Source organism: Paraburkholderia sp. BCC1876 (assembly GCF_902833695.1).
GTDB lineage: Bacteria > Pseudomonadota > Gammaproteobacteria > Burkholderiales > Burkholderiaceae > Paraburkholderia.
On the sequence record NZ_CADFGI010000004.1, the window covers coordinates 575,468 to 688,229 of the forward strand.

A 112,762-nucleotide genomic window follows, 5' to 3' on the forward strand; every position below is an offset into this window, starting at 1 on the left:
CACCGCCGCGACCGACGCGATTTCCTCGCTGTTGTACAGAGACGGGCCGCTGGCCGGTTCGACGCGCACGCAGCCGATCGCCATCGTCACGAACGCGAAGAAGCTCGGATTGCCGCGTCGGTCTTCGCCGTGAATGCCGCCCGCGAGCCGGTCGGCCGGCGCGTAGAAACGCTGCGCGCCTTCGTTGAAGACGTGGATCGCGCGCAGCACGCGCTCCTGCCAGTCGTCGCTCTGGAACAGGATCATGAAATCGTCGCCGCCCACGTGCCCGAGAAAATCGCGGGTCGGGTCGCACACCTCGGCGAGCACGGCCGCGGCGAATTTCAGCACCTCGTCGCCTTGCCAGTAACCGTACTGGTCGTTGAACGGCTTGAAGTGGTTCAGATCGACGTAGCACGCGTGAAAGGCCGCGTCGTTGCCCAGCAGGCGGGCAATGTGCGAGCTGATCGGTATGTTGCCCGGCAGGAACGTCAGCGGGTTCGCGTAGCGGGCTGCTTCGATGCGTACCTCGGTCACCGCGCGCACCAGCTTCTCGCCGGTGCCGAGACCCGCGTACTGACCGTTTTCGGTGATGACGAAGCCGTCGGCGAGATAGCGCTGGTCGTCGCTCGCGAGGAGCTGGGCCATCTGCTCGACGGTCATCGACTTTTCGATAATCACCGGCGACGCGTTGGCGAACTGCAGGCAAGGGCGCTTGCCGAATAGCTCGCGGTGATACGGCAGCGCGTAACGGTCCATGAAGCTGCGGCGGTTGATCAGCGCGACCGGCTGGTCGTTCTCGACCACGGCGACCGCGTGCAGATCGGGCAGGCGGTTGAACAGTTCGAGCACGTCGTTGTTGGTGGCGTGACGCGGCAACGCGGGCGCATGCACCAGCATTTTCGCCGACGCCATGCCGCCCGACGGCGACGCGCTGCTCACCGCGCGCGTGGTCTCGGGGAACACGGCGATGTGATTGGCGCGCAAGGCGTCGCGCGCGTCGTCGCTCAGCTTGCGCGCCGGGTGCGCATGCGGACGGCCGAAGAAATAGCCCTGCCCACAGCCGATCCCCATGTCGCGCACGACGATCAGATCCGCCTCGTTCTCGATGCCCTCGGCCACCAGTTGCGCGCCGCTCGCGTTGGCGAAATGCTGCATCGCGCGCACGGCCTCGAACTTGAGCGGATCGCTCGCAATGTCGTGGATGAAGAAGCGGTCGATCTTCACCACGTCCGGTTGCAGACGCACCCACAGATTCATGCTGGCGTTGGCCGTGCCGTAATCGTCGAGCGCGAATTGCGCGCCTGCCGCGCGCAGCGTCGATATCACCGGCAGGAAGCTGGCTACGTCCGGAATCGAACTCTGTTCGGTCAGCTCGATCACGAGCCGTTGCGGATCGACGCCGCGATGCCGCAGCAGCGCGAGTGTGTCGTCGCGCGCTTCGGCGAGTTGACGCATCGCGCCCGCGCTGAAATTGAGGAACAGCTTGCCGTCGTAATCAAGCTTCGCGAAGGCTTCGATGCACGTGCGCGCGGCGGCCTGTTCGAGCGCAATCGCGCAGCCTTCGGCGAGCGCTTGCGAGAACAGGGCGAAGGGCGTTTCGAGTGGCGTGCCCGCCGGACCGCGAATCAAACCTTCGTAGCCGAGGATCGCGCCGTCGTCGAAATCGATGATCGGCTGGAATACAGCGAACAGATCACGCCGGGCGATCAACTCCTCGATGCGCGGCGCGGCGGATCGGGAGGGCGAGCGAAGTTGCATGGCAGTAGGCGTAGCAAGAGACGTTCGGCTTATCGGCGCGGCCGGCGCAGAGTTAAGTGAATTTTTAGTGACGCGACGCACTGGCGTGGTGCGTGTCCTGGATGCCAGGACGAGCCGGGCTTTAGGCCCGGCCAGGACTCGGCTTATGCCATCCGGCTGAGGCGACAGCGAGGGCGTTTGCGCGTGAAATAACAAAAAAGCCGCATGAGGCGGCTTTCTTCGAATCACGCTCAGGGAGGGCGCTTATGAATGTCCTGTTTGCATTGCGCGCGTATTTACCGCCGGGCCATGGCGGCGGCGGATCCTTTGCTCGCGGCGGCGCGGGTTTCGCCGCTGGTGTCGCGAGCGCCCCAGCGCTGCGCGAGCGCGGCGCACACCATCAACTGGATCTGGTGGAACAGCATCAGCGGCAACACCACGGCGCCCACCGCATGCGAGGAGAAGATCACCTTGGCCATCGGCACGCCGGCGGCGAGGCTTTTCTTCGAGCCGCAGAAGATGATGGTGATCTGGTCGGCGCGATTGAAGCCGAGCCGCTTGCTGACGAAGATCGTCACGGCCAGCGCCAGCGCGAGCAGCACCACGTTGATCAGCAGCAGGCCGCCGAGCGCGGACAGCGGAATCTGATGCCACAGGCCTTCGTTCACCGCCTCGCTGAACGCGCCATACACCACCAGCAGGATCGAACCCTGGTCGACGAACTTCAGCACGCCGCGATGACGCTCGATCCACTTGCCGATCAGCGGGCGCAGCAACTGCCCGGCCACGAACGGCACCAGCAGTTGCAGCACGATATCGCCCACCGTATGCCACGGCGAACTGCCGCCCGCCGCCTGATTGGTGACGACGACACTGACGAGCGCGGGCGTGATGAAGATGCCGAGGAGACTCGAGGCCGACGCGCTACACACAGCAGCCGGCACATTGCCCTTGGCGATGGAGGTGAACGCGATCGACGACTGAACTGTAGAAGGCAGCGTGCAGAGGAAGAGGACCCCCGCATAGAGCGCCGGCGTGACAAGTGGCGAAAGCAGCGGCTTCAGCGCGAGGCCGAGCAGCGGAAACAGCGCGAAGGTACTGAGCAGCACGACCAGGTGAAGCCGCCAATGCGTCGCACCCGCAACAATCGCTTCGCGTGAGAGTTTCGCGCCGTGCAGGAAGAACAGCAGGCCGACCGCTACGTTCGTCAGCCAGTTGAAGCCGACGGCGGCCTGCCCGTGAACCGGCAGCAAGCTGGCAAGGATCACCGTGCCGACGAGGCATAAGGTGAAGTTGTCGGGGAGCAGTTTCGGGCGGGCCATGGAGGAATCTCAATTCGGTGATGCGGATGCGGACACTGCGCGGGAAGCGCGCGCGGAGGCCCGCCTCTGGCTGTGGCAAAAGGCTATTGTTATTTTATATCGATTAAAAATGCAAATTCATTTGCCGAATTGATTAATGAGAAAGGCGCATCAACAGGATGGAGCGGTGAGCGCTGGGCCGGCGTTGGTCTTCACGTTTTCAGTATTGGCGACTTACCCGGTTTGGTCCATGCGGTTTTGACAATCAGGCCGAAAAAACCGCTCGGATTCGTCATACGCATGGCCGTTCCGGGTCTTCGGCAAAGCCTTGTGAGCAAGCGGTTTCAGGGCGGCGGCGCAAGGGTTGTGTCGTAGAAAAACGTCGCAGTAACAAGGTGTTACATCCGCGGCGGAGGCCTAACACTTTTTGGCTCGACACCCTCTGCCGCCACCCATAAATTACGGTTCAAAGGCCGTCGGGATGCGTCGTGCTGCGATAGAAACGCAGCGCTCGCGCCAGTCCCCAAACCAGTCCATCGCAGCTCGAACGATGGACTCCAGGCAAGTCTTCGGGCATGTGAGTCATCAGGTGGACGGGTTGTCGAGAACGAAGCACTGGGCGTTGGACGCGGTTATCGCCGCGCTGTGCTCGTTCGCCTATGCGAAAGCGCCGGGCGCGCCGCACTTCGGCGGCGGTGGGTATTCGCATGTCGCCGCGAACCACGCCATGCGGGGTGAGACGCGGGGCGGCGGCCGCTACGACGGTATGCCGGCCGAAAGGCCGACTTCCGCCCGTAACCTTGCGGTTGACCGCAACGCGGGCTTGCCACGCGGCGGCGCGAACTTCGCGGGCAAGAATGGCGGCAACAACGGTTTTGGCGTCTATAACCCGGGCATGCGCCGCGTCGCGGGTCCGGTTGGTTATCCCGGCGAAGGCCGCGGCGGCATGCAGTACGCCGGCGCCATTACGCCGGTCAGCGCCGAGTCGCGTGGCGTGCCTCGGCCGCCGGCCAATGCGCCGGTTCGCGCGGGCTCGATTCGCGCCGACGTCGCCCGCTATAACGAAGAGCGTGGTTCGGGGCGCGGCATGCCGCGCCAAGGCGAGGATCCGCGTCAACCGGAAGGCTCGCCTTACCGCAACTAGTCGCGAGTCGCGTTAGCTTCGGGTTCGGTTCGACTACGCACGGCGCGCCAACGCCGTTCAACCCTTTCAACACCTTCAGTGCCCATCGGCTAATGCGCTTTCGCATTCGGCCCGATCGTTTCTCCCGGCTTTCAAGTCGCCTGCTTTATCTCCGCGCACCGCCTCCGGCCATTCAGCCGCCGTCAATGTGACGTTTCGACGCCACACTTTTTTGAAAACACCCGGCGGTAATCCTCCTGTTGTCGTCAAATTTCATCGTTTCTGCGGCACTGCGTCATCCGCATGTCATTTGATGCGTTATCACCGCTTCGGACGTGGCGTCGGCGGTGTTTTGCGCATTGCAGCATAAATGACCGGGGCAGGGCTCACGGGTTAATCGGCGGAGCTTTATCAGACCGATATTCGACAAAACTAACCAGACCGATATACCGGCAATAACCAGCGATATTTTTGTCCATAAAAATGGTCCGCAAAGATGGTCCCGCCCAGATTGGCTCGACGATCGAACGGACAACAACAAATGGTTCGCGCGAGCTCCCCCTTTCGCACAGCCACACCTTTTTGACAAAGACAGGAGAACCCATGAATACAAGCATCAGCAGTGCGCTGAAGACCACCCTCAAGGCCACTGCGTGCGCCGCTCTGCTGGCCAGCGCATCGGCTGCCTTTGCGCAATCGAGCGTGCAGCTTTACGGTCAGGTCGACGAATGGGTCGGCTCGCAGAAATTCCCGAACGGCAAGAGCGCCGCGGAAGTGTCCGGCGGCGGTATGTCGACGTCGTACTGGGGCTTGAAGGGGGCGGAAGATCTGGGCAACGGCTACAAGGCGATCTTCACGATCGAAGGCTTCTTCCTCGCGCAGAACGGCCAGTACGGCCGCTTCACCGGCGACACGATGTTTTCGCGTAACGCGTATGTGGGTATCGAATCGCCGTACGGCACGATCACGGCCGGCCGTCTGACGACGCCGCTGTTCATTTCGACGATTCTGTTCAACCCGTTCGTCGACTCGTACGAATTCTCGCCGATGGTGTGGCACACGTACCTCGGCCTCGGCACGTTCCCGACTTACAACACCGACCAGGGCGTGACCGGCGATTCCGGCTGGAGCAACGCGGTGTCGTACTCGTCGCCGAACTTCAACGGCCTGAGCGCGACGGCTATGTACGCGCTCGGCAACACGACCGAGAACGGCGCGAAGAAGTGGAGCGGCCAGGTGCTGTATTTCCACGGCCCGTTCGCGGCGACGGCGGTGTACCAGTACGTGAACTTCAACAACGTGCCGAGCGACCTCGGCAGCTTCGCGGCGTCGGGTGTTCCCGGCCTGAAGAGCCAGAGCGTCGCGCAAGTCGGCGCTTCGTACGACCTCAAGTTCGTGAAATTCTTCGGCCAGTACATGTACACGTACAACGATCAGCAAATCACGAGCTGGCACGTGAACACGGCGCAGGGCGGCGCTTCGGTGCCGGTCGGTCCGGGCACGGTGATGGCGTCGTACGCATACTCGCGCGACGGCGGCGGTCTCGACCAGACCCGTCAGACGGCTGCGCTCGGCTACGACTACCCGCTGTCCAAGCGTACGGACGTGTACGCCGCGTACATGTACGACCACATCACCAACCAGTCGAGCGGCAACACGTACGGCGTCGGTCTGCGCGCGAAGTTCTAAGCGCTTTACCGCACGACCCGCGCGGCGCGCGGCGCGCCTACGCAACTCAGGCCGCCGCGCGACGTCCCAAACCGGTGGCATTCGCAAAGCCCGCTTTCTTCGGAAGGCGGGCTTTTTCATTTCCAGCCAGGCAAGCTTGCTGTCGGCGACGTCTTTGCTAACCAGTTTTTTATAAACCCGGCAGAATGGCGTCGATTGATTCCTCAAGCGAGCGATTGAGATGGATACCCTCGTCAGCATGAAAGTGTTCCGCCATGTGGTGGAAGTCGGCAGCTTTGTCGGCGCGGCGGAACGGATGGAGATGTCGGCGGCGATGGCCAGCAAGCATGTAATGCACCTCGAGCAGCAGCTCGGCGCGCGTCTGCTGAACCGCACCACGCGCCGCGTCGCGCCCACCGAGGCCGGCCGCGAATACTACGAGCGCCTGAGTCAGGTGCTCACCGAACTGGAGGAAGCCGAGCAGGTGGTCGGCGCGGCGAGTGTCGTGCCGCAAGGGCGCTTGCGGGTGTCGTCGCTATCGGCGTTTGGCTTGAGCCACGTGATGGCCGCCGTGGCCGACTACGCCGCGCACTATCCGCAGGTCACCGTCGACATCACCTTGTCCGACCGCGTGGTCGAACTGATCGACGAAGGCTTCGACGTCGCGATCCGCGCCTCGCCGAGCGGGTTGAAGTCGTCGTCGCTGATCGCGCGGCAGATTGCGACCGCGCATCTTGTGCTATGCGCGTCGCCGGCCTATCTGAAGCGGCACGGCACGCCGAAGACGGCCGCCGAGCTGGCGCGCCACAACTATCTGCAATACGCGGGCGTCTCGACGCTCGAACTCGCAACCGCATCCGGCGACGCATCGCCGCGCGTGCGCCTGTCGGGCAATCTGATCGTCAACCATCTGGAGGCGCAGCGCGTGATCGTGCTGCAAGGGGCGGGTATCGCGATGCTCGGCACCGAGGTGATCGGCGACGATCTGGCCGCCGGTCGGCTGGTGCCGCTGCTGGTGGACGAAGTGCCGCCGCGCGAACTGCCGATCCACGTGGTCTACGCGAGCCGGCGGCATCTGTCGGCCAAGGTGCGATCGTTCGTCGACTTTCTGGCCGAGCGGTTCGCGAACGAGTCGTTGTGGCCGTCGCTGGGGCAGATCAAGGCGATGGCCGTGCGCTGATTCGCGGTGACGCCCGGCGGCAGATGAAACGATTAGCGTGCGATTCCCAGCCGCGCCTTCGCGTCGTCGTATTCCTTCGACAGGCGCTGCACCAGCTCGCCGACGCTCGGCACGTCGTCCATCAAGCCGACGCCCTGGCCTGCGCCCCAGATGTCTTTCCACGCCTTCGCCTTGTCGCTGGCGAAGTTCATCGCGGTCTTGTCCGACTCCGGCAGCGCGTCCGGGTCGAGCCCCGCGTTGACGATGCTTTCGCGAATGTAGTTGCCGTGCACGCCGGTGAACAGGTTCGTGTAGATGATGTCCGACGCGGTGGAGCTGACGATGGCCTGCTTGTAGCTCTCGACCGCGTGCGCCTCTTTGGTCGCGATGAAGCGCGTGCCCATATACGCGAGGTCCGCGCCCATGGCCTGGGCGGCGAGGATCGAGCCGCCGTTGGCGATCGAGCCCGACAGAATGATCGGGCCGTCGAACATGCGCCGCACTTCGCCGACCAGCGCGAACGGCGAGGTCGTGCCCGCGTGGCCACCGGCGCCGGATGCCACCAGGATCAGACCGTCGACGCCCGCTTCGAGCGCCTTCTGCGCGTGACGCAGATTGATCACGTCATGCAGCACGATGCCGCCGTAGCTATGCACGGCGTCGACGATTTCACGCGACGGCGCACGCAGGCTCGTGATGAAGATCGGGATCTTGTGGTCGACGCACACGCGCACGTCGTGCTCAAGCCGCGTATTCGATTGATGAACGATCTGGTTGACGGCGATCGGCCCGATGATCGCATCCGGATTGGCGGCCTTGTGCTCGGCGAGTTGCGTCTGAATCTGCGTGAGCCATTCGTCGAGCAATTCGGCCGGGCGCGCGTTCAACGCGGGAAACGAACCGACGATACCGGCCTTACATTGAGCCAATACCAGTTCGGGATAGCTGACGATAAACATCGGCGAGGCAACGACGGGCAGCGCGAGTTTTTGCAGAACGGCGGGCAATGCCATGATGCGAGTCTCCAGTTTTGAGCGGACCGGTACGGCGTTGGCGCGTCCGGCGTGTACGAGTTTAGCGGCACATGGCGTGCATTGCGCCGAGGCGGGGCGGCGCGATCTTGCCGCCGCCTCACCACGCATGCGCGATACGACACGTTCCGCCCGACAATTAAAGAACGATCGTTCGATTATAGGCGATGCCTGTCGCTCGAGTAACGCAGGTCTGTTTAGAACAGTTGGAAGGAGAGTTCAGGTTCTACGCTTGCGTGGGCTAACCCACCTCGCGAGGACACATTGGGCTCCTACAATGCGTTGACTCGTAATGACAAGAGAGACGCCATGGCCTTCGAGAATTTCACGCCCTTTCGCGTCGCCGTGGGCGATGTCGATATTTTCGGAGTGAAGGGCGGAGCGGGGCCGCCGCTTCTGTTGCTGCACGGCCATCCGCAGTCGCATCTGATCTGGGCGCGTTGCGCTGAGCAACTGGCTGAGCACTTCACCGTGATCGCCACCGATCTGCGTGGCTATGGCGCATCGGGCAAGCCGCCGAGCGACGCCGCTCACACACCGTATTCCAAACGCACGATGGCGGCCGATCAGGTTGCCGTGATGCGGCATTTCGGCTTCGAACGTTTTCTGGTGTGCGCGCATGATCGCGGCGCGCGGGTCGCGCATCGGATGGCGCTGGATCATGCCGATGCGGTCGAGCGTTTGATGTTGCTCGATATTGCGCCGACGCTTGCGATGTATGAGGCGACCGATCGCACGTTTGCGACGCTTTATTTCCACTGGTTTTTTCTGATTCAGCCGGAGCCGTTGCCTGAGACGCTGATCGGTGCCGATCCCGCTGCTTATGTCGATGCGGTGATGGGGAGCCGTCATGCCGGGCTGGCGGTGTTTGATCCTGCTTCACTTGATGCTTATCGGTCGGCGCTCGCGCAGCCTGGTGCTGTGCATGCTATGTGCGAGGATTATCGGGCGTCGGCTAGTGTCGATCTGGAGCACGATCGTGCTGATGTTGAACGCGGACATAAGATTGGGTGTCCGCTGCGCGTGCTTTGGGGGGATAAGGGCGTGATTGAGAAGTGCTTCGATGCGCTCGGGGAGTGGCGGCATGTGGCGCGGGATGTTAGCGGTAGGGCGCTTTCTTGTGGGCACTATATTCCTGAGGAGGCATCGGGAGAGCTTGTTGCTGAGATGTTGGCGTTTTTTGAGGCTGTTGAGCAGTAGCGTGGTTGGCTTTTACTTTGGCCTTTCCTTGCTTTCTTAGTGGTCTATTAGCGTTGCCCCTGTGCGGGGCGGCACTCACTTTTCTTTGCCTGCCGCAAAGCAAAGTAAGCAAAAGAAAGCGGCTCACACCGCTAATTCTGAAGTGGGTCCCGTGGTCTGCGATGGGTAGTGGCTCATCTGGAATCTGTGCTCTCGCATACTGCGCGATCGTGGCACAGCAGTCATTCTTCCGGTGGCGCTTCGCGCGTCGTGCGGTCGTTCTTCAAACCACCTGCAATTTCCAACGCTCACGGTCTTCGATTGCCCCACCTCTTCGCGTGCGCGGCGCTTCGAAATTGCGGCCATTCAGCGCGCCCGTAGCCTCCCAAATCTTCCACAGTTCATCGCCTCCCGATTGGCCCGACTGCGCGACCCGCAGCCGCCGCTTACAAGCAAACCGTTCGGCAGCATGTGCACCGCGAGGGACACGTATACGTGCTGACGGTGTGTGAACGATCGTTGGGGCGCGCGCAGCGCCGCCGGAAGAATGACTGCTGTGCCGCTACCGCCAAATGCGCGAGGGCACGGATTCCAGATGCACCACTACCCATCGCGGACCACGGGCCCCGCTTAATGGTTAGCGGTTTGAGCCGCTTTCTTTTGCCTACTTTGCTTTGCGGCAGGCAAAGAAAAGTAGGTGCCGCCCCGCACAGGGGCAACGCTAATAGACCACTAAGACAGCAAGGAAAGGCCAACCCTACGGATTCCAGAATAACCACAAACCCGATTATTCACCCCACCAGCCTAATACGAGCAAAAGCCAGCGACTACGACGCTCCATACCGCCATGCGTATGCCGCTTTAAAACGACCCGTCAACCTTCTGTAGGGAAATCACCAATGCGGTCAAAAATCCGCCACGCGTATCATTGACCCAGACGCTGATCACGTCCGACAGAATTTCCGCCGCTCGCCTTGTTCTTCAGGTCGAGCGGTTTTCTTTTTGTACCAACGGTTTCGAATCCCGCGCAAAGATCAGCTCACCTTCCAGCTCCAACGGCCCATTCTTCGCCGCAAGTTCCTCGACGATTCCCCGCAGCAGCGCAGGCCACTCGTCACTCGGCGCGAGCATCGCCGCCGCCGCGCGCATCACCTCAGCGCTATCCACCATTCGCACCAGCGCATCAAAACTCATCGCACGGATTTCAAGCAGCTTGAACACGATCAACACCTTCAGCGCATTCTTCGCGTTGCGCGTGGGGTCTGCACGCAACCAGGCAACACGCGAGAACGCGCGTTCAAGCGCCTGCTCGACATTCGTGAACGGCGCGCCGTGGCCTGGAATCACGACACGCACATCGAGTTTCGCAATCGCTTCGAGCACCGCCTGTTCTTCAGCGAATCCGCTTTCGCCTTCCAGCTCCGGAAAGATCACGCCGAAGCCGTTTTCCCACAACGCGTCCGCGCTAATCAAGATGCGTTCGTCCGCGCAATACAGCATCAACGAATGCGGATCGTGACCGGGCGCGCCGAGCACCTCCCAGTCAAGCGCACCGAGCCGCAACCGCGTACCGGCCGTCATCGTGCCGGTGAAATCGAAGCGCTCGCAGGTCTGACCGGTGGCGCGAAACGTCAGACGGCTTTCGTCCCAGTCGCGCACGACATCGGCCTCGGAAGCCGGAATAACAGTGCGGCACGGCCACGCCGCCTGCAACTGCGCATTGCCGCCGCAGTGGTCCGAGTGCAAGTGCGTGTTGACGATCAGATCCAGCGGCCGGGCGCCGAGCGCTTGCCGCACCAGCGCGATCGTCTGCGGCGCGTGGCTCGCATAGCCGGTATCGACGAGCGCGGCGCACGCGTCGTCGACCAGCAGCACGTTATTCGACGACAGCCAGCCGCGTTCGAAAACCCGTATCGATTCCGGCAGCGCGATCATGATGTGCCCGCATTGGGTGATCCGTCCGCTTCGGGCTTCGGCATCACGAGAATGGTCGATGTGCCGATCAACATGACGTCGCCGCGCTGATTCACGACCGTGCCGTCGAGATGCGTCAGATCGCCATTCAGACTCGCTTTCCAATAGGCGTCGCGCACGCGCCAGTTGATCGTGAGCGTGTCGGTCGCGTGGACGGCCTTCTTCAGCTTGATATCGAACTCAAGCCCGAGCGGCTGTGCGTAGCGCGAAAAATGCGTCGCCAGCAACGCCATGAAATGCGCGGTCGGTTGCGTGCCGGACGCGATCAATCCGCCGAAGCGGCTCTGCGCGGCATACGCGTCGTCGTGATGCAGCGGGTTCAAATCGTTGACGAGCGCGGCGAACGACTTCACCGATTGCGCCGACAGTTCGAGCGTCGCGCTGAACGTCTCGCCGATCGTGACGATACGTGGCGCGGGTTTCATCGCCGCTCCTTCGCGTGCTTCGCCATAAATTCCGTGTGCCGTACTTCGATCGCACTCCAGACCGCGCGTTTGGCGTCGTCGTCGAACAGAGACCAACTGGCGATTTCGTCGATGGTGCGCAGGCAGCCCTCACACCAGCCGGTCGACTCGTCCATTCTGCACACGCTGATGCAAGGCGACATTACGCTGCCATCCTCATCTTCGATATCGTTGCCGGCCGTCATCGCGTCACGCGGTCTCGCGCAGCGCTACGTCGACCACCGGCGCGCCCGTCAGCGCGACCAACTCCTGCGCGGTCAGATTGAACACCGCATGCGGATGCCCCGCCGCCGCCCACAGGCTGTCGAGTGCGAGCAGATCGGCGTCGATCAGCGTGACCGGTTTGACGGCGTGGCCGATCGGGCAGACGCCGCCGATCGCATAGCCGGTTTGTTCGCGGACGAACTTCGCGTCCGCGCGGCCGATCTCGCCGACTTGCGCCGCGACTTTCTGTTCGTCGACGCGATTCGCGCCGCTGGCGACCACCAGCACCGGCGCGTCGTCTTTACGGCGGCGAAACAGGATCGACTTGGCGATCTGCGCAACCGAGCAGCCGAGTCCCGCGGCGGCTTCGGCGGAAGTCTTGCCGGTTTCGGGCAGCATCACGATCCGGCCCGCGTGGCCGCGTTCGCGCAACAGCAGTGCAACCCGGCGTGCCGATTCCGGCAGCGAGGCGAGATCGTCGGAGTCGAAGGAAGCGTGGTCCGTCATCGTTTCGGGTCCTGATAGAGGGGCAGGCGTGAGTGACGAATAGTAGCGGCGGGAATCAGACGCAATTGCCCGCTTCGTTGCGCGCCTTGGCGAGCAACGCTTTACCGGCGCGCGACACGTTCGGCTTGCCGATCGACGTCGAGATGAAATCGCCGATCGCCACGACTTGCGCGAGGTCGATACCGGTCTCGATGCCGAGGCCGTTCATCAGGTACAGCACGTCTTCGGTCGCGACGTTGCCGGTCGCGCCCTTCGCGTACGGACAACCGCCGAGCCCCGCCACCGACGCGTGATAGATCTCGATACCTTCCTGCAGCGCGGCGTAGATATTCGCAAGCGCCTGGCCGTAGGTGTCGTGGAAGTGGCCGGACAGACGTTCGCGCGGAAACACGCGGGTCACGGCTTCGAACACTTCGCGCGTGCGTTTGGGCGTGCCGACGCCGATCGTGTCGGCGATATCGATCTCGTCGCAGCCGAGCGCCGCGAAGCGCTCGACCACATCGACCACGGACGCTACCGGCACGTCGCCCTGATACGGACAGCCGAGCGCGCACGACACGCTGCCGCGAATCCGCAGGCCATGTTCTTTAGCCGCCTGCGCGACCGGCGCGAAGCGGTCGATGCTTTCCGCGATGCTGCAATTGATGTTCTTCTGCGAGAACGCTTCGCTGGCGGCGCCGAAGATCACGATCTCGTCGGCCTTGGCCGCAAGCGCGCCTTCGAAGCCGCGCAGGTTCGGTGTGAGCACCGAGTAGATCGTGCCCGGATGGCGTGCGATGCCGGCCATCACGTCGGCGCCGTCGGCCATTTGCGGGACCCATTTCGGCGACACGAACGAGGCCGCTTCGACGTTGCGGAAGCCTGCCGCCGACAACCGGTTGATCAGCTCAATCTTGGTTGCGGTGGCGACGAATTCTTTTTCGTTCTGCAGTCCGTCACGCGGACCGACTTCGACGATTTTGACTTGCTGGGGTAAGGCCATGATTGTCTCCTTTCGACCCGAGCTAGCGGCTTAGCGCTTACTCGGGTCCCATGCAATTGAGTTGCAAGCCGCGCGAGGCGGCTCTCCTACGATTGATTCGGTAGCTCGTATTCAATAACCGCGTTCGAGATTCACCACCCCGCCGACCGTATCACCACGCGCCAGCGCTTTAATCTTGCGCGCGACCTGCTCGACGCTTTCCGAGCGCAGCGTCAGCGCGGACACGTGCGGCGTGATCGTGATACGCGGTTCGCGCCAGAACAGATGATCGGTCGGCAGCGGTTCGTCGCGGAACACGTCGAGCGTCGCGGCGGTAAGTTGACCGCTAGCTAGAGCGTCGAGCAGATCCTGTTCGACCAGATGCCCGCCGCGTGCGACGTTGATCAGATACGCGCCGCGCGCGAGCTTCGAGAAGGTGCGCGCGTTCAGCACGTCGCCGGTTTCCGGTGTGTGAGGCAGCAGATTCACCAGCACTTTGACGCCATCGAGAAACGCGTCGAATTGCGCATCGCCGGCGAAGGTCGTGATGCCGTCGATCTGTCGCGCACTGCGGCTATACCCACGCACCGGCAAACCGAAGCTCGCGAGCGTTTGCGCGACATGCGAGCCGAGCACACCGAGCCCCAGCACGCCGACCGTAAACGTCTCACGCGGATGCGGCTCCAGCACTTGCCAGCGGCGTTCGCCTTGCAGCGTCTGATAGTCGTCGAAACGACGCAGATAGCGCAGCACCGAATGCGTCACGTACTCGGTCATTTGCAGCGCCATGCCGGAATCTTCGAGCCGGATCAACTGCGCATTGCGCGGCAGCGTGCCGGGTTGCGCGTGTTCGAGCCCGAGGATCGCGTCGACGCCCGCGCCGAGATTGAAAATCGCGCGCAAATCGTCGCGACCGGCCAGCATTTCGCGCGGCGGCCGCCACACGACCGCGAAGTCGGCCGGCGCAGTGTCGCCCGGCTGCCATTCGCGTAGATCCGCTTCGGGCAGCGCACGGGCGAAGTCGTGCAGCCACTCGGCGGCGTCGGCATGCGTCATGTAGAAGAGGACTTTCATACGGTCGGGCAGGTCCCTGCGTAGTCGGATCGATTGACGGGGAAGGCCCGGCCGCGCGGCAGCACTACGCGCGGTGCATCGGTCGACGCTTGCGGCATGGGGGCCTCCTCCTTTTATGGATAGGCTTCATTCTACTTTTTCGACGCGAACCGCGCGCGTTTGCGTACGGGCGTGCGGTTTGTCTGCATTTGTTCCGGCATTTGCCACCGCACTTGCCCCTGCATTTACCGCATAACCAAAGCACAAAAACTTGGTTCACCCACGCCGGGCCGGGCGGGACAATACTTTCCCGGATTCCCGCTGCGAGGGACAGACATGCTTCCATGCATCAAATCGACGTGGCCGCCGCGGCTCGTGACCGTTCCCGGCCTGCACGGCAGCGAGGGCGCGCACTGGCAAACCTGGCTCGAGCGGCAGTTCGCGCGCTCGTTGCGCGTCGAGCAGGCCGACTGGGAAGCCCCGAACGTCGCCCGCTGGGCGCAGTCGTTGCGCGATCTGCTGGCGCGCGAGCGTGGGCCGTTCGTGCTGGCCGCGCACAGCTTTGGTTGTCTCGCGACCGCGCACGCGTTGCAGCAGGCGTCGTACGCGAACGATGTGGTCGGCGTGCTGTTCGTTGCGGCCGCCAGCCCCGAGAAATTCGCCTTCGCGGGCCCGTTCGACGCGCGACGTCTCGGCGTGCCGTCCATTCTGATCGGCAGCGAAACCGATCCGTGGATGTCGCTCGCCGGTTCGCGCGAACTCGCGCAGCGTCTTGGCAGCGCATTCGTCAATCTCGGCGACGTCGGGCATATCAATACCGCGGCCGGCTTCGGCCCGTGGCCGCGCGCCAAGTATTTCGTCGACACGCTGGTGCATTGCGCGGCGCCGCTGCGCTTTCGCGAGGAGACGTTCGAGGCCGCGCCGCACGCGTTCGTCTGAGCACGGCGATGGCGTTCAGCGTCGCCGCGTTATGTCCGACTTCGGTCCGAACGAACCGGTAAGCAATTCGTTAGAATCCCGCTTCACGCCGCGCACTCGTGCGGCCACAGGTTTTCATCATCGATAGGCGGGGACAAGATGGCAGGCAACACGGGGACATCGCGCTGGTTCGCAGCCGGCATGACGGCAATCACGCTCGCGATGGGCGGCATCTCGACGGCGCATGCCGACACGTCGCTGCTCAACGTGTCGTACGACGTGACGCGCGAGTTGTACAAGGACATCAACGCCGGCTTTATCGCGGCGTACAAGCAGAAGAGCGGCGAGACCGTGTCGGTGCGCCAGTCGCATGGCGCGTCGAGCGCGCAGGCGCTGTCGGTACTGCAAGGCCTGCAGGCCGACGTGGTGACGATGAACCAGCCGAACGATATCGACCTGCTCGCCGAGAAGGGCCAACTGGTGCCGGCCAACTGGCGCGCGCGTCTGCCGAACGACAGCGCGCCGTACACCACCACGATGGTGTTCCTCGTGCGTAAGGGCAACCCGAAGCACATCAAGGACTGGGACGATCTCGCGAAGCCCGGTGTGCAGGTGGTGATCGCCAATCCGAAGACCTCGGGCAACGGACGCTATTCGTATCTCGCCGCATGGGGTTATCGCAAGCAGCACGGCGGCACCGATGCGCAGGCGCTCGATTTCGAAAAGGCGATCTTCAAGAACGTGCCGGTGCTCGATACAGGCGGACGGGGCGCGACGACTACCTTCACGCAACGCGGCATCGGCGACGTGCTGGTGACGTTCGAAAACGAAGTGTCGCTGATCGACACCGGCGTGGGGGCGGGCAATTTCGAAGCGGTGTATCCGTCGGTGAGCCTGCTGGCGGCGCCGCCGGTGTCGATCGTCGACAAGGTGGTCGACAAGCGCGGCACACGCAAGGAAGCTCAGGCGTATCTCGACTACCTGTGGTCGCCGGCCGCGCAGGAAATCATCGCGCAGCATCATCTGCGTCCGCGTGACAAGGACGTGCTGGCCAAGCACGCCGCCGAGTTCAAGCCGATCAAAACCTTCACCGTCGAAGAGATGTTCGGTAGCTGGCAGAAAGCACAGCAAACCCACTTCTCGGATGGCGGCACGTTCGATCAGATCATCGTCGACAAGAAGTAATCGGCGGTTCTAAAAATGCAAAGGGCGCCTTGATATCAATCGAGGCGCCCTTTTTATTGCACGCGGTTTATCGCGCGAGTTCCATCAACTCACCACATTCAACGCAGCTCAGTTCGGCGCGGCATGCTTGTCGCAACCCTGCTCGCAGCCGCTCTGATCCACCGGCATTTGCTGCGAGGCCTCGGCGCTAATGCCCAGACGTTCCAGCAGCTTGCGGTCGGCTTCGGCTTGCGGATTGCTCGTGGTCAGCAATTGATCGCCGTAGAAAATCGAGTTCGCGCCCGCGAGGAAGCACAGCGCCTGCAACGCCTCATCCATCTGCTCACGTCCGGCCGACAAACGCACCATCGCCTTCGGCATCGTGATACGCGCCACCGCGATCGTGCGCACGAATTCGAACGGATCGATCGGTTCGGTGCCGCTCAGCGGCGTGCCTTCCACCTGCACCAGATTGTTGATCGGCACCGATTCCGGATACGGCTCCATGTTCGCCAGTTGCGTGATCAGCCCGGCGCGTTCGCGACGCGATTCGCCCAGCCCGACGATCCCGCCGCAACACACGTTGATGCCCGCATCGCGCACGCGTTCGAGCGTGTCGAGACGGTCCTGATACGTGCGCGTCGAAATGATCTGGCCGTAGAACTCCGGCGACGTATCGAGGTTGTGGTTGTAGTAGTCGAGGCCCGCGTCGCGCAGCGCTTGCGCCTGGTGCGTTTCGAGCATGCCGAGCGTCACGCAGGTTTCGAGGCCCATTGCCTTCACGCCGCGGATCATGTCCTTGATCGGTTCGAGGTGACGGTCCTTCGGGTTACGCCACGCCGCGCCCATGCAGAAACGTGTCGCGCCGTTGTCCTTGGCGACTTTCGCGGCGGCGAGCACTTCGTCGACCGGCATCAGCTTGTCGGCCTGCAGGCCCGTGTCGTGATGCACCGACTGCGGACAGTACGCGCAATCTTCTTCGCAGCCGCCGGTCTTGATCGACAGCAGCGTCGACAGTTGCACCGTGTTCGCGTCGAAATGCTCGCGATGCGTTTGCTGCGCGCGGAACATCAGGTCGTTGAACGGCAGTTCGTACAGCGCGACGATGTCGGCGACGCGCCAGCGCGCCAGCTGTTTGGCGCCTTCGGTGGCGTTGTTGTTAGCGGCGGCCGTGTCGGCTGGCGTCGAAGCGATGTTCAGTTGCGTCATATCGTCAATCCTCGTGGATAGATGTGTGTGGGGATCAGCGCTGCGTGTGACGCAGCGTCTGCAAAAGTCGGTCGATATCGAGTTGGTCCGCCGCGAGTTCGGGCGAAGCCGGGCTCAGATGCGGCACGATGCCGAGCAAGGGGGCGTCGTATGCGCGAGCAAGCTGCTCGCGGATCGAGGCGATGTTTTCGTCGGGGAACGTCATATCCGGATCGACGCGATTCGCGACCCAGCCCGCGAGCGTGAGTCCGCGCGCGGCGATCGCTTCGGCGGTGAGCAGCGCATGGCTGATGCAGCCGAGGCGCATGCCGACCACCAGCACGACCGGCAGCTTCAGCGCGACGGCGAGATCGGCGGTGTCTTCGGTGGCGGTCAGCGGCACACGAAAACCGCCGACGCCTTCCACGACGACGATCTCCGCGCGCTGCAACGCCTGCGCATGACACGCGACGATGTGGCCGAGATCGAACGTGACGTTTTCCAGCGCGGCTGCGATGTGCGGCGCGGCCGGTTCCTTCAGCAGATACGGCGTGCGCATGTCGGGCGGCAACAGCACGTTCGACGCGGCGTCGAGTTGATCCGCGTCTTCGTTGTGCAACGTGCCGTTCACTTCGAATGCGCCGGCGGCGATCGGCTTCATCGCGGCGGCTTGCAGGCCCGCGCGCACGAAACCGCGCAACAGGGCCGACGAAACGAAGGTCTTGCCGATTTCCGTATCGGTGCCGGTGACGAACACGGACAGCGCGTTGTGATTCAGGTTACTCATGCCGCTTTCGCTCCGAGCTGTTGCAAGCCCGCGTCGAGCCGATCCAGATCCGCCATCGAATGCGCGGCCGACAGCGAAATGCGCAGGCGCGACGTGCCGGCCGGCACGGTCGGCGGACGGATTGCCGGCACCCATAGACCGGCGCGGTCGAGCGTGGCCGCGATATCGAGCGTCGCGTCGTTCTCACCGATGATCAGCGGTTGCACGGCAGTGTGCGAATCGACGGGAAGCCACGGCGTTGCTTTCAGCATTGCGCGCGTGCGTTTGATCAGGTGCTGGAGATGCGCGCGTCGCGCGTCGCCTTCTTCGCCGCCGATAATGCGCAGGCTCGCCGACACCGCATGCGCGGCCGCCGGCACCGACGCCGTGGTGAAGATGTACGGACGCGCGCGTTGCACGAGCCATTCGATCACGGTCTCATGCGCGACGACGAACGCGCCCGAGACGCCCGCCGCTTTACCGAGCGTGCCGATCGAAATCAGATTCGGCGAGCGCAGCGCCGCTTCCGCGACCGCGCCGCGGCCTTGCGGACCGAGCACGCCGAAGCCGTGCGCGTCGTCGACGATCAGCCACGCGCCGTGCTGTTCCGCGAGCGCGAGCAGACGCGTCAGCGGCGCGACGTCGCCGTCCATGCTGAAGACGGTGTCCGACACGATCACCTTGACGGCGACGTCCGACGCTTCGAGCAGCGCGCCCAACGCGTCCATATCGCAGTGCGGATAGATCTGCACGTCGGCGCGCGACAGCCGCGCGCCATCGATCAGCGACGCGTGGTTCAGTTCATCCGAGAACAGCGTCGTGCCGCGGCCCGCGAGTGCGGTGAGCGTCGCGAGGTTCGCCATGTAGCCGGTGCTGAAGTAGAGCGCGCGCGCATTGTCGACGAAGCCGCCAACGAATGCCGCGAGGTCGTCTTCGAGTTGCGCATGCGCGCGCGAGTGGCCGCCGAGCAGATGCGAACCGCCGCTGCCCGCGCCATAGCGTTGCGCGCCTTCGGCGATGGCCGCGATCAACTGCGGATGCGCGGCGAGGCCGAGATAGTCGTTACTGGCGAAGCCGATGATCGCGCGGCCGTCGACGGTCATGTGCGCCGCGCATGCGGTATCCGCGATGCGGCGGCGGCGGCGCAGGCCGTGGTCGTCGATGTCCTTCAGGCCTGCTTTGAGTGTGTCGAGCAGATGCATTAACGGGCCTCTGTGAGCGTGGCTTCGAAGGTTTCGCGCGTGCGCGAGGCGAGCAGCGCGAGTTCTTCGTCGTCGAGGATGTAAGGGGGCATCAGATACACCGTGGTCGAGATCGGGCGCAGCAGGAGTTCGCGCTGCAACGCGTTGTCGAAGAAACGGCGTGAGAAGGTGCGGGCTTGCTGCGGATCGTCGATCACGGCGTCGAACGCGAAGATCGTGCCGCACTGGCGCAGATTGCGCACCTGTTTGTGATCGGCGAGCGGCGCGAGCGCGGCCTTCAGCGTCGCGGATTTTTGCGCGTTGACGGCGAGCACGTTGTCGCTGACGAACAGGTCGAGCGTGGCGAGCGCTGCGCGGCACGCGAGCGGATTGCCGGTGTACGAGTGCGAGTGCAGGAAGCCGCGCGCGGTGTCGTCGTGATAGAAGGCCGCGTAGATTTCGTCGCGCGACAGCACGATCGAGAGCGGCAGATAGCCGCCGCTGATGCCTTTCGACAGGCACAGAAAGTCCGGCCACATGCCGGCCTGTTCGCACGCGAAGAACGTACCGGTGCGTCCGCAACCGACGGCGATTTCATCGGCGATCAGATGCACGCCGTACTGGTCGCACAGGGCGCGCAATCCCGCGAGATACGACGCGTCGTGCATGGCCATGCCGGCCGCGCATTGCACGAGCGGCTCGACGATCAGCGCGGCAATTTTCGTGGCGCGTGTTTCGAGCAGCGAGCGTACGTTGTCGAGTGCGCGACGTGCGACGTCGGCGGCGGTTTCGCCGGGTTGCGCGAGACGCGCGTCGGGCGATGCCACGACGTGGGCGTGACGGATCAGCGGATCGTAGGCGTCCTTGAAGAGCGCGACGTCGGTGACGCCGAGCGCGCCGATGGTTTCGCCGTGATAGCTGTTGGCGACGCAGACGAATTCCTGCTTGTCGGCGAAGCCGCGATTACGCCACGAGTGGAAGCTCATTTTCAGCGCGATTTCGACGGCGGATGCGCCGTCCGACGCGAAGAACGCGTGACCGAGCGTGTTGTCGGTGAGGGCGCTGAGGCGTTCCGCGAGTTCGATGGCCGGTTCGTGCGTGCAGCCGGCGAGCATGGCGTGTTCGAGGGTGTCGAGCTGGTCTTTCAGGGCCGCATTGATGTGGGGATTGGCGTGGCCGAACAGGTTGACCCACCAGGAGCTGATCGCGTCCAGATAACGATGGTTGGCGCGGTCGTAGAGCCACGCGCCTTGACCACGCGCGACGGGGACGAGCGGCAGGCGCTCGTGATGCTTCATCTGGGTGCAAGGGTGCCAGACGGCGCGCAGGCTGCGGGCGACCCAGTCGTCAGGGTTTGTGGTGGTGGGTTCTGCTGGCTTGTTCAATGCGGTGCTCCGGGTGCTGGTTTGCTGCTGGTTTTGCGCTGCGCGTGGCGGTTTTTGGCTGACGCGCGGGGTCGAGATTAGCTGTTTCTTTCGTGCTGTGCACTAGCGGGTGTGGGGGTGTTTTTGCCTGCGGCGCTGGGGTTTGGCGACGTTTGCGGCAGGTTGGGTGGTTTGCTTTGAAAAGGTCGCTAATCGGCGTAGTTGACGACGGCAAAGTAGTTCGACCTTGTGGGCGGGAATCTGATGGCTAAGTGCGGGTTTTGGGCCCGTGGGGCGGTTTTGGGGTCGTTGCTTTGGCCTTTCCTTGCTGTCTTAGTGGTCTATTAGCGTTGCCCCTGTGCGGGGCGGCACCTACTTTTCTTTGCCTGCCGCAAAGCAAAGTAGGCAAAAGAAAGCGGCTCAAACCGCTAACCATTAAGCGGGGCCCGTGGTCCGCGATGGGTAGTGGTGCATCTGGAATCCGTGCCCTCGCGCATTTGGCGGTAGCGGCACAGCAGTCATTCTTCCGGCGGCGCTGCGCGCGCCCCAACGATCGTTCACACACCGTCAGCACGTATACGTGCTGACGGTGCTCGGGCTGCCAAACGGTTTGCTCATAACTGGCGGCTGCAAGTCGCGCAGCCGGGCCATTGGAGAGGCGATGAACGTGGATGATTTGGGAGGCTACGGGCGCGCAGAATGCCCGCAATTTTGAAGCGCCACGCACGCGAAGAGGTGGGGCAATCGAAAGACCGAAAGCCCTAGAAATTGCAGGTGGTTTGAAGAACGACTGGTCGGGGCGCGGAGCGCCACCGGAGGAATGACTGCTGTGCCGCTACCGCCAAATGTGCGAGGGCACGGATTCCAGATGAGCCACTACTGTGACTGTGCGGGGACCCCGCTTAATGGTTAGCGGTTTGAGCCGCTTTCTTTTGCTTACTTTGCTTTGCGGCAGGCAAAGAAAAGTGAGTGCCGCCCCGCACAGGGGCAACGCTAATAGACCACTAAGACAGCAAGGAAAGGCCAAAGCAACGACCTCAAAACCGCGCTACGCGGCCAGCGCTCTATTCCCGACTAGCGATAGCCCGCCGCGCGTCAGCGCCAGAAGCAGCCCCCGAACCCTCGCCCCCACTAGCCGTCTGCGAAGACCCATCCCCCCAAACAACGGAGTTATCCACCGCATACAACCGGCAAGGCGCGACGCTTTGCTTCTGGCAATTAGCCACAGCAACCGAATTAGGATCATCCCCACCTTCAGCCCACGACCACGCCCCAGAATCAGAAACAGCAAACGCCCGACTCGGATACTGATGCAAGAAATTCCGATACCCATTCCGCCCGGCTTCATCGACATAAGGCACGGAATCGACCGCGTCGACAGCAGCAAACCCACTCGCCTTAGGCGCAGAAGGATCCTCGACCCGATACTGCACGCCCGTCGGCATCCCAACCTGCGCAAGGAACGCCTCGACCGCCGGCCACCACACATGCACGCCGTCACGATCGCCAACCAGCCGATGCGCGTCGTTCTTGTAGTTGCCGAAATCCACCATCTTCGCGCTCGCGCCATGCGCGCCATACGCGGCATACATGCCCGCCACCAGCGGCGCATTCCACACCGAATCGTTATCGCCGTACATCCACAGCGATGGCACGCGGGTCTTCTCACCGTACGTGCCGAACGCCCGCGTCAGATTGCCCTGCCAGTCCTTGCACGCATCCTGCCGCAAACCACCCGAGAAATTGATCAACGCCCGCACACCCGGCGCGGCCTCAGGGCCGTAAGCCATCGTTGCCAAGCCGCCATGCGACGTGCCCGCCACCACGATATGCGACGCGTCCACATACGGCTGCTTCGACATGAAATTGATCGTCGCGGCGACGTCGCCAGCCTGGCCAACGCCGTTGCGCTCGACATCGCAACCGTCCTGCTGATACACGCCGTCCGAATGGCCAAAGCCCTGGCGGTTCGGTGCCACCACCACGTAGCCGCGACGCACGAACTCGCGCGCGAAAGGCAGCGGGTCGCTGCGTTCCTGCGTGCGCGGATCGCCGGGAATCTTGCCGTGGTTGAAGACGATCATCGGAAACGGACCTGCGCCGTCCGGTTTGTAAATCGTCGTTTCGAGCGTGACCGAGCCGGCAGCGTCGACCGGTACGCGAATGATCTGTTCGTTCAGGCCCGCGGTGGGCAGATAGACATCGTCGTCGAGGGCAATGCGCGGCACGTGCGCGCGGGTCAAGGGGCCCGCCTGGGTGTCGGCGAGCGGGTCGGCATGCGCGAGTGCAACCGCGCACGTGGCCGTTGCACACATCACCGCACACTTCGTCAGAATCTTGCTGAACACCATTGACGCACCTGCCTCAAAATCCTGCCCTGAACACCGTGGTGTTTGTCTGTCGAATTGGTCGCTGACAGTTTCCTTTCAGCTTGTTTCGACACACAAAAACACACTCGCGTACGTTATGCGCCAGGCGCACGCACGCTAATCGAGATCGCACGGGATGAACCCAAACGGCCGACGCGACCCCACGCGCCGATGATGAGCGCCACGGTTGCTGCCCGACACTGCCGCCGAACCCACACTATCTGGTGCTCGGCAGAGCGCCCTGCGCATTTTGCGGAGTGGTATGGACCCTCTCTCGCAACGTGACGTCATGAAGCTACGGACTCATCCTGGCACGACAATTTTGTTTTGTGCAATCAAGGAGAACCCGCGACGAAAAAATTGCCGCCCGCCAATCGGCCTGCCAAATGCCGCGAAACGCAGGCCTCGCGGGTGTCTGGCTGTGCGAAGCAATGCGATCCGTCGCGTGTGTTGTCGTGCTGAGCCAACACGAAAAAAAAGGCCCTTATACAGGGCCCTATGTGAACACGGTGAAAACCACGCCGCTGCGCCGCGTAAGGCGCTGAAAGGTTACGGACTATTCGCTGACGTCGCCGTCGACGTAACGCCAACGGCCATCCTCGTCGCGGACAAAGCGGCTCAGTTCGTGCAGCCGATGCGCGCGTCCCCCCACCTTGTATCGTGCGATGAATTCAACGGTGGCGTGACCGTCGTCGGTCTCGGCGAAAGCCTTGATCTGCAGTCCGAGCCAGCGCGGCGCGTCGGGCGCGGCCGGGTCGACGTCGAGGTCGGCGGGACAGGTCTGCGGCGCCCAGGTGGCGCGCAGGTAATCCGTTGCGCCCACAACATACGCGCTATAGCGCGAGCGCATCAGTTCGAGCGCGCGCGGCGCTGCTTCGCCGGTGTCGATATAGCGGCCGCAGCATTGCGCGAAACGGGGCGCTTTGGCGCCGCTGCGTTGATCGGGAGCGGCGCCGCCGCATGGGCAGTCGACAGGTCGTTGCGTCGACAACAATGATTTATTCATCAGACTTTCAACCTAGCCCGCGCGCGATGAGGATCTTCTGGATATCGCTGGTGCCTTCGTAGATCTGGCACACGCGCACGTCGCGGTAAATCCGTTCCACCGGGAAATCGCTCAGATAGCCGTAGCCGCCGTGAATCTGCAACGCGGCTGAACAGATGCGCTCGGCGGCTTCGGAGGCGAACAGCTTGGCCATCGCCGCTTCGGTAAGGCACGGCTGACCGGCATCCTTCAACGAAGCCGCGTGCCAGATCAACTGGCGTGCGGCTTCGAGTTGCGTCGCCATGTCGGCGAGGCGGAATTGCACGGCCTGGTGCGAGAACAGCGGCACGCCGAAGCTCTCGCGTTCTTTGGCATAGGCCAGCGCGGCCTCGAAGGCGGCGCGCGCCATGCCGACGCTTTGCGCCGCGATACCAATGCGTCCCCCTTCGAGCCCCGACAGCGCGATCCGATAGCCTTCGCCTTCCGCGCCGATCCGGTTCGCGGCCGGCACGCGGCACTCTTCAAAAACGATCTGCGCGGTGTCCGACGAATGCTGGCCGAGCTTGTCTTCGACGCGCGCGACGACATAGCCTGGGGTGTCGGTCGGCACGATGAACGCGCTGATGCCGCGCTTGCCCGCCGCCTTGTCGGTCACGGCCATGACGATCGCGACGTTGCCGTTCTTGCCGCTCGTGATGAACTGTTTGACGCCGTTCAGCACGTACGCGTCGCCGTCGCGGGTCGCCGTGGTGCGTAGCGCCGACGCGTCGGAGCCCGCTTGCGGTTCGGTCAGACAGAACGCGCCGAGCATCTCGCCGCGCGCGAGCGGCGTCAGCCAGTCGCGTTTCTGCGCGTCGTTGCCGTAGGTGAGCAGGATGCTGCACACGGGGCAGTTATTGACGGAGATCGCCGTCGACGTCCCGCCGTCGCCGGCAGCAATTTCTTCGAGGATCAGCGCGAGCGCCAGCGCGTCCATGCCGGCGCCGCCGTACGCTTCGGGCACGAGCACGCCGTAAGCGCCGAGTTCGGCGAGCTGCCGGTGCACGTCGCGCGGAAAGGTCCGCTCGCGGTCCCACGCGGCCGCGTGCGGGGTGACGGCTTCGCGCACGAAGGTGCGCAGCGCGTCGCGGACCATCGAATGATCCTGATCAAGCACCATGAATCTGTCTCCTCACCAGTCGAGCGGTGTGCCGTCGTATTGATAGAAACGGCCGTTGAAGTCTTCGTGTAGGGCCGCGGCCTGCGCGAGCACTTCGCGCATACCGGTGACGCTGCGCGCCGGGTCGATCGCGGCCTGAGCGCCGCCCATGTCGGTGCGTACCCAGCCCGGATGCAACGAGACGCAGGTCGCGCGGCGCGCTTCGAGCGACGCGAGTTTCAGCGCGTCGTTCAAGGCCGCCTTGCTCGCGCGATACAGCCAGCCGGCCGTACCGCTCGCGTCGCCGATGCTGCCCATCTTGCTGGAGATCACCGCGAACACGCCGCCGGCGTCTTCGACGAGCGGCAGCAGGAGCGGCATCAATTGCATCGGGCCACGCACGTTGGTACGCATCACATGGTCGAAGTCTTCGGCGGAGATCGCTTCGATGCCTTCGGTGTTCGGGCCGTACACGCCCGACACCACGATTGCCGCATCGAGTCGTTCTCCATCGAGCTGCGAGCCGAGCTCGGCGATGTCTTCTTCCGAGGTGATGTCGACCGAAAAAGTCTCGGCACCGAGCGCGTTCAACGCGTCGAGCGCGGCGCCGTCGCGCGCGGTGGCGAGCACGCGCCAGCCGCTCTTTTTGTACTGCCGCGCAAACTCCTGGCCGATGCCGCGCGACGCACCGACAATCAACACTGACTTCATCGACTCACCTCGATTCTTCGAATGCCGTAACGAGTACGGCAATGAACGCCGCGAAGAACGCCGCAGCGAATGCGGCAATCCACGCGTTAAACCAGCTCAACGCCCATCGCGGTCGCTTCGCCGCCGCCAATGCACAGCGTCGCGACGCCACGTTTCAGGCCGCGCTTCTTCAACGCGCCGATCAGCGTGACGAGAATCCGCGCGCCCGATGCGCCGATCGGATGCCCCAGCGCGCAGGCGCCGCCGTTCACGTTGACCTTCTCGTGCGGCAGATGGTGTTCCTTCATCGCGGCCATCGTCACCACGGCGAACGCTTCGTTGACTTCAAACAGATCGACTTCTTCCGCGCGCCAGCCGTTCTTCTCGAACAGCTTGCGAATCGCGCCGACCGGCGCGGTGGTGAACTTCGCCGGTTCCTGCGCGAAGGTCGAGTGGCCGACCACGCGCGCGATCGGTTCGACGCCGAGGCGCTTCGCGGTCGACTCGCGCATCATCACGAGCGCGGCGGCGCCGTCGGAAATCGACGACGAATTTGCCGCCGTCACCGTGCCGGTTTTGCTGAACGCGGGCTTGAGCGTCGGGATCTTGTCGAGGTTCGCTTTGAACGGCTGCTCGTCGTGATCGACGGTCACTTCGCCCTTGCGGCTTTCCAGCTTGACCGGCGCGATTTCCCAGTCGAACGAACCGTCTTCGTTCGCGCGCTTTGCACGGTTGAGCGACTCGATCGCGAACGCGTCTTGCGCCTCGCGTGTGAACTCATACGAGCCCGCGCATTCCTCGGCGAAGGTGCCCATCAGACGGCCTTTTTCGTAGGCGTCTTCGAGGCCGTCGTAGAACATATGATCGATCACCTGGCCGTGACCCATGCGCATGCCGCCGCGCGCCTTGGGCAACAGATACGGCGCGTTCGTCATGCTCTCCATGCCGCCCGCCACGATCACATCGACGGAACCCGCGGCCAGCATGTCGTGCGCGAACATCGCCGCGCGCATGCCGGAGCCGCACATCTTGTTGACGGTCGTGCTGCCGGTGCTCAACGGCAGATGGGCACCCAACGCGGCTTGCCGCGCCGGCGCCTGGCCGAGGCCGGCGGGCAACACGCAGCCCATCACCACTTCGTCGATCTGCTCGGGCTTGAGGCCCGCGCGTTGCACCGCGGCTTCGATCGCGATCGAGCCGAGTTGCGGTGCGGTCAGCGACGCGAAGTCGCCCTGGAAAGCCGCCATCGGCGTGCGGGCTACGCCCACGATGACGATCGGATCGTTCTGCGTCGGGTTCATGTTTGTCTCACTCATGCTTGCCTCAATCATGTTTAAGCTCCTTGATCACACCTTCGACGATCGCCGGCACGTCGCCGAGCCGGGCCGCGTCGTTGTCTTCCTTGTACGCACCGCCGGCCGCGACGGCCGCGATGCAATCCTTGTAGGTCGCGTCGAGCGTGGCCGCGTCGCTGATCGCCATGCCGAGGTTGCGCACCTTGCCGTCGTGCACGCCATACACCCAGCCGTGCACGGTGAGTTCCTGACCGCGTGCCCACGCGTCGTTGACGATGGTGGTCCGGCACACGTTCATCACCTGTTCGATCGTGTTCAGTTCGACCAGACGACGGTGCCGCGCTTCGCCGAGCGGCCAGTTTTCGAGCAGCGCGGCATGCTTGCTGCGCACGTCCTGCACGTGATGCAGCCAGTTGTCCGCGAGACCCACGCGCCGGCCGTGCAGCGCCGCGCCGACGCCCGAGCAGCCATAGTGGCCGACCACCATGATGTGCTTGACCTTCAGCAGATCGACGGCGAACTGAATCACCGACAGACAGTTCAGATCGGTATGCACCACCACGTTGGCGATGTTTCTGTGCACGAACACTTCACCCGGCGGCAGGCCGATGATCTGGTTCGCCGGCACACGTGAATCGGAGCAGCCGATCCACAGGTATTCAGGCGTTTGCTGATGCGCGAGACGCGAGAAATACTCGGGGTCTTCGGACAGCTTGCGGGTGACCCACGCGTCGTTGTTGTCGAACAGATGCGCGAGCGGGTGGGGAGACGGATTGGCTTTCGTGTTCATGGTGTGTCTGGGCGTTTGCTCGACCGATGGACCGGCCGGTGTCGTTGCATGAGGTTCGGACGAGGCATTCAGCGCGGCATTCCGTGCAGCACTCAGCGCGCGCGTTTCACGCGGCGCGCACGTTGGATTCGTCGGCTGAAGCATCCGGCGCGGCCGGTGCGGACGAAGCCGCATCGGCGAAGCGTTCCGGATAGCGGACGCAGAAGCGCACGCTGTCGTCGTACGGGAAAAAGTCGGGCAGTTCGCCTTTCAGTAGATGATCCTTGTGCCGTTGCCACAGCGCGGGACCGAAGAAATCCGCGTGATGCTGCATGAAGGAACGGCGCACGCGTGGGTCGCCGAGCAGGAACGTGCCGTACGTCTCCGGGAAAATGTCGTGCGGGCCGACCGAGTACCACGGCTCGCCCGACATTTCGTCTTCTTCGTTACGTGGCGCCGGCACCGCGCGCACGTTGCAGTCAGTCAGATATTCGATTTCGTCGTAGTCGTAAAACACCACCCGGCCGTGACGCGTCACGCCGAAGTTCTTGTACAGCATGTCGCCGGGGAAAATGTTGGCCTGCATCAGTTCCTTGATCGCATTGCCGTATTCCTTGATGCCGTGTTCGACGTCCTGGTCCGTACCGTTCTGCAGGAACAGGTTGAGCGGCACCATGCGGCGCTCGATATACATGTGGCGAATCACCAGATTGTCGCCGTCGTATTCGATCAGCGACGGCACTTCCTTTTCGAGTTCGCGCACGAGCGCTTCATCGAGTCGCGAACGCGGCAGCGCGACGCTCGAATATTCGAGCGTGTCGGCCATGCGGCCCAAACGGTCGTGCCGTTTGACGAGCTGATACTTCTCCTTGATCTGCGCGCGCGTGGTTTCCTTCGGCGGCGGGAAGTGGTCTTTGATCAGCTTGAACACATACGGAAACGACGGCAGCGTGAACACCAGCATCACGAGCCCTTTGATACCGGGCGCGATGATGAACTGATCGCTCGAATGCGACAGATGATGCAGCAGGTCGCGATAGAAGAGATTCTTGCCCTGCTTTTGCAGACCCACCGACGTATAGATTTCCGCCTTCGGCTTGCCCGGCATGATCGTGCCGAGAAACTCCACGTACGCGGACGGCACTTCCATATCAACCAGAAAATACGAATGCGAAAAGCCGAAGATGATCAGCAACTGGTCGCGCTTGAGCAGCACCGTGTCGAGCGCGAGCACGCCGGGTTTCACATGACGCAAGGGCACCGCGAACGGCAGCAGCAGATCGCCGTTGATGATCCGCCCGACGATATACGCCGACTTGTTCCGGTAGAACAGCGACGACAGCACGTGAATCTGGAAATTGGGCGCTTCGTCGAACGCGCCGAACGCGTCGTGGATGGTCTGCATGACGCAACTCACGTCGCGCGTCAGATCCTCGAACGGCGGCTCAAGCTGGAAATTCGTGACGACGCGTTCGAGCGTGGCGGCCAGCCCGTCCTTGCCGGGGTAATACGCGCGATACGTCTGCTTCGCGGCCGGTTCGTCGTTCTCGATGTACTCGGTCGAAATCGCCGGGCGCACGAAGATGAAGTCGTTGTTGAAGTACGAGCGGTGCAGGATCTTGCAGCACACGGAATTGAAGAACGTTTCCGCGCACTCGGGCTGGCGGTGCGTGGTCAGCAGGCCGATGTAGTGCAGCTTGATCTGCTGCCAGACTTCGTCGTCGATATTCTCGGCGTCGTATTCGTCTTCGAGCAGTTCGACGCATTCCTCGACGCGCTCGTCGTACGAGGTAATGCGCTCGCGCGCGAGCTTTTGCAGGCCATGCCAGTCGGCTTTCTCGAACAGCGTCTTGGCGTGGATCGCGGCGTCGCGAAAGATCCGATAGTGCCGGTCGAATCCTTCGAGCATGGTCTGCGCGACGTCAAAGCCGATTTGCGACGACAGCAGTTTAGGGAAGTGATTCATGTCGACCGTGCATTCGCCTCATGTCGTGAAGACACCCAGAATTGTATCGTCCGGGTGGGCCCGCGACGCATCGCGCCGCTTATGCGTGCCTGGTTTCGCGTGTGCCGTTCTCCAGCAGCACGCGCGCCTGAGCTTCGTATTGCGCGAGGTCTTCGAGCGTCGCGTTCAGATCTTCCAGTTGACGTTCGAGCACGTCGCGATGCCGCGCCACCGTGGCGAGGAACGCGTGCAATTGCGGCACGGTGTCGGTCGGCGATTCGTACACGTCGAGCAGATCGCGTATCTCCGACAGCGTGAAGCCGAGCCGTTTGCCGCGTAGCGTGAGCTTCAGGCGCGTGCGGTCGCGGGCCGAGTAGACGCGCCGCAAACCGCTCGATCCTTCGCGGCTCGGCGAGAGTAAACCCTGGTCTTCGTAGAAACGGATCGCGCGCGGCGTGACGTCGAATTCCCGTGCGAGCTCGGTGATCGTGAATTGCGTGTTCATCGGGGCATCTCGTGGCCGGGCAGAAAATCGGATTGGACGATAGAATCGACGTTTACGTTATCGTCAACTTGAGCTGAACGCAACACCCGCAGGAACCTGGTAGAAACCCGGCAGTAACCGGCAGCAAACACGGCGCACTACGGCACGAGCGTGCCGCAACCACGCCGTCCGGCATCGCACACCTCGCCATGCCGGACGGCCGACGGAGGAAGACACCCACAATGAATGCACTCGAACATCAACTCGACTACCCGTTCAACGACACGTTGCCGGACGCAGGCCACGCGCTGGAAGTCGCGCCCGGCGTGTTCTGGCTACGCATGCCGCTGCCGTTCGCGCTGGACCACATCAACCTCTGGCTGTTGCGCGACGAGATCGACGGTCAGCAGGGCTGGACGGTGGTGGACTGCGGCATTACGTCGGACACGATCAAGGAGAACTGGGAGACGGTGTTCGACACGGTGCTCGACGGTCTGCCGGTGTTGCGCGTGATCGTCACGCATTGCCATCCGGACCACATTGGTCTCGCGCACTGGATTTGCACGGGCGGCGACAAACAGCGCTGGGATGTGCGGCTGTGGATGACCCTCGGCGAATACATGCAGGCACGCGTAATGGCGGCCGGCGACGGCTCGAACGCGGGTGGCGAGGGCGCGGCGCGACACTTCGCGCGGCACGGCGTGACGGATGAAGAGTCGCTCGACAAACTGCGCAATCGCAAGAGCTATTACGCGAGTCTGGTGCCGGCGATTCCGGGGCAGTACCGGCGTCTGCGTGAAGCGGATGGCGTGAAGATCGGCGGCAAGACGTGGCATGTGGTGACGGGTTTCGGTCATTCGCCGGAACACTGCGCCCTGTATTGCGAAGAGACCGGCGTGCTGATTTCCGGCGACATGGTGTTGCCGCGAATTTCGACCAATGTGTCTGTGTTCGATATGGAGCCGGAGGGCACGCCGCTCGCGTTGTATCTGGAATCGCTCGGCCGTTACGAGACGATGCCGGAAGACACGCTGGTGTTGCCGTCGCATGGCAAACCGTTTCGCGGCGTGCGCACGCGTATCCGGCAGTTGCGCGAGCATCACGATGCGCGCCTGGCCGAAGTGCGCGAGGCTTGCGCGGAGAAACCGCAGAGCGCCGCGGATATCGTGCCGCTCATGTTCAAGCGCCAGCTCGATATCCATCAGATGACGTTTGCGATGGGCGAGGCGCTCGCGCATTTGCATCTGCTGTGGCTTGCGGGAGAGTTGAAGCGTGAGCAGAGTGAGGATGGGGTGATCCGTTTTTCGCCGGTCTAAAGAGCGTTAGTGGGTCGATAAAAAAAGCCCGGTGCGTTTCGTACGCAACCGGGCTTTGCTTTTATTCGCCTCTGAAAACCAGCAGCCTTACTGCACCGCCACTGTCCCAAAGTTCTGCCGTCCAAACGGACTCACGTGATAGCCGCTCACAGTCGTGCGCGTAATCGCCGACGCGGTCGGATACCCGAGCGGAATCCACAGCGCCTGATCGTGAATGATCTGCTGCGCCTGTTCATACGCTTTCGCTCGCTTGGCCTGATCCGGCGTCGACTTGCCGTCGGCGATCAGCTTGTCCAGATCCTGATCGCAGAAGCGCGCGAAGTTGATCCCCGACTTCACCGCATTGCAGCTAAAGAGCGGCGACAGGTAGTTGTCCGGGTCGCCGTTGTCGCCGGCCCAGCCCATGAACAGCGAATCATGCTGGCCTTGTTTGGCCTGCTTGATCAGCTCGCCCCATTCGATCACCTTCACCTCCGCCTTCACGCCGATCTTCGCGAAGTCCGCCTGCAGCAGTTCGGCGCCGGCCTTCGGGTTCGGGTTCAGCACGCTGCCGTTCGGACGCACCCAGATCGTCGTTTCGAAGCCGTTCGGATAGCCCGCGTCGGCGAGCAGCTTCTTCGCCTTCACCGGGTCGTACGGCCACGGTTTCACGGCCTTGTCGTAGCTCCACGTGTTCGGCGGATACGGATTCACGGCCGCCGTCGCGGTGTTGTCGAACACGGTCTTCAGATACGTGGTGCGGTCGAATGCCATGTTCAGCGCGGCGCGCACCTTCTGGTTGTCGAGCGGCTTCTTCTGCGTGTTCAACGCGACGAACGCCGTCATGAACGCGGGCGTCTGCACGATGGCGAGCGACTTGTCGGTCTTCGCGTCGGCGAGGTCCTGCGGCTTCGGCGACAGCGCGATCTGGCATTCGCCCGCTTTCACCTTCTGCGCCCGCACCGTGGCGTCCGGCGTGATCGCGTAGATCAGGCGGTCGATCTTCGGTTTCGGGCCCCAGTAGGTCGGGTTCACGTCGTAACGGATCACCGCGTCTTTCGTGTAGCTTTTCAGCTCGAACGGACCAGTGCCGATCGGCTTCGCGTTCAGGTCGACCTGCTTGCCGGCCTTGAGCAACTGGTCGGCGTATTCAGCCGAATAGATCGACGCGAAACCCATTGTCAGGATCGACACGAAAGTCGCGTCCGGCGCGTTGAGTTCGAACTTGACGGTGTTGTCGTCGACCTTGCTGACCGACTTGATCAGCTTCGGCAGGCCCATCGACTGCGCATGCGGGAAGCCGCTCGCGCCCGCCACCTTGTGCCACGGATTGCTGTCGTTGAGCATGCGGTCGAACGTGAAGACGACGTCGTCGGCATTCAGCGCGCGGGTGGGCTTGAAGTAGTCGGTGGTCTGGAACTGCACGTTCGGGCGCAGATGGAACGTATAGGTGAGGCCGTCGGCGCTCACGTCCCACTTGTCGGCTAGCGACGGTTCCACTTTTTTCGCGGCCTCGTCGTACGTGACCAGCGAGTTGAAGATCACGTCGGCCGACGCATTGGTCGTGACGAGCGAATTGAACTGCACGACGTCGAAACCGTCAGGGCTCGACTCGGTACAGACGGTCAGCGGTTTGGCGAGCACGAGCGCGGGCGCCGTGAACAATACGGCGGCTGCGAGCAGTTTGAAGCGCATAGGATCTCCCATAACAAGCGCAGTCAGGCAGTGCGTCTGGTTGTGTGGTTATGTTCCGTTGACGAGGGTGGCCGGCGTGGCCGCCGTCTTTATTGTGATACGTTTCCGGCGCTGGCGCATGACGCCGATAATGCCGCCCATGCGCGGGTGAGCCTGCGCGAAAGCTTATCGAAGGGTGGTTGCGGCGACAACAACTTAATCCGCATATCCATATGGGGCGGGCGCTGCGCTAGGGCTCGCGGTGCGGGAGAGCGTGATACGAACGACGCCTATGAGTTGAAGCCCTTAAGCGCTATCGAAGAAGTGGAAGCGTGCAGCGCCGGATGCATCGGCCGCACGGGGTGATCGGTTTTACTCGGTGGCAGCGCGCGGCTTGCGCGGCGCGCGTTCGAACGCGCGGTCGTAGAGCCAGCGCGGCATGACATGCAGCAGCATCGCGACGATACGCATCTGCCACGGGAACACCGCAAACGCCGTTTGACGTTCAACCGCGTCCGCTACCTTCACCGCGAAACGGTCGGCGTCCATCAGGAACGGCATGGTGTACGGATTGTGCTCGGTCATCGGCGTGCGAATGTAGCCGGGCGCGATGGTGACCACGCCGACGCCCTGCGGCCGCATCTCGACGCGCAACGCCTCCAGATACTTGAGCGCCGCCGACTTCGACGCGCTATACGCGCCGGAGCCCGGCAAACCCCGCACGCTGGCGACGCTGGCAATCCCGACGAGGGTGCCTTTCTTTGCGGCGACCATGGCGGCGGCGAACGGCTCGAACGTGGCGACCATGCCGAAGTAATTGATGTCCATCACTTCGCGGAAGGTGCGCAGATCGCCGTGTCCGGTGACCGCGCCGCGGCTGATGCCGGCATTGGCGATCACGACATCCGGCAGACCGTATTGCGCGATGAACTGCGCGGCCGCTTCGGCGAGCGCTTCGGCGTCGCGCACGTCGACGGAATACACGGCAATCGAATTCTGCGGATGGGACTGCTGGAACGCGGCGAGGGCGTCGCCGCGACGGGCGACCAGGCCGAGAATCGCGCCGCGCTGCGCATATTCGGCAGCGAGGGCGAGGCCGATGCCACTCGAGGCGCCGGTAATGAAAACCTTCAGCGGTGAACTCATTCCGGCGCCTCGTCTTTACATCTTCTTGGCGCGGATTTGCGCGACCAGGTAATCCAGCACCTGGATCGTGCCCGGCAGGCTGTTGGTCTGAGCCGGGCCGGTTTCATACTTGCCTTGAATGGCCAAGGTCGGCACGCCGTCGATCTTGTAGTCGTTCATCAGCTTCGTGTCTTTCTGCAACGCGCTTTGCGTCGAGAACGAGTTGTACGCTTCCATGTACTTCTTCGGATCGACGCCGTTCTTCGCAAGGAATTTGGCCTGATCTTCCGGCGTCAGCAGATAGTCTTTGTTGACGTGGATTTCGTTGAAGACCTTCGGCGTGAGCGATTGCGCGAGGCCGAGTGCGTCGAGCGCGTGATACATCTTCGAATGCGGCACGAAGTCGTCGCGGAAGGCGACCGGCACGCGCTTGAACACGACGTCCGGACCTTGCTTCTTCACCCACGCTTCGAGGTACGGGTTGAATTCGTTGCAGTGCGGGCAGCCGTACCAGAAGAACTCGGTGACTTCGATCTTGCCGGCCGGTTCGTCGGTCGGTTGCGGCGTGGCCAGCACGGTGTAGTCCTTGCCGGACACCGGTGCGGCCGGCGCCGCTTGAGCTGTGGCGGCAACGAGGCCCAGCGAGAGGAACAGAATGCTCAGCAGTTTTTTCATGTCGTGTTGACCCAGAGTAGGCGGTAAAGCGGCGGCGCCACGCAAATGCCCGCCACCGCTTTTCATTGTCGGCGTTGGGACGTTTTCAAACGTCCGTCGTGTTTGTGACACGCGCCGCACGCCGATGGTTCGGCGGCGGCGCGTTCCGGTAAATCACCGTGTGTTTATGGTTGGCTTACTGCTTCGTGAAACGGATCACCGCGGTGTCGACGCCTGCGTCGGACAGACGCTGACGGCTCGAATTCATGTCCTCGAACTTCGAGAACGGTCCGATCCGCACGCGATAGTACGTCACACCGCCCGCATCGCGCTGCGTGACCTTCGATTCGAAGCCTTGGAACGCGAGACGCGCGCGTTGCTGCTCGGCGTCGGCCGAGGTCTTGTACGCGCCCACTTGCAGGAAGTAGCCGGTGTTCGCATCACCCGGAGTCGGTGCCGACGTCGCGCCGGAACCCGGCTTGGCGTTGGCGGTTGCCGTGCTGGGCGCCGGTGCGCTGGATGCCTGCGGCTTCTTGGCCGGTGCGGTGGGCGCGACGTTGCCGTTGTCCTGCGCGGGCTTCGGTGCGACTGCCGTGCCGTTCGGGTTGGCGTTCGTGCCGTTAGCGGGTGGCACTTCGACGATCTGCGGCTCTTCCAGCATGCCCGACTGCGTCTGCGAATTGGTCTGGCCCGGCGCGGTATTCGGCGGCGCCGGCTGCGCGGCTTGCGGCACCGGCTGGCCCGGCGTCTTGCCTTGCAGCGGACGGTTCGGATCGTATTGCGCCTGGCTCGCGCTGGAGTCGGACGCCGCGGGCGGCGCCACCTTCGAGACGAACGGTGTAGGCGCACGGGTGATATACAGCGCCACCACGACCGCGATCGCAAGGCCGACGATCAGGCCCAGCACGATGCCGAGAAAAGTGCCCCCGGTTTGTTTCGATTGCTTTGTTGTGCGGCGTGGTTTTGCCATCGTATGAATCACCTGCAAAAAGAATCCTGGAACGGCCGCCGATTATAACGACGGCCGCATGCATGTTACGGCGGAGGACTTACATCTTGACGGGAGCGGAGACGCCGATCGTCGCGAGACCGTTGGCCAGCACTTGACGCGTGGCCGCGAGCAGCGCGACGCGGGCATTGCGCTCGGCCGCATCGTCAACCAGCACGCGCTCGGCCCGGTCATTGTAGAACGAGTGGAATTCCCCGGCGAGGTCGCGCAGATAGAACGCGACCGCATGCGGTGCGAGTTCGTCGGCGGCGTGCTGCAGCATGTCCGGGAATTCGGCGAGCTTGTTCAGCAGCGCCATGGCGCGTTCGCTGGTGAGCGGGGAAACGTCCACCGACGCGAGCGTGGTTTCGTCCGTGTTGTAGCGCGCCTTGCATTCGGCGAGCACCGAGCAGATGCGCGCGTGTGCGTACTGCACGTAATGCACGGGGTTTTCGTCGTTCTGCTTCAGCGCGAGGTCGATGTCGAACACGAATTCCGTATCCGCCTTGCGCGAGATCAGGAAGAAGCGCACGGCGTCGCGGCCGCGCCGAATCGTTTCCTCGTCGATCAGGTCGACGGCGGTTTCCGAGCCCGGCGTCGCGCCGCCCGACCATTCGATCAGGTCGCGCACCGTCACGTAGCTGCCGGCGCGCTTGGAGATCTTCACCTCTTCGCCGTTGCGCATGACCGTGACCATCTTGTGCAGGATGTAGTCGGGATAGCCCTTCGGAATGCCGATGCCCAACCCTTGCAAGCCGGCGCGCACCCGCGCGATCGTGCCGTGGTGGTCCGAACCCTGGACGTTGATGACCTTGGTGAAGCCGCGTTCCCACTTGGCGACATGATAGGCGACGTCCGGCACGAAGTACGTGTAGGTGCCGTCGGTCTTGCGCATCACGCGGTCTTTGTCGTCGCCGTCGTCGGTGGTGCGCAGCCACAGCGCGCCTTCCTGTTCGTAGGTCTTGCCGGCGGCGACCAGCGCTTCGACCGTCTTTTCGACCCGGCCTTCCGTGTACAGCGACGACTCCAGATAGTACTGGTCGAACTTCACGCCGAACGCCAGCAAATCCATGTCCTGTTCGCGGCGCAGATACGCCACCGCGAAACGGCGGATCGCTTCGAAATCTTCGACGTCGCGCGCGCCGGTTACCGGCTCGCCGTCGCTGGCGGCCACCGTGGCGCCGGCCAGATAGTCCTTGGCGATTTCGGCGATGTACTCGCCGTTGTAGGCCGAAGCCGGCCAGCCCGCGTCGCCGGGGGCGATGCCGCGCGCGCGTGCCTGGGTGGACAGCGCGAGCGTCTGGATCTGCATGCCGGCGTCGTTGTAGTAGAACTCGCGGTGCACGTCCCAGCCTTGCGAGGCCAGCACGTTCGACAGCGCGTCGCCGAGCGCGGCCTGGCGGCCGTGGCCGACGTGCAGCGGGCCGGTCGGGTTGGCCGACACGAATTCGATCAGTACGTGCCTGCCGGCGTCGCGCTGCGATTGGCCGAACGCGGCCTGCTCGGCGAACACGGCGGCGATCACCGCCTGCTTCGCGGCGGCGGCCAGACGCAGGTTGATGAAGCCGGGGCCGGCCACTTCAGCGGCTTCGACGAGACCTTGGGCGAGCGGCTGCGCGAGCAGCGCGTCGACGATCTGTTGTGCGAGCTGGCGCGGATTCGCGCGCAGCGGCTTGGCGAGCTGCATGGCCACGTTGCACGCGACGTCGCCGTGCGCGGCGACCTTGGGGCGTTCCAGCGTGATGGTGGGCGACACGAAAGCGGCTTCGGTCGCGCCTTGCGAGGCTTCAGCGACCTGCTTTACCGTGTCGGCGAGCAGGGTTTCGAGGGTCTGTTTGTGTGCAGGCAGCATGCTTGTGCGAGTCCAGTGAGGCAATCCGGTGATGCGGAAGCGGCGTTGGCCGTGCCCGTGCAGCAGGCGCAGCCGGTCCGTCAGAAGCGTGGAAAGCGGCGCGGCGCCCGTTGCGGCAATTCGGTCGCAACGACTGCGCGGTCAGGCACGTTGCCTGCAACGCAGTCAGACATGATGCGCAGCGGCTCGCGGCGGTTGACCGGCGCAGCTGGCAGCGGCAACGCGCGGCTGCCTGGTGACCAATCGAGCCAGTTCACCGTGCCCGGCCGTGCGCGGCCAGAGGCGGCGCGCTTTTCCGTTCAGAGGGATTTTAGCAGGTGCTAATATGTTCAATGAGATGCCCAGCAAGGGCCGTGGCCGCCGCGCCGGATTGGCGAGTCAACGTAACGCGCGCCGACGCCGCTTTCGAGCCGCCGGCACGCCAATCCAACATAACCAAAAAAGGGAACAGTCATGCTGATTACTTTCAAATGCCGCGCCGCGCCAGACGTCATGATGCTGGAGAATCTTGCCCAGTATCTGGTCGGTATCGTCGGCAAACGCCTGGGTGAACGCGGCGTCATTACGCACGACGAACTCGGTGTGGCTATCGGCAAACTCGAAGCCGCCATCAACGTCGACAAGCAGGAACGCGCCGAACACGACGGCCATTTCCACGAAGGCGAAGACGGTCACGAGCATCACGAGATTCCGCCTGGACTCGCGCAACGCGCGTATCCGTTCCTAGACATGCTGCGCGCGGCGCAGAAGGAAAACGCGGATATCGTCTGGGGTCTGTGAAGTTCCACGCGGCGGCGTGGTCGGCTCCTCCGTGGGCCAAATGTGCACCGCAGCCGTTGCAGAAGTCATGGCGCGTATCTCGCGCCGCAGTTGGCGGTGCGAATCCTTGCGACGCACCAATGAAAAGAGCCCGCTCGAAGCGGGCTCTTTGTCATTCAAGGCCGGAGTCAACGGCTTTGATGTGTAGCGCTTACTGGCTGGCAGCGTCCGCCGGGGCGGCCGCGGGAGCCGACGCACCCTTCTTCATTTTCTTCTTCTTCGGTTTCTTGACGTGCTTCACGGTGGGCGGTGAATACGAGCTAACCGCGCTCGAACCCGCCGGAGCGGCGGGCTGTGCCAGCGCCGCCGAGGCGCCCACAGCGAGTGAAACAGCAGTCAACAACAGCGTCAGCTTCTTCATACGATTCTCTCCGTCGACGATTGCAATTAGATAAGCCGACGCGTTTTGGCCGCGTCTGGCTGGGTAAACCCAATTCAGTCTACAAAGCCGAAAATTACACTGCCGCAAATATTCAGCCTTTCAGACCCGATATAGTGGGTTTCCCGCCACGCTATGCAAAAGGCTTACAGCAAAGGCGCCAGAGCGCGTTCCGCATCCGTTTTCGACAACGCCATGCGAACTGCGTAATCCTCCAACTGGTCCTGACCGATCTTGCCGACCGAGAAATAGGTGCTGTCGGGATGCGCGAGATAGAAACCTGAGACGCTCGCCGCCGGCAGCATGGCGAGCGATTCGGTCACGCTCATGCCGATTTCGGTGGCTTGCAGCACGTCGAACATGTCGCGCTTGACCAGATGGTCCGGGCAGGCCGGATAGCCGGGCGCCGGACGGATGCCGTGATACTTCTCGGCGATCAGGTCGTCGTTCGACAGCGTTTCAGTGTTCGCATAGCCCCACAGATCGCGCCGCACGCGCGCATGCATCGCTTCGGCGAAGGCTTCGGCGAAGCGGTCTGCGAGCGCCTTCAGCATGATCGCGCTGTAGTCGTCGTGATCCTTTTCGAACTGCTTTTCCTTCACGTCGACGCCCAGACCCGCCGTGACCGCGAACATGCCGATGTAGTCGGCCACGCCCGAGTCCTTCGGCGCGATGAAGTCGGCGAGCGAACGGTTCGGCCGCATCACGCCGTCCACCACCGGGCGCACGCTCTGCTGACGCAGGTTACGCCAGGTGAGTGCGACTTCCGAGCGCGAATCGTCCGTGTAGATTTCGATGTCGTCGTCGTTCACCGTATTGGCGGGCAGCAGCGCGATCACGCCGTTGGCCTGCAGCCAGCGGCCCTGGATCAGACGCGAGAGCATCGACTTGCCGTCCGAGAACACGCGCCGCGCCGATTCGCCGACGATCTCGTCGTTCAGGATCGCGGGATACGGGCCGGCCAGATCCCAGGTCTGGAAGAACGGCCCCCAGTCGATGTAATTCGCGAGCTCGCTCAGATCGAAGTTCTTGAACACACGGCGACCGATGAACTTCGGCTTGACCGGCTGGTAGCTCGCCCAGTCCACCTTGGTCTTGTTCGCGCGGGCTTCGGCGAGCGTGACCATCGGCGTGGCTTTGCGGTTGGCGTGCTGCACGCGGATGCGGTCGTAGTCGGTCTTCAGGTCTTCGAGGTACTTGGCCGCGCCTTCATCGGACAGCAGGCTCGACGCCACCGACACCGAGCGCGACGCGTCCGGCACGTACACCACCGGCCCTTCGTAATGCGGCGCGATCTTCACCGCGGTGTGCACGCGCGAGGTGGTCGCGCCGCCGATCAGCAGCGGAATCTTCTTGATGCGGAAGTAGTCGTCGCGCTGCATTTCCGACGCGACATAAGCCATTTCTTCGAGGCTCGGCGTGATCAGCCCCGACAGCCCGATGATGTCCGCGCCTTCGACCTTCGCCTTGGCGAGAATGTCGTTGCACGAGACCATCACGCCCATGTTGACCACTTCGAAGTTATTGCACTGAAGCACCACGGACACGATGTTCTTGCCGATGTCGTGCACGTCGCCCTTCACCGTGGCGATGACGATCTTGCCTTTCGCGCGCACGTCGCCGCCGGCTTCCGCGAGCAGGCGCTTTTCTTCTTCGATGAACGGGATCAGATGCGCGACCGCCTGCTTCATCACGCGCGCCGACTTGACGACTTGCGGCAGGAACATCTTGCCCTGGCCGAACAGGTCGCCGACGATGTTCATGCCGTCCATCAGCGGACCTTCGATCACGTTGATCGGACGGCCGCCGGCGGCCGCGATCTTCGCGCGCACTTCTTCGGTGTCTTCGACGATGAAGTTGTTGATGCCGAGCACCAGCGCATGCGCGAGGCGCTTCTCCACCGGCTGGTTACGCCATTCGAGGTTCTCTTCTTTCTTCGCGGCGCCGGTCTTGAACTTGTCGGCGATTTCGAGCAGCCGGTCGGTGCCGTCTTCACGGCGGTTCAGCACCACGTCTTCGACGCGTTCGCGCAACTCCGGATCGAGGTCGGCATACACGCCGAGCTGACCCGCGTTGACGATGCCCATATCCATACCGGCCTGAATCGCGTGATAGAGGAACACGGTGTGGATCGCTTCGCGCACCGGGTCGTTGCCGCGGAACGAGAACGACACGTTCGACACGCCGCCGCTCACCTTCGCGTACGGCAGGTTTTCCTTGATCCAGCGCGTCGCGTTGATGAAGTCGACCGCGTAGTTGTTGTGCTCCTCGATACCGGTGGCGATCGCGAAGATGTTCGGATCGAAGACGATGTCTTCCGGCGGGAAGCCGACTTCGTTCACCAGGAAGTCGTACGAGCGCTTGCAGATTTGCGTCTTGCGCTCGTAGGTGTCGGCCTGGCCCTGTTCGTCGAAGGCCATCACGACGGCGGCCGCGCCGTAGCGGCGAATCAGGTTCGCGTGGTGGCGGAAGGCCTCTTCGCCTTCCTTCAGCGAGATCGAGTTGACGATCGCTTTGCCTTGCACGCACTTCAGGCCCGCTTCGATCACTTCCCACTTCGACGAGTCGATCATGATCGGCACGCGCGCAATGTCCGGCTCCGACGCGATCAGATTCATGAAGCGCACCATGGCCGCTTTCGAATCGAGCATCGCTTCGTCCATGTTGACGTCAATGACCTGCGCGCCGTTTTCGACCTGCTGGCGCGCGACCGCGACGGCGTCGTCGAACTGATCGTTCAGGATCATTCGCGCGAAGGCTTTCGAGCCGGTCACGTTGGTGCGCTCGCCGACGTTGATGAAGAGTGTGCCGGACGTGACGTTGAACGGCTCGAGGCCGGAAAGGCGCATGGTGTGATCGGTCATGGCGTGTGTGCGAGTCGATTGCGTGCGGTTGAGGTGCGTCTGCGAGGTGTGTGTGCGAGGTGCGTCTACTGCGATAGTGAAGAGCGGCGGCCGAAGCTCAGGCCGCCGCACTCAGGCGGCGTCGCGGTATTGGGTCGGCCATTTGCGCGGCTTGATTTCAGCCAGCGCCTGAGCGATCGCCGCAATATGCTCCGGCGTCGTCCCACAGCACCCGCCCGCGATATTCACCAACCCCGCCTGCGCGAACTCCTTCAACAAACCCGACGTATCCGCCGGCAATTCGTCGAAGCCCGTATCGCTCATCGGATTCGGCAAGCCGGCGTTCGGATAGCACGACACATAGGTGTCGCACAGCTTCGCCAGTTCGGCGATGTACGGGCGCATCAGCGCCGCGCCCAGCGCGCAGTTCAAACCAAAGGTGAGCGGCTTCGCGTGACGCAGCGAGTTCCAGAACGCCTCGACGGTTTGCCCCGACAGAATGCGGCCCGACGCGTCGGTGACCGTGCCCGAGATCATGATCGGCAGACGTTCGCCGGTGTCCTCGAACAGTTCGTCCAGCGCGAACAGCGCGGCCTTCGCGTTGAGCGTGTCGAAGATCGTCTCGACGAGGAACAGATCGCAGCCGCCGTCGAGCAACGCCTTGGCCTGCTCGTAATAGGCTGTGCGCAGTTCGTCGAAGGTCACGTTGCGCGCACCTGGATCGTTCACGTCGGGCGAAATGCTCGCGGTCTTCGGCGTCGGTCCGATCGCGCCGGCGACGAAGCGCGGCTTGTCAGGCGTCGAATACTTGTTGCAGGCGGCGCGCGCCAGCCTGGCCGATTCGAGATTCATTTCGATGGCCAGCGCTTCCATGCCGTAGTCAGCCTGGGCCACCGTGGTCGCACCGAACGTGTTGGTCTCGATGATGTCCGCGCCCGCCGCGAGGTATTGCTCGTGAATCTCGCCGATGATCTGCGGCTGCGTGATCGACAGCAGTTCGTTGTTGCCTTTGATGTCGCGACCGTAGTCCTTGAAGCGCTCGCCGCGATAACGGGCTTCGTCGAGCTTGTAGCGCTGGATCATCGTGCCCATTGCGCCGTCCAGGATCAGGATGCGCGACTTGAGCAGCGCGGGCAGCGCCGCACCGCGTGTATAGGCGGCTTCGGAGCGGACTGGCGTGGCGGTTTGAGCAGGCTGGTTCATGGCGGACAAGGGCTTGCGCCGGGTTTGGCGGGAAACCTGTCATTGTAGCCGCTGCCGGGCGCACACGCCGGGCGCGGGCCGGACAGGCGATCTCGCCATTGGAAAAGAAAACGGCCCAACAAGCCAAAAGCCTGCTGGACCGCTTCATGAACTGCTGACCGCCTTGAAAGGGCCGCCGGGTGGGCCGACTGCTAAGCCGGACGGCGCGGTCGAAGATAGGTCGCCAAAAACGTTGAATCGAAGCTTGCGCTTAGTGAAGAATCACCGGTTGATGCATCAGACTGTCGAACTGCCCGAGGAATTCGTCGACCTCGTCCAGCGACGGTTCCTCTTCGATCAGCTTCTGCACGTGCTCGCGAAACCGCGCCGCCATTGCGCCATCAATGTAGATCTCCCGCTGCATGTTTTTGTCCACGATCTCGTAGCCACCCGACTTCATGGCCAGCGGACCTTCCTGCGGCGGAAACTCAACGACGCAATAGTTGGGGCTGTTGTAGATCATTTGCATGGCGACACTCCTTATTTCCGTTGGCTCCTGGCCATTCCTGCGCCATAGGTTGGAGCGTGAGGGTGGAATTCAAGGGGTGGGTCCGGATTGACGCTTGTAAAAGTTCCGAACCTACCGGTTAGACCGGCCTTTCAAGAAACGTTTCAAGCAGTGCAGCAAAACGGTGAGATTGTTCGATGGGTGCGAGATGAGCGGCATCGAGCAGTTCGAAACGTGCGCCTTCGATGGCGTCTGCAATTGCCTGCGTATCAGCAGGCGGCGTGCCCGTGTCGTGGCGGCCCGCCACGGTCAATGTTGGGCAACGGATGGTTCCCAGCTTACTGCGTACGTCGAAATCGCGCACCGCCTCGCACGCCATAGCGTAGCCTTCTGACAACGTATGGCTGAACACCTCGCGAATCGGTTCGACAGCTTCGGGGTGCTCACGTTGAAAGTCAGGTGTCAGCCAGCGGTCCATGGTCGACGGTACGAGCGACGCCATGCCGCCTTCGCGGACGCTCGCGGCGCGTTGCTCCCACAGTGCGCGGCTTTCGGGACGTGTGCCGCCGAACGTATTGGCGAGCGTGAGCGTATCGACGCGCGACGGGTGGTCGAGCGCGAATTGCTGCGCGATCATGCCGCCCATCGACATGCCGACCACATGCGTAGTGGGCGCGCCGAGCGCATCGAGCAAAGTGGCGAGATCGTGTGACAGATCGGCCATGCTGAAAGCCTCACGTGACAACGCCGTCTTGCCGTGGCCGCGCAGGTCGTAGCGCAGCACGGTGTAATCGTCGCGGAAATAGCCGGCGAGCTGGTCCCACACCGAGAGGTCGCCACCGAGCTGATGAATGAACGTCAGCCACGGGCCGCCGCCCTCATTACTCAGCACATAGCGCGTCTCGATTCCGTTGATGTTCACTTGCATGCGGGCTCCTTGAAGGGATCGCAGTGGAAGGATCCATTGACGCGCGCTGCCCAGCCTCGAGGAGCTTCGACCTGATGGCTCAACAATATACGCAGCATCCGCGCGAATGGTTGCAGCAGTGTGTTGCGAGTCAGGGATGCCGTAGAAGTTTCGCCGATTCCTGGAGACCTTACTCGAGACCGGGTTTTCAGGGTTTGATGATGCCGGGCGGACTGCCGGGATCGGTAGGACTTAACGATTGGGACGGCGCGGCTTCGGGCGTTGCTGCCGAAGGGCCAGCAGGCGGCAGGTTGGCTGAATTGTCAGGCGTAGCGACGCTGCCATCGGCGATGTTGCCGGGCGAAGCGTTTGAGGTTTCATCTGCATTGTCGAGGTTGAGCTTGCCGCGCCACACCAGCTCGAATTGCGTGCCGTTCGGTTCCGTCTGAACGATCCGCGCCGGCAGCCAGCCGAGCGACGGCGCGAGCCATACGTCGATGCGACGCAGGTCACCGTCGTGGCGCGGCAGGCGTTTGAAATGACGCGCGTCGATGAAGCCTTGCGCCGTGCGGATGGTCTCGTCGCCGATCGTCTCGATGGGCCAGTTCTCGCCGCTGTCGTTGTCAACCACGAAGAACTGCCGCGTCACGCCGGGCTTATAAGCGGTGGGGTCGCCGCGCACGAGGCTGGCGAGCTGCATCACCATGCTGAAGCGGTCCTGCGCGCCGTCAGGCAGCGGTAAGCTGGCCGGCGTGCGGGTGAAGGCGATTTTCTTGTCGCTGCGATTGAAGATCGCGATGTCTTCCGCGCGGCGGCCGCGCTTTTCGATGTATTGATCCGGCGCAAGGCCGAATGCGTCGATACGTCCGTGGCTCGAATACACGAATGTGCCGACGAAAGGCAACGGCACCGACACCACCATTTCGTAGCTTTGCGCGTTGCTGGTCCAGTGGATCGTGCCGGGCTGATTGCGCACGCCGTTGTAGAACGTGTCGTATTGCAGCTCGCCGGAAGGCGGGACGGAAAACTTCACGCCTGGCGCCGCTTGCGGAGCGCTTGCGGCAGTGGGGGCGCTGGCTGTGCCGGTGGGGTTTCCAGCGGTGGCGTTCGCGCTAGTTGCAGTGGAAGCGCTTGCGGCGGCGGTTGCGCTCGCGACTGTCTCCGATGCAGCCGCAGGCGATGGCGCCTGCTTCGCCGGTTGCAACGCGGTCAGCACATGTTCGCGCGGCTTGCTCGCAGCGGCCCGTTGCGCGGGCGCCGGTGCCGGCGCATGCGGCGCGGCGGCGGCCGGATTGCGCTCGATACGCTCAGGGGTCAGCAACGCGACCTGCACGGGGACACGCTCGCTGTCCGCCGGATTCAGCGTCGCGCGGTTGCGCTCGACCCACTGCGCGGCGATCCAGTGCAGCACCCCCACGACCAGCAGCACCGCGATCCATCGCCCCACGCGCAACGCGACGCGCGGTCCGCCAGGCGGGGTGCGATCGGAACGGTGTGTGACGGAGGATGAAGCCATCGGCGGTTAAAGATGTGCGATGAGGGAATGTTTGAGTTCACGCGCATGAGCGCGTTCAAAGTGCGTACGAAGCGAGCCCACGCAAGCGCTCAGGCCGCCGCGACACACGTCACATCAATCCTGCGCGTCGCGCGGCGTCGCACTATAACCCAGCTCATACGACAGCTTTTGCGCGCAGTCGCGCAGCGCCAGATCGATCTCGCCGCCCCAGCGGATATCGAACACGCCTTCATGTCCCAACGCGATCAGACCAAGCGCGAGGTCGCCCGTCGAATCGAACACCGGCATGCAGAACGCGTGAATGGTGGGCAACAACATGCCTTCCACGCGCGCCGCCTGATGTTGCCGCACCTGCGCGAGCGTCTGCTCGACTTCATCGCGGGTGCGCGGTCCGCCGAGATGCGCGGCGCGGCGCGCGTCGGCCAATTCGCGATCGAGCATCGCGGCGGTCTTGCTAACCGGCAGATACGCGGCGAACAGCAGGCCGGTGGCCGAACTGAGTAGTGGCATCACATCGCCGAGTTTCAGCGACGCCTTCGCCGGATGGCTCGATTCCATCCAGTGGACCATGGTCGGCCCCTGATTGCCCCAGACGGCGATGCCGACCGTCAGATCGAGCCGGTCGCGCAGTTCGGCGAGCGCTATGCGCGCAAGCTTCACGCCATCGACCCGCGCAAGCCGTGCGAGCCCGAGTTGCAACGCGAAGCCGCCCAACTCGTAGCGGCCCGACAGCGGGTCTTGCGACACGACGCCCAGGCGCAGAAAACTCACCAGATAACGGTGCGCCTTCGCAGGACTCATGCCGGCGCGCTGCGCGAGGTCCCGCAGCATCATCGCGCGGGGTTCGTGGGTCAGCACGTCGAGCAGGCGAAAGCCGACTTCGATCGACTGGATGCCCGAGCGCAGTTTCTCTTCGCCGCTGTCGCCGCTGTCGCCACTCTCGACGCTTTCGTCGTCGGTATCGGTGGCGTCGGAGGCGGCATCGAGCGGTTCAGCAGTGCCGTGATCGGTACGGATCGCGCCGGAGCGGGCAGTTGGAGGCATGAGCGGGGCGCCACGAGCGCGTTCAGAAGAGGTTCAGAAGGAGGAAAGTCGCGGCCACTTGGGCCGCGCCGATTCACCATCGTAGAATAGATTCCTTCTATCGTCACTAACACGGCTCACTCCCCTATGAAACTTGCCACGCTGAAGGACGGCACGCGCGACGGTCAACTGATCGTCGTGTCCCGCGACCTGCACACGGCGGCTATTGCCGACGCGATCGCGCCCACCATGCAGCGCGTGCTCGACGACTGGACCTTCTACGCGCCGCAACTGCAGGATCTGTACGACGCGCTCAATCAGGGCCGCGCGCGCAACAGCTTTGCGTTCGACGCCAAAGACTGCATGGCGCCGCTGCCACGCGCGTTCCAGTGGGCCGACGGTTCGTCGTATGTGAACCATGTCGAGCTGGTGAGGCGCGCGCGCGGCGCGGAGATGCCGCCGGAGTTCTGGACCGATCCGTTGATGTATCAAGGCGGCAGCGACGACTTCATTGGCCCGAAAGACGACGTGCTGTGCGCGTCGGAAGCGTTCGGTATCGACTTCGAAGCGGAAGTCGCCGTGATTACCACCGACGTGCCGATGGGCGCCACGCCCGATCAGGCGCTCAGAAACGTGCGCCTGATCACGCTCGTCAACGACGTCTCACTGCGCAACCTGATTCCCGCCGAACTCGCGAAGGGCTTCGGCTTTTTCCAGAGCAAGCCGGCCACCTCGTTCGCGCCGGTCGCGGTCACGCCCGACGAACTCGGCGAACATTGGCGCGAGGGTCGCGTGCATCGGCCGATGATCGTCCATTGGAACGGCAAGAAAGTCGGTCAGCCGGACGCCGGCACCGACATGGTGTTTCACTTCGGCCAGTTGATCGCGCACGCGGCGAAAACCCGCAACCTGCGCGCCGGCGCGATCGTGGGTTCGGGCACGGTGTCGAACAAGGACGCGAAGCGCGGCTATTGCTGTATCGCCGAAAAGCGCTGCCTGGAAACGATCGAGCACGGCGCGCCGCAAACCGAGTTCATGAAGTTCGGCGACACCGTGAAGATCGAAATGTTCGACGAAGCGGGCAAGTCGATTTTCGGTTCGATCGATCAGGGCATCGCGCCTTTGGATTGATGCGCGGGGTTTGTGCGTAGCGTAGCGCGCGTGGAGTGCACCGTGTGCGTGCCGCGACAGCGCGACACGGGCCGATTTCAAAAGCGGATTCGAAAGGGTTTCGCCCGATGCCGCCGCCCCGGCGCGCGGCTACACTGACTGGCGCGGCGGCGCGCCCGGGGTGGCGGGCTGCCGGTGCCGCGCAGCGACGCCTCGCGGCCATCCAGCCGCGTGCGATGCAGCCGTAAGCGGTCAACAGACAGTTAGTCGGTCGTTCATCGGCAGCACATCAAAAACGAAAACCAACGTGAGGAGACAGCATGCCGCGATTCGCATCCATCAAACCTGGAAGCCGGCGTAGCGAAACGATTGAAACGTCGGGTGCGCGCGTGAATCTGTCGCGCGGCGGCCGTGTTGTTCGCGCCACCGCGTTGTGCGCCGCGCTTGCCTGCGTGGGCGCGTTGCCCGGCGCAGCGTTCGCGCAGGTCAAGATCGGCCTCGTGCTGTCGCTGACCGGACCGGCCGCGTCGCTCGGCATTCCCGCACGCGACACGGCCACGTTGCTGCCGAAACAGATCGGCGGTCAGTCGGTCGAGTACATCGTGCTCGACGACGCGTCCGACACCACCCAGGCCGTGCAGGACACCAAGAAGCTAATCTCCGAGAATCACGTCGACGCGATCATCGGTTCCTCGATCACGCCGAATTCGCTCGCCATGATCGACGTGGTCGCCGAAGGGGAAACGCCAATGATCTCGCTGGCGTCGTCGGCGAAAATCATCGAACCCGTGGATGCGAAACGCCACTGGGTCTTCAAGACACCGCAGACCGATGCGATGATGGCGTCGGCCATCACCGAGCACGCCAGCGCGCACGGCGTCAAAACCATTGCGTTCATCGGCCAGGCCGACGCGCTCGGCGAGACCTTCTACGCCGAAGTCGCGAAGTTCGCGCAACTGCATCACATGGACATGGTGGCGAGCGAGCGCTTCAATCGCACCGATCCGAGCGTGACCGGCCAGGTCCTCAAAATCCTCGCGACGCATCCCGATGCGGTGGTGGTCGGCGCGGCCGGCACACCTGCCGCGCTGCCGCCGAAAACGCTCAGGGAACGCGGCTACAAAGGGCTGATCTATCACAATCATGGAGTCGGCAATAACGACTTCCTGCGCGTGTGCGGCGCCGATTGCAACGGTACGTTCCTGCCGGCGAGTCCGGTGCTGGTGGCTGCGCAATTGCCGGCGGATCATCCGGCCAAACGTCTCGCGCTGGATTACATCGCGCGCTTCGAAGCGCTGCGCGGACCCGGTAGCGTGTCGGCGTTCGGCTCGTACACCTGGGACGCCGGCATGTTGCTCAACCACGCCGTGCCGATCGCGTTGAAAGCGGGCGCGCCCGGCACGCCGGAATTCCGGCGCGCGCTGCGCGATGCGCTCGAAGCGACACGCGGTCTGGCGGATACCAATGGCGTCGTCAACATGAGCGCGACGGATCACCTCGGGCTCGATCAGCGGGCTCGCGTGATGGTCGAGATCATGAATGGGAAGTGGGTTTATCAGCCGCGTTGATCGGTCGCGTTGAGGAGAAGAGGCCGCGCGTCGGCTGCTTGCCGGACGCGCGCCGAACCGATCGTCGCGAATCGTTGTACACAGTGTTGAACGCGTTTCGAATGCATCTCACGCAAGTCACGGATTGCTCACCATGTCTCAGACCTCACACACCAACGACGCGTTTTACGCGCACTACCAGTCGCTTCAGTTGACGCGTCATCCCGACGGCGTGCTCGAAGTCGTGATGAGCGGCGAGGGCGCCAACAAAAGCGGCCTCGCCACCGCCAACGCGCGGATGCATTACGAACTCGCCGAAATCTGGCGCGATATCGACCGCGATCCGCAGACGCGCGTGGTGATCATTCGCGGCGAGGGCAAGGGCTTTTCGGCCGGCGGCGATCTGCAACTGGTCGAAGACATGGCAACCGATTTCGACGTGCGCGCGCGGGTGTGGCGCGAGGCGCGCGACCTCGTCTACAACGTGATCAATTGCAGCAAGCCGATCGTCTCGGCGATGCATGGTCCGGCGGTCGGTGCGGGCCTGGTGGCGGGCCTGCTCGCGGATATCTCGATCGCGGCGAAGACGGCGCGGATTATCGACGGTCATACGCGGCTGGGCGTCGCGGCGGGCGATCACGCGGCGATCGTCTGGCCGCTGCTGTGCGGCATGGCGAAGGCCAAGTACTACCTGCTGCTGTGCGAGCCGGTGAGCGGCGAAGAGGCGGAGCGTATCGGCCTCGTCTCGCTCGCCGTCGACGAAGCCGATCTGCTGCCCAAAGCATTCGAGGTGGCGCGCAAACTCGCCAACGGATCGCAGACTGCGATTCGCTGGACCAAGTATGCGTTGAACAACTGGCTGCGGTCGGCGGGACCGGCGTTCGATACCTCGCTGGCGCTGGAATTCATGGGCTTTGCCGGGCCGGACGTGCGCGAAGGCGTGAATTCGCTGCGTGAGCGGCGCGCGCCGGATTTCGGCGGCGCGGATCCGTGGCGCGGTGAAGCGAAATAAGGCGGGGGATGTGGGGTGCGGTGACCCAAGCCCGCGTCCCCAAACGCTCCTGACGCGTCGCCCCCGCACGGTATGATCGACTTCGACGCGTGCGGGCCGGCGCGCACTCCTACACTTATGCAGCGAGGCGACAAGCATGACCGATACACCCGATTCCACGCCGCCGTTTCCCGGCTTCCCCGGCTTTCCGCCCGCTGAAATGCTCGAACGCATGTGGGGCATGATGCGGCTGTCGCCGTTCGGCTCGGCGTTCTCCGGCGCGCAGCCGGGCGCGGGCATGGCACCGTCGCTGTCGATGATGTCCGACATGATGGCGCCGCTCACCAACGTGGAAGAACTCGACAAACGCATCACCGACATGCGCGCCGTCGAGCAATGGCTCAAGCTGAATCTGAGCATGCTGCAATCCGCGATTCAGGCGCTCGAAGTGCAGCGCGCCACGCTTGCGACGTTGCGTGCGTTCGGCGCGTTCGCGCAATCGTCGATGGCGCAGCCGGCGGCATCCGCAGCGCCGAGCCCCGCGTCGGCGACGGGCTGGCCGCATCCGCAGCAGACGGCGTCGGCCAGTGGCGCGGCTGCGTCCGCCGCCGCCGAACCGTCTGGTACCGACGACGAGGAAACGCCGTCGACGCCTCCGTTCGACGCGTCCGCATGGTGGAACCTGCTGCAGTCGCAGTTCAATCAGATCGCCCAGTTCGCGATGACGCAGCCGGCGGCCGCGACGGGCGATTCTACTCAAGCCGCATCGGCGGAAACCGGTGGCGGAGCCGCAGCGGAAGCCACGGCCGAGGCGTCGCAAACGTCGCCTCAAGACGCGGACCCCGCAGCCAAACGACCGGCTGCGAAACGGGCGCCGTCCGCCGCGAAACGCACGGCTAGCGCGAGCGCCACGCCGCGCGCGGCGAAAAAGTCGACCTGAGACGGGAATGACGGATGACGAAGCGGACCCGCCCGTCATCGGCAAAAAGACCACGCGGCGCGCTGGCGATCTGGGCCGGTTCGCCGTCTGTCATGGTTTTGACCTCGATCCTCGCCACACTCCGCGGATCGCGCGCTTTGTTGAGAGAGGTCAAGCGGACGGCGGCGCGGCGTCTGCTAACGTGGGAATTCCGTAAAGTCAGCGTGCTATCATTGTGTAAGCTTTAGTTGGTTTTTAGTTGATTTTTGGGCGTGCGCAAAAACAACCAATCGTGCCGCCCTTGCTTCATTTGCCGCCGGTAAGACCGGCGCAGGGCTGGACGGTGCGGTTTCACCGCAGACTGGCTCGACCTCAGGCATAGGGTATCCCTCACCCACGGTTGGCCGCGCAGCGCGTAGCTTAGATGGGGCGTGCCCGCGCAAACGCCCGACTTCTTTGCTGCCCGGTGCATCTAGGCGGCTGATTACCGCGTAAAATTGAATGTTGGCCGACGCACGGCGTGATCCGTTCGTCGTCAGCGAGAGTGCTACACGTAGCAGCAGACACACACAGTATGCGCAGAACAGGGGTGGGACTATGAACACCATGCTTTATCCGGAACTTTATAAATCGCTCGAATCCGTTCGATGGGACATGGAGAAAGACATTCCCTGGGACAAGTTCGATGCATCGCTATTGACCGACGAGCAGGCCGCGACGATCAAGATGAACGCGATCACCGAATGGTCGGCCTTGCCCGCCACGGAAATGTTCCTGCGTGACAACCATCACGACAGCGATTTCTCCGCCTTCATGAGCGTGTGGTTCTTCGAAGAACAGAAGCATTCGCTGGTGCTGATGGAATATCTGCGCCGCTTCAAACCCGAGCTGTGCCCGACCGAAGAAGAACTGCACGCGGTGCGCTTCGAATTCGATCCGGCGCCGCCGCTCGAAACGCTGATGCTGCACTTCTGCGGCGAAATCCGCCTGAACCACTGGTATCGCCGTGCGGCCGAATGGCACACCGAGCCGGTGATCAAGCAGATCTACGAAACCATTTCGCGCGACGAAGCGCGCCATGGCGGCGCGTATCTGCGCTACATGAAGAAAGCGATGATGCAAACGGGCGACATCGCGCGTGCTGCGTTCGCCAAGATTGGTGTGCTGATGGCGTCGGCGCGTCGCACCGAAAAGCCGCTGCATCCCACCAACCTGCACGTGAATCAGGCGCTGTTCCCGCGCGACACGATTCAGTCGCGTCTGCCGGATCCGGAATGGCTTGAGCGCTGGCTCGACGAACAGATCCGTTTCGACGACGGCTGGGAAAAGAAGGTCGTGGAGCGGATTCTGCACAACCTGTCCATTCTGTTCGAACGCACGTTCAACACCGCGCAGGAACTGAACCGCTACCGCAAGGAAGTGGTCCTGCGGCTGCAGGCAGAGCAGAAGTCGTCGGAACAGCCGGCTTGATGGCGCTTAGGCGTGTGATCCGCGTCAGCGGGTTCACGCCGGGTTAACAGCCTGCGTCACAAACTGGTTTTACGGTTTCAGGAACGGCCCGACAAGCGAGAGCTTGCCGGGCCGTTTTGTTTCATGCCGTCCAGCGTGTATCGTGACGGCACTTCTTTATTCTCTTTCCGATTCCGTCATGGCTGCTACTTTTGAACGCAAGATGATGACGCGCGAGGCTCTCGTGACGCTGCGCGCCACGCTCAACGCGCCGGTGGTGTTTACCAACGGCGTGTTCGATATCCTGCATCGCGGGCATGTGACTTATCTGGCCGATGCGAAGGCGCTCGGCGTGTGCCTGATCGTCGGCGTGAATAGCGACGCGTCGGTCCGCATGCTGGGCAAGGGCGACGACCGGCCGATCAACAACGAGTCGGACCGCATGGCGTTGCTGGCCGCGCTGGAGAGTGTCGATTACGTGGTGTGCTTCGGCGAGAAGACGCCGGTCGAGCTGATTTCGGCGCTGCGGCCGGACGTGCTCGTCAAGGGCGGTGACTACGACATGGACGCGTTGCCGGAGTCGGCCATCGTACGAGGGTGGGGCGGGAAAGCGCTGGCGATTCCGTTCGAACACGACCGCTCGACCACGGCGCTGTTGAAGAAGGTCCGCGCGCAGGGCTGACGGCTACTGCGGCAACGCCGACGCCGCGATCGGCGCCACCGGCGCCGGGCCGCCCACCACCGCCTGATCGGCGGCCTCGGCGGCCGTAACCGGTTGCACCCTCAACCATTCCTGATGAATCTGGCGATTCAGATGATTAGGTTCGCGCCCGCCGGCCGTGGGCGTCGGGCCGAATACGCCGCGCACCGCGACGAATGCCAGCAGGTTGGCAAGAAACAAGATGGCGATCAGCCAGCGCAGCATTATTGGTTTTCCCCGTCCAGAAGGTGTTGAACCGTCGTGATTCCGATCCGATGGCCGCCAGTCAGACGCCGCGTGCCATTTCGCGCTCGGCGGCTATCAGCGCAAGGCCGGACAGCACGAGCGAATCGTGGCGAGTATGCGGCACTTTGAGCGCGCTCGCCACTTCGTCCACGGCGCCGCCGCTGACCACGAGGCGCACCGGCACCTGCCATTCATCCTGCAGATCACGCCACATCCGCTCGATCAGGCCGGCCTGCGCCAGCGTGCAACCGGCGGACAGCGAGCGCGGCGTGTCCGTCGCGAAGAACGGGCCACGGCGGGATGCTGCGGCGCTATCGGCGGCGTCGAGCAGGCCGCGTGCGGCGTTGGCGTCGAGCGTCGGTAACTGCGCGGTGTGCTCGCCGAGCGAGCGCATCATCAGTGTCCAGCCCGGCGCGATCAGACCGCCGACAAAGTGACCGTCCGCGCGCAACGCTTCGAGCGTGGTCGCCGTGCCGAACGTCGCGATCAGCAGATGTTCGCCGGGAAACGCCGCGTGCGCGCCGATCATGCCGGCCCAGCGGTCGCTGCCGAGCGCGTGCGGCGTGGTGTAGCTATTGGTCACGCCGCATTGCGTGGCGCAGGCGCGGATCGTCGTGAGCGGCAGACCCGGCCAATGGGCGTCGAGCAACGCGGTGAGCCGCGCTGCCACCGCTTCGCCCGCGACATTCGACAGCCATGCGCCGCCAGGCGTCGGCAGAGTCGACCAGCACGGCTGATCCACGCCGTCATGCGCCAATGCGCCAGTTGCGATCGGCGCGCCGTCCGGTCCCACCAGCGTCCACTTGATGCGGCTATTGCCCGCGTCGATCAGCAGAGAAGGCGCACCGCTCGTCATGCCGCACCGTCGGCGAGACGCAGCGAGACGTCGCCGGTTGAAATCGTTTGACGGCCGGTCGGCGTGTCGAGCAGCAACTGGCCGCGTTCGTCGACGCCCGCCGCCACGCCGCGCGTGATTTCCTGGCCTTGTTCCAGCAGCACGACTTCGCGTCCCGCGTACGCATGCACCGCGTTCCAGCGCGCCTGGAACGGCGCGAAGCCTTCCGCGCCGAAGCGCTGCAAAGCAGGTTCGAGCGCGTTCAGTTCAGCGGCCAGTGTGTCGGTGAGATTGGCGTTGGGCAACGCGCGCTGCAGCGCGGTCGGCACGGTGCCGCGCGCCTGCGGCGGCACGTCGGCGTTGAGCGCGCCGACCTTGGCGGCGAGTTCGTCCGCGCCCTTCACATTGGTGCCGATACCGATCACCACCGCGCTGGCGTAGTCGGTGCTCCACGCCGTCTCGATCAGGATGCCGGCCAGCTTGTCGCCTTCCAGCAGCACATCGTTCGGCCATTTCAGCGCGATCTGACCGGGACCGGCGACCGGCAACGAGCGCAGCCCGTCGACCAGCGCGACGCCGACCGCGAGGCTCAAGCCCGCCAGCTCTTCCAGCGGACGCGGCAGCACGCACGCCACCGAAAACAGCAGCGCATTGCCCGGCTCCGCATACCACGGACGGCCGCGCCGGCCGCGCCCGGCGGTCTGCAGATACGCGACCCGCACGAGCGGCCGCGGCAGCGCATTGCTTCTATGCTGCAGCGCTTTGACGCGGGTCATCAGGTCGGCGTTGGTCGAGCCGGTTTCCTCGACGATTTCGATCGGCCAGTCATGCGCCTGCGGCCCGAACAGCGCGACGGCGCGTTCGCGGTCGATGCGCCAATCGGTCGCGGCGGCTTGGGGGGGAGTTTTGGAAGCGTTCATGTCTCATATTGTAGCGACAGCGCACCCAATGGGGCCGCCGGCAAGGCCCATCGGCCGCGCCTTCGTTACAATGGCCCCTAATCCGATAACCAGATTCTCGCGATCCTTGAACTACGACACTCCGCCCGGCCTCGAAGTCGCGGCCGGCAGCCAGGGCAAGATCGTCCGGCTCTCGGGCCAGTGGACGGCGCTCGCGCTTGCCCGCGACCGGGCTACCGGCCATGTGATTCCGCTTCTGCGCTCGCTGCTCGGTGCCGAGGGCATCCGCGAGTGGGATCTATCGCGCATCGACCGGATGGACCACGTCGGCGGCCAGGCACTGTGGCGCGTGTGGGGCCACAAAATGCCGCCCGACACCACGCTCACCGACACGCAGCGCGACATCTTCGAGCGCATTGCGTTGCTCGACACCGTGCGTGACACGGCCGAGCCGGTGGTCAAACTCGATCCGTTCACGCGGCTGGGCCTGTCGATTTTCTCGTTCTTCGAACATCTGTACGGCGGCGTCGGCATGCTCGGGCGGGTCGTGCTCGATCTGTTGGCGATCCTGCGCAAGCCGAAGCTCGCGCCGTGGACCGAAATTTCCGCGAACGTCTATAACGCCGGCGCCAGGGCGTTGCCGATCACGGCGCTGGTGGCGTTCCTGATCGGCATCGTGCTGAGCTATCTGTCCGCGCAGCAACTGCGGCTGTTCGGCGCGAACCAGTACATCGTCAACATTCTCGGCTTGTCGGTGATTCGCGAATTGGGGCCGGTGTTGTCGGCGATTCTGGTGGCGGGGCGTTCGGGGTCGGCGATCACCGCGCAGATCGGCGTGATGCGCGTGACCGAGGAACTCGACGCCATGCGCGTGATGGGCATTCCGCACGGTCTGCGGCTGATCCTGCCACGGGTGATCGCGCTCGGCCTGGCGATGCCGCTGCTCGTCATGTGGACCAATATCATCGCGCTGACCGGCGGCGCGCTGGCCGCCAAGATCGTGCTCGGCATCGACATGAGTTACTTCGCGCGCGCGTTGCCGGGCGTGGTGCCGGTCGCCAATCTGTGGATCGGGCTCGGTAAGGGCGTCGCGTTCGGCATGCTGATCGCGATCGTCGGCTGTCATTTCGGCTTCCGGATCAAGGCGAATTCGCAGAGTCTCGGCGAAGGTACGACGACCTCGGTGGTGACTTCGATCACCATCGTGATTCTCGCGGACGCGGTGTTCGCGATCCTCTTCCAGAACGTGGGGCTCGGATGATCGCGCCACTCTCCCAGGCCGTGCGCGGCCAGCCTGCGCCGTCGATCGCCGAACCGGTGATCGAGGTGATCGACATCACCAAGCGCTATGGCCGCAACATCGTCCATCAGCATCTGAATCTGGATGTGAAGCGCGGCGAGATCATGTCGATCGTCGGCGGCTCGGGTTCGGGCAAGACCACGCTGGTGCGGCAGATTCTCGGGTTGGAGAAGCCCTCGTCCGGCACCATCAAGCTGTTCGGCGAGAACCTCGCGACGATCTCGCCGGAAACCGCGCTGCTGATGCGCAGCCGTTCCGGCATGCTGTTCCAGCGCGGCGCGCTGTTCTCGTCGCTGTCGGTGTTCGACAACATCGCGCAGCCGGTGCGCGAACTCGGCAAGGTGCCGGAAGACCTGCTGCGCGACATCGTGATGCTCAAGCTCGAGATGGTCGGGCTGCCGTGCAAGCATGCGTCGAAAATGCCGTCGGCGCTGTCGGGCGGCATGATCAAGCGGGTCGGCATTGCTCGCGCGATCGCGCTCGAACCCGAACTGCTGTTTCTCGACGAACCGACCGCCGGGCTCGATCCGCAGGCGTCCGATGAATTCGTCGAACTGATTTCCGCGCTGCATCGCGCGCTGGGGCTAACGGTGGTGATGGTCACGCACGATCTCGACACGATGATCGCGCTGTCCACCCGCGTCGCCGTGCTGGCGGACCGCACGGTGCTGGTCGCCGCGCCGGTCGAAGAGGCGGCGGGCGTCGATCATCCGTTCATCCGCGAATATTTCCTCGGCCTGCGCGGACGTCGCGCGTTGCAGGCGCTGCCGCCCGAGCGGCGCGCGAAGTTGCCGCGCGCGGCGCTCGAGCCGGCGTCGTCCGAATTGCCGCTGTGAAGAACCAGGGAACCTGAGAATGGAAAACAAATCACATGCCTTCTGGGCGGGGCTCTTCACGGTAGCCTTGCTGGCGGCCGTTGCCGTCGCGGCTTTTTTGTTCAACGTCGACCGCTCGGTGCGGGTGCCGTACGATCTGATCGCGCGCACCAACGTGACGGGGCTCTATACCGACGCGGCGGTGCGGTATCGCGGGCTCGACGTCGGCAAGGTGCAGTCGATCAAATTCGACCGCGACCATCCGGGGCAAATCCTGATCCGCATCCTCGTCGACACGCACGCGCCGATTACCCGCTCGACCTTCGGCAGTTTGGGTTTTCAGGGCGTGACCGGCATCGCCTTCATCCAGCTCGATGACAACGGGCGCGATCCGTCGCCGCTGCCGTCGTCGGTGAAAGAGGTTGCGCAGTTGCCGATGCGTCCGGGCCTGCTCGATCAACTGCAGCAACGCGGCGACGTGCTATTGCGCAAACTCGAAAAAGTCACGGACGACGTCGACAATTTGCTGTCGCCGGAGATGGTCGCGCAGTTGCACGGCACCGCGGCCAGCATCCAGAAAGCCGCCGACGGCGTCGCCACGCTTACCCAGCAATTCGCGCCGGCAGCCGGCAAGCTGCCCGGCACGATCGACCAGTTGGATCGCACGCTGGCGTCGACCAATCAGTTGATCACCAGCCTGAACCGCGTGGACGGCCCGTTCGAGACCAATCTGAACAAGGTCGGCACGGCGGCCCAGCAGGCCGGCGACGCGCTGACGCAGATGAACGGCTCGTTGCAGGAGCTGTCGTCGCGGGTCGGTTACGACACCTTGCCGCGCGTCAATTCGCTCGCCGAAGACGTGCGCTCCGCGGCCCGCTCGGTGGACCGCGCGGCCGACACGTTCAGCACCAATCCGAGCGGTTTGCTGTTCGGCGGCTCGCCGCGTGCGGCGCCGGGTCCGGGCGAGGCCGGTTTCACGTGGCCCGCCGGGCATGCCGCTGCGCCCGCCAATGCGGCCGCGAAATAAATTAACGAATTTGCAGGTTTGAAGAAAGGAAGATTGTCATGTCACGCTTGACCCACCGATTGTTGTCCTCGAGCGCCGCGTTGGCGGTGTTGCTCGCGTTCGGCGTGCTAGCTGCGGGCTGCGCCGGAAATCCGGCCGTGCTCGCCGACATTCGCTACGACTTCGGGCCGCCGAATCCGGCGGCGTCGGCTGGCACGTCGCCGGCCGTGAAGGTGCTCGAAGTGAGCGCGCCCGACATGCTCGAGTCCAACAAGCTGATCTACCGCCTCAGTTACGCCGACGCGCAGCAGACCGCGTCCTACGCGAATAGCCACTGGACCATGACGCCCGCGCAATTGCTGACGCAACGTCTGCGCGGCGCGCTCAGTTCGCGCGGCACCGTGCTGACGGGCGCCGACGGTGTGGCGGCGCCGGTGCTGAAGGTCGATCTGAGCGAGTTCGAGCAGGTCTTCGACAGCCAGTCCGAAAGTCACGCGGCCGTGACCGCGCGCGTCACGTTGACGCAAAGCGGCAAGGTGATCGGCCAGCGCACGTTTATCGCGCGGGCGCCGTCCAGCTCGGCGGATGCCGCCGGCGGCGCGCAGGCGCTCGCTGTCGCCAGCGACGACCTGGTCTCGCAGATCGGCGCGTGGCTCGGCGTGCAGGCGCTGGTCGCCGCGCAGTGACCCGCATGCAGCGCGCGCAACGGAGCGCTGCATGAGCGTAAAACCGTGGCAGCGCCGTCCGTCGGCGCTCGCCCGGCAGGCGTTGGTGCTGTATGCCGCGCTGATCGTGTACGGTTCGTGGTATCCGTTTTCCGGCTGGCGTTCGCTCGGCCTCGCTCCGTTTGCCTATCTGTTCGATCCCATGCCGCAGTACCTGACGGCGTTCGACGTCGTCACGAACGTGCTCGGCTATATGCCGTTCGGCGCGCTGGTGGTGCTGGCGGTCTATCCGCGCTGGCGCGGCACGCTGGCCGTAGCGTTGGCCTTCGTGCTGGGCGGCTTGCTGTCGGGCACGATGGAAGCCGTGCAGACCTATCTGCCGACGCGCGTCGCGTCCAATCTCGATCTGGCCGCCAATGCGCTCGGCGCGCTGCTCGGCGCGGCTATCATGTCGCCGGCTACCGGCGCGCTGCTCGATCGCGGCTTGTTGAGGCGCTTGCGGCTGCTGTGGTTCGAGCGCGATAGCGCAGCGCTCGTCTGTCTTGTCGCGACGTGGCCGTTTGCGACCATGTACCCCGCGCCGCGGCTGTTCGGTCTCGGCAACTGGCCGCGTACGCTGTGGCTGCGTTTCGATTCGACCACGCAGGATGCGTTGCTCGCGTGGGCACCTTCCGCCTGGCACGTCGGCGCATGGCCCGCGTTGCTCGCGGCGAAGTTGCCCGACGATACCTGGGAAGCGCTGATCGCCGCGCTCAACCTGTTTGCCGCGCTCGCGCTGGCATCGCTGCCGGTGCGGCGGCATGCGCCGCTGGTGCGTCTGCTGCTGGTGTTTGTCGTCGCGACGTTGTGCGTGAAGGTCGGCGCGACGTTTCTGCAATCGCAGTCGGGGCTTGCGTTCAACTGGGCGACGCCGGGCGCGCTCGTCGGGCTCGTGGGTGGTGCGGTGCTGGCCCTGCTGGCGTTGCGTCTGCGACGCCGATCGCGTGCGGCGCTCGCGGCTGGCGCGCTGGTTGTTTCGCTGGTGCTCGTCAACCTGCTGCCGGTGAATCCGTATTTCGACGTCGTGCTCGCGGACTGGCGGCAAGGGCGTTATCTGCACTTCAACGGTCTGGCGCATTGGCTGGCGTGGAGCTGGCCGTATGCGGCGCTGGTGTGGCTCGCGTTCGTCGTCGAGCAGGCGTGGCTCAAGCGGCGGGTGAAGCGGGTTTGAGGCACCGGTGAGGTACACGTGGCGCATGCATGAGCGACGCACGAAGTACGCGCAGGCTAGGGATGAGACGCGCGCATGCCGCGAATGAGGCGCCGCCGTCGCGCCGTCAGCGTCTGCGACCACCGGCCTCGCTCGCTATAATCGTCCGCATAAACCGGCGCGCTACCGCGCTTACAACGCCATTCCCCACTCTTACAGTTTCGTCCCCGGACATCATGGACTCCTTCTACAAGTACCACGTCTTCTTCTGTCTCAATCAACGCGATCCCGGCGCCGAGCGTCCGAGCTGCGCGAACTGCAATGCGCAAGCCATGCAGGAGCATGCAAAAAAACGCGTGAAGCAACTCGGTCTCGCGGGCCCCGGCCAGGTGCGTATCAACAAGGCCGGTTGCCTTGAGCGTTGCGAACTCGGACCGGCGCTCGTCGTGTATCCGGAAGGCATCTGGTACACGTACGTGGATGAGAGTGATATCGACGAAATCGTCGATTCGCACCTGGTGAACGGCAAGGTTGTCGAGCGTCTGAAAATCGATCAATAAGCATCGCCATGAACGTACACACGAAAAAATATCTGATCGACGGCCCGGTCGGCAAGATCGAGGTCGCGCTGGATCTGCCCGACGAGATGCGCGAGAACGGCGCCGCGCCGCGCGGCATCGCGCTGGTCGCGCATCCGCATCCGCTGTTCGGCGGCACGATGGACAACAAGGTCGCGCAGACGCTCGCCCGCACGCTCGTGCAGTTGAAGTACGTGACGTACCGTTCGAATTTCCGTGGCGTCGGCGAGACGCAAGGTGAACACGACGCGGGCATCGGCGAGCGCGACGATCTGCGCGCCGTGCTGGATCACATGCGCGCCGAGGCAGGGCAGGCCGATCTGCCCCTCGTGCTCGCGGGATTTTCGTTCGGCACGTTCGTGCTATCGCACGTGGCCGCGAAGCTGCGCGAAGAAGAACAGGCGATCGAGCGGATGGTTTTTGTCGGCACGGCGGCGAGCCGTTGGGAGGTGGCGCCCGTGCCGGAGAACACGCTGGTGATTCACGGCGAGACCGACGACACGGTGCCCATTCAATCGGTTTACGACTGGGCGCGGCCGCAGGAATTACCGGTCGTGGTGATTCCGGGGGCGGAACACTTTCTGCATCGCAAGCTGCATGTGCTCAAGCGGATCATTGTCGACGCGTGGCGTTAAGCAGTGCGTCGCGCCGCGTTTTCCGGGGTACAGGTACGCACAAACGCAAATTAATCGTCCCCGTTTGCGCAAAGTTACCAGGTTAGCGCGCGTATAATGAGCGCTCTTTTTTGGGCGCAGCGCCGCCCATCCGGCAGTTCGCGCGACGCGTAACCTGGTTGTTTCTTGTTGGTTTCCTGGTTGTTGCGCGCGCAGCGGTGCCGGATGCAGGGCGTGCTGCGCGAACCGATCGCGTAGCCGGAAGTCCAATGGGCGCCGCGCCGTTTTTGCGGCCAGACGCTCGCCGACCGGCTCTTCCAAACTGTGCGCCCTGCGCGCGATGTATTTTTCCGCACGAATCGACCCTATGCGTTTCTCCACTTCCGGCCGCACGTCCTTCCCGTCAGTTGCTTCCTTCGTTCCTTCTTCGCTTAGTCGTGCCGTGACGCTCGGCGTCGTGCTGCCGGCCACGCTTGTGGCCAGCACCGCGTTCGCGCAAGTGCCGCCGCCCGCGGTGAACGCGCGTTCGTGGGTACTGGTCGACGCCACCAGCAACCAGGTGCTCGCGTCGGGCAATGCCGACGAGCGCGTGGAACCGGCCTCGCTGACCAAGCTGATGACCGCGTACCTCGTGTTCGAGGCACTGCAGGCGAAAAAGATCACGATGGACCAGACGGTGATGCCGAGCGAAGCGGTGCGCCGGGTGAAAACCGACGAATCGCGCATGTTCATCGAGGCGAACAAGCCGGTGACCGTGCACGATCTGGTGTACGGCATGATCATCCAGTCGGGTAACGACGCGGCGATCGCGCTGGCGGAACTGGTCGGCGGCAGCGAGTCGCAGTTCGTCAACATGATGAACAACGAAGCGGCAAAGCTCGGCATGAAGCACACGCATTTCGCCGACGTGAACGGCATGCCCGATCCGCAGCACTACACCACGGCGGGCGACCTCGCGGTGCTGTCGGCGCGTCTGATTCGCGATTTCCCCGACTACTACAACATCTTCTCGGTCAAGGAATTCACGTACAACAAGATCAAGCAGCCCAACCGCAACCGTCTGCTGTGGATCGACCCGACCGTCGACGGTCTGAAGACCGGCCACACGCAAGCGGCCGGCTACTGCCTGATCGCGAGCGCGAAGCGTCCGCTGCCGGGCACGACCGACGGCTCGCGCCGTCTCGTCACGGTCATGATGGGCGAGACCAAAGAGCATGACCGGGTGCAGGACAGCCTGAAGATGCTGAGCTACGGCTACACCGCGTACGACACGGTGCGTCTGTACAAGGCGAACCAGGTGGTCGGCACGCCGCGCGTCTACAAGGGTGCGCAGGACACCGTGCAGATCGGCGTGAAGGGCGATCAGTACATCACCGTGCCGAAGGGCATGGGCGACAAGGTGAAGCCGCAGATCGAGCAGATCGATCCGCTGATCGCGCCGATCGCGAACGGTCAGCAGGTCGGCACGGCCAAGCTGGTCGCCGACGGCAAGGTGTTGGCGCAATTCCCGATCGTCGCGTTGCAGGCTGTGCCGCAAGCCGGCGTGGTCGGCCGCGTGTGGGATTCGCTGATGCTGATGTTCAACAAGAAGAAGTAAGAGCCTGTACGCAATGACCGTTGTTGACGATGTCTCGCACGACCCGATCGTTTATCTGAACGGCGAGTTGGTGCCGTTGTCCGAAGCGCGCGTGCCGGTGCTCGACCGCGGCTTTATTTTCGGCGACGGCATTTACGAAGTCGCGCCGCTTTACGCCGGCAATTCGGGCCGTCGCACGCCGTTTCGTTTCGAGCAGCATCTGGCGCGGCTTGCCCGCTCGGTGGGCAAGATCGGTATCGCCAATCCGTTCGACGACGCCGGCTGGCGCGCGCTGATTTCGCGCGTGGTCGCGGCCAACGAGGCGCAGGCCGGTTTGCGCGCCGATCAGGACGCGATTGCCTATATTCAGGTGACACGCGGCGTCGCGAAGCGCGGTCACGCATTTCCGGCCGGCATTCAGCCGACCGTGTTCGTGATGGTCACGGCGCTGAATCTGCCGTCTGAAACGCAGCGTGCGCAAGGTGTGCGTTGCGTGACGGCGGAAGATCGCCGGTGGTTGAATTGCGATATCAAGTCGGTATCGCTGCTCGGCAACGTGCTGATGGCGCAATACGCCGCCGAGAACGACGCGTTCGAGACGATCCAGTTTCGTGACGGCGTGCTGACCGAAGGGTCGTCGTCGAATGTGTGGGTGGTGAAGGACGGCGTGCTGGCTGCGCCGCCGCGCAGTCACAAGATTCTCGAAGGGATTCGCTACGGCCTGATCGAAACGCTCGCGCAGGAATGCGGTATCCGCTTCGAGGCACGTGAGATTAGCGAGGCCGAATTGCGTGCCGCCGACGAGATCATCGTTAGCTCGGCCACCAAGGAAGTGCTGCCCGTCACGCAGCTCGACGGTCAGCCGATCGGCGAGGGCCGGCCGGGTGCGGTCTTTGCGGCACTGTACGCGGGCTATCAGCGAGCCAAAGCCAGAGAAGCGCAACACGCGCACGAAGCGCAGCAAGGAGTAGAGAATGAATCCCGAGAAAACATCACTGCTTGAGTTCCCCTGCGATTTCCCGATCAAGATCATGGGAAAAACGCATCCGGAGTTCACCGACACGATCGTCGAGGTAGTCCGGAAGTTTGATAACGACGTCGACACGTCGCGCCTCGAAACGCGGCCGTCGAGCGGCGGCAACTACACCGGTCTGACAGTCACGGTGCGCGCTACCAGCCAGGAGCAGCTCGACGATATCTATCGGGCGCTGACCGGGCATCCGATGGTCAAAGTGGTACTTTGAGGCTTTGCACCGCTCGTATCGCTTGCGCTATTTGCACGCGGTACGTTTGAGCTGACTACGGCGTGACGCGCAACGCGTCCGCCGGCTGAGCAGCGTCGCTATCGCCGCCTGGCCCCACTTCGCAAGCCTGCTCAAAAAGCTGCCTGAAGCGTCCCACCTCCGCGAAGACCCAGTCGCGAAACGCCTTGACCCGCGCGGTCTCGAGCATCTGCGGCGGGCAGATGAAGTAGTACTGCCACGGGCTTGGCCCATCCACATCGAATAGCCGCACAAGGCGCCCAGCCGCGATTTCGTGCATGGCGAGCGAGCGGCGAGTGAGCGCGACGCCCTGACCGTCGATCGCCGCCTGCAGCAGATTCGACGAATCCTGATACAGCACCCCGCGCTTCGGCTCCGGCCAGTCGGTGAGGCCGGCAGCGTCGAACCACGGGCGCCACAATTCGTCGTCCGAGCGCAGCAGCGGGACTTTGGCGAGATCGGCCGGCGTCTGCGGCAGCTTGCCGCCGTTGAAGCCCGGCGCGCAGGCCGGAAAGAAAATCTCCTCCAGCAACAGCTCCGCGTGCAACCCCGAATATTTGCCGAAGCCGAAACGGATCGCCACGTCGACATCGTCGCGCGCGAAATCCGTGAGGGCGTTGGTGGACAGCAGTTCGAGGTCCCATTGCGGATGCGCCTCGATAAAGCTGCCGATGCGCGGCGTCACCCAGCGCGCCGCGAACGACGACAGCATCGACACGACCAGGCGCCGCTCGCGGTCGCCGGCGCGGATTTCGCGAGTGGCGTCGGCGAGCGCCATGAGCGCGCCGCGCACGTGCGTGGCATAGCGCCGTCCGGTGTCGGTGAGCCGCACGCGTTTGCCGTCGCGGGCGAACAGCGAGACGCCTAACTCGGCCTCCAGCGCGCGGATCTGATGGCTGACGGCGCCGTGCGTGACGAAAAGCTCGTCGGCGGCGCGCGAGAAGCTCTCGTGGCGGGCGGCGGCTTCGAACGCCTTGATCGCGTTCAGTGCGGGGAGTTGCCGGAGGTCCATCGCAATATTTCTCACATAGAGGTGAAAATTGATCGTTTTGCGTAAACCCTTGCTACGCCTACGATTGTAGCCATGAAACGATTTTTGGCGAGGGCATCATGCGAGAAATTTCCTCTAGTATCGCGTTTGAAATCCGTAGCGGCGAAACCATTCCCATGAAGGTAGCACGCAGCACCCGGCTGGTCGTGCACGGCGGCGCGGTGTGGGTCACACGTAGCGACGATACGGAAGACTACTGGCTGCAGCCCGGCCATACGCTCCGTCTGCGCTGTGGCGAGCGGCTGTGGCTGAGCGCCGAGGGCGGCGTGCAGGCAAAGGTGACGTTTTCCGTGCCGACGCGCTGCGATCAGCGCGCGCTGAACTGGTTCGCGCGGATCGGCGAACGGCTCGCGGCCCGTATGCGCGGCGGCTGGCGCACCGTTTGATCGATTTGGGAGCGGCCACGCGGTTGCGCCCGGCACGGTTCATGTTTCCTTATTCAACGGGGATTCCCAGATTTCGGTAAACTGGCGGGATTATGTGTGCCACCCCGGTTTCCCCGTCTCCCTTGCCCGCCACGGCGCCGCTCACGCTGCGCTGGCTGGGCAGCGAACCCTACGAAGCCAGTTTCGAAGCCATGCGTGTGTTCACCGACGCCCGTACGGCCGACACTCCCGACGAAATCTGGCTAGTCGAACACCCTCCCGTTTTCACGCTCGGCCAGGCCGGCGACCCGGCGCATCTGCTGGCCGCCGACAGCGGCATTCCGCTGGTCAAGGTTGATCGCGGCGGTCAGATCACGTACCACGGCCCCGGCCAGGTGGTGGCCTACCTGCTGCTCGACCTGCGGCGCCGCAAGCTGATGGTGCGCGAGATGGTCACGAGAATCGAGCAGGCCGTGATCGACACCCTCGCGGCGTATAATCTCGCCGGAGAACGCAAGGCGGGCGCCCCCGGTATCTATGTGGGCGCCGGGTCAGATGCGGGACCGGACGCTAGGCTGCACACTGGCGCGAAGATCGCCGCACTGGGTCTGAAAATCCGCAACGGCTGCAGCTATCACGGCGTGAGCCTGAATGTGAACATGGACTTGCGGCCGTTTCTGGCCATCAATCCGTGCGGCTACGCGGGGCTCGAAACAGTCGACATGGCAACGCTGGGCGTCACGGCCGACTGGAACCACGTAGCCCGTACCTTTGCAGAACGCCTCACCGCAAACCTCGACGGCAGTCCCGCGGCCGTCGCCCAACCGCAGGCCGGTGCGCTCACCGCCTGACTGGACCGAACGAATGACTGACGTTACCGCGAACCTCGCAACGCCTCCCGCTTCCGACGCCGTGCCGGCTTCCGCCGCTGCTTACGACGCGACCGCGAAGCAGAAGGCGCAAGCCAAAACCGCCCGTATTCCGATCAAGATCATCCCGATCGAAAAGCTGAAGAAGCCTGACTGGATCCGCGTCAAAGCGGCAACGGGCAATTCACGCTTTTACGAAATCAAGCAGATTCTGCGCGAGCACAATCTGCACACGGTGTGCGAAGAAGCGAGTTGTCCGAATATCGGCGAATGCTTCGGCAAGGGCACCGCCACGTTCATGATCATGGGCGACAAGTGCACGCGCCGCTGCCCGTTCTGCGACGTCGGCCACGGCCGCCCGGATCCGCTCGATGTCGACGAACCCGGCAATCTGGCGCGCACCATCGCGGCCTTGAAGCTGAAGTACGTGGTGATCACCAGCGTGGACCGCGACGACCTGCGCGACGGTGGCGCGGCTCACTTCGTGGAATGTATCCGCCAGACGCGCGAGCTCTCGCCGGAAACGCGCATCGAAATTCTGACGCCGGACTTCCGCGGCCGTCTGGATCGCGCGATCGGCATTCTGAACGCGGCTCCGCCCGACGTGATGAACCACAACCTCGAAACGGTGCCGCGTTTGTACAAGGAAGCGCGCCCGGGTTCGGATTACGCGCATTCGCTGAAGCTGCTGAAAGACTTCAAAGCGTTGCATCCTGAGGTTGCCACCAAGTCGGGCCTGATGGTCGGCCTCGGTGAAACCGAAGAAGAAATTCTGCAGGTGATGCGCGACTTGCGTGAACACAACGTGGACATGCTGACGATCGGCCAGTATCTGCAACCGTCGGAACACCACCTGCCGGTGCGCTCGTACGTGCACCCGGACACGTTCAAAATGTACGAGGAAGAAGCGTACAAGATGGGCTTCACGCATGCTGCGGTGGGTGCCATGGTTCGGTCGAGCTATCACGCCGATTTGCAGGCGCATGGAGCCGGCGTGGTCTAAGCGTTTTAGATCGCTGTCCGTATTAAAAAAGCCCGCACTTGATGCGGGCTTTGTTTTTGGTGGGCCGGCCTTCGAGGCCGATTCACAAGCGCTAGCGATAGTAGCGCGCAAGCACCATGCAGACCGATGAAATTGTGGTGCCTACGATCGCGAAGGGAATCGTGGCAGCAATAAAGCGGTGGCGCATTGCTTGATTTTCGATGATGTAGTCGATCAGATTGGGCATGTGACCTCCCTGTTTGTAGAGATCACGAAAGTGTAACTCAGCGACGTTAAATTAATTAGGTTGACGAATAATGGGATGTCGAATAGGAGGCCGCGACGAGTGTTGTGATGATCAGCGATGCCCACATCAGCAACCGCCCGGGCACCTTCTCACTATTTTCGTCGGCGGGGCGCGGCATCGAATCGGCCGTGCCGAAAGACACAATGATGGACGAAGTGACGATGAACATGCCATGCCAGATCAAGCCGACAAACATCAAGGCACGCCCGCCGGTAGAAGCGCGAGAAGCCGAGCAAAGGCAGCAGCGCGAGCGGCGCGAGTATCGGCACGCCGACATTGAAAAACAACCAGCTTAGACGGTTAAGAAAATCGAACATAGGAACGTACGGTGAAAACGATCCGGTCATGATCTTGCCGTCGCCGGATCATGGTCAATATGCCGAACGGCCAGCTTGCGTGCGAGCATGGCAGGCCTCATCATTCGCTGGAACCGGCTCACTGCTCGCCGCAGCAGCGGCTCGTAACCAACCGAACGTGAAAAGCAATGCTTGAACAGCATCATTAGCAATTGCGGATTAAATAGAACCGTCAGTGAACAAACTCCCTATAGTCGGAAGCCTCCCAGACACCATCCACGCACGAGGTTTCCCAATGAAGCGCTTTCTCCGTCCGCTGGCCGCGTTCGCCACGCTGCTCGCACTGTCCGCGACGTTTGTTTCCGCGGCACACGCCGACACCAAAGAAGTCGTGATCGCGTATCAGGACATGGTGGTGCCGTGGCGTTACGCGCAGGTCACCGGCGAAGTCGAGAAAGCCACCGGCTACAAGGTGACGTATCGCAAGCTCGGCAGCGGCGCCGACGTGATCCGCGCGCTCGCCTCCGGTTCGGTGCAGCTCGGCGAAGCCGGGTCGAGCCCGATCGCGGCGGGGTTGTCGCAAGGTGTGGATATCTCGCTGTTCTGGATTCTGGACAATATCAACGACGCCGAAGCGCTGGTCGCGCGCGACGGCTCCAACGTGACGAGCGTAGCCGGATTGAAAGGCAAGAAGATCGGCGTGCCGTTCGTGTCGACTTCGCACTTTCATACGCTGGTCGCGTTGCAGAGCGCGGGCGTGAATCCGGCCGACGTGAAGATCGTCAACCTGCGGCCGCCTGAAGTCGCAGCGGCCTGGGCGCGCGGCGACATCGACGCAACGTACATCTGGGACCCGGTGCTGGCCAAGGTCAAAAAGAACGGCAAGGTGCTGATCACGTCGGGTCAGGTCGCGCAGCAAACCGGCAAGGCGACCTTCGACGGCTTTGTCGTCGATCGTAAGTTCGCGAGTCAGAACGCCGAGTTTGTCGCGCGCTTCGTGAAGGTGCTGGCTGCGACCGACGCGAGTTATCGCGATCACACGTCCGCGTGGACCGCGGCGTCGCCGCAGGTGGAAGCCGTCGCGAAGGAGTCCGGCGCCAACGCGCAAGACGTGCCGGCGAGCCTCGCGCTATACGCCTTCCCGACGCCCGCGCAGCAGGCGTCGAATGCATGGCTGGGTGGCGGCGCGCAATCGGGCGCGGCGAAGTCGCTGGCTGCGACCGCTGCGTTCCTGAAGACGCAAGGCACGATCCAGAACGTGCTCGCCGATTATTCGAGCGGCGTCGATCCGCAGTTCGTGCAGCGCGCGGCGCATTGATCGACGCAGGTTGTTTCACATCCGCAGTATGAGGTCGAGCAATGAGCGGTCTTGAAATTCGACGATTGCACGTCGCCTATGAAGGCGCACGCGGCGCGGCGCCTCACGTCGCGCTCGCGGATGTCGATCTGCATATCGGCGCCGGCGAGTTCGTCGTCGCGTTGGGCGCGTCGGGCTGCGGCAAGACCACCTTGCTCAACTGCATTGCCGGTTTCATCACGCCGACCGAGGGGGAAGTGCGCCTGAACGGCGAACTCGTGCGCGGCCCTGGCGCGGATCGCGGTGTGGTGTTTCAGAAGTACGCGCTGATGCCGTGGCTCGACGTGCTAGACAACGTCGCGCTTGGCTTGCGGTTTCAGCGCGTGCCGAAGGTGGAGCGCGAGCGCATCGCGCGCGAGATGCTGGCGCTGGTGGGACTCGAAAAGCATGCGCGTTCGCGGGTCTATGCGCTCTCGGGCGGTATGCAGCAGCGCGTGGGTATTGCACGCGCGCTGGCGAGCGACCCGCAGGTGCTACTGATGGACGAACCGATGGGCGCGCTCGATTCGATGACGCGCGAGTCGATGCAGGAACTCGTGCTCGACGTGTGGGGCCGCACGCGCAAGACGGTGTTTTTCATCACGCATAGCGTTGAAGAAGCGCTGTTTCTCGCAACGCGTCTTGTCGTGATGACGCCGGGTCCGGGACGCATCGCCGAGAGCTACGATCTGCCGTTCGCGCGGCGCTTTCTCGAGACGCGCGACTCACGCGGGGTGAAGTCGTCGCCGGAATTCATCGAATGGCGGGAGCGCCTGGTGCGTCGCCTGCATGAGCGCAATCAGGAAGAGGTGGTGTCGTGACGGCTTCACGCGAATCATTGAGCACGGTGCCTGTGAGCCGGAAAAACGAACCCGCCGCAGGCAAAACGCGGCCCACCAAAGGCTGGCGTTTGCCGGGCGAAGGCCCGACTGCGACATTGAGCGCGGTCTCGGTCACCACGCTCGCAGCGCTCTGGTGGTTCGCCACCCATTTGCATTGGCTGCCGCCGTTATTTCTGCCGACGCCGGAAGCCGTCTGGGCAGCTTTCCTCGATGCGTGGCATGGACGTATCCAGGGCGGTTTGCCGCTTTCCGAGCATCTCGCCTGGAGCGCGCTGCGGGTATTCGGCGCGTTCGCGCTGGCGGCGCTCACGGCGGTGCCGGTGGGCATTCTGATGGGCGTGAGCCGGGTCGCGCGCGGCCTGCTCGATCCGCCGCTCGAGTTCTATCGACCGTTACCGCCGCTCGCTTATTTGCCGCTCGTGGTGATCTGGTTCGGTATCGACGAAACCGCGAAGATCGTCGTGATCTACCTCGCGTGCTTTGCGCCGATCGCAATGGCGGCACGCGCCGGCGCGCGCAGCGCGACTGTCGAGCAGATTCATGCGGCGTATTCGCTGGGCGGCCGTTTTTCGCAGGTCGTGCGGCACGTGGTGCTGCCTGCTGCGTTGCCGGAGATTTTGACTGGGTTGCGGATCGCGATCGGCTTCGGCTGGACCACGCTGGTCGCCGCTGAAATGGTCGCGGCCACTGCGGGGCTGGGCCAGATGGTGCTCAATGCGTCGAGCTTTCTGCGCACCGACGTGGTGGTGATGGGCATCGTGCTGATCGGCCTGATCGCGTGGCTGTTCGATCTGGGCATGCGCGCGCTGGAACGGCGGCTGGTGCCGTGGAAAGGACGGGTGTAAGAGGTCGCTGCGGGTCTCGTGCAGCGACGCAAACCACGCCGCTGCAAACCGACACAGCGGCTAGTGATGCCGCTGCAAACTCATGCAGCAACTAGTCACACCACCACAAACCACCCAGCGCCGACACCTCTCAAGCAAACAACTCGATCACCCGCCAGCCACGATCATTAGCGATACTGCGCAAACGCGGATCGGGGTTCGTCGCGACGGGATCGGTGACGCGCTCCAGCAGCGGCACGTCGTTGATCGAATCGCTATAGAACCAGCTTTGCGGAAAGTCCTGCAGACGGTACCCGAGCGACGCCAGCCAATGCTCGGTACGCGTGATCTTGCCTTCACGGAAGGTCGGCACGCCGACCGCCTTACCGGTGAAGCGCGCCGCGGGATCGTCGCCCTCAGTGCCCAGATCGATTCCCAGCAGATGATCGAAGCCGAGCGCCTTGCCGATCGGTGTCGTGATGAACACATTGGTGGCGGTGACGATGCAGCACAGGTCGCCCGCCTCGATATGACGCTGCACGAGTTCGCGTGCGGCCGGCAAGATGGCCGGCGTGATCACGTCGCGCATGAACTGCGCATGCCATGCATCGAGCTGCTCACGCGAGTGACGGGCCAGCGGCGCCAGCGTGTAGTTCAGGTAGGCCGCCATATCGAGCGTGCCGGCCACGTACTGCCGGTAGTAACCATCGATTTCTTCGGCGTGCCGCGCCGCGCCTTCTATTCCCAAGCCAGCAATGAAGTGGGCCCACGCCTGATCGCTATCGAGCGGCAGCAGCGTGTGGTCCAGGTCAAACAGCGCAAGATTGCGGCTCATCCAGAGTCCTTTTCTATTTAATGGGTCGAATCAGCCGTGTGGCTGAGGCGCATCAGCCGGCACACAGCAATCCACAGTTTGCCACGAGCCTATAGTCAAAAGCACAAAATTACAATAAGGCAAAAATGTGCAACACTACTGTCACATACGCTTCGCATAACGCGTCAGCGCGGCATGCGGTTCGGGTCATGGCAGCAGAAACGGGCAGCACCTTATGTTGATTCTCCTTAACCTTCTGGCCGGCGTGGCGCTCCTCGTGTGGGGCTCGCACATTGTTCGTACCGGCATCCTGCGGGTCCTCGGCGCCGATCTGCGCAGCGTGCTCGGCCGCAGCACCGCCAGCCGCTGGCGGGCGTTCCTCGCGGGCGTCGGCGTCACGAGTCTCGTGCAGAGCAGCAATGCCACCGCGGTGATCGTCACGTCGTTCGCGGCGCAGGGACTGTTGCCGCTCACCAGCGGTCTCGCGATCATGCTCGGCGCCGACGTCGGCACCGCATTAATGGCGCGAATCCTCACGCTGGATCTGTCGTGGCTCTCGCCGATTCTGATTCTGCTCGGCGTGCCGCTATTCCTGTCGCGCAAGCAGAACCGAATCGGCCAGGCCGGCCGCACGCTGATCGGGCTCGGGCTGATCCTGCTCGCGCTGCACCTGATCGTCGAAGCCGCCCAGCCGATGATGCAAGGCGCCGGCGTGCGCGTAATGTTCGGCGCCTTGACCGGCGACACCATGCTCGACGCGCTGGTCGGCGCCGCATTCGCGATGCTGTCGTACTCAAGTCTCGCGGCGGTGTTGTTGACCGCGACGCTGGCGTCGTCCGGTGTGATTTCGCTGAAGGTTGCGCTTTGCCTGGTGATCGGCGCGAACCTCGGCAGCGGCTTGCTGGCGCTGCTCGGCACCGTCGCGCAGAACGCGGCGGCGCGGCGGCTCGCGTTGGGCAGCTTCGCGTTCAAGCTGGCCGGCGCGCTGCTGATCCTGCCGTTCGCGCCGTTGCTGGCGCGCGGCTTGCCGGTCTTGATCGCGAATCCGCGCGAAGCGACGGTGGGTTTTCATCTGATCTACAACACGCTGCGGTGTTGCGCGTGTCTGTCGCTGATCGATCCGGTCGCGCGTATCTGCGTGCGCGTGCTGCCGGACCGGCCGCTGCCGAACGGCGAGTTGCGGCCGTTGCATCTGGACGCCACGGCGCTGTCCACCCCCACGCTCGCGCTCGCCCATGCCGCGCGCGAGGTGCTGCGGATCGGCGACATCGTGCGCACCATGCTCGACAACGTCGCGGACCTGATTCATCACAACAGTCTGGATAAAGCTCGCGAAACGGTCCGCATGGACGACGACGTCGACGAACTCTACGCAGCGGTCAAAACGTATCTGACGCTGATCTCACGCGAGCAGCTCGACGAAGCGGACAGCCGCCGCTGGACCGACATCATTTCATTGACGATCAATCTGGAGCATGCGGGCGACATCATCGAGCGAATCGTCAGGGATATCGAGGAAAAGAAGATCGCGCACCGTCTGTCGTTTTCGGAAGAGGGACTCGGTGAGCTGGACGACCTGCAGGCGCGGCTCGTCAGCAACCTGCAACTGGGTTTGTCAGTGTTTCTGAATAACGACCTGCGATGCGCCGAGCGTCTGCTCGCGGAGAAAGAGCGCTTTCGCGATCTGGAGCGCGCGTATTCGTACAAGCATCTGGACCGGCTGGCCGGGCAAACGCTGCGCAGCATCGAAACCAGCGCGCTGCATCTGGATCTGATCAGCGACATGAAGCGGCTCAACTCGCTGTTCTGTTCGACTGCCTATCCGGTACTCGACGCGGCCGGCGCGCTGCACGACACGCGCTTGCGCAAGCGCGCGCTCGATACGATGCATGTGAAGGAATAGCGCCCACCTTTGACGAGGTGAAGCGCGAAACCTAAGCCAGAACAATCTCTTCCAGCTTCTTTTTCAGCGCGGCAAAATCGGCGGCTTCGGCCGCCTTTTTATTGGTGACGAGCACATCGATCCGCTCCACTGGGCAGTATGAAATGCGGCTGCGCTGACCGATCTTGCTGTAGTCGGCGAGGATCACCACGCGGTCCGCGTTGGCGACCATCGCGCGCGCCACTTCGGTTTCGGCGTGATCGTAATTGGTCGCGCCGTGCCGGTGATCGACGCCGACCGGCGAGAGCAGCGCCAGGTCCGCGCGATAGCGCTGAATATCGAGCACGGTGGTGGCGCCGGTGGTTGCCATTGCCCGGTCACTGATCGAGCCGCCGAGCAGAATCACTTCGTTAGCGGCGTCGGTTTGCTCGACGCCGCCGCGCATTTTCAGCGCGACGTCGATCGAGTTGGTGACGATGGTCAGGTTCGCCAGCTTCGCCAGTTCTTCGGCGAGCGCCGCAGTCGTGGTGCCGGCGTCGATGAAGAGCGTCTGGCCGCTCGCGATCAAACTGGTTGCGGCTTTCGCGATGGCTGTTTTGGATTTGACGCGCATGTGCGCGCGTTCGGCGATGGGCGCTTCGTCAGCGGGTTTGATCGCGCCGCCATGCACGCGCCGCAGTTCACCGAGTGCTTCGAGGTCGAGCAGATCGCGCCGCACTGTTTCGCGCGATACACCCAGGTCCGCCATGATCCGTTCGGTCGACACGCGCTGCAGCGTGGACAGCAGCGCGCGAATTCTCTGATGACGGTCTTCCTGCCACATGCATTTTTCCTTGAATGCCCACGCGCGTTCACGCAGCCTGGTTTTAAGAACGATATCGTGGACACGAATGTGTGTCCAAACTATGTCAAGCGTAGTACTTTAGTTGGATTGTGTTGTATTTTTTTGGCAGCTTGCAAGTTTGTGTATTTCACCTTAGCCTTCGCAAATCGAAGCGTTACGGCTGTTTCGAACATCAAATGTTCGAAAAGGAATTGAAATGTCCGATTTCGAGCATTTTGCGGCGTTTTTTGGCAATCTGATTGACCCAAGCCGTCGCCATAATGAAGCTTGGGGTCGGCTGGCTGAGCGAATTGCCGGCGGTGTCTGGCGTGGCTGGATGCAGCACGATTCGTGATCCTGACAATGATACGGCAACGCTTCATACGATTCGCGGGGATCTTGCATAGGCCGTTCGGCCAGCTATCGCGCCGCCTGGCTTGGCGCGATACTACGCGCGGAGCTCGCGTGTGAAGACAGCCGGAAGCATGCCTATGCCGTCGTGGCCGTCACGGCCGGTAACGCGTCGAGAGCATATTTAACCCGCTCTATCGGGAAGGTAACGAGACGTGGCAAACGGGATTCATGAGATGAGCCGCACCTTGAGCGCAGACTGGCCGTATCCGCGGCTGGTCGCGCATCGCTGCGGCGGCACGTTGGCGCCGGAAAACACCCTGGCCGGGTTCGACGCCTGCGTGCGTTACGGCTACCGCATGGTCGAATTCGACGCCAAGCTTTCCGCCGACAATCAGCTCTTTCTGCTGCACGACGACACGCTCGAGCGCACCACGAACGGTCACGGCGCCGCCGCCGATCACACGTGGGCACAACTGAACACGCTGGATGCTGGCGCCTGGTACGGCGACAGCGCGCAATTCGCAGGCAACCATCTGCCCACGCTCGCCGAGGCGGCCGAGCGCTGCGCGCGTGAGGGCATCGCCGCGAACATCGAAATCAAACCGTGTCCGGGGCGCGACGCAATCACCGGCGCGCTGGTGGCAAGCGGCGCATCGACTTTGTGGCAAGGCCAAACGCCGCCGTTGCTGTCGTCGTTTTCGTTCGAGGCGTTGGCGGCGGCGCGCGACGCGGCGCCTGCGCTACAGCGCGGCATGCTGTTCGAAGAAGTGCCGGCGGACTGGTTGCGGATCGTGCGTGAACTCGACTGCGTGTCGCTGCATGCGAGCCACCGCTATCTGAGCGAGCCGCTGGTCGCCGAGATTCGCGCGGCCGGGCTGCGCGTACTGGCCTACACGGTGAACGACCCGGTGCGTGCGCAACTGCTCGCGCAATGGGGCGTCGACATGATTTGTACAGATCGCATCGATACACTGCATCACGACATGTTCTCCACGCCGGCCTGAACAGGTCGGAGGGCGCGCGCGTTGCTGCGCATCGGCGCACACCCTGAAGCTCGAACTAGAAATTTTCCAAACGTAGCAATTTCGGCAGAGGATGAGGAAGACCATGAACCGCACCGCGTTAGTCCGTTTACTTTCCATGTCGGCAGCGGCGGGCGTCGCCGCCGGCGCCAGCAGCATGGCTTACGCCGCGCCGCTCGACACACTGATCGCCGCTGCCAGGCAGGAAGGCCAGCTCACCGTGATCGCGTTGCCGCACGACTGGTGCAACTACGGCCAACTGGTGGCCGGCTTTCAGAAGAAGTACGGCATCAAGATCAACGAACTGAATCCGGATGCGGGTTCGGGCGACGAAGTCGAAGCGATCAAGGCGAACAAGGGCAACAAGGGCCCGCAAGCGCCGGACGTGATCGACGTGGGTCTGTCGTTCGGTCCGACCGCGAAGGCCGAAGGCCTGCTGCAACCGTACAAGGTCGCGACGTGGAACTCGATTCCGAAAGACTCGAAAGACGCTGACGGCTACTGGTACGGCGACTATTACGGCGTGCTGTCGTTCGAAGTGAACGCCGACATGATCGACAAGGCGCCGACCGACTGGAGCGATCTGCTCAAGCCCGATTACAAGAACGCCGTGTCGCTCGCAGGCGATCCGCGTACCGCCAACCAGGCTATCCAGGCCGTGTTCGCGGCCGGTCTGTCGCAAAGCAAAGGCGACGCGAGCAAGGCCGGCGCAGCAGGTCTGAAGTACTTCGCCGATCTGAACAAGAACGGCAACTTCGTGCCGGTGATCGGCAAGGCCGCTTCGCTCGCGCAAGGCACCACGCCGATCGTCGTGCGTTGGGACTACAACGCGCTGGCCGACCGCGACACGCTGAAGGGCAACCCGAAGGTCCAGGTGGTGATTCCGAAGACGGGCGTCGTCGCCGGTGTGTACGTTCAGGCGATCAGCGCTTACGCGCCGCATCCGAACGCCGCCAAGCTGTGGATGGAATACCTGTACTCGGACGAAGGCCAGATCGGCTGGCTGACGGGCTACTGCCACCCGATGCGCTACAACGAACTGGTGGCCGGCAAGAAGGTGCCGCAAGCGCTGCTCGACAAGCTGCCGCCGCCGTCGTCGTACAAGAACGTGGTGTTCCCGACGCTGTCCCAACAGGACGCCTATAAAGACACCATCACGAAGCAGTGGGACCAGGCGGTCGGCGCGAACGTCAAGTAAGCGACGCGGGTCGCCGCGGCGGCGGGGCACGCTCCGCGCCGTGGCGGCGAACCGTAATCCGAAGTATTGCCGTCGGCGTGCTGCTCGAGTTGAGCGGCACGCCTGGCGTTTTGCCAGACAGTCTCAAGGGTGAGCTATGAGCGCTTCATCGGATGCTGGAGCGGTGCAGCCGGAATTGCTGGTTCCGCTGGTTCCGCCTGTGCCCACGCCAACGCCTCGCGTCGACGGTCCGGGCCGCGCGTCGCAGTTTCTTGCCTGGATCGGCGTGGTGCCGTTCTTTACCTTCGCGCTGTTGTTCCTGATCTTGCCGACCGGCTTTCTGATGATCGGCGCATTCCAGGACGCGCAAGGTCATTTCACGCTCGGCAATTTCCGCGATCTGCTGCAGCCCACCGTGCTGGACGCGTACTGGATCAGCTTCAAGGTGAGCGCCGCGTCGTCGCTCGGCGGCGCCGTGATCGGCTCACTGCTCGCGTGGGCCGCGGTGCAGGGCAAACTCCCCGGCTGGATTCGCCCTACGCTGATGACGTTTTCCGGCGTGGCGTCGAACTTTGCCGGCGTGCCGCTCGCGTTTGCTTTCATCTGCACATTGGGGCGCGTCGGCCTCGTCACCGTGCTGCTGAAAAAGTATCTCGGCTTCAACCTTTACTCCACGGGCTTCAGCATTCTGAGCTTTTCCGGCCTGACGCTGACCTATCTGTATTTCCAGATTCCCTTGATGGTGCTGATCGTCACGCCCGCGCTCGACGGCCTGAAGCGCGAATGGCGCGAAGCCTGCGACTGCCTGGGCGGCACCTCGTATCAATACTGGCGCTACGTCGCGCTGCCGGTGCTGTGGCCGAGCGTGCTCGGCGCGGCGCTGCTGCTGTTCGCCAATTCGTTCGGCGCGGTCGCCACGGCTTATGCATTGACGGGCAGCTCGCTGAACATCGTCACGATCCTGCTGTATGCGCAGATTCGCGGCGACGTGATGCACAACCAGAACCTCGGCTACGCACTCGCGCTCGGCATGGTGCTCGTGACCGGGCTGTCGAACGGCGGCTACATCTGGCTGCGCTCGCGCGCTGAAAGGGGACGTCGATGAAAAGCCAATCGCGCGTAGGGGCGTGGACGGCGATGATCGTCGGCTCGCTGTATTTTCTGATTCCGCTGATCGCGACCTTCGAGTTCAGCATGCGGATGAAGCGCGGCGTGTACAGCTTCGAGGCGTATCACGTCGTGCTGAGCGATCCGCGCTTTCAGGCCTCGTTCGGCTATTCGATTTTGATGGCGTTACTGACGATCGTCGTCGGCGTGCTGCTGGTGGTGCCAACCGCTTACTGGGTGCAATTGCGGCTGCCGAAGCTGCGTCCGCTCGTCGAGTTCATCACGCTGTTGCCGCTGGTGGTGCCGGCCATCGTGATCGTGTTCGGCTATCTGCGCATCTACAACAGCAGTTCGATTCTGCCGCTCACCGGCAACGAGCGCGCGACGGATCTGCTGCTGGTGTGCGGCTACGTGACGCTGTCGCTGCCGTACATGTACCGCTCGGTCGACGCTGGTCTGCGCGCCGTCGACGTGCGCTCGCTCACTGAAGCGGCTGAGTGCCTCGGCGCGAGCTGGCCCACCATTCTGTTCAAGGTGATCTTTCCGAATATCCGCTCGGGCATTCTGTCCGGCGCGTTTCTCACCTTTGCCGTGGTGATCGGCGAGTTCACCTTCGCGAGCCTGCTCGACCGGCCCGCATTCGGTCCGTATCTGCAACTGATCGGCGCGAATCGCGCGTACGAGCCCTCGGCGCTCGCGATCATTGCATTCGTGATCACGTGGGCGTCGATGGGATTGATTCAGGTATTCGGTTCGGCCCGCGCGTTGAGCGGCCAGAAAGTTTGACGTCGGTTTGACGTTAGGTTGACGTTAATAAGTTTGACGCACTGAGGCAGCGAATCATGGCATTCCTTGAGATCGAAAATCTGCACAAGTCCTTCGGGGCGAACACGGCGTTGCATCACTTCGACATGAAGATCGAGCGCGGCGAGTTCATTACTTTCCTCGGGCCATCGGGTTGCGGCAAAACGACCGTGCTGCGCATGATCGCCGGCTTCGAAACGCCGACGCGCGGCATCATCCGGCTCGACAACAAAGACGTCACGCATCTGCGCACGCGGCAACGCAAGGTCGGCATGGTGTTCCAGTCGTACGCGCTGTTTCCGAACATGACGGTGGCGGACAACATCGGCTTTGGGCTGAAGATTAATCATCGGCCGCAGGCGGAGATCAAGCAGCGCGTCGACGAGATGCTGCAACTGATCAAGCTGCCGCATCTCGGCGAGCGTTATCCGTGGCAACTGTCGGGCGGTCAGCAGCAGCGTGTCGCGTTGGCGCGGGCGTTGGCCGGCAAGCCGCAAGTGCTGTTGCTCGACGAGCCGCTCTCCGCGCTCGACGCGAAGATCCGTATTTCGCTGCGCCAGGACATTCGCGCGTTGCAGCGCGAGCTGGGCATCACGTCGATTTTCGTCACGCACGATCAGGAAGAGGCGCTGTCCATTTCCGACCGCATCGTCGTGATGAACGAAGGGCGTGTGGAGCAGATCGGCACGCCGTCCGAGATCTACAACTATCCGCGTACGCGCTTCGTGGCGTCGTTTGTGGGCACGCTGAATATTCTGGCGGGGCACGTGGTCGATCCGGCTACCGGCCGGATGGCGGTGGATGGTCAGGAGTTGACGACCACCCAGGCACTGCCGTCGGACGACGCCGGCAAGCAACGCCTGCTCGCACTGCGGCCTGAAGCGATCGTGCTGGAGCCGGCCGCGCCGGGCCGCAACACGCTGAACGCGACCGTCGAAGAAGTGAATTTCCTCGGCGCCGTGGTGCGTATCAGAACGCGCGTGAAAGACGCAGTGATTTCGCTCGATGTGTTCAACGACCCGAATCGCGGTCTGCCTGAGCGGGGCCAGCCGGTGTCGCTGGGTTTCTCGCACGAGAATCTGCTTGTGCTGGAAGAAGGCGCGGTTTAAACGTCGCTGGTTCAGGCGGCGCGTCTTCCGCTGAGTAAGGCAAAAGCGCGCCGCCAAAAAGCCTCGGGGTTTTCCCGAGGCTCGCGTCTCGATGCATTCTGGATTCCCCGACACCCTTCGTCCGGATTTCCGGAATCCCGGACGGCATATCGCGTCGCGTCTCAAAAAAACCATAAAAATCAACGCGCCGAGTCCGGCATCAAGCTGGCATCGACCTTGCAATTTAGAACACGCGGCCGCAACGGTCCGACAACTAAAGCAAGGAGACAACGATGTCTGATTTCCCTTCCCGGTATTTCTGAATTCGTCGTCTTGTCGCGGCCTAATGCCGTGCTCAGGCGTGACGAGTTTTCGCATTCGTTCGCATGATGCGCGGCGTGGCAGGCCATGAGCTCATCCATATCGCAGGAAACATCGTGAAAAAACCTATCCATAAAGTGCTGTACGTCCAGGTGATCGTGGCGATCATCATCGGCATCGCGCTCGGACACTACTACCCGAATCTCGCCGTCGACATGAAGCCGCTCGGCGACGGTTTCATCAAGCTGATCAAGATGGTGATCGGGCCGATCATCTTCTGTACGGTGGTGACGGGTATCGCCGGCATGGAAGATATGAAGAAGGTCGGACGCGTGGGCGGCAAGGCGCTGCTGTACTTTGAAATCGTCTCGAGCTTCGCGCTCGTGCTCGGCCTGATCGCGACGCACGTGCTCAAGCCGGGCGTCGGCTTCAACATCGACCCGGCCACGCTCGACGGCAAAGCCGTCGCGTCGTACGCCGCGAAGGCACACGGCCAGACGACCGTGGACTTCCTGATGCACATCATTCCGGACACGCTCACGTCGGCTTTCGCGCAAGGCGAAATCCTGCAGATCCTGCTGATCGCGCTGCTGTTCGGCGCGGTGCTCGCGACGGCCGGCGAGAAGGGCAAGGTCGTGACGAATTTCATCGACGGTCTTTCGCATGTGCTGTTCGGCGTAGTGCGCATCATCACGAAGCTGGCGCCGATCGGCGCGTTCGGCGCGATGGCCTTCACGATCGGCAAGTACGGCATCGGCTCTCTGCTGCCTATGCTCAAGCTGATCGGCACGTTCTATCTGACGTCGATCGTGTTCGTGGTGGTCGTGCTCGGCATCATCGCGCGCGCGGTGGGCTTTAATATCCTGCGCTTCGTCGCGTACATCAAGGAAGAGATGCTGATCGTGCTGGGCACGAGCTCGTCGGAAGCCGCGCTGCCGCAACTGATGCTGAAGCTCGAAAAGCTCGGCTGCTCGCGCTCGGTGGTGGGCCTCGTGGTGCCGACCGGTTACTCGTTCAATCTCGACGGCACCAACATCTACATGACGATGGCCGTGCTGTTCATCGCCCAGGCGACCAACATCGACCTCACGTGGACGCAGCAACTCACGCTGCTGGCGGTGACGATGCTGACCTCGAAGGGCGCCAGCGGCGTGACGGGCGCGGGCTTCATCACGCTGGCCGCGACGCTGGCCGTGGTGCCGACCATTCCGCTGTCAGGCATGGTGCTGATTCTCGGCATCGACCGCTTCATGAGCGAGTGCCGTGCGCTGACCAACATCGTCGGCAATGGTGTGGCGACGGTGGTGGTGTCGGCATGGGAAAAGGAACTGGACCGCGACAAGCTGAATGCCGCGCTGCGCGGCGAGGTGGCGCTCAAAGAGCCGGCCGGCGTTTAAGCCGGGCTTCAGCTCCGGTTTCGACGCTCAGCGCGGTTTTTACTTCAACCTCGACCTCCACGGCCGCCCGCATATGAAACGGGTGGCCGTGCGCCCAACCCCCGCGCCGCCGGCCGACCAAACTCGCGCCGGCGGCGCTTCGCCTTATGCCACAATAAACGATCCCCACCGATCGGATATTGCCAACGTGACGCGCCGCCTGCTGATCCTCTTCGCGCTCGTCGTCGGGCTCGTGGCGGCGTGCGGGCTCACGTACAGCATTGCGTGGCAACGCGGCATCGACAATTTGCGGCGCAACGCCGCGGTGCGCGTGGATCGCACCGCCAACGCGCTGAAGAGCACGCTCGAGCGCTACGAATCGTTGCCTTATCTGCTGGCTGAACATCCCATCGTGCAGGACGTGCTGGTCGATCCGACGCCGGCCAACGTGCAGCGCGCCAATCTCTATCTGGAAGACCTCAACCGCCACGCGCGCGCTACGGTCACCTACATCATTCCGCTCGACGGCTATTGCGTGGCCGCGAGCAACTGGCACGGACCGCAAAGCTTTATCGGCGCGGGTTATCAATTCCGGCCGTATTTCCTCGACGCGGTGAAGGGCGGCGTGGGTCGCTTCTTCGGCATCGGCACGATCTCGCAGGCGCCCGGCTATTACATCTCGCAGCCGGTGCGACGCGACGGGAAGATCGTCGGTGTGGCGGTCGTTAAACTCGATCTCGAATGGTTCCAGGGTGCGGATGCGTCCGAGCCGCTCGTCGTTGCCGACGACCACGGCGTGATCTTTCTCTCGTCGATGCCCGCGTGGAAATATCACACGATCCGGCCGCTGTCCGGCCAGGTCGCCGATTCGATCTACCAGGCGCGTCAATACGCGCAACAGCCCATCGCGCCGCTGCCCGTCACGATCGAGCGCACGCTGGAGGGCAATGCGCAGATCGTGCGCATTGGCGGCGGCCGCTATGCGCCGCGCTACCTTGCGTCGCGGCGCGGCATGGGCGAACCGGACTGGCATCTGCTCACGATGTCGCCCGTCGATCCGGTCGATGCGGACGCGCGCAATGCAACCATCGTCACGGCTTTCGGCTACGTGTCGCTCGTATTGTTCGCGTTCTACTGGCGCATGCGCCGTGCTCGCGTGCGCGAGGTGATGCGCAGCCGCGCGATGCTGCAAAAGGCGTACGCGGAATTGAACCGGCGCGTCGCCGAACGCACGGCCGACCTCTCCGAAGCGAACGAGCAATTGCACAAGGAAGTGGCTGAACGCACGCGCGCCGAACAGGAGTTGCGCGCCGCGCACGACGAGCTGATCCAGGCGAGCAAGCTCGCCGCGCTCGGTCAGATGGCGGCGGGTATCACGCATGAATTGAATCAGCCGCTCGCTGCGTTGCGCGGTTTCTCGGACAACACGCTCGTGCTGCTTGAGCGCGGCGACCAGGCGTCGGCGCGTGAGAACCTCGAAGCGATCGCCGCGCTCACCGAGCGCATGGGCAAGATCACCAATCAGTTGAAGCTGTTCGTCGGACGCGCGCGGCCACGCAGTGCACGCGCGCCGATCGTGCGGGCGTTGCGCAACGTCGTCGCGCTGCTGCAAAAGCGCTTGCAAGGCGTGGAAGTCGAGTACGTGCTAGTCGACGCGGACGCCGGCAGCGCCACGCGTACGCCGCTCAGTCTCGCCGACGACCATCCCGACCTGATCGCGCATTGCGACGACCTGCGGCTCGAACAGGTGTTGATCAACCTGCTCGGCAACGCGCTCGACGCCACCGCCGGCCTGAAGCCGCCGCGCATCACGATCGAGATCGACGTGTCGGCTAGCAACCTCTCGTTCGCGGTCAGCGACAACGGCCCCGGCGTTCCCGACGACGTCCTGCCGCGTCTGTTCGAGCCGTTCTTCACGACCAAGGAAATGGGCCAGGGACTGGGCCTCGGACTGGCGATCTCGTCGTCGATTGCCCGCGATTGCGGCGGCACGCTGGTGGCACGCAACGCGGCCGACGGCGGCGCACTCTTCGTCCTGACGCTGCGCCGCGCGCGCGTGCAGACGAGTCACCCCCCGGACCCGTTGACCACGGGTTCATGAATCAGACGGAAAACGCCATGCTGAACCACGGCCTGCAAGTGCTGTATATCGAAGACGACGAACTGGTGCGGCGCGCGAGCGTGCAGAGTTTGCAACTGGCGGGCTTCGAGGTGATCGGCCATGCGTCGGCGGAATCCGCGGCGAAGATGATCCGCGCGGATTTCTCCGGCGTGGTGGTCAGCGACATCCGCTTGCCCGGCGCGAGCGGTCTCGATCTGCTCGCGCAATGGCACGAGCGCGCGCCCGACGTGCCGGTGATTCTGGTCACCGGCCACGGCGATATCTCGATGGCCGTGCAGGCCATGCGCGACGGCGCCTACGACTTCATCGAAAAACCGTTCGCGTCGGAGCGCCTGATCGAAACCGTGCGGCGCGCGTTGGAGCGCCGCAAGCTGGTGCTCGAGAACATCGCGCTGCGTCGTGAGTTGGCGGAACAGAATTCGGTGGCACCGCGAATCATCGGCCGCAGTCCGGCAATCGAACAGGTGCGTCGGCTGATCGCCAATGTCGCGCCGACCGACGCGTCCGTGCTGATCAACGGCGACACCGGCGCGGGCAAGGAGTTGATCGCGCGCAGTCTGCACGAGTTGTCGCAGCGACGTGACCGGCCGTTTATCGCGGTGAACTGCGGCGCGTTGCCGGAGCCGATGTTCGAGTCGGAAATGTTCGGCTACGAGCCGGGCGCTTTCACCGGCGCGGCGAAACGCCGGATCGGCAAGCTCGAACACGCGTCGGGCGGCACGCTGTTTCTCGACGAAATCGAAAGCATGCCGCTCGCGTTGCAGGTCAAGCTGCTGCGCGTGTTGCAGGACGGCGTGCTGGAACGGCTCGGCTCGAATCAGCCGATCCGCGTGAATTGCCGGGTCGTCGCCGCCGCTAAGGGCGACATGGCCGAACATGTCGCGGACGGTTCGTTCCGGCGCGATCTGCTGTACCGGTTGAACGTGGTGACGATCGCGCTGCCGCCGTTGGGCGAGCGGCGCGAGGACATCGTGCCGTTGTTCGAGCATTTTCTGCTGGACGCGGCAGTGCGTTATCAGCGGCCCGCGCCGATCCTCACCGACCGGCAGCGCGCCAGCCTGATGCAGCGCGACTGGCCGGGCAACGTGCGGGAACTGCGCAATGCCGCCGACCGCTTCGTGCTCGGTGTCGCCGACGATCCGGTGATGTCGTTCACCGACGACAGCGCGACCGCGCAACCGTTGAAGGAACGCGTCGAGCAATTCGAGCGAGCGGTGATTGCGGAAGCGTTGGAACAAACTGGCGGCGTCGTGGCGGTCGCGGCCGACAGACTGCAGCTAGGCAAGGCAACGCTATACGAGAAGATCAAGCGATATGGCCTGGCGGCCAAAGGCGAAGGGGAACGCTAGAAATGAAAACGCCGGCCTCGAAGTACGAGGCCGGCGTGTTTGAATCGGGTTCGATCTGCGGGGCGGGGTAAAACTTAAGCCGCGTTCAGTGCCTTTTCCAGCAGCTTGTCGAGTTCCGCGAACTGCGGCTCGCCGACGTAGCGCTTCAGAATCTTGCCGTCTTTGTCGACGAGGAAAGTGGTCGGCGTGAGTTGCACGTTGCCGAACTGCTTGGCGACCGAACCGTCGTCCATCGCGACCTTGAACGGCAACTGGCGGGTTTGCGAGTAGTTGGCTACGTACATCGGCGCGTCGTAGTTCATGGCGACGGCGACGAATTCGAGACCCTTGCCCTTGAAGCGGTTATAGGTCTGGACCATCTGCGGCATTTCCTTCATGCAGGTGTCGCAACTGGTCGCCCAGAAGTTGACCAGGTAGACCTTGCCCTTCAGGTCGGCGGTCGATACTTTCTGGCCCGACAACAGCGTGAAGGTGGCATCCGGCACGCGTTGCTGACCGGCAAACGCGAAATAACCCGCGACGGCGATCGCCACCGCGACAACGGCAATGATCACGTAGCGAAGCGGATTCGCGCGCTTGGCGGCGGTAGACGGAGTGGAGCTCATGAACGGAACCTCGAGAGTCGCGCAGAACGCGCGGGACAGTGCGCCGGTTTGGGCCTTGGGGCCCGGGACTGTTTAGTGCCGCTATTGTAGCGCCATTCGGGTGGCGGGGCAGGACGCCGGCCGGCAGCGGATAATAGGGTTTTACGTTCTCGTCAGTCCGATCTTCCGTCCCCATGTTCCGAACTGCTTTTGACGTTTTGCATCGCGCCGGTTTCTTCTTCGCTCGAATTCCGCGTCGTCCTTCCTTTTTCAGCCGGTTCGCGGCGGGTTCGCGCGGCAGTCTCCCAACTGCCGGCGCGGCCGCTGCCCGGCGTGCGCCGCGCGCATGGACGCTCTTCGGCACCGCCGCGTGCTTGCTGGCGCTGGGCGCCGCGCTGAGCGCCGCGCTGAGCGCCTGCTCGCCGACTTTCGACTGGCGCACCATCATGAATAACGACAACGGCTACACCGTCGATCTGCCGGCCAAGCCGGGCAACGATCAGCGGGCGGTGCAGATCGGCGGCGTCTCGATGCAGATGGCGATGCAAACCGCCGAAGCCGGCGACGCGGTGTTCGCCGTCGGCACGGTTATGCTGCCGAACGACAACGAAGCGACCCAGCGCGCCGCGCTGGACTTTCTGCGCACGGGGCTCGCCCGTAACGTGGGCGCCGCGCCGGACGCGCGGGCGGTCCAGATTCCGCTCGCCGCGGGCGGCCAGGTGCTGGGTCTGGAAATGAAGCTGAGCGGTGAAGCGGGCTCGCAGCACGAAACGCGCACCGTCTACGCGCGGTTGGTGGCGCACGGTCGCCACGTCTACCAGGCGGCCATCATCGCGTCCAAACCACTGCAGCAGGAACAGGTCGACCAATTTTTTTCGTCGTTCCAGCTGTATTAAAAGAGGTATTTTTGGCCGATTCGGCGCACGCCAGATCGTTGGACACAGTGAAAGTTCATTCGTAGCATCGCGCGCTAATTCCCGGTTTACGTTGAAGTTTTTCCATTACCTGCAGGTCCTGTGGATAACTCTGTTGAGAACTCGGCGAAAATTGTCGCGGATGCCCATCTGGTGGGCACTCTGTCAGATTCGGCTCGTGCTTCATGATTAAAAAAACTCAATAAAATCAATGCTTTTCTCGTGCGCGCGTCGCTGGACCTTTCAGTTGTATCCAAATCTGTTTGGAACGCCCGTATGTGCATAAGTCAAGTCTTGACAGCATATTTTTCGCCTCATAGCGATCCGAAAGCGCGGCGGTACTGAATCGCCTCGCCGACTTGCGCGACGCTCGGCATGGCCGCGCCGGCGAGGTCCGCAATGGTTCGCGCGACCTTCAAAACCCGGTAATAAGCGCGCGCCGACCAGCCGAAGCGCTCGCCGGCTTCGCGCAGCAGGGCTTCGCCCGCCGCGTCCGGGCGACAGACTTCGTCCACTTCCCGTCCTGAGAGTTCGCGGTTGGTTTTGCCTTGCCGTTGCAACTGCCGTTCGCGAGCCGCCGCCACCCGCTGGGCGATGCCTGCGCTGGCTTCCCCGATTGCGCTCGAACGACCCGACAGTTCCGCCGACGTGAGCGCCGGAATCTCGATCTGGATATCGATTCTGTCGAGCAGCGGCCCGGACAGCTTGCGCAGATAGCGCGCCGCGATCTCCGGCGTGCAGCGGCAACGTCCGCCCGGGTCGCCGCGCCAGCCGCACGGACACGGGTTCATCGCGGCGATCAACTGGCAGGCCGCCGGAAAATCCGCCTGCAAGGCGGCGCGCGAAATAGTGATGCGGCCGGCTTCGAGCGGCTCGCGCAGCGTCTCAAGGACATGGCGGTCGAATTCAGGCAGTTCGTCGAGGAACAGCACGCCGAGGTGCGCCAAGGTGATCTCGCCGGGTTGCGGCGGATTGCGTCCGCCGACCAGCGCCGCCGCGCTCGACGAATGATGCGGCGCGCGAAACGGCCGCTGCCGCCACTGCGACGGCACGAAGCCCGTGCGGCTTGCGGACAGCAGGGCGGCTGAGCTGAGCGCTTCGTCGTCGGTCATGGGCGGCAGCAGGCTCGGCAAGCGCGCGGCGAGCATGGACTTGCCCGCGCCGGGCGGTCCGATCAGCAACACGTGGTGTCCGCCGGCCGCGGCGACTTCGAGTGCACGACGCGCGCCGCGCTGGCCGATGACGTCCGCCATGTCTAGAGGTAGTGCGGCAGGTGCGATATCGGTGAGGTTGGGAGCCGCAACCGGCACGAGCCGCGAGTCCGGTTCGCCCGCGAGGTGGGCGCAGAGCGAGGGCAGGTCGGCGGCGCCGTAGACATCGACGCCGGGTACGAGCGCCGCTTCCGCTGCGCTCGCGGCGGGCAGGTAGAGCTGCGGCGTGGGATGGGCCGCGCCCGCGCTTAGCGCGGCCGACACCGTCGAGTCGACAGTCCCCGCCACGCCGCCATTCAAAGTACCCGCACTGCGCGCCGTCCCGCACGCCATCGCAAACGCGCCGCGCATGGGCCGCAGCGCACCGGTCAGCGACAACTCGCCGGCAAACTCGCGATGCAACAACGATTCGGGGGGAATCTGCCCGCTCGCCGCGAGAATGCCCAGCGCGATCGGCAGATCGAAACGGCCGGATTCCTTCGGCAAATCGGCGGGCGCCAGATTGACGGTGATACGTCGTACGGGGAAGTCGAAGTTGCAGTTCTGCAGCGCTGCGCGCACGCGCTCGCGGCTTTCGCGTACTTCCAGATCAGGCAGGCCGACGATCGAAAAAGAGGGTAATCCGTTCGCGAGGTGGACCTCGACGGTTACTTCAGGCGCGCGGCCAGAGGCCGGCGCGCGACTGCGCACCACGGCAAGCGACATGTTTTCTCCCGTCGGACGGCGCGCCGGGGCGCGCGCAAGTCCCCTAAAACGCTGATGACGTCACGGCTCGCTTGCCTGTGAAGTGGGCAGCACTGCGGCAGCGCTGACGCTGCGCAGTAGGGCGTTACGGCGTCTGGGTCGCGACCGGCAGCTTCTGTTCGAGTTCGGCGACGCGGCGCTCCAGTTCTTCAAGGCGCGCGCGGGTGCGCACCAGCACCTGAGTCTGCGTATCGAATTCTTCACGCGTGACCAGGTCAAGCTTCGAAAAACCCTGCGACAGCATGGCTTTGACGTTGCGTTCGACATCTTTGGCCGGCGAGTTCTTGAACAGCTCGCTCATGCGTGCCTGGAAGTCGTTAAAAACGTCGTTCGGTTGTTTCATCGTGTTCCCCTTGGTGCACAAAAAATGTGCATGTTTCGTTACGTCTGTGCTTTGTTACGGCGAATGGGCGGTCTTGGTGCATTGCCCGTTGCGTGCCGTTGCCGCATGAGCCCCTTTGGTGCGCGCCCGTGCGTTCAGAACCTTCGAACACTCTAGCAACGATCCAAACGCCGCGCCAGCGCGCCCGGCCAACGTTGGCCATCCGGCCAGGGCCGCTTGCGCCCCTTTGCCGGCGTGCCCGGTGCGCAGTCTGACACAACATGGCATGCGAGTTGCTGTTACTGCCCCGCGCGCACTGTCGGGAGCTTTTTACCGGCAGCGAAACGAGACCACGCGAACGGGTTACGAGTACGCAAACGGGTTACGCAACGGGTTACGCAACTTAGCGAGGGATTTCATGAAACTCATTACCGCAATCATCAAGCCGTTCAAGCTCGATGAGGCGCGCGAAGCCTTGTCGGCCATCGGCGTCTCGGGCATCACGGTGACGGAAGTCAAAGGCTTCGGCCGCCAGAAGGGCCACACGGAGCTGTATCGCGGCGCCGAATACGTGGTCGATTTCCTGCCGAAGGTGAAGATCGAGGCCGCTGTCTCGGACGACATCGTCGACCAGGCGATCGAGGCGCTCGAACGTGCTGCGCGCACCGGCAAAATCGGCGACGGCAAGATCTTCGTCACGCCGATCGAACAGGTCATCCGGATTCGCACCGGGGAGACCGGCGCGGACGCTCTGTAACAACAAAAGATAGCGACACAGATAAGCGACAAGAGGAAACGAAGATGCGCAAACTATTGATGTCCTTGCTGATGGCCGGTTCGCTGCTCGCGGGCGGTATCGGCGCCGCCCTCGCGGACGACGCTTCCGCCCCCGCAGCCGCTTCGGCCGCTGCTTCCGATACGACGGCGAGTGCGCCGGCGCCGGACGCTTCGGCGGCGCCTGCCGCCGCCGCGGCTTCGGCACCGGCCGCTGACGCGTCCGCCGCGCCGGCTGCCAGCGCCGCTGCCGCCGCACCAGCAGCATCGGACGCTGCGCCGGCTGCCCCGACCGCGCCGTTCTCGGTCGACTCGTCGAAGATCAATTCGGGCGACACCGCCTGGATGCTGACCTCCACCGCGCTCGTGCTGTTCATGACGATCCCGGGTCTGGCGCTGTTCTACGGCGGCATGGTCCGCAAGAAAAGCGTGCTCGCGATCCTGATGCAAAGCTTCGCGATCACCTGCCTCGTGTCGATCATCTGGGTGGTGGTGGGCTACAGCCTCGCCTTCACGCCGGGCAACTCGTTCATCGGCGGTTTCTCGCGCTTCTTCATGGCGGGCATGAACTACATCAAGGGCGACAAGGCCACGACGCTGACCGTCAGCCACCTGGCCCCGACGATTCCCGAAACGGTCTACGTCGTCTATCAGATGACGTTCGCGATCATCACCCCGGCACTGATCACGGGCGCGTTTGCCGACCGTATGAAGTTCTCGGCGATGCTCGTGTTCATGACGCTGTGGTCGATCATCGTCTACTCGCCGATCGCGCACATGGTCTGGGAACCGACCGGCTGGCTGGCTAGCGCCGGCATCCTCGACTTCGCGGGCGGCACGGTGGTGCACATCAACGCCGGTATCGCGGCGCTGGTCTGCGCGCTGGTGCTCGGCAAGCGTGTCGGTTACGGCAAGGAAGCGATGGCGCCGCACAACCTGACGCTCACGCTGATTGGTGGCGCGATGCTGTGGGTGGGCTGGTTCGGCTTCAACGCGGGTTCGGCCGTGGCGGCTGACGGCCGTGCCGGTTTCGCGATGTTCGCAACGCAAGTGGCAACGGCTGCAGCAGCACTCGCATGGATGTTCGCCGAATGGGCGACCAAGGGTAAGCCGTCGGTACTCGGTATCGTGTCGGGCGCCGTGGCAGGTCTGGTGGCCATTACGCCGGCTTCGGGCTTCGTCGGTATGACGGGCTCGCTGGTGATCGGCATTGCGGCAGGCGTGATCTGCTTCTGGTCGGCCACGTGGCTCAAGCACAAGCTCGGTTACGACGACTCGCTCGACGCGTTCGGCGTGCACTGCATCGGCGGTATCGTGGGTGCGCTGCTGACCGGTGTGTTCGCGGTCAAGGACATCGGCGGCGCGGACGGCAGCGTTGTTCTGCAAGCCAAGGGCGTGCTGACGACGCTGGTCTACAGCGGCGTGGTGAGCTACATCCTGCTGAAGGTGATCGATATGGTGATGGGCATCCGCGTGACGGAAGAACAGGAACGCGAAGGTCTGGACGTGAGCCTGCACGGCGAACACGTCGAATAAACTCCGGCAGTCGGCGCCGCCTGGCGGCGCTGACCCGAAAGCAACAAGCGCAGCGATTTTGGCCCGCCTTTCACGGCGGGCTTTTTTCTTGGCGCTTATCTTGTAAACAGTAGTTTTCCCCGCCTATCATCACGATAGCGAGAATGCATTCGCGTCCGCTTGCGAATGGAGAAACCGTCCCCAAATGGACAAAGCATTTGCAATACAATCTTTTTTCTCCAGTCTGCGAGTGATCAATGGTTCCGCACCTAGTTACGGCGTTAAACGGCCCGCTGCTCGACCTCGAGCGGAAGATCCTCGACGCCACGCCCGCCATCGAACGCTGGTTCCGGCTCGAATGGCAGGAGCACACGCCGCCGTTCTACTGTTCGGTCGACCTGCGTAACGCGGGCTTCAAGCTCGCGCCGGTCGACACCAATCTGTTCCCCGGCGCATTCAACAATCTGCCGCAGGAAGTGTTGCCGCTCGCCGTGCAGGCCGCGATGGCGTCGATCGAAAAGATCTGCCCGGACGCGAAGAACCTGCTGGTGATTCCCGAGCGCCATACCCGCAACGCGTTTTATCTCGAGAACGTCGCCCGGCTGGCGGCGATCATGCGTCAGGCCGGTTTGAACGTGCGCTTCGGCACGCTCGACGAAAGCATCAACGGGCCGGTCACGATCGCGCTGTCCGACGGCCAGAAGCTCGTGCTCGAACCGCTCGAACGCACGCCGCGGCGCCTGGGGCTGAAGAATTTCGATCCGTGTTCGATTCTGCTGAACAATGATCTGTCGGGCGGCATTCCTCCGATTCTGGAAAATCTGCACGAGCAGTATCTGCTGCCGCCGTTGCATGCCGGCTGGGCCGTGCGTCGTAAATCGACGCATTTCTCCTGCTATGACGACGTCGCGAAGAAGTTCGCGAAGATGGTCGAGATCGATCCGTGGATGATCAATCCGTACTTCGCGCATGTGGAAGGCGTCGACTTCCAGGAGCGCACCGGCGAAGAAGCGCTGGCGGATGCGATCGACGGCGTGCTGAAGAAGATCGCCAAGAAGTATCGCGAGTACGGCATCGCCGAGAAACCGTATGTCGTGATCAAGTCGGACGCCGGCACTTACGGCATGGGCGTGATGACGGTGCACGACGCTTCTGAAGTCGCCGCGCTCACCAAGCGCGAACGCGCCAAGATGGCGGCGACCAAAGACGGCCTCGAAGTGCACGACGTGATCGTGCAGGAAGGCGTGTACACCTTCGAACGGCTCGGCGACGAAGTCGCGGAACCGGTCGTGTACATGATCGACCGTTACGTCGTGGGCGGCTTTTACCGCGTGCACGGCAGCCGCGAGCGCGATCAGAATCTGAATGCGCCCGGCATGCACTTCGTGCCGCTCGGCTTCGAACACACGGCGCTGCCGGATGCACACGCCAAGCCCGGCGCGGCGCCGCCGAACCGCTTCTATATGTATGGCGTGGTGGCGCGGCTTGGCTTGCTGGCCGCTTCGGTCGAGCTGGAAAAGACCGATCCGGAAGCGATTCAGGTTTAAGCCACCCAGGGTGGTCGATGGCGGCGCGTGCCGCCATTGTCATTTTTAACGCGTAGATTGACGCTCAATGCCAAGCCCATCAGGGCGCACCGGGACCTTCATGGACATTCTTTTCATCGCCGATCCGCTCACGCAGTTCAAGATCTACAAAGACTCGACCTACGCGATGATGGCCGAAGCGGCACGCCGTGGTCACACGGTGTATGCCTGCGAACCGAAGCATCTGGCATGGACCGGCGGCGACGTCGAGGCGAACGTGCAGCGCTTCGCGATTGTCGGCGACGTGACCGATCTGCATCGCGACACGTGGTACGCCGCCGACGCACCCGCCGCGCGCTCGCTCAAGAGCTTCAGCGCCGTGGTGATGCGCAAGGACCCGCCGTTCGACATGGAATACGTTACGTCAACGTGGCTGCTCGAAATGGCCGAACGCGGCGGCGCGCGCATCTTCAACAAGCCGCAGGCGATTCGCGACCATTCGGAAAAGCTCGCGATCGGCGAATTCGCGCAGTTCGTCACGCCCACGCTGGTCACGCGCGACGCAGCCCGTCTGCGCGCGTTCCACGAACAGCATGGCGACGTGATCCTGAAACCGCTCGACGGCATGGGCGGCATGGGCGTGTTCCGCGTGAAGGCGGACGGCATGAACCTGGGTTCGATCATCGAAATGCTGAGCCACGACGGCGCGCGTTCGGTGATGGCGCAGAAGTTCATCCCCGAAATCAAGGACGGCGACAAGCGCATTCTGCTGATCGGCGGCGAAGCGGTGCCATATTCGCTCGCGCGGATTCCTCAGGGCAATGAAGTGCGCGGCAATCTGGCGGCGGGTGGCCTCGGCGTGGCGCGTCCGCTAACCGAGCATGACCGCAAGATCGCCGACACGCTCGCGCCGGTGCTGGCTGCGCGCGGTTTGCTGCTGGCCGGGCTGGATGCGATCGGCGACTGGCTGACCGAGGTCAACGTCACGAGCCCGACCTGTTTCCGCGAGATCATGGATCAGACCGGTTTCGACGTCGCCGCCATGTTTATCGACGCGTTGGAGCGCGCGGCGGCCTAGCCTTGAATGCCCGCCACAGCCCCCAAACTGTGTAGTAAATCCGCATCAGGCAGAACACCGGCTTTGGCGCGAAAATGGGCCTGCTACAATGCCCGCTCTCCCGCGCCAAGCCGAATCGACGGCATCCGAGCGATGCCCGGGGCATAGGTTGCGGACTGTGATCGAGCCGTTTTTCAGCGCTGCCGGCGTCCTGTCCGGCGCGGCGCCGGGCTCGTCAGATGATGCGTTCCGGTCCTCATGGCCCACGGCCGGTCGAGGGCGCTTGGGGCCAGGGCTTCGTCCCGGTCCACGGTTCGGGGCCGTTCTTTTGCAGTAAGGCTGATATGGCAGGCATTCTGATCATTGCGCACGCTCCGTTTGCCACCGCGTTGCGCGACTGTATTTCGCACATCTATGGTGGCTTGCCGGCGCGTATCGGCGTGATCGACGTGTCGCCGGATTGCGATCCGGTTGAACGGGTCGCTTTCGCGAACGCCGAGATCGAGCGTCTCCGGGAAGAAAACGGCGCGCTCGTGCTCACCGACATGTTCGGCGCCACGCCCGCGAATATCGCCGGGCGGCTCGCTTCGCTGCCGGACGTGCGCGTGCTGTGCGGCGTCAATTTGCCGATGCTGGTGCGCGCGGTCTGTTATCGCGCCACGCCGCTCGACACGCTGGTCGACAAGGCACTCTCCGGTGCGACCAAGGGCGTGCACGCGATCGGACCCGCCACGCCGGCGCCCGTCGCGCCATGCGCGGCCTCGGGCGATTGTCTGCCGGCCTTGCCGCCGGACGCGGCGCCAGGCGATTGTCTGCCCGCATTGCCGGTCGGCGCCGACCTGACCCAGAAAACCGATTCGGCCGGCATCTAGGTAGACCGGTCGGTTTGGCTCACGCTTTAAACGCATTGCAAGCGGTTTGCAGTTTCACACTTCACCACCACACTTACCCGCGCTTCGGACCATCACATGCTGCAACAGGAAACGACTATTGTGAACAAGCTGGGGCTGCACGCGCGTGCGTCGGCCAAGTTGACGCAACTCGCGGGCAACTACCAGGCGGAAATCTGGATGAGCCGTAACGGCCGCCGTATCAATGCCAAGAGCATCATGGGCGTCATGATGCTGGCCGCGGGCATCGGCAGCACAGTGCTGATCGAAACCGAAGGCTCGGACGAAAAAGAAGCCATGGACGCATTGTTGAAACTGATTGCCGATAAATTCGGCGAAGGTCAGTAAGTAGCGCGTGCAGGTTGCGATAGGCAAAAACGCCGCGGCTATCCGCGGCGTTTTTTTTAGCGCGCGACAATGATTGGATGAAGACGCGCGCATGAGAGGCGCGCTTGCGAGACCGGTGAAAGCGAAACGAAGAGACAGGCAGGTTCGGTTCAGGTTTGCGTAGTCCGAACGCAAGCTGGGTGAAGGCGGATTGTCGCGCCGCTTACGATTTTTCGTGCTGCGCTGCACACAGGCCTGGCCTACGTGCAAAGAGCGCGGAATTTATAATGACGACGAGAGTCTGAGAGCATTGCAGCGGTTTGCCGCGGCATCACACAACTAGAGGAGGTGCGCGTGTCCTTCACGCTGCATGGAATTCCCGTGTCACGCGGTATCGCCATCGGGCGGGCTTATCTGATCGCCCCGGCCGCACTTGACGTAGACCACTATCTGATCGAACCCGCCCAGATCGAGGGCGAGGTCGAGCGCTTTCGCGCGGCGCAGCAACAGGTGCACCATGAGCTCGACGCGTTGCGCGCCGATCTCGCGGCAGACGCGCCGAGCGAAATGGGCGCGTTCATCAACGTTCATTCAATGATCCTGAACGATGCGATGCTCGTGCAGGAAACCATCGATCTGATCCGCACGCGCCGCTACAACGTGGAATGGGCGCTGACCGAACAGCTCGAGCGTCTGTCGCGCCACTTCGACGATATCGAAGACGAATATTTGCGCGAACGCAAAGCCGATATCCAGCAGGTGGTGGAGCGGGTGCTGAAAGCGTTGGCGGGGGCGTCGGTGGCGCTGGTGGATGGCGTGCATGGCGCGTGCGACGAAATGATCGTGGTCGCGCATGACATCGCGCCGGCCGACATGATGCAATTCAAAACGCAAACGTTTCAAGGCTTCGTCACGGACCTCGGCGGCCGCACCTCGCATACGGCGATCGTCGCGCGTAGTCTGGGCATTCCGGCCGCGGTGGGGGTGCAGCACGCAAGCGCGTTGATCCGCCAGGACGACCTGATCATTGTCGACGGCGATCATGGCATCGTGATCGTCGATCCGGCGCCGATCGTGCTCGAGGAATACTCGTACCGTCAGAGCGAAAAAGCGCTCGAGCAGCGCAAGCTGCAGCGGCTGAAGTTTTCGCCGACGCAAACGCTGTGCGGCACGCGGATCGAGCTGTGCGCGAATATCGAGTTGCCGGACGACGCGAAGGCGGCGGTCGATTCAGGCGCGACCGGTGTGGGGCTGTTCCGCACGGAGTTCCTGTTCATGAATCACAAGGACCGGCTGCCGGAAGAGGAAGAGCAGTTCGGCGCATACCGTCGCGCGGTCGAGTTGATGAACGGCCTGCCGGTCACGATTCGCACGATCGACGTGGGCGCCGACAAGCCTCTCGACTCGATGAGCGGTGCCGACAGCTACGAAACCGCCGCGAACCCCGCGCTGGGACTCAGAGCGATTCGCTGGAGCCTGTCCGAGCCGCAGATGTTCCTCACGCAGTTGCGCGCGATTCTGCGTGCATCGGCGTTCGGCACGGTGAAGATTCTGATTCCGATGCTCGCGCACGCGCAGGAAATCGACCAGACGCTCGACTTGATTCGCGAAGCCAAGCGTCAGTTGGACGACGCGGGCATTGCCTACGATCCGAACGTGCAGGTCGGCGCGATGATCGAAATTCCGGCCGCCGCGATTGCGTTGCCGTTGTTCCTGAAGCGGCTCGACTTCCTGTCAATCGGCACCAACGATCTGATCCAGTACACGCTGGCGATTGATCGGGCGGACAACTCGGTCGCGCATCTGTACGACCCGCTGCATCCGGCGGTGCTGCATCTGATCGCCTTCACGCTGCGCGAAGCGAAGCGGGCGGGCGTGCCGGTGTCTGTGTGCGGGGAAATGGCGGGCGATCCGGCGTTGACGCGCTTGTTGCTCGGCATGGGCCTCACCGAGTTTTCGATGCACCCGAGTCAGATTCTGGTGGTGAAGCAGGAAGTGCTGCGCTCGCATCTGAAGACGCTGGAGAAGCCGGTGGCCGACGTGCTGGCCTCGTTCGAACCGGAAGAAGTGCAGGCGGCGCTCAAGCGGGTGACGCTGGTTTGATGTTTCGACGCTGCTAAAGAAAAACGCCGCACTGAAAAGTTGCGGCGTTTTTTATTTGGCCTGGCGGTACAGCCGCGTCAGGCAGGATGCGCGTGTCCACATACCGGGCAATCGGGCTGCCGTGCAATGCGCATCGTGGTCCATTCCATTCGCAATGAATCGAGCATCATCAAACGGCCTACCAGCGGTGTGCCGATGTCGCCGATGACCCGCAGCGCTTCAGCGGCCTGCATCGAACCGATAATGCCGACGGTCGGCGCGAACACGCCCATCGTCGAACATGCGACTTCCTCGAACGGCTGGTCTTCCGGGAACACGCACGCATAGCAGGGCGAGGCTTCGTCGCGGAAATCGAACGTGCTGATCTGGCCGTCGAAGCGCAACGCCGCGCCCGACACCAGCGGCACGCCGTGCTTCACGCAGGCGCGGTTGATCGCGTGGCGCGTCGCGAAGTTGTCGGTACAATCGAGCACGACGGTCGCGTGCGGCACTTCGCGATCGAGCCAGGCATCGTCGATGCGCTCGTCGACCGCGTTCACCACGACCTCGGGATTGATCTGCGCGAGCGCGTCGCGCCCGGACTCCACCTTCTTGCGCCCGACCGATGCGGTCACATGCAGGATCTGCCGCTGCAGATTGGTCAGATCGACCGTATCGGCATCGACCAGCGTCAAACGGCCGACACCCGCCGCCGCGAGGTACATCGCCGCCGGCGAACCCAATCCGCCCGCACCGATGACGATCGCGTGCGCGTCGATAAAACGCTGCTGCGCCTCGATACCGATTTCGTCAACGAGGATATGGCGGGAATAGCGGAGGAGTTGATCGTCATTCATGGCGGGGCGCGTGTGAGTGTGCGCGCGGTGAAACGCAGACAGGTGGTCTGCGGTGCGCGTTGTCGTTATTTTAATCGCGCGAAGAGAATGGCTGATGGCGTGCGGGTGATACCGGGTGTCTTTGCCGCGATGGTTTGCGGCGAAGACACCCGGAGGCGCACGCTAAAGCTTGCTGCTTACTTGCTCGGCGCGGCGGCCGGAGCCGATGCACCCGGAACTGGCTGGGTCGGCTTAACTGCGACCGGCGCGGACGCCGACGTTGCCGGCTTGCTCTGCGCCAGACGCCGCTCGCTCAGCGACTTCGATTCCTGCACCGGCTTGCCTTCCAGCTTGTTCAACGCCTGTTGCAGCATGAAGTCGTCGTTCGAACCGAATTCCACCGGCTTGCGCTCACGATCCTTCTGGCGCTGTTCCGGCGTCTTCTTGTCGTTCTGCTCTTCGAGGATACGCAGTTGTTCCATGCGATCCGTTTCACGCTGTTCCGCTTCCTTCTTCTCGTTCGGGTCTTGCGTGTTCGCAAGGTGATTCGAGTAGTCGACTTCGCGCGTGACGAGTGCGTCGTCCGGATCGCCTTCGGCGTACTGGTCGACCGCGACGTCAGGACGGATGCCCTTGTTCTGGATCGAACGGCCGCTCGGCGTGTAGTAGTACGCAGTGGTCAGACGCAGCGCGGTGTCCGCGGTCATGGGGCGCACGGTTTGCACCGAGCCCTTGCCGAAGGTCGTCTTGCCGACGATCAGCGCACGGTGCTGATCCTGCAGCGCGCCCGCGACGATTTCCGACGCCGACGCAGAGTATGCGTTAGTCAGCACGACCATCGGCACGGTCTTGAAGATCGGCGCTTCGTCTTTCAGCGGATCGCTGTCAAAAGACTGCAGACGGTAGTTGTCGTAGGTATCGCGGTAGACCTGCTTCGAATCCGGAATCTGGCCGTTGGTCGACACCACCACCGAATCCGGCGGCAGGAACGCGCCGGCCACGCCGACCGCGCTTTGCAGTAGACCGCCGCCGTTGTTACGCAGATCGAGCACGAGGCCCTTCAGGTTCGGCTGCTGACGCGCGATGTCTTGCAGACGGGCGGCCAGATCAGGCGTGGTGCGTTCCTGGAAGCTCGTGATGCGGATATACGCGTAGCCCGGCGCAAGAATCTTCATCTTGACCGACTGGACCTTGATGATTGCGCGCGTGACCGTGAGCGGGAACGTGCGGTCGTCGGTCTTGCGGAAGATCGTGAGCGTGACCTTGGTGCCGGGGTCGCCGCGCATCTGCTTGACCGCCTGGTCGAGCGTCATGCCGCGCACCGGCTTGTCGTTGATACGCGTGATCAGGTCGCCCGGACGAATGCCAGCGCGGAACGCGGGCGTGTCTTCGATCGGCGAAATCACCTTGATCAGGCCGTCTTCCGACGAAATTTCGATGCCGAGACCCGCGAAGCGACCTTTGGTCTGCTCCTGCAGTTCTTCGTAATCGGTCTTGTCGAGATACGACGAGTGCGGGTCGAGACTCGCCACCATGCCTTTGATGGCGGCGGTGAGGAGCTTCTTGTCGTCAACCGGTTCGACGTACTCGTGCTTGATTTGCCCGAACACTTCGGCAAAGAGCCTGAGCTGGTCCAGCGGCAGCGGCGTGGCGGTGCTTGATGCGGCGCTGGCGGGTTGCTGGGCCGAGGCCGAAAGTTGCAGGGTGGCAAATACACCGGTAGCAAGGCCCGCGGCAATCAGGCCGATATTTTTCAGGTTCTTTCGCATAGAGTCTGTTGCGGTCGGAAGCGCGTGGCAGCGTCGATAGAGAGGGGGACGGACAAGTATAACTGCACACCCGCCCACAAAGGGCGCAGCGCAGGCAATCGTGATTCGACAGCGCAGGCCAAGCCTGGTTCGTGAGATCGTACCCGCGACGCCGAAGTAATGTGCGGTAACGGCCAAAGCGCATGCGAAGCAGCCGGAAGGCCGCTTGCACATGGCTGGAAAATGGCAGCGGAGTGGCTGGGAAATGGCCGTGCTGCAAGAGAGGGCGAAGGCCGGAACATGGGCCTTCGCCGGTGACGCTGATCAGCCGGCCTTGCCCTGCTTGGCGACCGCGGCTTGCGCCTTGGCGATCGCCTCCTGGTCGCCCAGGTAGTAGTGCTTGAGCGGCTTCAGGTTCTCGTCGAGTTCGTAGACGAGCGGCACGCCGTTCGGAATATTCAGCCCGACGATGTCGTCGTCGGAAATATTGTCGAGGTACTTCACCATCGCGCGGATCGAGTTGCCGTGGGCGGCGATCACCACCTTGCGGCCCGACTTGATGGCCGGCGCGATCGACTCGTTCCACAGCGGCAGCACGCGCGCGACCGTGTCTTTCAGGCACTCGGTCAGCGGCAGTTGTTCGCGCGGCACCTTGGCGTAACGCGGATCGTCGTACGGCGCGCGTTCGTCGGTCGGCTCCAATGCCGGCGGCGGCGTGTCGTAGCTGCGGCGCCAGACCAGCACCTGCTCGTCGCCGAACTTCGCGGCGGTTTCGGCCTTGTTCAGACCCGACAGCGCGCCGTAGTGGCGCTCGTTCAGACGCCACGAATGCACCACCGGCAAGTACATCAGATCCATCTTGTCCTGCACGTGCCACAGCGTGCGGATCGCGCGTTTAAGCACCGACGTGTAGGCGATATCGAACGTGTAGCCCGATTCCTTCAGCAGCACGCCTGCCTGCTGCGCTTCCCGGTTGCCCTGTTCGGTGAGGTCGACGTCGACCCAGCCGGTGAAGCGGTTTTCCTTGTTCCACGTCGATTCGCCGTGGCGGATGAGAACGAGTTTGTACATGAGATTGCCGGTCGGTAGTAAGGAAGCGGTAAAAGCGTTGCGAGGGCTCGTTTGACGGAGCGTCGCCATCGCGTCAGACGGTTATTTTATAATGGCTGGATTGCCCTTTTCGATTTCTCTCTTTTTCGGCGGATTTTCCGTGAAGTTTTTCACTGATTACACAAACCTTGTACTGATCGCTATCGTCCTCATCTCCGGTGGGTTGCTGCTGTGGCCGACGATCAGCCGGCGCGGACGCGGCGGCCTGTCGGCTGCTGAAGCCACCCAACTGATCAACCGGCGCAATGCGGCGGTCATCGATCTGCGGCCGTCCGCCGAGTTCGCCAAGGGCCATTTGCCCGCGGCACGGCAGCTTGAATTTGCCGAATTGCAGGCGAAAGTCGCGCAACTCGTCAAAAACAAGAACAACCCGGTGCTGCTGGTTTGCCAGACCGGCCAGCAGTCGAACAAGGCAGCGCGTATCGTGCAGGATGCAGGGTATGCCGAAGTCCATGTTCTCGAAGGCGGTGTCGACGCCTGGCAGAAAGCCGGTATGCCGGTCGTGAAACAAGGAGCAGCCAAGTGAACAAAGTGATCATGTACAGCACCCAGGTGTGCCCGTATTGCCAGATGGCCGAACGTCTTTTAAAGTCGCGCGGCGTCGAGCACGTTGAGAAGGTACTGATCGACAAAGACCCGGCCCGTCGTGAAGAAATGATGACCCGGACGGGTCGTCGCACGGTGCCGCAGGTGTTCATCGGCGAGACGCATGTCGGCGGGTACGATGACCTGTCCGCGCTCGATCGCGCGGGCGGTTTGATGCCGCTGCTCGAAGCAACCGCCTGAATTCGCGCGCCTGCGGGCGCCTGAATGGGCGGGTGAAAACCAAGCCGGCGCATCCTCGCCCGATCCGGGCGGGCGGCGCGCCGCAACGATCTGGCGGCCCATGCACGTGGGCCGCCGCCTTGCATATCTATCAGGAAATCACTTCATCATGTCCGACGAGAATAACCAGCCGTTCTTCAACATCCAGCGCATTTACCTGAAGGACATGTCGCTCGAGCAGCCGAATTCGCCGGGTATCTTCCTCGAGCAGGAAATGCCGTCGGTGGAAGTGGAAGTCGACGTGAAGGCCGAGCGCCTCGCCGACACCGTGTTCGAAATCCTCGTCACGGGCACGGTCACGGCCAAGGTGTCGGACAAGGTCGCGTTCCTGATCGAAGCCAAGCAAGCCGGCATTTTCGACATCCGCAACATTCCGGCTGACCAGATCGATCCGCTGGTCGGCATTGCCTGCCCGACGATCCTGTTCCCGTACCTGCGCTCGAACATTGCCGACGCGATCACCCGCGCCGGTTTCCCGCCGATCCACCTCGCCGAGATCAACTTCCAGGCGCTGTACGAGCAGCGTCTCGCGCAGATGGGCGGCCAGGAAGGCGCGGCGCAGAACGGCGTCACGCACTAAGTGTCCGAGGCAGTGCCGGCTATGAAGGTTGCTGTCCTTGGCGCCGGCGCATGGGGCACAGCCCTCGCCGGCCATCTGGCCGTACGGCACGACACGGTGTTGTGGGCGCGTGAAGCCGCGCTCATTGCCGACCTCTCCGCCTCGCACGAAAACGCCCGCTATCTGGCGGGCGTTGCTTTGCCTGCGGCGCTTCGCTATGAAGCCGACCTGAACGCGGCGCTCGACCACGCGCTGTCTGACGAAGCCTTGTGTGTCGTCGCAACGCCCGTGGCGGGTCTGCGCGGTCTGTTTCAGGCGATGCGCGACGCGGGCAAAGTGCCGGCGCATGTGGTGTGGTTGTGCAAAGGTTTCGAAGCCGATTCGCAGTTGCTGCCGCATCAGGTGGTGGCGGCCGAACTGGCGGGGCATGCCAGCAATGGCGTGCTGTCCGGTCCGAGTTTCGCGCGCGAAGTCGGGCAGGGCTTGCCGGTCGCGTTGACGATCGCGAGCGGTTCGGCGGCGTGCCGCGAACGTACGGTCGCCGCGTTTCATCATGGCGCGATGCGCATCTATACCGGCGACGACGTCGTCGGCGTGGAAGTGGGCGGCGCGGTGAAGAACGTGCTGGCGATCGCCACGGGCATTGCCGACGGTCTCGGGCTCGGTCTGAACGCGCGGGCCGCGCTGATCACGCGCGGTCTGGCCGAAATGTCGCGCCTCGGCGTGACCCTCGGCGGACGGGCGGAAACGTTCACGGGGCTCACCGGCTTGGGTGATCTGATCCTGACCGCCACCGGCGACCTGTCGCGCAATCGTACGGTCGGCGTGCAACTCGCCGCGGGCCGCACGCTCGACGACATTCTCGGCGGTCTCGGCCACGTGGCTGAAGGCGTGCGTTGTGCGCAAGCTGTTCTGGCGATCGCGCGTGCGCATGCGATCGAGATGCCGATCACGCAGGCGGTCTGCGCCGTGCTGTTCGACGGCGTGGCCCCGCGCGACGCCGTCAGCGCCCTCTTGCGGCGCGATTCCAAAGCTGAATAAGCGTTGTGTTTCAGCCGTTTAGCGCGCAAAAGCGCTGAACGGCTGGCTGCCTTCGCGGTCCACGTTGTTATCGACGCTTCGGACTAGCGAGGTTCCCATGCTCAATATCAATGGCTGCACGCTGGAAGCGCGCCGGGTCGACATCACCACGCTCGCCGTGGATGCGATCGTCAACGCCGCGAATACGTCCTTATTAGGTGGCGGCGGCGTGGATGGCGCGATTCATCGGGCGGCCGGCAAGGACTTGCTGCGCGAATGCGAGGCGCTCGGCGGTTGCGCAACCGGCGACGCGAAGCTCTCCGGCGGGCACCACTTGCCGGCCCACTATGTGATTCACGCAGTCGGGCCAGTCTGGCGGGGCGGCGCGCAGGGCGAGGCCGGGTTGCTGGCGTCCTGCTATCGGCGCTCGCTCGAGGTCGCGCGCGAGGCGCAATGCACGAGCATCGCGTTTCCCGCAATTAGTTGCGGCATCTACCATTTTCCCGCCGACGATGCGGTGCGGATCGCGGTCGGCACGGTGCTCGACACCTTGCCGCACACGCCGCGGATCGAGCGAGTCGTGTTCGCCTGTTTCGACGACGCGATGCTCGCGCGGTATCTGGCCGAACTGACGCGCCGTCAGGCGCCGCCGTCGAAGCCGGTCTGACGCCACGCCTCGAACACCACGATCGCGACGGTATTCGACAGATTCAGGCTGCGGTTGCCCGGTCGCATGGGCAGGCGCACGCGCTGTTCGTTGGCGAACTGGTCGAGCACCGTGTCGGGCAGGCCGCGCGTTTCGGCGCCGAACACGAACCAGTCGCCCGATTGAAAAGCGTGCTCGTGAAAGCGGCCCGAGCCGCGTGTGGTGAATGCGAACATGCGCGCCGGGTCCGGCGTTTCTTTGGCGACGAACGCGGCCCAGTCGGCATGCACGTTCATCTGCGCATACTCGTGATAGTCGAGGCCGGCGCGGCGCAGCTTGGCGTCGTCGAGCGGAAAACCGAGCGGCTCGATCAGATGCAGCCGCGCGCCAGTGTTGGCGCACAGGCGGATCACGTTGCCGGTGTTCGGCGGGATTTCGGGTTCGACGAGAACGACATTGAACATGGTGGGATGAGTTCGGTGGAGACTAGTTTTTCGGGGTGCGCAGCGCGACGAAATTGGTGACCCGGCGCGCGCCGGCTGCTTTAAGCGTGCGCGCCAGCGCTTCAAGGGTTGCGCCGGTCGTCATCACATCGTCGACGATGCCGACGTGCAGACCGCAGACACTTGCCCTGACCTTGAACGCGCGGCCCACGTTCTGGCGGCGCGCGTCGAGGTCGAGCCGCGACTGCGGCGCGGTATGGATCACCCGCTGCAGCAAGGTGGCGTCGCTGCGCAGTTTCAGCGCGCGAGCCAACGGTCTGGCGATCTGCCAGGCCTGGTTATAGCCGCGCTCGGCGAGACGTTGCCGCGCCAGCGGTACGGGCGCGATCACGTCGGGCATGTCCGACGCATCGCGAAACGAGTCTTGCGCCAGACGCGCGAGGCGTTGCGCGAACTCGCGCGCCAGCATCAGCCGGGCGCGGAACTTCAGACCGACCGCCAGCGTGTCGAGCGGCGCGCGGTAGTCGGCGAGGGCGAAGGTCGCGTCGAACGGCGGCGGCTCGCTGATGCAGTCCGCACACCGGTATTGCGACTGGCCTGCCCAGCGCGTCGACGCGAGCGGCGCTGCGCACGTGGTGCAGCGCACGCGGCTCTCGTTCCAGTACGCTTCGTCGCAATAGGCGCACAGCGTGTTATGCGACAAATTGCCGCATAACGCACACAAGTTCGGCAACGCGGCCTGCATGACGTGCGGCCACGCCGAACGAACGCCGCGCGCGAAACGCGCGAACCGGCCGCCGGATGACGAAGAAAATGGTCGGAGTGCCACGATTGGAGGGCCCGCGCAGGCCGTCCCCGCTGAATGGAAGGAAACGAACGAGTATACTTCCTGCTCTACGCCAGCACGACACCCATGTCCCCAACTCCCGCACAATCAGGCCGTCCGGCCTACGATTCACGGCGTCTCCGGCGCATTTTCGACCGCCGCGCGGTGACCTTCGACGACGTCGCGTTCCTGCCGCGCGAGATCGCGCAGCGCATGCGTGAGCGGCTCGATTACATCAAGGTCACGCCGGCCAGTGTGCTCGACGCCGGTTGCGGTGCGGGCGAAGACCTGCCCGCGCTGCGCGAGCGCTTCCCTGAGGCGCCGGTATTCGGCACCGACCTGTCGCACGGCATGCTGACCCGTGCGTTACACCATGACTCGGGCGACACGAGCTGGCGGCGCTTCCTGCCGGCTTCGCTCGGCAAAGCGCTCGGCGCCCGCGGTCCGCGCTTCGCGCAGGCCGACTTCTCGGCGCTGCCGTTCGCGGCCGGCGCCTTCGAATTCATCTGGTCCAACCTCGCGCTGCATTGGCACTCGCGGCCCGATCTCGTGTTTCCCGAGTGGCAGCGCGTGCTCAAGGTCAACGGCCTGTTGATGTTCAGCACGCTCGGCCCCGACACGCTCAAGGAATTGCGCGGCGCATACGCCGAGGTCGAGGCCGCGCACGGCGTCGCCTCGCGCAAGCATGTGATCGACTTCGTCGATATGCACGATCTGGGCGATATGCTGGTGGAGAGCGGCTTCGAAATTCCGGTGATGGATCAGGAAGTCCTCACCATTACCTATAAGTCGCCGGAGTCGCTGCTCGCGGACGTGCGTCGTTGGGGCGCCTATCCGTTCGAGCGCGCATTCGAGCGTGAAGCGTCCGCGGGCGGCGCTGCACGTCGGCTGCATAAGGCTTTGCTGGCGGCGCTCGAAGCGCGCCGGCGCGCCGACGGCACCCTCGCGCTGACCTTCGAGGTGATCTACGGACACGCATGGAAAGCCGTGCCGCGCACCACCGCCGAAGGTCACGGGATCGTGCGAATCGAGGACATCGGACGAGGCTCGTCGAGGAATCGTTGAAGCGGTAAAGACGACATCTGTTATGTCTGAAATTTCCGCTTCAAAAGACGCGCAAAAGCTGCGTCAAAACGGCGCGGAGGCTTGTCGCACCGGGCTTTTGGGCCATTTGGCCCTTGCTTGTGGATGCTATGGATCGCGCCTATAATGCGTCAGTTTGTCGCCCGGAGTCCCCACATTTGGGGCGGCAGGCCGGAGGCAAAGTACTGCATGATGAGGAGACTCGGTTGTGATCGGGCGGCTGGTTCAGAAGGCCGCGCCACATGACCGAAAGCGGCGGTTCGCAGGAGGCAGCGATGGAAGCATCAGATCTGCTGGCGGATTCAGAACCAGTCCTCAAAGACTGGACCATGAAACGCAACTGTTCGATATCGCCGCGGCAGTTCGTCGGTTTCTACGTGTCGCTTGCGTTGTTCTCGTTGGCAATTGCTTTCATGCTGGTTCTGGTCGGCGCCTGGCTGGTGTTGCCGTTCACCGGTATCGAATTGCTGGCGGTGGGTATCGCGTTTGCCATATACGCGCGTCATGCTGTGGATTACGAGCGCATCCGGTTGTTTCCGAACCGGCTCGTGATCGAGCAGGTCAGCGCCGAGAAGCTCACGCAGTTCGAATTCAATCCGCGCTGGGTGCGGATCGAGCCGGGCGCAACGCCGCGTGACCAGATCAAACTGGTCTCGCGTGGCCAGACGATCATGATTGGGCAACATCTCGCGCAGTATCGGCGCGCGCAGTTCGCATGTGAATTGCGTATGTGGCTCACGCGTTGTTAGATGCGTTGAGACGCGCGGCGTTCAAGGGGAGCGCGAGACAGCCAGTCGGTGGGGTCGAGGGTTTGAATGGAAAATTTGGGTAAGGAAGCTATGAAAACAATCAAGCGAGCCCTCATGGGTGTGCTGGCGATGAGCGGACTGCTTTTCGCCGGTGCCGCCCTGGCAGTGGGCGATGTTCCGGGCGGCCCTGCCGTCAACGAGATCAATCTCCAGCCGCCGGCGACGAAAATCGCTGAGGAGCTCTTCAGCCTCCACATGTTCATGCTGGTTCTGTGCCTGGTCATCTTCGTCGGCGTGTTCGGCGTGATGTTCTATTCGATCTTTGCGCACCGCAAATCGAAAGGCCACAAAGCTTCGAATTTCCACGAAAGCACCACCGTCGAAATCATCTGGACGATCGTACCGTTCGTCATCGTCGTGTTGATGGCGCTGCCGGCCACCAAGACCGTCGTCGCGATGAAAGACACCACGAATGCCGACCTCACCGTCAAGGTCACCGGCTATCAGTGGAAATGGGGCTACGACTACGTGAAGGGCCCGGGCGAAGGCATCAACTTCCTGTCCACGCTGGCCACGCCGCGTGCGGAAACCGATGGTCGCATGCCGATTTCCACCACGTATCTGCAGGAAGTCGACAACCCGCTGGTCGTCCCGGTCGACAAGAAAATCCGCATCATCACCACCGCGAACGACGTGGTCCACTCCTGGTACGTGCCGGCTTTCGGCGTGAAGCAGGACGCGATCCCGGGTTTCGTGCGCGACACGTGGTTCAAGGCTGACAAGACCGGCACGTTCCGCGGTTTCTGTACCGAACTGTGCGGCAAGGAACACGCGTTCATGCCGGTGGTGGTCGAAGTGCTGTCCGCCGACGACTACGCGAAGTGGGTCGAAACGCAAAAGGCGAAAATGGCCGCCAGCCAGGACGACCCGAACAAGACCTACACGATGGCCGAGTTGATGGAGCGCGGCGGCAAGGTGTACACGGCGAACTGCGCGGTCTGCCACCAGCCGAACGGTAAGGGCGCGGGCGCATTCCCGGCGCTCGACGGCAGCAAGATCGCCAACGGCCCGATCGCCGAGCACGTCAGCCTGGTGCTGAAGGGCAAGAACGCAATGCCGTCGTGGGCGCCTACGCTGAACGACATCGAAATCGCTTCGGTGATCACGTACGAACGTAACTCGTGGGGCAACCACACCGGCGACATTCTCCAGCCGAAGCAGATTCTGGACGCCCGTAACGGCAAGCTGCCGGAAGGCGGCAACCATCTGGCCGACGCAGCAGGTGCCGGCGCAGCGGCAAGCGGCGCGGAAGCGGCGTCGGGCGCGGCGGCAGCATCGGGCGCTTCGGGCGCGGACGCAGCGGCAGCCGGCTCGGACAGCGCGGCGGGCACGCAAGCGGCGCTGCCGGCCAGCATCTACTTCGACACCGGCAAGAGCACGCTGCCGGCCGACGCGAAAGCGGCGGTCGACGCGGCCGCCGCCTACGCGAAGGCGCATCCGGACGCGAAATTCACGCTGTCGGGCTTCACCGACGCAACCGGCTCCGCCGACGTCAACGCGAAGCTCGCGAAGACCCGCGCCGAAGCCGTTCGCGACGCACTGAAAGCAGCCGGCATTGCCGAAGACCATATTATTTTAAAGAAGCCGGAAACGATCACGGGCGGCAGCGACGCGAAAGAAGCCCGGCGTGTTCAGATCAGCCCGGCCGCCTGACGTGTTCATGGTCAGCACCGCAGTATTCGCATTAGGAGATTGTCATGTCTAGCATCGGACACGATGTAACCGCGGGCCACGAGCACGTACACGGCGACCATGCCCACGAAACGCCGCATGGCTGGCGTCGTTGGCTGTTCGCAACCAATCACAAGGACATCGGTACGCTGTACCTGATCTTCTCGTTCACCATGTTCCTCTCCGGGGGCGTGATGGCGCTGATGATCCGTGCCGAACTGTTCGAACCGGGTCTGCAGATCATGCGTCCCGAGTTCTTCAATCAGCTGACCACCATGCATGGCCTGATCATGGTGTTCGGCGCGATCATGCCGGCCTTCGTCGGCTTCGCGAACTGGATGATTCCGCTGCAGATCGGCGCGTCGGACATGGCGTTCGCGCGTATGAACAACTTCAGCTTCTGGTTGCTGCCGGTGGCCGCTGTGCTGCTGGTCGGCTCGTTCTTCGCACCGGGCGGCGCGACCGCCGCGGGCTGGACGCTGTACGCGCCGCTCTCCACGCAGATGGGCCCGGGCATGGACTTCGCGATTTTCGCGATCCACTTGATGGGCGCTTCGTCGATCATGGGCGGGATCAACATCGTCGTGACGATCCTGAACATGCGCGCACCCGGCCTCACGCTGATGAAAATGCCGATGTTCGTCTGGACGTGGCTGATCACCGCGTACCTGCTGATCGCCGTGATGCCGGTTCTGGCAGGCGCGATCACCATGGTGCTGTTCGATCGCCACTTCGGCACGTCGTTCTTCAACGCGGCAGGCGGCGGCGACCCGGTCATGTACCAGCACATCTTCTGGTTCTTCGGGCACCCCGAGGTGTACATCATGATCTTGCCGGCGTTCGGGATCGTGTCGCAGGTGATTCCGGCGTTCTCGCGCAAGCCGCTGTTCGGCTATAGCTCGATGGTGTACGCAACCTCGTCGATCGCGATTCTGTCGTTCATGGTCTGGGCGCACCACATGTTCGCCACCGGCATGCCGGTGACGGGCCAGCTGTTCTTCATGTACGCGACGATGCTGATCGCCGTGCCGACCGGCGTGAAGGTGTTCAACTGGGTCGCGACGATGTGGCGCGGTTCGTTGAGCTTCGAAACGCCGATGCTGTTCGCGGTCGGTTTCCTGCTGGTGTTCACGTTCGGCGGTCTGTCCGGCCTGATGTTGGCCATGGCGCCGCTCGACATCCAGTATCACGGGACTTATTTCGTGGTCGCGCACTTCCACTACGTGCTGGTGGCGGGGTCACTCTTCGCGCTGTTCTCAGGCTGGTACTACTGGGCGCCGAAGTGGACCGGCTGGATGTACAACGAAACGCGCGGCAAGATCCACTTCTGGGCGTCGATGTTCTTCTTCAACCTCGCGTTCCTGCCGATGCACTTCGTCGGTCTGGCTGGCATGCCGCGTCGTTATGCTGACTACCCGGCACAGTTCACCGACTGGAACCAGGTCATCTCGATCGGCGCGTTCGGCTTTGGTCTGGCGCAGGTCTACTTCCTGTTCGCGGTTGCGCTGCCGGCCTACCGTGGCGGCGGCGAACTCGAAAAAGCCGGCGACAAGCCGTGGGACGGCGCAACGGGCCTCGAATGGACCGTGCCGAGCCCGGCTCCGTTCCACACGTTCGAACACCCGCCGACGGTCGAGTAAATCGGCAGTGGGGGAGGCAACCGGTTCCGGCTGCGGCGCAACGTGCCGCGAGCGGAACCGGGGCAGCGGCCCAGGCGGCTGTCACCCGGCAAGTCACAAAAGTATTCAGAAAATCGAGCATGACGCGCAATCCACAGGAAAGACGATCGCCGGAGCAGATTCGCGCGGGCAACAGGCGGATAGGTTGGGTGATGTTCGTCATCGCGGCGGTCTTTTTCGCGAGCGTCATCATCAAGCAGCGCTTCTTCACCTGAAGCGGGCGTTGCTGTCTGTTCGCTGGTTTGTTGAGGATTGAGATGTCGACGCAACCGCCGGCTCAGGCCGACCGCTCTTTTAACCGTTCGATGCTGATCAAGCTGTTCGTCGTCGCGTTGATGATGTTCGGTTTCGGTTTCGCGCTGGTGCCCATGTACCGCGCGATCTGCCAGATCACCGGCATCAACAACCTCGTGCAGCGTGATGCCACGGTGCGCGAGGCGAAGAACACGCAGGTCGACATGAGCCGCACGATTTCGATCGAATTCGATGCGAACGCGCGCGGCCCGCTGGGTTTCAAGCCGGAGCAGCGCAGTCTCGACGTGCATCCGGGCGAAGTGACCACCGTGATGTACGAGGTCAGCAACGAACAGGCGCGCACGATTCAGGCGCAAGCCATTCCGAGCTACGCGCCGAAGCAGGCAACCGAATACTTCAAGAAGATCGAATGTTTTTGCTTTACGCAGCAGACGTTGACGGCGAATCAGACGAGGCGGATGCCGGTGGTGTTCGTGGTCGATCCGAAGCTGCCGAAAGACGTGAAGACGATCACGTTGTCGTACACGTTTTTTGAATTGAACACGCCGGCTGCGGCAACGGCCGGAAGCGCCACACCCACGGCTGACACGGCCAACACGGCGGCAACCACCGCCAATCCCGCCTGACGGGTTACCCCCCGCCCAGGCGAAGGAAACCGGGACAAGATGAGCGATAACGGCAGCGCCCCGCGCAAGAGTAGTTTTGGTCAGTCGATGCGGGCCGTGCTCTGGTCGTTTTTCGGTGTGCGCAAGCGTCGCGATCTGGAAGCCGACGCCACGCAACTGAATCCGCTGCATGTGATCGCGGCGGCACTGATCTGCGCGGCCATTTTCATTGGCGTGCTGATCCTGGTCGTGCGCGCGGTGGTGGGCTGAGACGGTTGGACGCAGCGGTAGTGAAGGGCGCAGTAGGGCCCACGAATTAGAGTGAAGCGGTGCGGGTTCGACGCGCCGCCGAAGATACAGCCGGAGATTCCGGAACAACTGGACTGAAGTGGAGAATCAAGAATGAGCGGTCAAAACGAGAGCCCGTACTATTTCGTACCGCATCCGTCGCGGCATCCGATCAGCGCCGCTGCCGGGTTGCTGGTCATGCTCGGATCGCTTGCGGCCTGGATCAACGACCACGAC

General features: G+C 63.4%; 112 protein-coding genes (2 of these 112 cut by a window edge). 64 read left to right on the forward strand and 48 right to left on the reverse strand.

Translation table 11 applies throughout. The features are described from left to right. Together HWY05_RS17920 and HWY05_RS17925 are read right to left on the reverse strand one after the other, a co-directional pair. Positions 1-1,740, reverse strand: the 5' portion of a protein-coding gene (locus tag HWY05_RS17920) for a phosphodiesterase (protein WP_035553883.1). It extends 111 nt beyond the left edge of the window; 1,740 of the gene's 1,851 nt are visible here — the first part of the coding sequence; its start codon is at positions 1,738-1,740; its stop codon lies off the left edge, out of view. 275 nt (positions 1,741-2,015) lie between these two features. Then, on the reverse strand, positions 2,016-3,041 hold the full coding sequence (locus tag HWY05_RS17925; protein WP_035553881.1) for a bile acid:sodium symporter family protein: 1,026 nt from the start codon (positions 3,039-3,041) through the stop codon (positions 2,016-2,018). A 72-nt stretch (positions 3,042-3,113) separates the two neighbouring features. On the opposite strand from HWY05_RS17925, the gene HWY05_RS17930 reads away from it, so the two are divergent. From HWY05_RS17930 to HWY05_RS17945, 4 genes are all read left to right on the forward strand, one after another. Beyond that, a complete protein-coding gene (locus HWY05_RS17930) occupies positions 3,114-3,395 on the forward strand; it encodes a hypothetical protein (protein WP_176059098.1) in 282 nt (93 codons plus the stop codon). A gap of 175 nt (positions 3,396-3,570) precedes the next feature. Then, positions 3,571-4,164 (forward strand): hypothetical protein, encoded by a 594-nt coding sequence (locus HWY05_RS17935; protein ID WP_244146637.1) that lies wholly within the window; start codon positions 3,571-3,573, stop codon positions 4,162-4,164. Positions 4,165-4,746: 582 nt separating this feature from the next. Further along, positions 4,747-5,832, forward strand: a complete 1,086-nt coding sequence (locus tag HWY05_RS17940) for a porin (RefSeq protein WP_035553877.1) — start codon at positions 4,747-4,749, stop codon at positions 5,830-5,832. Between the two features lie 220 nt (positions 5,833-6,052). Beyond that, entirely contained in the window at positions 6,053-6,991 is a 939-nt protein-coding gene (locus HWY05_RS17945; protein ID WP_035553875.1) for a LysR family transcriptional regulator, read from the forward strand. 32 nt (positions 6,992-7,023) lie between these two features. Here HWY05_RS17945 and HWY05_RS17950 read toward each other — a convergent pair whose 3' ends face one another. After that, the gene (locus tag HWY05_RS17950; RefSeq protein WP_176059100.1) at positions 7,024-7,983 is read right to left on the reverse strand and encodes a nitronate monooxygenase family protein; all 960 of its coding nucleotides are present in this window, start codon (positions 7,981-7,983) and stop codon (positions 7,024-7,026) included. Positions 7,984-8,310: 327 nt separating this feature from the next. On the opposite strand from HWY05_RS17950, the gene HWY05_RS17955 reads away from it, so the two are divergent. After that, the gene (locus HWY05_RS17955; RefSeq protein ID WP_176059101.1) at positions 8,311-9,201 is read left to right on the forward strand and encodes an alpha/beta hydrolase; all 891 of its coding nucleotides are present in this window, start codon (positions 8,311-8,313) and stop codon (positions 9,199-9,201) included. Positions 9,202-10,161: 960 nt separating this feature from the next. Here HWY05_RS17955 and HWY05_RS17960 read toward each other — a convergent pair. From HWY05_RS17960 to HWY05_RS17985, 6 genes are all read right to left on the reverse strand, one after another. After that, positions 10,162-11,115 (reverse strand): MBL fold metallo-hydrolase, encoded by a 954-nt coding sequence (locus tag HWY05_RS17960; RefSeq protein ID WP_035553867.1) that lies wholly within the window; start codon positions 11,113-11,115, stop codon positions 10,162-10,164. Then, positions 11,112-11,579, reverse strand: coding sequence for a MaoC family dehydratase (locus HWY05_RS17965; protein ID WP_176059102.1), 468 nt, complete (start codon positions 11,577-11,579; stop codon positions 11,112-11,114). The genes HWY05_RS17960 and HWY05_RS17965 overlap by 4 nt, the downstream gene beginning before the upstream one ends. Next, complete coding sequence (locus HWY05_RS17970; protein ID WP_176059103.1) at positions 11,576-11,803, reverse strand: DUF1289 domain-containing protein; 228 nt, start codon at positions 11,801-11,803, stop codon at positions 11,576-11,578. Before HWY05_RS17970 ends, HWY05_RS17965 begins: the two co-directional genes overlap by 4 nt. A 4-nt stretch (positions 11,804-11,807) precedes the next feature. Further along, the gene (locus HWY05_RS17975) at positions 11,808-12,329 is read right to left on the reverse strand and encodes a YbaK/EbsC family protein (RefSeq protein ID WP_035553860.1); all 522 of its coding nucleotides are present in this window, start codon (positions 12,327-12,329) and stop codon (positions 11,808-11,810) included. 55 nt (positions 12,330-12,384) lie between these two features. Further along, positions 12,385-13,311: a hydroxymethylglutaryl-CoA lyase gene (locus HWY05_RS17980; RefSeq protein ID WP_176059104.1), complete on the reverse strand. Its 927-nt coding sequence runs from the start codon at positions 13,309-13,311 to the stop codon at positions 12,385-12,387. A gap of 111 nt (positions 13,312-13,422) precedes the next feature. Continuing rightward, complete coding sequence (locus HWY05_RS17985) at positions 13,423-14,364, reverse strand: glyoxylate/hydroxypyruvate reductase A (RefSeq protein ID WP_176059105.1); 942 nt, start codon at positions 14,362-14,364, stop codon at positions 13,423-13,425. Positions 14,365-14,679: 315 nt separating this feature from the next. Here HWY05_RS17985 and HWY05_RS17990 point away from each other — a divergent pair, with 315 nt between their 5' ends. Together HWY05_RS17990 and HWY05_RS17995 are read left to right on the forward strand one after the other, a co-directional pair. After that, positions 14,680-15,282: an alpha/beta hydrolase gene (locus HWY05_RS17990; RefSeq protein ID WP_176059106.1), complete on the forward strand. Its 603-nt coding sequence runs from the start codon at positions 14,680-14,682 to the stop codon at positions 15,280-15,282. Positions 15,283-15,420: 138 nt separating this feature from the next. Continuing rightward, a complete protein-coding gene (locus HWY05_RS17995) occupies positions 15,421-16,446 on the forward strand; it encodes a sulfate ABC transporter substrate-binding protein (protein WP_035553851.1) in 1,026 nt (341 codons plus the stop codon). 108 nt (positions 16,447-16,554) lie between these two features. On the opposite strand, the gene bioB is transcribed toward HWY05_RS17995, so the two are convergent. The 12 genes from bioB to HWY05_RS18055 form a co-directional block, all read right to left on the reverse strand. Further along, the gene (gene bioB, locus HWY05_RS18000) at positions 16,555-17,634 is read right to left on the reverse strand and encodes a biotin synthase BioB (RefSeq protein ID WP_176059107.1); all 1,080 of its coding nucleotides are present in this window, start codon (positions 17,632-17,634) and stop codon (positions 16,555-16,557) included. Between the two features lie 34 nt (positions 17,635-17,668). Next, the gene (gene bioD, locus HWY05_RS18005; RefSeq protein ID WP_176059108.1) at positions 17,669-18,400 is read right to left on the reverse strand and encodes a dethiobiotin synthase; all 732 of its coding nucleotides are present in this window, start codon (positions 18,398-18,400) and stop codon (positions 17,669-17,671) included. Continuing rightward, positions 18,397-19,581 carry an 8-amino-7-oxononanoate synthase gene (bioF, locus tag HWY05_RS18010; RefSeq protein WP_035553841.1) on the reverse strand — a complete coding sequence of 395 codons (1,185 nt, stop codon included), beginning with the start codon at positions 19,579-19,581 and terminating at the stop codon, positions 18,397-18,399. Before bioF ends, bioD begins: the two co-directional genes overlap by 4 nt. Then, the gene (gene bioA, locus HWY05_RS18015) at positions 19,581-20,945 is read right to left on the reverse strand and encodes an adenosylmethionine--8-amino-7-oxononanoate transaminase (protein WP_176059109.1); all 1,365 of its coding nucleotides are present in this window, start codon (positions 20,943-20,945) and stop codon (positions 19,581-19,583) included. The genes bioF and bioA overlap by 1 nt, the downstream gene beginning before the upstream one ends. Before the next feature lie 1,043 nt (positions 20,946-21,988). After that, a complete protein-coding gene (locus tag HWY05_RS18020) occupies positions 21,989-23,275 on the reverse strand; it encodes a CocE/NonD family hydrolase (RefSeq protein WP_176059110.1) in 1,287 nt (428 codons plus the stop codon). A 574-nt stretch (positions 23,276-23,849) separates the two neighbouring features. Beyond that, positions 23,850-24,299 (reverse strand): YchJ family protein, encoded by a 450-nt coding sequence (locus HWY05_RS18025; RefSeq protein ID WP_176059111.1) that lies wholly within the window; start codon positions 24,297-24,299, stop codon positions 23,850-23,852. A gap of 7 nt (positions 24,300-24,306) precedes the next feature. After that, positions 24,307-25,437, reverse strand: coding sequence for an acyl-CoA dehydrogenase family protein (locus HWY05_RS18030; protein ID WP_176059112.1), 1,131 nt, complete (start codon positions 25,435-25,437; stop codon positions 24,307-24,309). 12 nt (positions 25,438-25,449) lie between these two features. Continuing rightward, positions 25,450-26,127 (reverse strand): SDR family oxidoreductase, encoded by a 678-nt coding sequence (locus tag HWY05_RS18035; RefSeq protein ID WP_176059113.1) that lies wholly within the window; start codon positions 26,125-26,127, stop codon positions 25,450-25,452. Between the two features lie 86 nt (positions 26,128-26,213). After that, on the reverse strand, positions 26,214-27,422 hold the full coding sequence (locus tag HWY05_RS18040) for an acetyl-CoA C-acetyltransferase (protein ID WP_035562473.1): 1,209 nt from the start codon (positions 27,420-27,422) through the stop codon (positions 26,214-26,216). A 7-nt stretch (positions 27,423-27,429) separates the two neighbouring features. Beyond that, positions 27,430-28,191 (reverse strand): carbonate dehydratase, encoded by a 762-nt coding sequence (gene can, locus HWY05_RS18045; protein WP_176059114.1) that lies wholly within the window; start codon positions 28,189-28,191, stop codon positions 27,430-27,432. A 106-nt stretch (positions 28,192-28,297) separates the two neighbouring features. Then, complete coding sequence (gene aceK / locus HWY05_RS18050; protein ID WP_176059115.1) at positions 28,298-30,136, reverse strand: bifunctional isocitrate dehydrogenase kinase/phosphatase; 1,839 nt, start codon at positions 30,134-30,136, stop codon at positions 28,298-28,300. Between the two features lie 79 nt (positions 30,137-30,215). Next, positions 30,216-30,620: a MerR family DNA-binding transcriptional regulator gene (locus tag HWY05_RS18055; RefSeq protein WP_035553825.1), complete on the reverse strand. Its 405-nt coding sequence runs from the start codon at positions 30,618-30,620 to the stop codon at positions 30,216-30,218. A gap of 221 nt (positions 30,621-30,841) precedes the next feature. Between HWY05_RS18055 and HWY05_RS18060 the strand changes: the two genes are divergently transcribed. After that, positions 30,842-31,915, forward strand: coding sequence for an MBL fold metallo-hydrolase (locus HWY05_RS18060; RefSeq protein ID WP_176059116.1), 1,074 nt, complete (start codon positions 30,842-30,844; stop codon positions 31,913-31,915). A gap of 87 nt (positions 31,916-32,002) precedes the next feature. Here the strand turns inward: HWY05_RS18060 and HWY05_RS18065 are convergent, their stop codons facing one another. The 5 genes from HWY05_RS18065 to argS form a co-directional block, all read right to left on the reverse strand. Beyond that, positions 32,003-33,589, reverse strand: coding sequence for an ABC transporter substrate-binding protein (locus tag HWY05_RS18065; RefSeq protein WP_176059117.1), 1,587 nt, complete (start codon positions 33,587-33,589; stop codon positions 32,003-32,005). A 351-nt stretch (positions 33,590-33,940) separates the two neighbouring features. Next, positions 33,941-34,714, reverse strand: coding sequence for an SDR family oxidoreductase (locus HWY05_RS18070; protein ID WP_035553818.1), 774 nt, complete (start codon positions 34,712-34,714; stop codon positions 33,941-33,943). 15 nt (positions 34,715-34,729) lie between these two features. Further along, the gene (locus tag HWY05_RS18075; protein WP_035553817.1) at positions 34,730-35,368 is read right to left on the reverse strand and encodes a thiol:disulfide interchange protein DsbA/DsbL; all 639 of its coding nucleotides are present in this window, start codon (positions 35,366-35,368) and stop codon (positions 34,730-34,732) included. 175 nt (positions 35,369-35,543) lie between these two features. Beyond that, a complete protein-coding gene (locus tag HWY05_RS18080; protein WP_035553815.1) occupies positions 35,544-36,335 on the reverse strand; it encodes an SPOR domain-containing protein in 792 nt (263 codons plus the stop codon). A 61-nt stretch (positions 36,336-36,396) separates the two neighbouring features. After that, on the reverse strand, positions 36,397-38,187 hold the full coding sequence (gene argS, locus HWY05_RS18085; RefSeq protein WP_176059118.1) for an arginine--tRNA ligase: 1,791 nt from the start codon (positions 38,185-38,187) through the stop codon (positions 36,397-36,399). A gap of 453 nt (positions 38,188-38,640) precedes the next feature. On the opposite strand from argS, the gene HWY05_RS18090 reads away from it, so the two are divergent. After that, positions 38,641-38,967 (forward strand): DUF1840 domain-containing protein, encoded by a 327-nt coding sequence (locus HWY05_RS18090; RefSeq protein ID WP_035553813.1) that lies wholly within the window; start codon positions 38,641-38,643, stop codon positions 38,965-38,967. A gap of 190 nt (positions 38,968-39,157) precedes the next feature. On the opposite strand, the gene HWY05_RS18095 is transcribed toward HWY05_RS18090, so the two are convergent. The 7 genes from HWY05_RS18095 to HWY05_RS18125 all read right to left on the reverse strand — a co-directional run bounded on the left by HWY05_RS18095 (position 39,158) and on the right by HWY05_RS18125 (position 47,385). Beyond that, positions 39,158-39,367 (reverse strand): hypothetical protein, encoded by a 210-nt coding sequence (locus HWY05_RS18095; RefSeq protein WP_035553812.1) that lies wholly within the window; start codon positions 39,365-39,367, stop codon positions 39,158-39,160. 164 nt (positions 39,368-39,531) lie between these two features. After that, positions 39,532-42,360, reverse strand: a complete 2,829-nt coding sequence (gene metH / locus HWY05_RS18100; protein WP_279614177.1) for a methionine synthase — start codon at positions 42,358-42,360, stop codon at positions 39,532-39,534. Beyond that, positions 42,361-43,431: a homocysteine S-methyltransferase family protein gene (locus tag HWY05_RS18105; RefSeq protein WP_176059211.1), complete on the reverse strand. Its 1,071-nt coding sequence runs from the start codon at positions 43,429-43,431 to the stop codon at positions 42,361-42,363. Positions 43,432-43,681: 250 nt separating this feature from the next. Then, positions 43,682-43,939: a DUF3567 domain-containing protein gene (locus tag HWY05_RS18110; protein WP_007179533.1), complete on the reverse strand. Its 258-nt coding sequence runs from the start codon at positions 43,937-43,939 to the stop codon at positions 43,682-43,684. Positions 43,940-44,057: 118 nt separating this feature from the next. Beyond that, positions 44,058-44,846, reverse strand: a complete 789-nt coding sequence (locus HWY05_RS18115; protein ID WP_176059120.1) for an alpha/beta fold hydrolase — start codon at positions 44,844-44,846, stop codon at positions 44,058-44,060. A 187-nt stretch (positions 44,847-45,033) separates the two neighbouring features. Then, positions 45,034-46,341, reverse strand: a complete 1,308-nt coding sequence (locus HWY05_RS18120; protein WP_176059121.1) for a DUF3108 domain-containing protein — start codon at positions 46,339-46,341, stop codon at positions 45,034-45,036. A 114-nt stretch (positions 46,342-46,455) separates the two neighbouring features. Then, entirely contained in the window at positions 46,456-47,385 is a 930-nt protein-coding gene (locus tag HWY05_RS18125) for an IclR family transcriptional regulator (protein WP_035553802.1), read from the reverse strand. Between the two features lie 126 nt (positions 47,386-47,511). Here HWY05_RS18125 and HWY05_RS18130 point away from each other — a divergent pair, with 126 nt between their 5' ends. From HWY05_RS18130 to rfaE2, 7 genes are all read left to right on the forward strand, one after another. Beyond that, positions 47,512-48,495 carry a fumarylacetoacetate hydrolase family protein gene (locus HWY05_RS18130; RefSeq protein WP_176059122.1) on the forward strand — a complete coding sequence of 328 codons (984 nt, stop codon included), beginning with the start codon at positions 47,512-47,514 and terminating at the stop codon, positions 48,493-48,495. A gap of 299 nt (positions 48,496-48,794) precedes the next feature. After that, on the forward strand, positions 48,795-50,042 hold the full coding sequence (locus HWY05_RS18135) for an ABC transporter substrate-binding protein (protein WP_176059123.1): 1,248 nt from the start codon (positions 48,795-48,797) through the stop codon (positions 50,040-50,042). A gap of 133 nt (positions 50,043-50,175) precedes the next feature. Further along, entirely contained in the window at positions 50,176-51,033 is an 858-nt protein-coding gene (locus HWY05_RS18140) for an enoyl-CoA hydratase/isomerase family protein (protein WP_176059124.1), read from the forward strand. Positions 51,034-51,169: 136 nt separating this feature from the next. Continuing rightward, positions 51,170-51,952 (forward strand): PhaM family polyhydroxyalkanoate granule multifunctional regulatory protein, encoded by a 783-nt coding sequence (locus HWY05_RS18145; RefSeq protein ID WP_035553792.1) that lies wholly within the window; start codon positions 51,170-51,172, stop codon positions 51,950-51,952. Positions 51,953-51,959: 7 nt separating this feature from the next. Beyond that, positions 51,960-52,148, forward strand: a complete 189-nt coding sequence (locus HWY05_RS18150; protein WP_176059125.1) for a hypothetical protein — start codon at positions 51,960-51,962, stop codon at positions 52,146-52,148. Between the two features lie 380 nt (positions 52,149-52,528). Further along, positions 52,529-53,401: a ferritin gene (locus HWY05_RS18155; protein ID WP_035553789.1), complete on the forward strand. Its 873-nt coding sequence runs from the start codon at positions 52,529-52,531 to the stop codon at positions 53,399-53,401. Positions 53,402-53,579: 178 nt separating this feature from the next. Continuing rightward, a complete protein-coding gene (gene rfaE2, locus HWY05_RS18160) occupies positions 53,580-54,062 on the forward strand; it encodes a D-glycero-beta-D-manno-heptose 1-phosphate adenylyltransferase (RefSeq protein WP_176059126.1) in 483 nt (160 codons plus the stop codon). A 3-nt stretch (positions 54,063-54,065) separates the two neighbouring features. Here rfaE2 and HWY05_RS18165 read toward each other — a convergent pair whose 3' ends face one another. The 3 genes from HWY05_RS18165 to HWY05_RS18175 form a co-directional block, all read right to left on the reverse strand. Continuing rightward, complete coding sequence (locus tag HWY05_RS18165; RefSeq protein ID WP_035553786.1) at positions 54,066-54,305, reverse strand: hypothetical protein; 240 nt, start codon at positions 54,303-54,305, stop codon at positions 54,066-54,068. Positions 54,306-54,366: 61 nt separating this feature from the next. Beyond that, positions 54,367-55,182, reverse strand: a complete 816-nt coding sequence (locus HWY05_RS18170; RefSeq protein WP_035553784.1) for a type III pantothenate kinase — start codon at positions 55,180-55,182, stop codon at positions 54,367-54,369. Further along, entirely contained in the window at positions 55,179-56,081 is a 903-nt protein-coding gene (locus tag HWY05_RS18175) for a biotin--[acetyl-CoA-carboxylase] ligase (RefSeq protein ID WP_176059127.1), read from the reverse strand. Before HWY05_RS18175 ends, HWY05_RS18170 begins: the two co-directional genes overlap by 4 nt. Before the next feature lie 106 nt (positions 56,082-56,187). On the opposite strand from HWY05_RS18175, the gene HWY05_RS18180 reads away from it, so the two are divergent. The 10 genes from HWY05_RS18180 (at position 56,188) to HWY05_RS18225 (ending at position 65,047) form a co-directional block, all read left to right on the forward strand. Next, the gene (locus HWY05_RS18180; RefSeq protein WP_035553779.1) at positions 56,188-57,321 is read left to right on the forward strand and encodes an ABC transporter permease; all 1,134 of its coding nucleotides are present in this window, start codon (positions 56,188-56,190) and stop codon (positions 57,319-57,321) included. Beyond that, positions 57,318-58,196 (forward strand): ATP-binding cassette domain-containing protein, encoded by an 879-nt coding sequence (locus tag HWY05_RS18185; protein WP_176059128.1) that lies wholly within the window; start codon positions 57,318-57,320, stop codon positions 58,194-58,196. Before HWY05_RS18180 ends, HWY05_RS18185 begins: the two co-directional genes overlap by 4 nt. 19 nt (positions 58,197-58,215) lie before the next feature. Continuing rightward, on the forward strand, positions 58,216-59,202 hold the full coding sequence (locus HWY05_RS18190; RefSeq protein ID WP_035553774.1) for an MlaD family protein: 987 nt from the start codon (positions 58,216-58,218) through the stop codon (positions 59,200-59,202). A gap of 38 nt (positions 59,203-59,240) precedes the next feature. Continuing rightward, positions 59,241-59,867 (forward strand): ABC-type transport auxiliary lipoprotein family protein, encoded by a 627-nt coding sequence (locus HWY05_RS18195; RefSeq protein WP_035553770.1) that lies wholly within the window; start codon positions 59,241-59,243, stop codon positions 59,865-59,867. Between the two features lie 31 nt (positions 59,868-59,898). After that, positions 59,899-61,056 carry a VanZ family protein gene (locus HWY05_RS18200; protein WP_176059129.1) on the forward strand — a complete coding sequence of 386 codons (1,158 nt, stop codon included), beginning with the start codon at positions 59,899-59,901 and terminating at the stop codon, positions 61,054-61,056. 215 nt (positions 61,057-61,271) lie between these two features. Continuing rightward, positions 61,272-61,595, forward strand: coding sequence for a ferredoxin (locus tag HWY05_RS18205; RefSeq protein ID WP_035553765.1), 324 nt, complete (start codon positions 61,272-61,274; stop codon positions 61,593-61,595). Positions 61,596-61,603: 8 nt separating this feature from the next. Further along, the gene (locus tag HWY05_RS18210; protein WP_176059130.1) at positions 61,604-62,248 is read left to right on the forward strand and encodes an alpha/beta hydrolase; all 645 of its coding nucleotides are present in this window, start codon (positions 61,604-61,606) and stop codon (positions 62,246-62,248) included. 346 nt (positions 62,249-62,594) lie between these two features. Then, positions 62,595-63,824 carry a D-alanyl-D-alanine carboxypeptidase family protein gene (locus tag HWY05_RS18215; protein ID WP_035553761.1) on the forward strand — a complete coding sequence of 410 codons (1,230 nt, stop codon included), beginning with the start codon at positions 62,595-62,597 and terminating at the stop codon, positions 63,822-63,824. Positions 63,825-63,837: 13 nt separating this feature from the next. Continuing rightward, positions 63,838-64,806: a D-amino acid aminotransferase gene (locus tag HWY05_RS18220; protein ID WP_176059131.1), complete on the forward strand. Its 969-nt coding sequence runs from the start codon at positions 63,838-63,840 to the stop codon at positions 64,804-64,806. Further along, entirely contained in the window at positions 64,778-65,047 is a 270-nt protein-coding gene (locus tag HWY05_RS18225; protein ID WP_035553756.1) for a DUF493 family protein, read from the forward strand. Before HWY05_RS18220 ends, HWY05_RS18225 begins: the two co-directional genes overlap by 29 nt. 55 nt (positions 65,048-65,102) lie before the next feature. Here HWY05_RS18225 and HWY05_RS18230 read toward each other — a convergent pair whose 3' ends face one another. Beyond that, complete coding sequence (locus HWY05_RS18230) at positions 65,103-66,077, reverse strand: transcriptional regulator GcvA (RefSeq protein WP_176059132.1); 975 nt, start codon at positions 66,075-66,077, stop codon at positions 65,103-65,105. Between the two features lie 98 nt (positions 66,078-66,175). Between HWY05_RS18230 and HWY05_RS18235 the strand changes: the two genes are divergently transcribed. The 3 genes from HWY05_RS18235 to lipA all read left to right on the forward strand — a co-directional run bounded on the left by HWY05_RS18235 (position 66,176) and on the right by lipA (position 68,353). Then, positions 66,176-66,502 (forward strand): DUF2917 domain-containing protein, encoded by a 327-nt coding sequence (locus HWY05_RS18235; RefSeq protein WP_035553752.1) that lies wholly within the window; start codon positions 66,176-66,178, stop codon positions 66,500-66,502. Positions 66,503-66,594: 92 nt separating this feature from the next. Next, positions 66,595-67,332: a lipoyl(octanoyl) transferase LipB gene (gene lipB / locus HWY05_RS18240; RefSeq protein ID WP_035553749.1), complete on the forward strand. Its 738-nt coding sequence runs from the start codon at positions 66,595-66,597 to the stop codon at positions 67,330-67,332. Between the two features lie 13 nt (positions 67,333-67,345). Further along, positions 67,346-68,353: a lipoyl synthase gene (lipA, locus tag HWY05_RS18245; RefSeq protein ID WP_035553745.1), complete on the forward strand. Its 1,008-nt coding sequence runs from the start codon at positions 67,346-67,348 to the stop codon at positions 68,351-68,353. 91 nt (positions 68,354-68,444) lie between these two features. Here lipA and HWY05_RS38645 read toward each other — a convergent pair whose 3' ends face one another. After that, positions 68,445-68,579, reverse strand: coding sequence for a hypothetical protein (locus tag HWY05_RS38645; RefSeq protein WP_257030393.1), 135 nt, complete (start codon positions 68,577-68,579; stop codon positions 68,445-68,447). Positions 68,580-68,686: 107 nt separating this feature from the next. Between HWY05_RS38645 and HWY05_RS18250 the strand changes: the two genes are divergently transcribed. The 4 genes from HWY05_RS18250 to HWY05_RS18265 all read left to right on the forward strand — a co-directional run bounded on the left by HWY05_RS18250 (position 68,687) and on the right by HWY05_RS18265 (position 71,958). Further along, positions 68,687-68,935 carry a hypothetical protein gene (locus HWY05_RS18250; RefSeq protein WP_176059133.1) on the forward strand — a complete coding sequence of 83 codons (249 nt, stop codon included), beginning with the start codon at positions 68,687-68,689 and terminating at the stop codon, positions 68,933-68,935. Between the two features lie 295 nt (positions 68,936-69,230). Next, the gene (gene tauA, locus HWY05_RS18255) at positions 69,231-70,253 is read left to right on the forward strand and encodes a taurine ABC transporter substrate-binding protein (protein WP_176059134.1); all 1,023 of its coding nucleotides are present in this window, start codon (positions 69,231-69,233) and stop codon (positions 70,251-70,253) included. 41 nt (positions 70,254-70,294) lie between these two features. Continuing rightward, complete coding sequence (locus HWY05_RS18260) at positions 70,295-71,092, forward strand: ABC transporter ATP-binding protein (RefSeq protein ID WP_176059135.1); 798 nt, start codon at positions 70,295-70,297, stop codon at positions 71,090-71,092. Between the two features lie 32 nt (positions 71,093-71,124). After that, complete coding sequence (locus HWY05_RS18265; RefSeq protein ID WP_244146638.1) at positions 71,125-71,958, forward strand: ABC transporter permease subunit; 834 nt, start codon at positions 71,125-71,127, stop codon at positions 71,956-71,958. Between the two features lie 130 nt (positions 71,959-72,088). On the opposite strand, the gene HWY05_RS18270 is transcribed toward HWY05_RS18265, so the two are convergent. Beyond that, on the reverse strand, positions 72,089-72,772 hold the full coding sequence (locus HWY05_RS18270; protein WP_176059137.1) for an HAD family hydrolase: 684 nt from the start codon (positions 72,770-72,772) through the stop codon (positions 72,089-72,091). 214 nt (positions 72,773-72,986) lie between these two features. On the opposite strand from HWY05_RS18270, the gene HWY05_RS18275 reads away from it, so the two are divergent. Next, positions 72,987-74,654: a Na/Pi cotransporter family protein gene (locus HWY05_RS18275; RefSeq protein ID WP_176059138.1), complete on the forward strand. Its 1,668-nt coding sequence runs from the start codon at positions 72,987-72,989 to the stop codon at positions 74,652-74,654. A 31-nt stretch (positions 74,655-74,685) separates the two neighbouring features. On the opposite strand, the gene HWY05_RS18280 is transcribed toward HWY05_RS18275, so the two are convergent. Continuing rightward, on the reverse strand, positions 74,686-75,456 hold the full coding sequence (locus tag HWY05_RS18280) for a DeoR/GlpR family DNA-binding transcription regulator (protein ID WP_176059139.1): 771 nt from the start codon (positions 75,454-75,456) through the stop codon (positions 74,686-74,688). A 217-nt stretch (positions 75,457-75,673) separates the two neighbouring features. Between HWY05_RS18280 and HWY05_RS18285 the strand changes: the two genes are divergently transcribed. The 9 genes from HWY05_RS18285 to HWY05_RS18325 all read left to right on the forward strand — a co-directional run bounded on the left by HWY05_RS18285 (position 75,674) and on the right by HWY05_RS18325 (position 86,176). Further along, positions 75,674-75,811: a hypothetical protein gene (locus HWY05_RS18285; protein WP_156126668.1), complete on the forward strand. Its 138-nt coding sequence runs from the start codon at positions 75,674-75,676 to the stop codon at positions 75,809-75,811. A 232-nt stretch (positions 75,812-76,043) separates the two neighbouring features. Next, a complete protein-coding gene (ugpQ, locus tag HWY05_RS18290; RefSeq protein WP_176059140.1) occupies positions 76,044-76,814 on the forward strand; it encodes a glycerophosphodiester phosphodiesterase in 771 nt (256 codons plus the stop codon). A gap of 103 nt (positions 76,815-76,917) precedes the next feature. Further along, positions 76,918-78,030 carry an ABC transporter substrate-binding protein gene (locus HWY05_RS18295; protein ID WP_035553726.1) on the forward strand — a complete coding sequence of 371 codons (1,113 nt, stop codon included), beginning with the start codon at positions 76,918-76,920 and terminating at the stop codon, positions 78,028-78,030. A 136-nt stretch (positions 78,031-78,166) separates the two neighbouring features. Beyond that, on the forward strand, positions 78,167-79,114 hold the full coding sequence (locus HWY05_RS18300) for an ABC transporter permease subunit (RefSeq protein ID WP_035553723.1): 948 nt from the start codon (positions 78,167-78,169) through the stop codon (positions 79,112-79,114). Next, positions 79,111-79,902 (forward strand): ABC transporter permease, encoded by a 792-nt coding sequence (locus tag HWY05_RS18305; RefSeq protein WP_035553722.1) that lies wholly within the window; start codon positions 79,111-79,113, stop codon positions 79,900-79,902. Before HWY05_RS18300 ends, HWY05_RS18305 begins: the two co-directional genes overlap by 4 nt. Before the next feature lie 56 nt (positions 79,903-79,958). After that, positions 79,959-81,029, forward strand: a complete 1,071-nt coding sequence (locus tag HWY05_RS18310; RefSeq protein ID WP_035553718.1) for an ABC transporter ATP-binding protein — start codon at positions 79,959-79,961, stop codon at positions 81,027-81,029. A 416-nt stretch (positions 81,030-81,445) separates the two neighbouring features. Then, the gene (locus tag HWY05_RS18315; RefSeq protein WP_176059141.1) at positions 81,446-82,726 is read left to right on the forward strand and encodes a dicarboxylate/amino acid:cation symporter; all 1,281 of its coding nucleotides are present in this window, start codon (positions 81,446-81,448) and stop codon (positions 82,724-82,726) included. 73 nt (positions 82,727-82,799) lie between these two features. Then, positions 82,800-84,806, forward strand: coding sequence for an ATP-binding protein (locus HWY05_RS18320; RefSeq protein WP_176059142.1), 2,007 nt, complete (start codon positions 82,800-82,802; stop codon positions 84,804-84,806). A gap of 17 nt (positions 84,807-84,823) precedes the next feature. Next, the gene (locus HWY05_RS18325) at positions 84,824-86,176 is read left to right on the forward strand and encodes a sigma-54 dependent transcriptional regulator (protein ID WP_176059212.1); all 1,353 of its coding nucleotides are present in this window, start codon (positions 84,824-84,826) and stop codon (positions 86,174-86,176) included. 74 nt (positions 86,177-86,250) lie between these two features. Here HWY05_RS18325 and HWY05_RS18330 read toward each other — a convergent pair whose 3' ends face one another. Continuing rightward, complete coding sequence (locus tag HWY05_RS18330; protein ID WP_035553716.1) at positions 86,251-86,781, reverse strand: TlpA disulfide reductase family protein; 531 nt, start codon at positions 86,779-86,781, stop codon at positions 86,251-86,253. A 173-nt stretch (positions 86,782-86,954) separates the two neighbouring features. Here HWY05_RS18330 and HWY05_RS18335 point away from each other — a divergent pair, with 173 nt between their 5' ends. Continuing rightward, positions 86,955-87,656 carry a hypothetical protein gene (locus HWY05_RS18335; RefSeq protein ID WP_244146639.1) on the forward strand — a complete coding sequence of 234 codons (702 nt, stop codon included), beginning with the start codon at positions 86,955-86,957 and terminating at the stop codon, positions 87,654-87,656. A 332-nt stretch (positions 87,657-87,988) separates the two neighbouring features. Here the strand turns inward: HWY05_RS18335 and HWY05_RS18340 are convergent, their stop codons facing one another. Further along, entirely contained in the window at positions 87,989-89,590 is a 1,602-nt protein-coding gene (locus HWY05_RS18340; protein WP_176059143.1) for a YifB family Mg chelatase-like AAA ATPase, read from the reverse strand. A 124-nt stretch (positions 89,591-89,714) separates the two neighbouring features. Then, entirely contained in the window at positions 89,715-89,972 is a 258-nt protein-coding gene (locus HWY05_RS18345) for an accessory factor UbiK family protein (RefSeq protein WP_035553708.1), read from the reverse strand. 397 nt (positions 89,973-90,369) lie between these two features. Here HWY05_RS18345 and HWY05_RS18350 point away from each other — a divergent pair, with 397 nt between their 5' ends. The 7 genes from HWY05_RS18350 (at position 90,370) to ptsP (ending at position 98,143) form a co-directional block, all read left to right on the forward strand. Continuing rightward, a complete protein-coding gene (locus HWY05_RS18350) occupies positions 90,370-90,708 on the forward strand; it encodes a P-II family nitrogen regulator (protein WP_006048089.1) in 339 nt (112 codons plus the stop codon). Between the two features lie 44 nt (positions 90,709-90,752). Next, on the forward strand, positions 90,753-92,261 hold the full coding sequence (locus tag HWY05_RS18355) for an ammonium transporter (RefSeq protein ID WP_035553706.1): 1,509 nt from the start codon (positions 90,753-90,755) through the stop codon (positions 92,259-92,261). 236 nt (positions 92,262-92,497) lie between these two features. Beyond that, on the forward strand, positions 92,498-93,787 hold the full coding sequence (gshA, locus tag HWY05_RS18360; protein WP_035553704.1) for a glutamate--cysteine ligase: 1,290 nt from the start codon (positions 92,498-92,500) through the stop codon (positions 93,785-93,787). 100 nt (positions 93,788-93,887) lie between these two features. Further along, positions 93,888-94,844: a glutathione synthase gene (gshB, locus tag HWY05_RS18365; protein WP_035553702.1), complete on the forward strand. Its 957-nt coding sequence runs from the start codon at positions 93,888-93,890 to the stop codon at positions 94,842-94,844. Positions 94,845-95,167: 323 nt separating this feature from the next. Continuing rightward, on the forward strand, positions 95,168-95,695 hold the full coding sequence (locus HWY05_RS18370) for a PTS mannose transporter subunit IIA (protein WP_035553699.1): 528 nt from the start codon (positions 95,168-95,170) through the stop codon (positions 95,693-95,695). Between the two features lie 96 nt (positions 95,696-95,791). Then, complete coding sequence (locus HWY05_RS18375) at positions 95,792-96,061, forward strand: HPr family phosphocarrier protein (protein ID WP_012431596.1); 270 nt, start codon at positions 95,792-95,794, stop codon at positions 96,059-96,061. Between the two features lie 333 nt (positions 96,062-96,394). Beyond that, entirely contained in the window at positions 96,395-98,143 is a 1,749-nt protein-coding gene (gene ptsP / locus HWY05_RS18380; protein ID WP_035553697.1) for a phosphoenolpyruvate--protein phosphotransferase, read from the forward strand. Positions 98,144-98,220: 77 nt separating this feature from the next. On the opposite strand, the gene moeB is transcribed toward ptsP, so the two are convergent. From moeB to gpmA, 3 genes are all read right to left on the reverse strand, one after another. Next, positions 98,221-98,979: a molybdopterin-synthase adenylyltransferase MoeB gene (gene moeB / locus HWY05_RS18385; RefSeq protein WP_176059144.1), complete on the reverse strand. Its 759-nt coding sequence runs from the start codon at positions 98,977-98,979 to the stop codon at positions 98,221-98,223. A gap of 176 nt (positions 98,980-99,155) precedes the next feature. After that, positions 99,156-100,727, reverse strand: coding sequence for a S41 family peptidase (locus HWY05_RS18390; protein ID WP_035553692.1), 1,572 nt, complete (start codon positions 100,725-100,727; stop codon positions 99,156-99,158). Positions 100,728-101,030: 303 nt separating this feature from the next. Further along, positions 101,031-101,777, reverse strand: a complete 747-nt coding sequence (gpmA, locus tag HWY05_RS18395) for a 2,3-diphosphoglycerate-dependent phosphoglycerate mutase (protein ID WP_035553690.1) — start codon at positions 101,775-101,777, stop codon at positions 101,031-101,033. Positions 101,778-101,916: 139 nt separating this feature from the next. On the opposite strand from gpmA, the gene HWY05_RS18400 reads away from it, so the two are divergent. From HWY05_RS18400 to HWY05_RS18420, 5 genes are all read left to right on the forward strand, one after another. Further along, complete coding sequence (locus tag HWY05_RS18400; protein WP_035562459.1) at positions 101,917-102,342, forward strand: rhodanese-like domain-containing protein; 426 nt, start codon at positions 101,917-101,919, stop codon at positions 102,340-102,342. Further along, positions 102,339-102,602 (forward strand): glutaredoxin 3, encoded by a 264-nt coding sequence (gene grxC / locus HWY05_RS18405; RefSeq protein WP_007179466.1) that lies wholly within the window; start codon positions 102,339-102,341, stop codon positions 102,600-102,602. The genes HWY05_RS18400 and grxC overlap by 4 nt, the downstream gene beginning before the upstream one ends. A gap of 148 nt (positions 102,603-102,750) precedes the next feature. Then, positions 102,751-103,221 (forward strand): protein-export chaperone SecB, encoded by a 471-nt coding sequence (secB, locus tag HWY05_RS18410; protein WP_035553688.1) that lies wholly within the window; start codon positions 102,751-102,753, stop codon positions 103,219-103,221. A 21-nt stretch (positions 103,222-103,242) separates the two neighbouring features. Then, positions 103,243-104,241, forward strand: coding sequence for an NAD(P)H-dependent glycerol-3-phosphate dehydrogenase (locus tag HWY05_RS18415; protein WP_035553685.1), 999 nt, complete (start codon positions 103,243-103,245; stop codon positions 104,239-104,241). Between the two features lie 97 nt (positions 104,242-104,338). Continuing rightward, positions 104,339-104,887, forward strand: coding sequence for an O-acetyl-ADP-ribose deacetylase (locus tag HWY05_RS18420; protein WP_176059145.1), 549 nt, complete (start codon positions 104,339-104,341; stop codon positions 104,885-104,887). Here HWY05_RS18420 and trmL read toward each other — a convergent pair. Both trmL and HWY05_RS18430 read right to left on the reverse strand, forming a co-directional pair. Continuing rightward, a complete protein-coding gene (gene trmL / locus HWY05_RS18425) occupies positions 104,860-105,330 on the reverse strand; it encodes a tRNA (uridine(34)/cytosine(34)/5-carboxymethylaminomethyluridine(34)-2'-O)-methyltransferase TrmL (RefSeq protein WP_035553679.1) in 471 nt (156 codons plus the stop codon). The two genes, HWY05_RS18420 and trmL, sit on opposite strands and share 28 nt — an antisense overlap. A gap of 22 nt (positions 105,331-105,352) precedes the next feature. Further along, entirely contained in the window at positions 105,353-106,054 is a 702-nt protein-coding gene (locus HWY05_RS18430) for a ComF family protein (RefSeq protein WP_244146645.1), read from the reverse strand. A 168-nt stretch (positions 106,055-106,222) separates the two neighbouring features. Here HWY05_RS18430 and HWY05_RS18435 point away from each other — a divergent pair, with 168 nt between their 5' ends. The 8 genes from HWY05_RS18435 to HWY05_RS18465 form a co-directional block, all read left to right on the forward strand. Then, positions 106,223-107,200 (forward strand): methyltransferase domain-containing protein, encoded by a 978-nt coding sequence (locus HWY05_RS18435; RefSeq protein ID WP_176059147.1) that lies wholly within the window; start codon positions 106,223-106,225, stop codon positions 107,198-107,200. A 293-nt stretch (positions 107,201-107,493) separates the two neighbouring features. After that, positions 107,494-107,967 carry a DUF2244 domain-containing protein gene (locus tag HWY05_RS18440; RefSeq protein ID WP_176059148.1) on the forward strand — a complete coding sequence of 158 codons (474 nt, stop codon included), beginning with the start codon at positions 107,494-107,496 and terminating at the stop codon, positions 107,965-107,967. A gap of 66 nt (positions 107,968-108,033) precedes the next feature. Beyond that, positions 108,034-109,680 carry a cytochrome c oxidase subunit II gene (coxB, locus tag HWY05_RS18445; RefSeq protein WP_176059149.1) on the forward strand — a complete coding sequence of 549 codons (1,647 nt, stop codon included), beginning with the start codon at positions 108,034-108,036 and terminating at the stop codon, positions 109,678-109,680. A 44-nt stretch (positions 109,681-109,724) separates the two neighbouring features. Next, positions 109,725-111,338 (forward strand): cytochrome c oxidase subunit I, encoded by a 1,614-nt coding sequence (gene ctaD, locus HWY05_RS18450; RefSeq protein ID WP_035553671.1) that lies wholly within the window; start codon positions 109,725-109,727, stop codon positions 111,336-111,338. A gap of 119 nt (positions 111,339-111,457) precedes the next feature. Then, entirely contained in the window at positions 111,458-111,592 is a 135-nt protein-coding gene (locus tag HWY05_RS38360) for a cytochrome oxidase small assembly protein (RefSeq protein WP_035553669.1), read from the forward strand. 42 nt (positions 111,593-111,634) lie between these two features. Then, a complete protein-coding gene (locus HWY05_RS18455; protein ID WP_035553667.1) occupies positions 111,635-112,258 on the forward strand; it encodes a cytochrome c oxidase assembly protein in 624 nt (207 codons plus the stop codon). A 39-nt stretch (positions 112,259-112,297) separates the two neighbouring features. Then, positions 112,298-112,507 (forward strand): DUF2970 domain-containing protein, encoded by a 210-nt coding sequence (locus HWY05_RS18460; RefSeq protein WP_035553665.1) that lies wholly within the window; start codon positions 112,298-112,300, stop codon positions 112,505-112,507. 132 nt (positions 112,508-112,639) lie between these two features. Continuing rightward, positions 112,640-112,762, forward strand: the 5' end (the start) of a protein-coding gene (locus HWY05_RS18465; protein ID WP_035553662.1) for a cytochrome c oxidase subunit 3. It continues 735 nt past the right edge of the window; only the first 123 of its 858 coding nucleotides appear in the window; the start codon lies at positions 112,640-112,642; the stop codon falls past the right edge of the window.

Bases quoted from the DNA above. Each gene is read 5' to 3' on its own strand.
- gpmA (WP_035553690.1), bottom strand. From the start codon at position 101,777: ATGTACAAACTCGTTCTCATCCGCCACGGCGAATCGACGTGGAACAAG.
- argS (WP_176059118.1), bottom strand. From the start codon at position 38,187: ATGCTGCCTGCACACAAACAGACCCTCGAAACCCTGCTCGCCGACACG.
- HWY05_RS18110 (WP_007179533.1), bottom strand. From the start codon at position 43,939: ATGCAAATGATCTACAACAGCCCCAACTATTGCGTCGTTGAGTTTCCG.
- HWY05_RS18455 (WP_035553667.1), top strand. From the start codon at position 111,635: ATGTCGACGCAACCGCCGGCTCAGGCCGACCGCTCTTTTAACCGTTCG.
- HWY05_RS18205 (WP_035553765.1), top strand. From the start codon at position 61,272: ATGGACTCCTTCTACAAGTACCACGTCTTCTTCTGTCTCAATCAACGC.
- HWY05_RS18090 (WP_035553813.1), top strand. From the start codon at position 38,641: ATGCTGATTACTTTCAAATGCCGCGCCGCGCCAGACGTCATGATGCTG.
- bioF (WP_035553841.1), bottom strand. From the start codon at position 19,581: ATGCATCTGCTCGACACACTCAAAGCAGGCCTGAAGGACATCGACGAC.
- HWY05_RS18215 (WP_035553761.1), top strand. From the start codon at position 62,595: ATGCGTTTCTCCACTTCCGGCCGCACGTCCTTCCCGTCAGTTGCTTCC.
- HWY05_RS18355 (WP_035553706.1), top strand. From the start codon at position 90,753: ATGCGCAAACTATTGATGTCCTTGCTGATGGCCGGTTCGCTGCTCGCG.
- HWY05_RS18325 (WP_176059212.1), top strand. From the start codon at position 84,824: ATGCTGAACCACGGCCTGCAAGTGCTGTATATCGAAGACGACGAACTG.
- HWY05_RS18270 (WP_176059137.1), bottom strand. From the start codon at position 72,772: ATGAGCCGCAATCTTGCGCTGTTTGACCTGGACCACACGCTGCTGCCG.
- HWY05_RS18055 (WP_035553825.1), bottom strand. From the start codon at position 30,620: ATGAACACGCAATTCACGATCACCGAGCTCGCACGGGAATTCGACGTC.
- secB (WP_035553688.1), top strand. From the start codon at position 102,751: ATGTCCGACGAGAATAACCAGCCGTTCTTCAACATCCAGCGCATTTAC.
- HWY05_RS18040 (WP_035562473.1), bottom strand. From the start codon at position 27,422: ATGAGTGAGACAAACATGAACCCGACGCAGAACGATCCGATCGTCATC.
- HWY05_RS18025 (WP_176059111.1), bottom strand. From the start codon at position 24,299: ATGAATAAATCATTGTTGTCGACGCAACGACCTGTCGACTGCCCATGC.
- HWY05_RS18435 (WP_176059147.1), top strand. From the start codon at position 106,223: ATGTCCCCAACTCCCGCACAATCAGGCCGTCCGGCCTACGATTCACGG.
- HWY05_RS18030 (WP_176059112.1), bottom strand. From the start codon at position 25,437: ATGGTGCTTGATCAGGATCATTCGATGGTCCGCGACGCGCTGCGCACC.
- HWY05_RS18185 (WP_176059128.1), top strand. From the start codon at position 57,318: ATGATCGCGCCACTCTCCCAGGCCGTGCGCGGCCAGCCTGCGCCGTCG.
- tauA (WP_176059134.1), top strand. From the start codon at position 69,231: ATGAAGCGCTTTCTCCGTCCGCTGGCCGCGTTCGCCACGCTGCTCGCA.
- HWY05_RS18020 (WP_176059110.1), bottom strand. From the start codon at position 23,275: ATGGTGTTCAGCAAGATTCTGACGAAGTGTGCGGTGATGTGTGCAACG.
- trmL (WP_035553679.1), bottom strand. From the start codon at position 105,330: ATGTTCAATGTCGTTCTCGTCGAACCCGAAATCCCGCCGAACACCGGC.
- HWY05_RS18060 (WP_176059116.1), top strand. From the start codon at position 30,842: ATGAATGCACTCGAACATCAACTCGACTACCCGTTCAACGACACGTTG.
- HWY05_RS17955 (WP_176059101.1), top strand. From the start codon at position 8,311: ATGGCCTTCGAGAATTTCACGCCCTTTCGCGTCGCCGTGGGCGATGTC.
- HWY05_RS18150 (WP_176059125.1), top strand. From the start codon at position 51,960: ATGACGGATGACGAAGCGGACCCGCCCGTCATCGGCAAAAAGACCACG.
- HWY05_RS18415 (WP_035553685.1), top strand. From the start codon at position 103,243: ATGAAGGTTGCTGTCCTTGGCGCCGGCGCATGGGGCACAGCCCTCGCC.
- HWY05_RS18440 (WP_176059148.1), top strand. From the start codon at position 107,494: ATGGAAGCATCAGATCTGCTGGCGGATTCAGAACCAGTCCTCAAAGAC.
- HWY05_RS18120 (WP_176059121.1), bottom strand. From the start codon at position 46,341: ATGGCTTCATCCTCCGTCACACACCGTTCCGATCGCACCCCGCCTGGC.
- HWY05_RS17985 (WP_176059105.1), bottom strand. From the start codon at position 14,364: ATGAAAGTCCTCTTCTACATGACGCATGCCGACGCCGCCGAGTGGCTG.
- HWY05_RS18165 (WP_035553786.1), bottom strand. From the start codon at position 54,305: ATGCTGCGCTGGCTGATCGCCATCTTGTTTCTTGCCAACCTGCTGGCA.
- HWY05_RS18310 (WP_035553718.1), top strand. From the start codon at position 79,959: ATGGCATTCCTTGAGATCGAAAATCTGCACAAGTCCTTCGGGGCGAAC.
- HWY05_RS18145 (WP_035553792.1), top strand. From the start codon at position 51,170: ATGACCGATACACCCGATTCCACGCCGCCGTTTCCCGGCTTCCCCGGC.
- HWY05_RS18035 (WP_176059113.1), bottom strand. From the start codon at position 26,127: ATGAAGTCAGTGTTGATTGTCGGTGCGTCGCGCGGCATCGGCCAGGAG.
- HWY05_RS18125 (WP_035553802.1), bottom strand. From the start codon at position 47,385: ATGCCTCCAACTGCCCGCTCCGGCGCGATCCGTACCGATCACGGCACT.
- can (WP_176059114.1), bottom strand. From the start codon at position 28,191: ATGAACACGAAAGCCAATCCGTCTCCCCACCCGCTCGCGCATCTGTTC.
- HWY05_RS38645 (WP_257030393.1), bottom strand. From the start codon at position 68,579: ATGCCCAATCTGATCGACTACATCATCGAAAATCAAGCAATGCGCCAC.
- HWY05_RS18370 (WP_035553699.1), top strand. From the start codon at position 95,168: ATGGCAGGCATTCTGATCATTGCGCACGCTCCGTTTGCCACCGCGTTG.
- gshB (WP_035553702.1), top strand. From the start codon at position 93,888: ATGGACATTCTTTTCATCGCCGATCCGCTCACGCAGTTCAAGATCTAC.
- HWY05_RS17950 (WP_176059100.1), bottom strand. From the start codon at position 7,983: ATGGCATTGCCCGCCGTTCTGCAAAAACTCGCGCTGCCCGTCGTTGCC.
- HWY05_RS17925 (WP_035553881.1), bottom strand. From the start codon at position 3,041: ATGGCCCGCCCGAAACTGCTCCCCGACAACTTCACCTTATGCCTCGTC.
- HWY05_RS18260 (WP_176059135.1), top strand. From the start codon at position 70,295: ATGAGCGGTCTTGAAATTCGACGATTGCACGTCGCCTATGAAGGCGCA.
- HWY05_RS18320 (WP_176059142.1), top strand. From the start codon at position 82,800: ATGAAACGGGTGGCCGTGCGCCCAACCCCCGCGCCGCCGGCCGACCAA.
- aceK (WP_176059115.1), bottom strand. From the start codon at position 30,136: ATGAATCACTTCCCTAAACTGCTGTCGTCGCAAATCGGCTTTGACGTC.
- HWY05_RS18285 (WP_156126668.1), top strand. From the start codon at position 75,674: ATGTCCGATTTCGAGCATTTTGCGGCGTTTTTTGGCAATCTGATTGAC.
- HWY05_RS18350 (WP_006048089.1), top strand. From the start codon at position 90,370: ATGAAACTCATTACCGCAATCATCAAGCCGTTCAAGCTCGATGAGGCG.
- HWY05_RS18305 (WP_035553722.1), top strand. From the start codon at position 79,111: ATGAAAAGCCAATCGCGCGTAGGGGCGTGGACGGCGATGATCGTCGGC.
- ctaD (WP_035553671.1), top strand. From the start codon at position 109,725: ATGTCTAGCATCGGACACGATGTAACCGCGGGCCACGAGCACGTACAC.
- HWY05_RS17995 (WP_035553851.1), top strand. From the start codon at position 15,421: ATGGCAGGCAACACGGGGACATCGCGCTGGTTCGCAGCCGGCATGACG.
- HWY05_RS18300 (WP_035553723.1), top strand. From the start codon at position 78,167: ATGAGCGCTTCATCGGATGCTGGAGCGGTGCAGCCGGAATTGCTGGTT.
- HWY05_RS18390 (WP_035553692.1), bottom strand. From the start codon at position 100,727: ATGCGAAAGAACCTGAAAAATATCGGCCTGATTGCCGCGGGCCTTGCT.
- HWY05_RS18175 (WP_176059127.1), bottom strand. From the start codon at position 56,081: ATGAACGCTTCCAAAACTCCCCCCCAAGCCGCCGCGACCGATTGGCGC.
- HWY05_RS18225 (WP_035553756.1), top strand. From the start codon at position 64,778: ATGAATCCCGAGAAAACATCACTGCTTGAGTTCCCCTGCGATTTCCCG.
- HWY05_RS17970 (WP_176059103.1), bottom strand. From the start codon at position 11,803: ATGACGGCCGGCAACGATATCGAAGATGAGGATGGCAGCGTAATGTCG.
- HWY05_RS17945 (WP_035553875.1), top strand. From the start codon at position 6,053: ATGGATACCCTCGTCAGCATGAAAGTGTTCCGCCATGTGGTGGAAGTC.
- HWY05_RS17975 (WP_035553860.1), bottom strand. From the start codon at position 12,329: ATGACGGACCACGCTTCCTTCGACTCCGACGATCTCGCCTCGCTGCCG.
- HWY05_RS17960 (WP_035553867.1), bottom strand. From the start codon at position 11,115: ATGATCGCGCTGCCGGAATCGATACGGGTTTTCGAACGCGGCTGGCTG.
- HWY05_RS18115 (WP_176059120.1), bottom strand. From the start codon at position 44,846: ATGCAAGTGAACATCAACGGAATCGAGACGCGCTATGTGCTGAGTAAT.
- HWY05_RS18170 (WP_035553784.1), bottom strand. From the start codon at position 55,182: ATGACGAGCGGTGCGCCTTCTCTGCTGATCGACGCGGGCAATAGCCGC.
- HWY05_RS18230 (WP_176059132.1), bottom strand. From the start codon at position 66,077: ATGGACCTCCGGCAACTCCCCGCACTGAACGCGATCAAGGCGTTCGAA.
- HWY05_RS18195 (WP_035553770.1), top strand. From the start codon at position 59,241: ATGTCACGCTTGACCCACCGATTGTTGTCCTCGAGCGCCGCGTTGGCG.
- HWY05_RS18295 (WP_035553726.1), top strand. From the start codon at position 76,918: ATGAACCGCACCGCGTTAGTCCGTTTACTTTCCATGTCGGCAGCGGCG.
- lipA (WP_035553745.1), top strand. From the start codon at position 67,346: ATGACTGACGTTACCGCGAACCTCGCAACGCCTCCCGCTTCCGACGCC.
- HWY05_RS18420 (WP_176059145.1), top strand. From the start codon at position 104,339: ATGCTCAATATCAATGGCTGCACGCTGGAAGCGCGCCGGGTCGACATC.
- bioD (WP_176059108.1), bottom strand. From the start codon at position 18,400: ATGAGTAACCTGAATCACAACGCGCTGTCCGTGTTCGTCACCGGCACC.
- HWY05_RS17990 (WP_176059106.1), top strand. From the start codon at position 14,680: ATGCTTCCATGCATCAAATCGACGTGGCCGCCGCGGCTCGTGACCGTT.
- HWY05_RS18275 (WP_176059138.1), top strand. From the start codon at position 72,987: ATGTTGATTCTCCTTAACCTTCTGGCCGGCGTGGCGCTCCTCGTGTGG.
- gshA (WP_035553704.1), top strand. From the start codon at position 92,498: ATGGTTCCGCACCTAGTTACGGCGTTAAACGGCCCGCTGCTCGACCTC.
- HWY05_RS17980 (WP_176059104.1), bottom strand. From the start codon at position 13,311: ATGGCCTTACCCCAGCAAGTCAAAATCGTCGAAGTCGGTCCGCGTGAC.
- HWY05_RS18135 (WP_176059123.1), top strand. From the start codon at position 48,795: ATGCCGCGATTCGCATCCATCAAACCTGGAAGCCGGCGTAGCGAAACG.
- lipB (WP_035553749.1), top strand. From the start codon at position 66,595: ATGTGTGCCACCCCGGTTTCCCCGTCTCCCTTGCCCGCCACGGCGCCG.
- coxB (WP_176059149.1), top strand. From the start codon at position 108,034: ATGGAAAATTTGGGTAAGGAAGCTATGAAAACAATCAAGCGAGCCCTC.
- rfaE2 (WP_176059126.1), top strand. From the start codon at position 53,580: ATGGCTGCTACTTTTGAACGCAAGATGATGACGCGCGAGGCTCTCGTG.
- HWY05_RS18130 (WP_176059122.1), top strand. From the start codon at position 47,512: ATGAAACTTGCCACGCTGAAGGACGGCACGCGCGACGGTCAACTGATC.
- HWY05_RS18460 (WP_035553665.1), top strand. From the start codon at position 112,298: ATGAGCGATAACGGCAGCGCCCCGCGCAAGAGTAGTTTTGGTCAGTCG.
- ugpQ (WP_176059140.1), top strand. From the start codon at position 76,044: ATGAGCCGCACCTTGAGCGCAGACTGGCCGTATCCGCGGCTGGTCGCG.
- HWY05_RS17965 (WP_176059102.1), bottom strand. From the start codon at position 11,579: ATGAAACCCGCGCCACGTATCGTCACGATCGGCGAGACGTTCAGCGCG.
- HWY05_RS18155 (WP_035553789.1), top strand. From the start codon at position 52,529: ATGAACACCATGCTTTATCCGGAACTTTATAAATCGCTCGAATCCGTT.
- HWY05_RS18375 (WP_012431596.1), top strand. From the start codon at position 95,792: ATGCTGCAACAGGAAACGACTATTGTGAACAAGCTGGGGCTGCACGCG.
- HWY05_RS18430 (WP_244146645.1), bottom strand. From the start codon at position 106,054: ATGCAGGCCGCGTTGCCGAACTTGTGTGCGTTATGCGGCAATTTGTCG.
- HWY05_RS18340 (WP_176059143.1), bottom strand. From the start codon at position 89,590: ATGTCGCTTGCCGTGGTGCGCAGTCGCGCGCCGGCCTCTGGCCGCGCG.
- HWY05_RS18330 (WP_035553716.1), bottom strand. From the start codon at position 86,781: ATGAGCTCCACTCCGTCTACCGCCGCCAAGCGCGCGAATCCGCTTCGC.
- HWY05_RS18200 (WP_176059129.1), top strand. From the start codon at position 59,899: ATGAGCGTAAAACCGTGGCAGCGCCGTCCGTCGGCGCTCGCCCGGCAG.
- HWY05_RS18065 (WP_176059117.1), bottom strand. From the start codon at position 33,589: ATGCGCTTCAAACTGCTCGCAGCCGCCGTATTGTTCACGGCGCCCGCG.
- HWY05_RS18075 (WP_035553817.1), bottom strand. From the start codon at position 35,368: ATGAAAAAACTGCTGAGCATTCTGTTCCTCTCGCTGGGCCTCGTTGCC.
- HWY05_RS18070 (WP_035553818.1), bottom strand. From the start codon at position 34,714: ATGAGTTCACCGCTGAAGGTTTTCATTACCGGCGCCTCGAGTGGCATC.
- HWY05_RS18140 (WP_176059124.1), top strand. From the start codon at position 50,176: ATGTCTCAGACCTCACACACCAACGACGCGTTTTACGCGCACTACCAG.
- HWY05_RS18095 (WP_035553812.1), bottom strand. From the start codon at position 39,367: ATGAAGAAGCTGACGCTGTTGTTGACTGCTGTTTCACTCGCTGTGGGC.
- HWY05_RS18335 (WP_244146639.1), top strand. From the start codon at position 86,955: ATGTTCCGAACTGCTTTTGACGTTTTGCATCGCGCCGGTTTCTTCTTC.
- HWY05_RS18345 (WP_035553708.1), bottom strand. From the start codon at position 89,972: ATGAAACAACCGAACGACGTTTTTAACGACTTCCAGGCACGCATGAGC.
- HWY05_RS18250 (WP_176059133.1), top strand. From the start codon at position 68,687: ATGATCAGCGATGCCCACATCAGCAACCGCCCGGGCACCTTCTCACTA.
- moeB (WP_176059144.1), bottom strand. From the start codon at position 98,979: ATGAATGACGATCAACTCCTCCGCTATTCCCGCCATATCCTCGTTGAC.
- bioB (WP_176059107.1), bottom strand. From the start codon at position 17,634: ATGACGCAACTGAACATCGCTTCGACGCCAGCCGACACGGCCGCCGCT.
- HWY05_RS18235 (WP_035553752.1), top strand. From the start codon at position 66,176: ATGCGAGAAATTTCCTCTAGTATCGCGTTTGAAATCCGTAGCGGCGAA.
- HWY05_RS18280 (WP_176059139.1), bottom strand. From the start codon at position 75,456: ATGTGGCAGGAAGACCGTCATCAGAGAATTCGCGCGCTGCTGTCCACG.
- HWY05_RS17940 (WP_035553877.1), top strand. From the start codon at position 4,747: ATGAATACAAGCATCAGCAGTGCGCTGAAGACCACCCTCAAGGCCACT.
- HWY05_RS18210 (WP_176059130.1), top strand. From the start codon at position 61,604: ATGAACGTACACACGAAAAAATATCTGATCGACGGCCCGGTCGGCAAG.
- HWY05_RS18190 (WP_035553774.1), top strand. From the start codon at position 58,216: ATGGAAAACAAATCACATGCCTTCTGGGCGGGGCTCTTCACGGTAGCC.
- HWY05_RS18220 (WP_176059131.1), top strand. From the start codon at position 63,838: ATGACCGTTGTTGACGATGTCTCGCACGACCCGATCGTTTATCTGAAC.
- HWY05_RS38360 (WP_035553669.1), top strand. From the start codon at position 111,458: ATGACGCGCAATCCACAGGAAAGACGATCGCCGGAGCAGATTCGCGCG.
- HWY05_RS18105 (WP_176059211.1), bottom strand. From the start codon at position 43,431: ATGAACCAGCCTGCTCAAACCGCCACGCCAGTCCGCTCCGAAGCCGCC.
- HWY05_RS17935 (WP_244146637.1), top strand. From the start codon at position 3,571: ATGGACTCCAGGCAAGTCTTCGGGCATGTGAGTCATCAGGTGGACGGG.